The sequence below is a fragment of the Embleya sp. NPDC020630 genome (assembly GCF_044334985.1).
Taxonomy (GTDB): Bacteria; Actinomycetota; Actinomycetes; order Streptomycetales; family Streptomycetaceae; genus Embleya.
Map to the genome: position 1 here is coordinate 1007953 of NZ_JBIRUB010000002.1, position 115343 is coordinate 1123295.

At 72.6% G+C, this 115343-nt stretch carries 90 protein-coding genes, 1 other RNA gene and 3 pseudogenes (1 of these 94 running past the window's edge); 51 read left to right on the forward strand and 43 right to left on the reverse strand.

Annotation, left to right across the window (positions count from 1 at the left end; genetic code table 11):
• Positions 1-170: 170 nt before the first annotated feature.
• Positions 171-854 (reverse strand): PaaI family thioesterase, encoded by a 684-nt coding sequence (locus ACH4XV_RS10565; RefSeq protein ID WP_395788336.1) that lies wholly within the window; start codon positions 852-854, stop codon positions 171-173.
• A gap of 166 nt (positions 855-1020) precedes the next feature.
• On the opposite strand from ACH4XV_RS10565, the gene ACH4XV_RS10570 reads away from it, so the two are divergent.
• The 4 genes from ACH4XV_RS10570 to ACH4XV_RS10585 all read left to right on the forward strand — a co-directional run bounded on the left by ACH4XV_RS10570 (position 1021) and on the right by ACH4XV_RS10585 (position 6022).
• The gene (locus ACH4XV_RS10570; protein ID WP_395788338.1) at positions 1021-1881 is read left to right on the forward strand and encodes a MaoC/PaaZ C-terminal domain-containing protein; all 861 of its coding nucleotides are present in this window, start codon (positions 1021-1023) and stop codon (positions 1879-1881) included.
• 664 nt (positions 1882-2545) lie between these two features.
• The gene (locus ACH4XV_RS10575) at positions 2546-3622 is read left to right on the forward strand and encodes a Zn-dependent alcohol dehydrogenase (protein WP_379995859.1); all 1077 of its coding nucleotides are present in this window, start codon (positions 2546-2548) and stop codon (positions 3620-3622) included.
• 196 nt (positions 3623-3818) lie between these two features.
• Positions 3819-4748, forward strand: coding sequence for a 3-oxoacyl-ACP reductase (locus ACH4XV_RS10580; protein WP_078975047.1), 930 nt, complete (start codon positions 3819-3821; stop codon positions 4746-4748).
• Positions 4749-4867: 119 nt separating this feature from the next.
• Positions 4868-6022: a hypothetical protein gene (locus tag ACH4XV_RS10585; RefSeq protein ID WP_395788341.1), complete on the forward strand. Its 1155-nt coding sequence runs from the start codon at positions 4868-4870 to the stop codon at positions 6020-6022.
• Positions 6023-6029: 7 nt separating this feature from the next.
• Here ACH4XV_RS10585 and ACH4XV_RS10590 read toward each other — a convergent pair whose 3' ends face one another.
• From ACH4XV_RS10590 to ACH4XV_RS10630, 9 genes are all read right to left on the reverse strand, one after another.
• Positions 6030-7949 carry an ATP-binding cassette domain-containing protein gene (locus ACH4XV_RS10590; RefSeq protein ID WP_395788343.1) on the reverse strand — a complete coding sequence of 640 codons (1920 nt, stop codon included), beginning with the start codon at positions 7947-7949 and terminating at the stop codon, positions 6030-6032.
• A 1646-nt stretch (positions 7950-9595) separates the two neighbouring features.
• Positions 9596-11377, reverse strand: a complete 1782-nt coding sequence (locus ACH4XV_RS10595; protein WP_395788345.1) for an ABC transporter ATP-binding protein — start codon at positions 11375-11377, stop codon at positions 9596-9598.
• Positions 11378-11746: 369 nt separating this feature from the next.
• On the reverse strand, positions 11747-11884 hold the full coding sequence (locus tag ACH4XV_RS10600; RefSeq protein WP_379995868.1) for a VenA family class IV lanthipeptide: 138 nt from the start codon (positions 11882-11884) through the stop codon (positions 11747-11749).
• Positions 11885-11962: 78 nt separating this feature from the next.
• Positions 11963-13780, reverse strand: coding sequence for an alpha/beta fold hydrolase (locus tag ACH4XV_RS10605; RefSeq protein WP_395788682.1), 1818 nt, complete (start codon positions 13778-13780; stop codon positions 11963-11965).
• Positions 13781-13785: 5 nt separating this feature from the next.
• Positions 13786-17004: a lanthionine synthetase LanC family protein gene (locus ACH4XV_RS10610; RefSeq protein ID WP_395788347.1), complete on the reverse strand. Its 3219-nt coding sequence runs from the start codon at positions 17002-17004 to the stop codon at positions 13786-13788.
• Positions 17005-17464: 460 nt separating this feature from the next.
• On the reverse strand, positions 17465-18136 hold the full coding sequence (locus tag ACH4XV_RS10615; protein ID WP_395788349.1) for a response regulator: 672 nt from the start codon (positions 18134-18136) through the stop codon (positions 17465-17467).
• A complete protein-coding gene (locus tag ACH4XV_RS10620; protein WP_395788351.1) occupies positions 18133-19398 on the reverse strand; it encodes a sensor histidine kinase in 1266 nt (421 codons plus the stop codon). Before ACH4XV_RS10620 ends, ACH4XV_RS10615 begins: the two co-directional genes overlap by 4 nt.
• A gap of 86 nt (positions 19399-19484) precedes the next feature.
• Positions 19485-20249, reverse strand: a complete 765-nt coding sequence (locus ACH4XV_RS10625) for an SDR family NAD(P)-dependent oxidoreductase (RefSeq protein ID WP_395788353.1) — start codon at positions 20247-20249, stop codon at positions 19485-19487.
• 98 nt (positions 20250-20347) lie between these two features.
• Positions 20348-21649 carry a PASTA domain-containing protein gene (locus ACH4XV_RS10630; RefSeq protein ID WP_395788355.1) on the reverse strand — a complete coding sequence of 434 codons (1302 nt, stop codon included), beginning with the start codon at positions 21647-21649 and terminating at the stop codon, positions 20348-20350.
• A 167-nt stretch (positions 21650-21816) separates the two neighbouring features.
• Between ACH4XV_RS10630 and ACH4XV_RS10635 the strand changes: the two genes are divergently transcribed.
• The 3 genes from ACH4XV_RS10635 to ACH4XV_RS10645 all read left to right on the forward strand — a co-directional run bounded on the left by ACH4XV_RS10635 (position 21817) and on the right by ACH4XV_RS10645 (position 24687).
• A complete protein-coding gene (locus tag ACH4XV_RS10635) occupies positions 21817-22644 on the forward strand; it encodes a Nif3-like dinuclear metal center hexameric protein (RefSeq protein WP_380031692.1) in 828 nt (275 codons plus the stop codon).
• 136 nt (positions 22645-22780) lie between these two features.
• On the forward strand, positions 22781-23524 hold the full coding sequence (locus tag ACH4XV_RS10640; RefSeq protein ID WP_395788684.1) for a zinc ribbon domain-containing protein: 744 nt from the start codon (positions 22781-22783) through the stop codon (positions 23522-23524).
• Positions 23521-24687, forward strand: a complete 1167-nt coding sequence (locus tag ACH4XV_RS10645; protein ID WP_395788357.1) for a bifunctional RNase H/acid phosphatase — start codon at positions 23521-23523, stop codon at positions 24685-24687. Before ACH4XV_RS10640 ends, ACH4XV_RS10645 begins: the two co-directional genes overlap by 4 nt.
• Before the next feature lie 86 nt (positions 24688-24773).
• On the opposite strand, the gene ACH4XV_RS10650 is transcribed toward ACH4XV_RS10645, so the two are convergent.
• The 3 genes from ACH4XV_RS10650 to ACH4XV_RS10660 all read right to left on the reverse strand — a co-directional run bounded on the left by ACH4XV_RS10650 (position 24774) and on the right by ACH4XV_RS10660 (position 27377).
• Positions 24774-25322: a hypothetical protein gene (locus ACH4XV_RS10650; RefSeq protein ID WP_395788359.1), complete on the reverse strand. Its 549-nt coding sequence runs from the start codon at positions 25320-25322 to the stop codon at positions 24774-24776.
• Positions 25319-26023 carry a hypothetical protein gene (locus ACH4XV_RS10655; RefSeq protein ID WP_395788361.1) on the reverse strand — a complete coding sequence of 235 codons (705 nt, stop codon included), beginning with the start codon at positions 26021-26023 and terminating at the stop codon, positions 25319-25321. Before ACH4XV_RS10655 ends, ACH4XV_RS10650 begins: the two co-directional genes overlap by 4 nt.
• Positions 26024-26162: 139 nt before the next feature.
• A complete protein-coding gene (locus ACH4XV_RS10660) occupies positions 26163-27377 on the reverse strand; it encodes a hypothetical protein (RefSeq protein ID WP_395788363.1) in 1215 nt (404 codons plus the stop codon).
• 171 nt (positions 27378-27548) lie between these two features.
• Here ACH4XV_RS10660 and ACH4XV_RS10665 point away from each other — a divergent pair, with 171 nt between their 5' ends.
• A complete protein-coding gene (locus ACH4XV_RS10665) occupies positions 27549-28511 on the forward strand; it encodes an alpha/beta hydrolase (RefSeq protein WP_395788365.1) in 963 nt (320 codons plus the stop codon).
• Between the two features lie 239 nt (positions 28512-28750).
• Here the strand turns inward: ACH4XV_RS10665 and ACH4XV_RS10670 are convergent, their stop codons facing one another.
• The 5 genes and pseudogenes from ACH4XV_RS10670 to ACH4XV_RS10690 form a co-directional block, all read right to left on the reverse strand.
• The gene (locus tag ACH4XV_RS10670) at positions 28751-29128 is read right to left on the reverse strand and encodes an STAS domain-containing protein (protein WP_395788367.1); all 378 of its coding nucleotides are present in this window, start codon (positions 29126-29128) and stop codon (positions 28751-28753) included.
• 119 nt (positions 29129-29247) lie between these two features.
• Complete coding sequence (locus ACH4XV_RS10675; protein WP_395788369.1) at positions 29248-30615, reverse strand: L-serine ammonia-lyase; 1368 nt, start codon at positions 30613-30615, stop codon at positions 29248-29250.
• Positions 30616-30738: 123 nt separating this feature from the next.
• Complete coding sequence (locus tag ACH4XV_RS10680) at positions 30739-31608, reverse strand: regulatory protein RecX (RefSeq protein ID WP_395788686.1); 870 nt, start codon at positions 31606-31608, stop codon at positions 30739-30741.
• Positions 31609-31744: 136 nt separating this feature from the next.
• Positions 31745-32758, reverse strand: a pseudogene (gene recA, locus ACH4XV_RS10685) (recombinase RecA); the annotation flags it as partial.
• A 223-nt stretch (positions 32759-32981) separates the two neighbouring features.
• Positions 32982-33173, reverse strand: coding sequence for a hypothetical protein (locus ACH4XV_RS10690; RefSeq protein WP_078975031.1), 192 nt, complete (start codon positions 33171-33173; stop codon positions 32982-32984).
• Between the two features lie 221 nt (positions 33174-33394).
• Here ACH4XV_RS10690 and ACH4XV_RS10695 point away from each other — a divergent pair, with 221 nt between their 5' ends.
• Complete coding sequence (locus ACH4XV_RS10695; protein ID WP_395788371.1) at positions 33395-34003, forward strand: NADPH-dependent FMN reductase; 609 nt, start codon at positions 33395-33397, stop codon at positions 34001-34003.
• A gap of 145 nt (positions 34004-34148) precedes the next feature.
• Here the strand turns inward: ACH4XV_RS10695 and npdG are convergent, their stop codons facing one another.
• On the reverse strand, positions 34149-34841 hold the full coding sequence (gene npdG, locus ACH4XV_RS10700) for an NADPH-dependent F420 reductase (RefSeq protein WP_101897013.1): 693 nt from the start codon (positions 34839-34841) through the stop codon (positions 34149-34151).
• Between the two features lie 183 nt (positions 34842-35024).
• Here npdG and ACH4XV_RS10705 point away from each other — a divergent pair, with 183 nt between their 5' ends.
• Positions 35025-35465 carry a YegP family protein gene (locus ACH4XV_RS10705; RefSeq protein ID WP_395788373.1) on the forward strand — a complete coding sequence of 147 codons (441 nt, stop codon included), beginning with the start codon at positions 35025-35027 and terminating at the stop codon, positions 35463-35465.
• A 143-nt stretch (positions 35466-35608) separates the two neighbouring features.
• Positions 35609-36382, forward strand: a complete 774-nt coding sequence (locus ACH4XV_RS10710; protein ID WP_395788375.1) for an MgtC/SapB family protein — start codon at positions 35609-35611, stop codon at positions 36380-36382.
• Between the two features lie 27 nt (positions 36383-36409).
• Here the strand turns inward: ACH4XV_RS10710 and ACH4XV_RS10715 are convergent, their stop codons facing one another.
• Positions 36410-36628 carry a hypothetical protein gene (locus ACH4XV_RS10715; protein WP_395788377.1) on the reverse strand — a complete coding sequence of 73 codons (219 nt, stop codon included), beginning with the start codon at positions 36626-36628 and terminating at the stop codon, positions 36410-36412.
• 81 nt (positions 36629-36709) lie between these two features.
• Between ACH4XV_RS10715 and map the strand changes: the two genes are divergently transcribed.
• Together map and ACH4XV_RS10725 are read left to right on the forward strand one after the other, a co-directional pair.
• Positions 36710-37558 (forward strand): type I methionyl aminopeptidase, encoded by an 849-nt coding sequence (map, locus tag ACH4XV_RS10720; RefSeq protein WP_379995904.1) that lies wholly within the window; start codon positions 36710-36712, stop codon positions 37556-37558.
• Positions 37559-37669: 111 nt separating this feature from the next.
• Positions 37670-38629 carry a hypothetical protein gene (locus tag ACH4XV_RS10725; RefSeq protein WP_395788379.1) on the forward strand — a complete coding sequence of 320 codons (960 nt, stop codon included), beginning with the start codon at positions 37670-37672 and terminating at the stop codon, positions 38627-38629.
• A gap of 46 nt (positions 38630-38675) precedes the next feature.
• Here the strand turns inward: ACH4XV_RS10725 and ACH4XV_RS10730 are convergent, their stop codons facing one another.
• The 3 genes from ACH4XV_RS10730 to ACH4XV_RS10740 form a co-directional block, all read right to left on the reverse strand.
• A complete protein-coding gene (locus ACH4XV_RS10730; RefSeq protein WP_395788381.1) occupies positions 38676-39365 on the reverse strand; it encodes a bifunctional DNA primase/polymerase in 690 nt (229 codons plus the stop codon).
• Between the two features lie 318 nt (positions 39366-39683).
• Positions 39684-39971, reverse strand: a complete 288-nt coding sequence (locus tag ACH4XV_RS10735) for a chaplin (protein WP_395788383.1) — start codon at positions 39969-39971, stop codon at positions 39684-39686.
• Positions 39972-40096: 125 nt separating this feature from the next.
• Positions 40097-40807 (reverse strand): DUF732 domain-containing protein, encoded by a 711-nt coding sequence (locus ACH4XV_RS10740; protein ID WP_395788385.1) that lies wholly within the window; start codon positions 40805-40807, stop codon positions 40097-40099.
• Positions 40808-40970: 163 nt separating this feature from the next.
• Here ACH4XV_RS10740 and ACH4XV_RS10745 point away from each other — a divergent pair, with 163 nt between their 5' ends.
• A complete protein-coding gene (locus ACH4XV_RS10745) occupies positions 40971-41324 on the forward strand; it encodes a hypothetical protein (RefSeq protein ID WP_395788387.1) in 354 nt (117 codons plus the stop codon).
• Positions 41325-41349: 25 nt separating this feature from the next.
• Here ACH4XV_RS10745 and yaaA read toward each other — a convergent pair whose 3' ends face one another.
• Positions 41350-42147: a peroxide stress protein YaaA gene (yaaA, locus tag ACH4XV_RS10750; RefSeq protein WP_395788389.1), complete on the reverse strand. Its 798-nt coding sequence runs from the start codon at positions 42145-42147 to the stop codon at positions 41350-41352.
• A gap of 384 nt (positions 42148-42531) precedes the next feature.
• On the opposite strand from yaaA, the pseudogene ACH4XV_RS10755 reads away from it, so the two are divergent.
• Both ACH4XV_RS10755 and rnpB read left to right on the forward strand, forming a co-directional pair.
• Positions 42532-43740 (forward strand): annotated as a pseudogene (locus ACH4XV_RS10755) (RNB domain-containing ribonuclease); the annotation flags it as partial.
• Positions 43741-43772: 32 nt separating this feature from the next.
• An RNA gene (gene rnpB / locus ACH4XV_RS10760) (RNase P RNA component class A) lies at positions 43773-44182 on the forward strand.
• Between the two features lie 118 nt (positions 44183-44300).
• Here rnpB and ACH4XV_RS10765 read toward each other — a convergent pair.
• The 5 genes from ACH4XV_RS10765 to ACH4XV_RS10785 all read right to left on the reverse strand — a co-directional run bounded on the left by ACH4XV_RS10765 (position 44301) and on the right by ACH4XV_RS10785 (position 49679).
• Entirely contained in the window at positions 44301-46010 is a 1710-nt protein-coding gene (locus tag ACH4XV_RS10765; protein ID WP_395788391.1) for an FAD-dependent monooxygenase, read from the reverse strand.
• Positions 46011-46160: 150 nt separating this feature from the next.
• A complete protein-coding gene (locus tag ACH4XV_RS10770; protein WP_395788393.1) occupies positions 46161-47048 on the reverse strand; it encodes an amino acid ABC transporter permease in 888 nt (295 codons plus the stop codon).
• Positions 47045-47692, reverse strand: a complete 648-nt coding sequence (locus ACH4XV_RS10775; RefSeq protein ID WP_395788395.1) for an amino acid ABC transporter permease — start codon at positions 47690-47692, stop codon at positions 47045-47047. Before ACH4XV_RS10775 ends, ACH4XV_RS10770 begins: the two co-directional genes overlap by 4 nt.
• Positions 47693-47841: 149 nt before the next feature.
• Entirely contained in the window at positions 47842-48792 is a 951-nt protein-coding gene (locus tag ACH4XV_RS10780; RefSeq protein WP_379995929.1) for a glutamate ABC transporter substrate-binding protein, read from the reverse strand.
• 107 nt (positions 48793-48899) lie between these two features.
• Entirely contained in the window at positions 48900-49679 is a 780-nt protein-coding gene (locus ACH4XV_RS10785) for an amino acid ABC transporter ATP-binding protein (RefSeq protein ID WP_126641699.1), read from the reverse strand.
• A 225-nt stretch (positions 49680-49904) separates the two neighbouring features.
• Between ACH4XV_RS10785 and ACH4XV_RS10790 the strand changes: the two genes are divergently transcribed.
• Together ACH4XV_RS10790 and ACH4XV_RS10795 are read left to right on the forward strand one after the other, a co-directional pair.
• Entirely contained in the window at positions 49905-50582 is a 678-nt protein-coding gene (locus ACH4XV_RS10790; protein ID WP_395788688.1) for a response regulator transcription factor, read from the forward strand.
• Positions 50583-50618: 36 nt separating this feature from the next.
• Entirely contained in the window at positions 50619-52034 is a 1416-nt protein-coding gene (locus ACH4XV_RS10795) for an ATP-binding protein (protein ID WP_395788397.1), read from the forward strand.
• Between the two features lie 124 nt (positions 52035-52158).
• Here ACH4XV_RS10795 and ACH4XV_RS10800 read toward each other — a convergent pair whose 3' ends face one another.
• Both ACH4XV_RS10800 and ACH4XV_RS10805 read right to left on the reverse strand, forming a co-directional pair.
• Positions 52159-54078 (reverse strand): bifunctional serine/threonine-protein kinase/glutamate ABC transporter substrate-binding protein, encoded by a 1920-nt coding sequence (locus ACH4XV_RS10800; RefSeq protein ID WP_395788399.1) that lies wholly within the window; start codon positions 54076-54078, stop codon positions 52159-52161.
• A 210-nt stretch (positions 54079-54288) separates the two neighbouring features.
• On the reverse strand, positions 54289-55290 hold the full coding sequence (locus ACH4XV_RS10805; protein ID WP_395788401.1) for a TAXI family TRAP transporter solute-binding subunit: 1002 nt from the start codon (positions 55288-55290) through the stop codon (positions 54289-54291).
• Between the two features lie 68 nt (positions 55291-55358).
• On the opposite strand from ACH4XV_RS10805, the gene miaB reads away from it, so the two are divergent.
• On the forward strand, positions 55359-56840 hold the full coding sequence (gene miaB / locus ACH4XV_RS10810) for a tRNA (N6-isopentenyl adenosine(37)-C2)-methylthiotransferase MiaB (RefSeq protein ID WP_395788403.1): 1482 nt from the start codon (positions 55359-55361) through the stop codon (positions 56838-56840).
• A gap of 28 nt (positions 56841-56868) precedes the next feature.
• Here miaB and ACH4XV_RS10815 read toward each other — a convergent pair whose 3' ends face one another.
• Entirely contained in the window at positions 56869-57456 is a 588-nt protein-coding gene (locus ACH4XV_RS10815) for a histidine phosphatase family protein (RefSeq protein WP_395788405.1), read from the reverse strand.
• Between the two features lie 61 nt (positions 57457-57517).
• On the opposite strand from ACH4XV_RS10815, the gene ACH4XV_RS10820 reads away from it, so the two are divergent.
• A complete protein-coding gene (locus ACH4XV_RS10820; protein WP_395788407.1) occupies positions 57518-58237 on the forward strand; it encodes a hypothetical protein in 720 nt (239 codons plus the stop codon).
• Positions 58238-58414: 177 nt separating this feature from the next.
• On the opposite strand, the gene ACH4XV_RS10825 is transcribed toward ACH4XV_RS10820, so the two are convergent.
• Complete coding sequence (locus ACH4XV_RS10825) at positions 58415-58756, reverse strand: hypothetical protein (RefSeq protein ID WP_395788409.1); 342 nt, start codon at positions 58754-58756, stop codon at positions 58415-58417.
• Positions 58757-58937: 181 nt separating this feature from the next.
• Between ACH4XV_RS10825 and miaA the strand changes: the two genes are divergently transcribed.
• The 6 genes from miaA (at position 58938) to hflX (ending at position 66199) form a co-directional block, all read left to right on the forward strand.
• Positions 58938-59843: a tRNA (adenosine(37)-N6)-dimethylallyltransferase MiaA gene (miaA, locus tag ACH4XV_RS10830; protein ID WP_395788411.1), complete on the forward strand. Its 906-nt coding sequence runs from the start codon at positions 58938-58940 to the stop codon at positions 59841-59843.
• A 183-nt stretch (positions 59844-60026) separates the two neighbouring features.
• Positions 60027-61817 carry a gamma-glutamyltransferase gene (ggt, locus tag ACH4XV_RS10835; protein ID WP_395788690.1) on the forward strand — a complete coding sequence of 597 codons (1791 nt, stop codon included), beginning with the start codon at positions 60027-60029 and terminating at the stop codon, positions 61815-61817.
• Positions 61818-61906: 89 nt separating this feature from the next.
• The gene (gene dapF, locus ACH4XV_RS10840; RefSeq protein WP_395788413.1) at positions 61907-62761 is read left to right on the forward strand and encodes a diaminopimelate epimerase; all 855 of its coding nucleotides are present in this window, start codon (positions 61907-61909) and stop codon (positions 62759-62761) included.
• A 112-nt stretch (positions 62762-62873) separates the two neighbouring features.
• On the forward strand, positions 62874-63617 hold the full coding sequence (locus ACH4XV_RS10845; RefSeq protein WP_395788415.1) for a hypothetical protein: 744 nt from the start codon (positions 62874-62876) through the stop codon (positions 63615-63617).
• 225 nt (positions 63618-63842) lie between these two features.
• On the forward strand, positions 63843-64553 hold the full coding sequence (locus ACH4XV_RS10850; RefSeq protein ID WP_395788417.1) for a DUF4097 family beta strand repeat-containing protein: 711 nt from the start codon (positions 63843-63845) through the stop codon (positions 64551-64553).
• Positions 64554-64657: 104 nt separating this feature from the next.
• The gene (gene hflX, locus ACH4XV_RS10855) at positions 64658-66199 is read left to right on the forward strand and encodes a GTPase HflX (RefSeq protein ID WP_395788419.1); all 1542 of its coding nucleotides are present in this window, start codon (positions 64658-64660) and stop codon (positions 66197-66199) included.
• Positions 66200-66261: 62 nt separating this feature from the next.
• On the opposite strand, the gene ACH4XV_RS10860 is transcribed toward hflX, so the two are convergent.
• A complete protein-coding gene (locus ACH4XV_RS10860; protein WP_395788421.1) occupies positions 66262-67353 on the reverse strand; it encodes a hypothetical protein in 1092 nt (363 codons plus the stop codon).
• Between the two features lie 213 nt (positions 67354-67566).
• On the opposite strand from ACH4XV_RS10860, the pseudogene ACH4XV_RS10865 reads away from it, so the two are divergent.
• From ACH4XV_RS10865 to ACH4XV_RS10905, 9 genes and pseudogenes are all read left to right on the forward strand, one after another.
• Positions 67567-69039 (forward strand): annotated as a pseudogene (locus ACH4XV_RS10865) (diaminobutyrate--2-oxoglutarate transaminase); the annotation flags it as partial.
• 740 nt (positions 69040-69779) lie between these two features.
• Positions 69780-71300 (forward strand): pyridoxal phosphate-dependent decarboxylase family protein, encoded by a 1521-nt coding sequence (locus ACH4XV_RS10870; RefSeq protein WP_395788423.1) that lies wholly within the window; start codon positions 69780-69782, stop codon positions 71298-71300.
• A gap of 172 nt (positions 71301-71472) precedes the next feature.
• A complete protein-coding gene (locus ACH4XV_RS10875; protein WP_395788425.1) occupies positions 71473-73242 on the forward strand; it encodes an IucA/IucC family protein in 1770 nt (589 codons plus the stop codon).
• 28 nt (positions 73243-73270) lie between these two features.
• Positions 73271-73939: a GNAT family N-acetyltransferase gene (locus ACH4XV_RS10880; protein WP_395788427.1), complete on the forward strand. Its 669-nt coding sequence runs from the start codon at positions 73271-73273 to the stop codon at positions 73937-73939.
• Complete coding sequence (locus tag ACH4XV_RS10885) at positions 73936-75408, forward strand: lysine N(6)-hydroxylase/L-ornithine N(5)-oxygenase family protein (protein WP_395788429.1); 1473 nt, start codon at positions 73936-73938, stop codon at positions 75406-75408. Before ACH4XV_RS10880 ends, ACH4XV_RS10885 begins: the two co-directional genes overlap by 4 nt.
• Complete coding sequence (locus ACH4XV_RS10890; RefSeq protein WP_395788431.1) at positions 75332-77197, forward strand: IucA/IucC family protein; 1866 nt, start codon at positions 75332-75334, stop codon at positions 77195-77197. Before ACH4XV_RS10885 ends, ACH4XV_RS10890 begins: the two co-directional genes overlap by 77 nt.
• An 87-nt stretch (positions 77198-77284) precedes the next feature.
• Positions 77285-78142, forward strand: coding sequence for a carbon-nitrogen hydrolase family protein (locus tag ACH4XV_RS10895; protein ID WP_395788433.1), 858 nt, complete (start codon positions 77285-77287; stop codon positions 78140-78142).
• A gap of 104 nt (positions 78143-78246) precedes the next feature.
• Complete coding sequence (locus ACH4XV_RS10900) at positions 78247-79203, forward strand: SGNH/GDSL hydrolase family protein (protein WP_395788435.1); 957 nt, start codon at positions 78247-78249, stop codon at positions 79201-79203.
• An 83-nt stretch (positions 79204-79286) separates the two neighbouring features.
• Entirely contained in the window at positions 79287-81320 is a 2034-nt protein-coding gene (locus tag ACH4XV_RS10905) for an ATP-dependent DNA helicase (RefSeq protein WP_395788437.1), read from the forward strand.
• A 501-nt stretch (positions 81321-81821) separates the two neighbouring features.
• Here the strand turns inward: ACH4XV_RS10905 and lexA are convergent.
• Positions 81822-82613, reverse strand: a complete 792-nt coding sequence (lexA, locus tag ACH4XV_RS10910; protein ID WP_379995978.1) for a transcriptional repressor LexA — start codon at positions 82611-82613, stop codon at positions 81822-81824.
• 570 nt (positions 82614-83183) lie between these two features.
• On the opposite strand from lexA, the gene nrdR reads away from it, so the two are divergent.
• Together nrdR and ACH4XV_RS10920 are read left to right on the forward strand one after the other, a co-directional pair.
• Complete coding sequence (gene nrdR, locus ACH4XV_RS10915; RefSeq protein ID WP_395788439.1) at positions 83184-83687, forward strand: transcriptional regulator NrdR; 504 nt, start codon at positions 83184-83186, stop codon at positions 83685-83687.
• A 150-nt stretch (positions 83688-83837) separates the two neighbouring features.
• On the forward strand, positions 83838-86690 hold the full coding sequence (locus ACH4XV_RS10920; RefSeq protein WP_395788441.1) for a vitamin B12-dependent ribonucleotide reductase: 2853 nt from the start codon (positions 83838-83840) through the stop codon (positions 86688-86690).
• Positions 86691-86791: 101 nt separating this feature from the next.
• Here ACH4XV_RS10920 and def read toward each other — a convergent pair whose 3' ends face one another.
• The 3 genes from def to ACH4XV_RS10935 all read right to left on the reverse strand — a co-directional run bounded on the left by def (position 86792) and on the right by ACH4XV_RS10935 (position 89847).
• Positions 86792-87469 carry a peptide deformylase gene (gene def / locus ACH4XV_RS10925; protein ID WP_379995984.1) on the reverse strand — a complete coding sequence of 226 codons (678 nt, stop codon included), beginning with the start codon at positions 87467-87469 and terminating at the stop codon, positions 86792-86794.
• 56 nt (positions 87470-87525) lie between these two features.
• Complete coding sequence (locus ACH4XV_RS10930; protein WP_395788443.1) at positions 87526-89145, reverse strand: hypothetical protein; 1620 nt, start codon at positions 89143-89145, stop codon at positions 87526-87528.
• A gap of 156 nt (positions 89146-89301) precedes the next feature.
• Positions 89302-89847, reverse strand: a complete 546-nt coding sequence (locus ACH4XV_RS10935; protein ID WP_126641575.1) for a hypothetical protein — start codon at positions 89845-89847, stop codon at positions 89302-89304.
• A gap of 289 nt (positions 89848-90136) precedes the next feature.
• On the opposite strand from ACH4XV_RS10935, the gene ACH4XV_RS10940 reads away from it, so the two are divergent.
• On the forward strand, positions 90137-90730 hold the full coding sequence (locus ACH4XV_RS10940; protein ID WP_395788445.1) for a TIGR00730 family Rossman fold protein: 594 nt from the start codon (positions 90137-90139) through the stop codon (positions 90728-90730).
• 48 nt (positions 90731-90778) lie between these two features.
• Here ACH4XV_RS10940 and ACH4XV_RS10945 read toward each other — a convergent pair whose 3' ends face one another.
• A complete protein-coding gene (locus ACH4XV_RS10945) occupies positions 90779-92395 on the reverse strand; it encodes a hypothetical protein (protein WP_395788447.1) in 1617 nt (538 codons plus the stop codon).
• 173 nt (positions 92396-92568) lie between these two features.
• Positions 92569-93963 (reverse strand): MFS transporter, encoded by a 1395-nt coding sequence (locus ACH4XV_RS10950; RefSeq protein WP_395788449.1) that lies wholly within the window; start codon positions 93961-93963, stop codon positions 92569-92571.
• 120 nt (positions 93964-94083) lie between these two features.
• Between ACH4XV_RS10950 and ACH4XV_RS10955 the strand changes: the two genes are divergently transcribed.
• The 7 genes from ACH4XV_RS10955 to ACH4XV_RS10985 all read left to right on the forward strand — a co-directional run bounded on the left by ACH4XV_RS10955 (position 94084) and on the right by ACH4XV_RS10985 (position 102323).
• Positions 94084-94608, forward strand: a complete 525-nt coding sequence (locus ACH4XV_RS10955; protein ID WP_395788451.1) for a winged helix-turn-helix transcriptional regulator — start codon at positions 94084-94086, stop codon at positions 94606-94608.
• A gap of 164 nt (positions 94609-94772) precedes the next feature.
• On the forward strand, positions 94773-96263 hold the full coding sequence (locus ACH4XV_RS10960; RefSeq protein WP_395788453.1) for a hypothetical protein: 1491 nt from the start codon (positions 94773-94775) through the stop codon (positions 96261-96263).
• A 300-nt stretch (positions 96264-96563) separates the two neighbouring features.
• The gene (locus ACH4XV_RS10965) at positions 96564-97244 is read left to right on the forward strand and encodes a ribonuclease HII (protein WP_395788692.1); all 681 of its coding nucleotides are present in this window, start codon (positions 96564-96566) and stop codon (positions 97242-97244) included.
• Positions 97245-97335: 91 nt separating this feature from the next.
• Entirely contained in the window at positions 97336-98241 is a 906-nt protein-coding gene (locus ACH4XV_RS10970; RefSeq protein ID WP_395788455.1) for a DUF2510 domain-containing protein, read from the forward strand.
• A 164-nt stretch (positions 98242-98405) separates the two neighbouring features.
• The gene (locus tag ACH4XV_RS10975; RefSeq protein ID WP_395788457.1) at positions 98406-101021 is read left to right on the forward strand and encodes a TerD family protein; all 2616 of its coding nucleotides are present in this window, start codon (positions 98406-98408) and stop codon (positions 101019-101021) included.
• A 231-nt stretch (positions 101022-101252) separates the two neighbouring features.
• Positions 101253-101858 carry a hypothetical protein gene (locus tag ACH4XV_RS10980; protein WP_395788459.1) on the forward strand — a complete coding sequence of 202 codons (606 nt, stop codon included), beginning with the start codon at positions 101253-101255 and terminating at the stop codon, positions 101856-101858.
• A gap of 96 nt (positions 101859-101954) precedes the next feature.
• The gene (locus ACH4XV_RS10985; RefSeq protein WP_395788461.1) at positions 101955-102323 is read left to right on the forward strand and encodes a hypothetical protein; all 369 of its coding nucleotides are present in this window, start codon (positions 101955-101957) and stop codon (positions 102321-102323) included.
• A gap of 15 nt (positions 102324-102338) precedes the next feature.
• On the opposite strand, the gene ACH4XV_RS10990 is transcribed toward ACH4XV_RS10985, so the two are convergent.
• Positions 102339-103001 carry a hypothetical protein gene (locus tag ACH4XV_RS10990; RefSeq protein ID WP_395788463.1) on the reverse strand — a complete coding sequence of 221 codons (663 nt, stop codon included), beginning with the start codon at positions 102999-103001 and terminating at the stop codon, positions 102339-102341.
• 244 nt (positions 103002-103245) lie between these two features.
• On the reverse strand, positions 103246-105465 hold the full coding sequence (locus ACH4XV_RS10995; RefSeq protein ID WP_395788465.1) for a RecQ family ATP-dependent DNA helicase: 2220 nt from the start codon (positions 105463-105465) through the stop codon (positions 103246-103248).
• 1871 nt (positions 105466-107336) lie between these two features.
• Between ACH4XV_RS10995 and ACH4XV_RS11000 the strand changes: the two genes are divergently transcribed.
• The 3 genes from ACH4XV_RS11000 to ACH4XV_RS11010 all read left to right on the forward strand — a co-directional run bounded on the left by ACH4XV_RS11000 (position 107337) and on the right by ACH4XV_RS11010 (position 112092).
• The gene (locus ACH4XV_RS11000; protein ID WP_395788467.1) at positions 107337-108575 is read left to right on the forward strand and encodes a DUF4192 domain-containing protein; all 1239 of its coding nucleotides are present in this window, start codon (positions 107337-107339) and stop codon (positions 108573-108575) included.
• 135 nt (positions 108576-108710) lie between these two features.
• Positions 108711-110654 carry a glycogen debranching N-terminal domain-containing protein gene (locus ACH4XV_RS11005; RefSeq protein ID WP_395788469.1) on the forward strand — a complete coding sequence of 648 codons (1944 nt, stop codon included), beginning with the start codon at positions 108711-108713 and terminating at the stop codon, positions 110652-110654.
• Positions 110655-111384: 730 nt separating this feature from the next.
• A complete protein-coding gene (locus ACH4XV_RS11010; protein WP_078974980.1) occupies positions 111385-112092 on the forward strand; it encodes an NUDIX domain-containing protein in 708 nt (235 codons plus the stop codon).
• A 122-nt stretch (positions 112093-112214) separates the two neighbouring features.
• Here ACH4XV_RS11010 and ACH4XV_RS11015 read toward each other — a convergent pair whose 3' ends face one another.
• A complete protein-coding gene (locus tag ACH4XV_RS11015) occupies positions 112215-112667 on the reverse strand; it encodes a hypothetical protein (protein ID WP_395788471.1) in 453 nt (150 codons plus the stop codon).
• A gap of 194 nt (positions 112668-112861) precedes the next feature.
• Here ACH4XV_RS11015 and ACH4XV_RS11020 point away from each other — a divergent pair, with 194 nt between their 5' ends.
• From ACH4XV_RS11020 to ACH4XV_RS11030, 3 genes are all read left to right on the forward strand, one after another.
• Complete coding sequence (locus tag ACH4XV_RS11020) at positions 112862-114373, forward strand: ABC transporter ATP-binding protein (protein WP_395788473.1); 1512 nt, start codon at positions 112862-112864, stop codon at positions 114371-114373.
• Positions 114370-115134 (forward strand): hypothetical protein, encoded by a 765-nt coding sequence (locus tag ACH4XV_RS11025; protein WP_395788475.1) that lies wholly within the window; start codon positions 114370-114372, stop codon positions 115132-115134. The genes ACH4XV_RS11020 and ACH4XV_RS11025 overlap by 4 nt, the downstream gene beginning before the upstream one ends.
• Before the next feature lie 184 nt (positions 115135-115318).
• A protein-coding gene (locus ACH4XV_RS11030; RefSeq protein ID WP_379996022.1) for a FadR/GntR family transcriptional regulator crosses the window boundary here: on the forward strand, positions 115319-115343 show its beginning. 830 nt of this gene lie beyond the right edge of the window; the window shows 25 of its 855 coding nt (coding positions 1-25); the start codon lies at positions 115319-115321; the stop codon falls past the right edge of the window.

A 115343-nucleotide genomic window follows, 5' to 3' on the forward strand; every position in this document is an offset into this window, starting at 1 on the left:
GGGCCCGGGGGGCGGGGGGTTTCTGTTGGGTTGGCCCCGGGGGGGGGGGGGTACGGGGGCGCCCCCCCCCGACGCCGTCTCGCGTGATCGACCGGCCCGACGCAGGCCCGCCCCGCCCCCGCGCGCCGGACCCATCCCGACGGCCCGGCCCCGCCCCGCCCCGCCCCGCCTCAGGCCCGCGCCGCTCGGATGAACAACGCCTCCGCGTCCGCAACCAGTTCGCCCCCGGCGTACGAGCGCGCCGTGACCCACGCCTTGCGGCCCTCGACCCGGGTGACGCCCGCCTCGTAGTCGATCCGCGTGTACAGCGGCGTCGCCCGCCGCATCCGCACGGTCAGCGACACGGTCATCCCGAGCGCCCCCGCGCCGGACTGGGCGCAGCCCATCACCTCGTCGAACGCCGCCGCCACGATGCCGCCGTGCACCCGCCCGTACGGGCCCTCGAACGCGGCGCCGAACGTCGCGTGCGCGCGCACCAGCGGACCGTCGCCGGTAATCGACATCGGCGGGGCGATCGGGTTCGCGGCGCCGATGAACGGGCTGCGCTCGTGCAGGGCCAGGTCGCGCGAGGTCGGTTTGCGCTCGCCCACACGGGTCAATGCGGCGATGCGATCCGCCAAATCTGATACATCGTCAGCTACGCTTTCGAGCATGGCCTCGGCGTCGTGCGGGTCGACCGTCTTCACCGCCTCGATCAGGCGGCGGGTCGCCTCGGCCAGGCGGTGTCGGGCCGCGCGGCCCGCGCTGTCGGGGTCCGGACGCGGCGTCCAGGTCAGGCGCAACTCGCGCAGTACGTCGGCCGGTACGGGCGGCGGCTCGGCGGCGTCCGAGGCTTCGGGGGCGGCGGCGGTCATGACGGCTCCCGGGGTGACGTGATCCCGGCCGCAGCCGGGCGAATGGCCGATCATTGCATGTAAAAAGAACGAGTTCTAGTTTTGGGCGGGTGGCGCGGCCCGGGGGGTCGGCGCCATCGCAGCCCGAGTCACCGGTCATCATCACAGCCACACCAGAGGAGACGCCATGCCGATCGACGCCGCGAAGGCCACCGGAGCAGAGCCCCGCACGGGTGAGATCGCCTGGTCGAACAAGGACGTGATCCTCTACCACCTGGGCCTGGGCGCGGGCACGCCCGCCACCGGCGCGGACGAGTTGCGCTACACGTACGAGAAGAACCTGCACGTGCTGCCCACGTTCGCGACCGTGGCCGGCACCAAGGTCGGCGGCAGCCTCTCCTCGCTGCCCGGCATCGACATCAACCTGCGCGCGGTGCTGCACGGCGGCCAGGAGATCGTGGTGCACAACCCGCTGCCTGCCAAGGCCAAGGGCGTCAAGGCGACCAGCCGGGTGGCCGACGTGTTCGACAAGGGCAAGGCCGCGGTGATCGTGCTCGAATCGTCGGCCGAGCTCGAGGACGGCACCAAGCTGTACGACTCCCGCGCCGAGATCTTCGTCCGGGGCGAGGGCGGCTTCGGCGGCGAGCGCGGGCCGGCGACGAAGATCGATGTGCCGGAGCGCCCGGCCGACCACACGATCGATGTGGCCACCCGCGCCGACCAGGCGCTCCTGTACCGCCTGTCCGGCGACTGGAACCCGCTGCACGCCGACCCGGACTTCGCCAAGGCGGCCGGCTTCGACACCCCGATCCTGCACGGCCTGTGCTCGTACGGGCTGACCCTGAAGGCCGTCGTGGACAACGTCCTGGGCGGCGACGTCTCGCGGGTCAAGCGCTACCGCACCAAGTTCGCGGGCATCTTCTTCCCCGGCGAGACGATGCGGGTGCGGGTCTGGGAAGAGGACGGGAAGCTGCTGATCAACACCTGCGCCGTCGAGCGCGACGAGGCGATCGTGCTCTCCGACACGGTGGTGGAGTACAGCGCCTGACGGCGCGCCACGGGCCCGGCGCGGAAGGCCGCGCCGGGCACCGGGTCGGGACTGGATCGCCGCTGCTCACCCGGCCGGAGGCCGGCGCTCCTCGACCCCGGTCTCGACGAGCAGCAGAGGGCTGTCCGGGGGAAGCGGTTGGTCCGCCTCTCCGTAGGCGGTCATCACCGCGGCGAGCCGGAAAAATCGCGAAAAGCGGCCGGACCCGCAGCCGGCGGGTGCTCAGGCGTGTGCCGTCCATCACCGGGTTCAGGATCGCCGTGCGGACGTAGGACTCCGGATGCTCCACCGACCGGGCCTGTCGGGTGCCCAGTGCCCGCGCCGGCGCCTCCCGGACGAGGTCCTCCGCGAGCGGCGCGTCGCCGCACTGCGGGTACGCGTCGCCCTTGAGTACCGTCCCGCGCGCGGTCGACAGCCGGGCCAACGCCGTACCGTCGGCGTCGCCGTCCTCCGGCGTTCCTGCCTCCGGTCCCCTTTTGTTCCGCCGCCGGGCTGCCATGTGATGTGACGTACAGGGGTGAGGTCTCGTTGGGGGAGCTGCATGCCTTTCGTCCCGCAGCAGGGGCGGATACCTTGACCGTGTCATTGGTCTTGAGTCAAAACAGGAACACGTTATAGTTCTTGACCGGGCCAAGTATTGGTGCAGGAAAGACGAGGAGCCCCCATGCGCGCAGCGGTTCTGCACGAGACCGGCCAGGACAAGCTCGACGTTCGTGACGACGTCGAGGCGGTGGGCATGGGCCCGGGGCGCGTGCGGGTCAAGCTGCACGCGACCGGTGTGTGCCACTCGGACCTGTCCGCGATGACCGGGGTCCTGCCCCAGCCCGCGCCGTTCGTACCCGGCCACGAGGGCGCCGGCGAGGTGGTCGAGGTCGGCGACGGCGTGAGCAGCGTCGCGGTCGGCGACCGCGTCATCATCTGCTGGGCGCCGCCGTGTGGCGCCTGCAACTACTGCCGCGGCGGCCAGTCCAACCTGTGCCTGGCCGGGTTCATGAACGCGGGCAACCAGAACTTCACCTTCGGCGGCACCCCGTCGTACGGCTTCACCGGCACCGGCACATTCGCCGAGGAGGTCGTCGTCGCCGCGCCGTGCGCCGTCAAGGTCGCCGACGACGTGCCCTACGAGATCGCGGCGCTGATCGGCTGCGGCGTCACCACCGGCGTCGGCGCGGTGTTCAACAGCGCGCGGATCCAGCCGGGCGCGTCCTGTGCGGTGATCGGCGCCGGCGGCGTCGGCATCGCGGTGATCCAGGGCCTGCGCGCGGCCGGTGCCGCCGACATCGTGGCGATCGACCCGGCCGAGTCCAAGCACGTGTGGGCGAAGAAGTTCGGCGCCACGCACGCGATCACCCCGGACCAGGCCGCCGACGCCAAGCGCGACCTGACCGCCGGCCAGGGCTTCGACTACGTCTTCGAGGTGGTCGGCAAGTCGTTCACCGCCCGCAGCGCGTACGAGCTCACCCGGCGCGGCGGCGACGTGATCATCGTCGGCGCGGGCGCGATGGACGACAACGTCTCGTTCAACATGTTCGAGCTGTTCTTCGACCAGAAGCGCATCATCGGCAGCATCTACGGCGGCGGCGACATCGTCTCCGAGTACGAGCGGATCACCAAGTTGTGGCGCGCCGGTCGGCTCGACCTGGAGGCGATGATCACCCACCGCCTCACCCTCGCCGACATCAACGACGCGTTCGACCTGATGAAGAGCGGCGAGTCGATCCGCACCATCGTCACCCTCTGACGAAGCACACCGAGAGCGCCCGGCACCACCCCGCAGCACCCCGCAGCACCCGGCAGCACCCACAAGCTCACAACAAGCGGCGCCGTAATCCGCACCCCGCCCACCCGACACCCCGGGTGGGCGGGTGGGCAGACCAATGCCCGAGCCAACCCACACGCGACCGCGGCAAAGCCACCGACCCCACGGGAGAATCCGCATGACCACGTCGCTGGATGGCAAGGTCGCCGTAGTCACCGGCGCCGGTCGCGGCCTCGGCCGCGCCGAAGCCCTCGAACTCGCGAAGCAGGGCGCGGCCGTTGTGATCAACGACTTCGCCCCCGAAGGCAGCCCCAACCCCGCCGACGACGTCGTCGCCGAGATCGTCGCGGCCGGCGGCAAGGCGGCCGCGCACCGCGGCGACGTCTCCGACTTCGACGCGGCCGGCAAACTGATACAGCTCGCGATCGACACCTTCGGCTCGATCGACATCGTGGTCAACAACGCGGGCATCCTGCGCGACCGGATGATCTTCTCGATGACGGAGCAGGAGTGGGACTCGGTCCTGGCGGTGCACGCCAAGGGCCACTTCAACACCACCCACCACGCCTCGAAGTACTGGCGGGAGAAGTCCAAGGCGACCGGCGGCGCGGTGTACGCGCGGGTGATCAACACCGCGTCCGAGGCGTGGCTGGCCGGTTCGGCCGGGCAGCCGAACTACGCCGCCGCCAAGTCGGCGATCGTCGGCCTGACCATGTCCACCGCCAACGCGCTGGTCAAGTACGGCGTACGGGCCAACGTGATCTGCCCGCGGGCGCGTACGAGCATGACCACGCACGTGTTCGGGGAGAGCGCGGGCGCGCTGGCCGAGGGCGAGCTGGACCCGCTGGCGCCCGAGCACGTCGCGCCGCTGGTCGCGTACCTGGCCAGCCCGGCCGCCGAACAGGTCACCGGGCAGGCGTTCGTGGTGCACGGCGGCTTCGTCGCGGTGATCGAACGCCCCACCCTCCAGGCCAAGTTCGACTCCAAGCAGGCCACCTTCACGCCGGAGGAGCTGGACCAGGTGCTCTCCGCGCACTACGCCGACCGCAAGCTCGGTGCCGGCTACACCGCGGACGACCTGCTGTTCCTCAAGCGCGACCCGCGCTGACTCCGAAGCGCGGGGCCGGAGGTGGCGCCATCACCTCCGGCCCCGCCTTTCGCCCGCACCGTTGACACGTGTCGTGCCGCGAGGGTCGCCTCTCGGGCCGCACCGAGAAGGGGTTCCCCGTGCTGACCTCCGCCGACGACTTCCCGATCCACCAGACCCCCGAGCCGGTGGCCACACCCGCCACCTCGGACCGCAACGCCTACGACCGCTACTGGTTCAACGGCTACGACCGCGACGGCGGGTTCTACTTCGCCGCCTCGCACGGCCTGTACCCGAACCGGTTCGTCGCCGACGCGCACTTCACGATCGGGATCGACGGCGTCCAGCACAGCCTGCACGCGTCCCGGCGGGCGCCGCTGGACCGATTCGACCTCACCGTCGGCCCGTTCGGCATCGAGGTACGCACACCGCTGAAGGTGCTGCGCCTGTACGTCGAGCCGAACGAGCACGGCCTCGGCTGCGACCTGACGTTCACCGCGCGCGCCGCGGCGATCGAGGAGGAGCGCACCACCACCCGCAACGGCCACCACGTGATCATGGACTCGACCCGGCTGACCCAGCTCGGCGTCTGGTCGGGCACCATCACGCTGCCCGGTGGCCGAGTGCTCGAGATCGACCCGGCGACCACGCTCGGCACCCGCGACCGCTCGTGGGGCGTACGCCCGGTCGGCGAGCGCGAGGAGGGCGCGCCCAAGCCGTTCAACCCGATGTTGTGGTTGTGGACGCCGATCCACTGGGCCGACGAGGTCAGCCTGTGGGCCTCGTTCGAGCGCGCGGACGGGCGGATGTACCACGTGGACGGCAAGCGGGTGGCGGCCACGCCGCTGGGCGCGGCCCCGGACCCGGCCGCCGTACCGCTGCCCGAGGACGAGCCCGCGTTCGCCACGCTGACGCCGCATCGGCACGCGCTCACATGGGTGCCGGGCACGCGGCGGATCGAGGGCGGCGAGTTCCACATGACGGACGAGAACGGGGAGCCGTTCGCGTACCGGATCGAGCCGATCGGCGCGCGCGGGCTGCTCGCCGGGCTCGGCTATCTGCACCCGGAGTGGGGGCACGGGGTCTGGCAGGGGGAGCTGAAGGTCGGCTACGAGAGCTGGGAGTTGGACAAGGTGGACCCGCTCCGGTTCGACCGCCAGCACCAGCAGCAGGTGATCCGGGTGACCGAACTGACCGGCGCGGGCCGGGTCGGGGTCGGGGTGGTGGAGCAGTTGTTCTTCGGGCCGCATGTGCCGTACGGCTTCAAGGAGATCCTCGACGGGTACGCGGGCTGACCCTGGGTCAGGTCCGGGGCGGTGCGCCCTCCGTGATCCTGGTCGGCTTCGTCGGCTTCTCGAACCAGCCGCCGGCGTCGGTGGGGCGGTGCTCCCACGCGCCGACCAGGTCGCGGTACAGCGGTGCGCGGGCGAGTAGTTCGTGGTGGGTGCCCGGGATCGGCCGGTTGCCGTCCATGAGCAGGATGCGGTCCGCGCGGCGGGCCGAGTCGATCCGGTGCGCGATCACCACCAGCGCGCCCGCGCGCGTCGCGAACGCGGCCTCGGCCAGCGCCTCGGCGGGCGGGTCCAGGTGGCAGGTGGCCTCGTCGAGGATGACGAAGCGGGCGGGGGAGAGGTACGTCCGGGCCAGCGCGATCAGTTGGCGCTCGCCCGCGGACAACGTGCCCGGGTCGGCGAGGCGGGCCTCGTAGCCGCCGAGCCGGGCGACCAGTTCGGCGGCACCGACCAGGCGCACCGCGCGGTCGAGGTCGGACCGGGAGACGTCGGGGTCGAGGTAGCTCAGGTTCTCGTGGACGGAGCCGGCGAAGACGTACGCCTCCTGCGGGACCACCGCGATCGTGTTCCGCAGCGCGGCTTCTGGGTGCGCGGCGAGCGGGCGGCCGGCCAGCGACACGGTGCCCTGATCGGGCGTCAGCAGGCCGGCGAGCAGCGCCGCGAGGGTGGACTTGCCGATCCCGCTGGGGCCGACGACGGCCAGGTGCGAACCGGCGTCGAGGGTCATCGACAGGTCGCGGACCACCGGTTCGGCGAAGGGGCCGTAGGCGAAGGTGACGCGGTCGAGGACGAGGGGGCCGGGGGCGGTGGCGGGTGACGGGAGTCGGGTGGGGCCTGTCGTGTTCGGGGCCGTCGCGGCGGGAGTCGCCGGGGCCGGGGCCGCCGTTTGGGCCAACCGCCCGGCGACCACGAGGAGTTCCAGCAACCAGCCGCCCACGGTCGCGGTCGCGGCGCGTACGGCGGGCTCCAGGTGCTGGGCCAGATAGAGCGCGGCGCCCGCCACCTCGCCGGTGCTGAGCATGCCTTCGCGGACCAGCCACGGGGCCGCGATCAATACGGCCAGCAGCGGGAGTTGGCCGCCCAGGGCGACCGCGAGCAGGCGTAGGGACGAGGCGCGCGCGAGCAGCCCGGTCGCGCGGGCCTGGGCATCGGCGGCGGCGCCGATCTCGGCGGCCACCCGATCCTGGGCGCCGCAGGCCACCACGTCCCGGAGCCCGGCCACGGTGTGGGCGGTGCGGATCGCGATGCGCTCGTCGGCGAGTACGAGGTTGCGCCGTCGCCTGGCCAGCGGGGGCAGCAGGCGGACGAACAACCAGGTCGCGAGGGCGAGCGGGATCAGCACGAGCGGGAGCAACACGGGGGCGAGGAGGGCGAGTCCGAGCAGGGCGGCGACGATGGTCACGCCGAGCTGGCGCAGCGTGCGCAGGAGCGAGGCGGTCAGATTGCGGCAACTCTCCACCTGCTCGGTGAGCCGGGCCACCGCCGCGTCGGCGTCCCGGCCCGCGTCCGGCCGTCCCGACGTCGCGTCGAGGACCGCCGAGGTCACCACCCGACGGACCAGGGTGTCCCGGAACGGCTCCACCACGTCAGCCAGATGCGGGAACATCGCGTAGGTGGCGGCGGCCCGAATCAGCATCGCCAGCGCGAGTACGCCCAAGAGCACGAACCCCACGCCGAGCCGCCCGACCAGGAACCCACGATCGAGCGCGGCGGCCAGTAGCGCCCCCGACAACAACGCCGGCACTCCCTCGGCCACCGACCACCCCAGGACCCGCCCCAACGCCGCCCGCCGCTCCCGCAACGCGTCTGCCAACAACGCCCGCCCAGCGCGCAGTCCGCCGCCGTAGGGGCCGGCGCTGTGTCGCCTTCGGCGCTCGGGGGTGGTCGCGCCCGGGGGCGGCGTCGGCGCGGCATCTGCCCCGAGCGGCACGGCAGGGTCGGGCGTTGCCGCGTGGGGCGCTGCCGTGCCGCCGATTGCTTCGCTCGGATCATGTGATGCCGGATCGGGGCCCTGGGTCCGGCTCGACCGGTCGCCGCCGGGCTCGGCCCACGCGGGGTCGTCGGGCGTGGCTGTGCGCCCGGATTCGTGCGGGCGGTTCGGTCCGTCCGGGCGGTTCAGGCGGTTTGGTCGGTTCGGCGCGGGGAGGGCGAGCGGCTGCGCGTCTTCCTCGTCGCGAACGCCGTCCGACGGATCGAGAGCGCCGGCCGCCGCGGACCGGGGCGTTGCTAGGGGGGCGGCGTCCGGTGGCGGGAAGGAAGGAGCCGAGCCGTCGTCGAGCGGTGCGGTGGGTCGATCTTCGGGAAGCGCGTTGCGCGCAAGCGCGTTTCGGAGGCCGCGTGCCGATTGTCTACGCGGCTTGCGGCGTCGGCCGCCGCTGCGTCGGGCGGGTGTCGGGCGGTCGGCGTCCTCGGCCCGAGCCGGATCCGGGGCCGGGGCACGGCCCACGCGCCGATGACGACGGGGTTTGCGCGCGGGGGCATCGGGCGGAAGCGGTGCCGGGTCGGTCGGCGTGGGCTTTGCTTCGGAGGCTGAGCCGTCCTCGTGGCGCGGCTCCGGTACCGCTGCCGCCGGTCGGGCGTCGGCCTGCGGGCGGCCGAGCGGGACTTCCGGGGCGGTATGCGTGGAGTCCGTCGGCGTCGGGTCGAGTGTCGAGCCATCCGGGCCCAGGCGTCGGCCGGTGTGCAGGAGGCGGCGCCGAGCTTGCCTGTTCGGTGGGTTCTGTACGTCGGCCCGCGTGGCGGCGGGGCTCGATTCCGAGGGGACCGGTGCGTCGTCGGTGCCCGGCTTCGATACCGCCGCCTCGCGTCGTCGGCCGGTGCGCAGGATTCGCCGCCCGCCTCCGTTTGCCGGCGTTGGCGGTGCCTCGTCCGGCCCTGGCTCCTCGTCGGCGTCCCGACGCGGCGCCGCTGCGTGGTGTAGGCGGCCGGGGCGGGGCGCTCGTCGGCGGCCCGGACGATCGGGTGATTCGTCCGGGTCGACCCGGATCGGGGTCTGGGCGACCTCCGGCGTGGTGCCCGACCACACCACCAGGCGGCGGGCGGATCGGGTCTCCGTGGCCCGGGGCGGCTCGCGGTCGCCCTCGTCGGAAGCGGTGGCGCGCTTGGCCGGCTCGGCGGGAAGGCCGCCCAGGTCCCAGATCGGGACCACCACCCGTCGGCGGCGGTCCGTCGGCCCGTCGTGGTCGTCGTCCGTCATCCGGCTTCCCCCTTCGGCCCCGGCCCGTTCGCCGGATTCCGTCCTGTCGTCGGCGGCATTCGCCGTCGGCCGCGCGGCGCTCGCGCGTGGTTTGACCATTCGCGTCGCGTGCACGGACACCGCCGAACACCAGGCCCACTCACCACTCCGCCCCCCGACCGAGCCCTCGCTGCAAGACCCGATCGCGCCCCGAGGCCGGGACCCACCGGCGGTCGCCACGGGGGCATCGACCTCGGGCCCGGTCGTGATGTCCGCCCCGACCCGGTCGCCGGTCCGGGACTCGACCCCGACCTCGGGCCCGGCCCAGGACCCCGACGAGGCCCCCGTCCACGTCTCGGGCTCGGCTCCGGCTCGGGTGTCGGCCCCGACCCCATCCCCCGTCACGTCCGCTCCTCCCTCGTGAATACCGCGCGGTATGCCGGGTCGTTCCACAGTTCCGTGTGTGGGCCGAGGGCCTTGATGCGGCCGGATTCGAGCCAGGCCACGAAGTCGGCGTCGGCCGCGGCCGTGGCGCGGTGGGCGACGACGATTCGGGTGCGGTCGGCGAGGCCCGTGCGGAAGGCCTCGTGGATGTGGTGTTCGGTGACCGTGTCCAGGCCGCTGGTCGCGTCGTCCAGCACCAGGACCCGCGCGTCCTGGACCAACGCGCGTGCCAGACCGAGCCGTTGCACCTCGCCGCCGGACAGCGCCAGGCCGTCGATCCGGGTCGCGTAGCCGGCCGGCAGTCGGCGGACGAAGTCGTCCGCGTAGGCCATCCGGGCCGCCCCGGTCACCGCCTCCGGATCCGCCCCGGGCCGGCCGTACGCCAGCGCCTCCGCCAGATCGGCGCCCACCAGGACCGGGCACGGAAACGCGTACGCGACCCCCCGCCGCAACTCGCCGCGCGCCAAGCGTGTCACCGGCAGCCCGTCGAGCAGCACCTCGCCCTCGTCCGGCTCGCGCAGCCGCCCCGCCAGCGCCGCCAGCGTCGACTTGCCCGACCCGGACGCCCCCACCAGCGCCACACACGCCCCCGCCGGCACCGTCAGGTCGATCCCGTCGAGCACCACCCGCCCCCCGGCCGAGTCGGCTGCCCGCACCCGCACCCCCCGGAAGACCAGTTCGCCGCCCCCCGGCGGCAGAGTGCGTGCGGTGCCGTACCCGGCGGGTTCGACCGCCAGCAACTCGGCCGCCCGTACCCGCCCCGCACGGGCATGCGCCACCCCGACCAGCGCCTCCACCTGCTCCAGGAACCCCAGACCCAGCGCCGCGTATCCGGCCGCCGCGACCAACTGCCCCGGGGGAATCCGCCCCTCGGCGAGCAACCACCCCGCCGTCGCGAGCACCGTCAGCTCGACCATCGGCGCGAGCAGCAACACCTGTGCGACGGCGCTGCGTTGGGCCCGCCACAGGCCGTGCCCGGCGGCCGAGAGCTCCGGCAGCGGGGCCAGGATCCGGGCGATCTCCCGATCACGCGTGCCGCACGCGCGGATCGTCCGCGCCCCCGCGAGCGCGTCGGTCAACCGGCCGGCCAACCCGCCCTGTACCGCCTGGTATCGAGTGAACAGGTCGGTCGCGCGGGCCATGAACACCCGCACCACGAGCAGCCCCGGCAGCAGCCCGCCCAGGAAGCCGACCGCGAGCCACGGATCGATCAGGGCCAGCGCGACGATGCCGCCGAGCGAGGTGACCAGTGCGCCGAGCGTGCCGAGCAGCGACGGGACGAGCCCGGCCGCGTCGGGCGCGGCGCCGACCAGGCGCGAGGTGACGTCGCCGGCGGGAAAAGGATTCCGCGACCCGGTGCCCAGGTCGGTGACGTGCACGGCGAGCCGGCGGCGCAGGCGCGCGGTGAGTTCGGCGGCCAGCCCCGGACCGGCGATCTCCGCGAGCAGCCCGGCCAGCAGGCCGAGGACCAGGACGGCGATCAGCCGTACGGTCGGCCCCGAGGCCAAGTCGCCCCGCACCACCGCGTCCACCGACCCGGCCACCGCCGCCGGCAACAACAGCGCGGCGATCGATCCGGCCGGGACGGCGAGCGCGAGGGTCACCGTCGCCCCGGGCGCCACCCGCAGCGCGCCGCGCACCCCGGTGCCGGTGCGATCCGTCGGCGCCGACGCCGGTTTCGGCGTCGGTGTCAGCGCGCCCGCCGGGAGCGCCTGCGCGGCTATCGGGACGTCGACCACGGCGTGCCTCCTCGGATGCGCGGACCGTCGAGCGCAGCGAACCGGCGCGGCAGCCGCGCCCCCGCTCCCGCCCTCGCCGTCGCGGGGGAAAAACGCGCGCGAGCGGCGTGCCCCCTGGGCGTCGGTCGCCCGGATTGCGATGCTGAACTGGGCCCGGTGACCGGGAGCTCCTGATTCCGGCAGGAACTCCCGGTCCCGGGTTCGTACTTGTCGAACAACCTGCCGACCCGACCGAAGCGTCGACCGGTCTCACGAGCGCGACCGATCGTGCCCGCGAACCGCGTCCGGCCGTCGAGTTCGGCTGCGGGGACCGTCTACCGAATCCGGGTGCCGAGTCCGGTACCGGATCCGCGTCCCGGACCCGGTGCGCTAGTTGATCGTGAAGAGCAGGCAGGTGATCAGCAGACAGGTGAACTGACACCCGTTGCCGCCGTGCCCGCCCAACTCGACCGACTCGGTCTCGGGAAGCTGCTGCAACGCGGCGAGGTCGGTTTCGATGTGCTCCATGGTGAATCTCCTTCGGGACGTGCCGCCGCCGCGAGCGGTTGCCCGCGACGGGTGGTGCGGGGCGATTCCCTCCTGTCGTCACACCCGGCCGGTTTGCAGGAAACCGGTGAGGTGGGCGTGGAGTTCGGGCGCCCCATCCCCGGCCAGGGCCTCATGGCCGAGACCGGGAAGCTCCAGATAACGAAAGTCGGCGCCCTCGACCCGGCCGTGCGCGAGCAGCGTGTGGCGCAGCGCCCTGGACTGGCCGACGGGGATGGTGTCGTCCCGGTCACCGTGCACGAACAGCAGCGGTACGGCGATGCGTTCGCACACCGCGAGCACGTCGCGCGGACCCTGGTCGTCGACGTATTCGGTGTCCCCGCCGAGCCGGGTCATCAGCGCGCGGATCGGCAGCGACGCCTCGGCGATCAACCTCGGCCCGGACAGGAACGGCGCGACCGCGAGGCAGCGCGACCACGCACTCGGCGCGAACGACGCGGCGAGCAGCGCGAGGTAGGCCCCGTAGCTGACCCCGAACAGGGCGGCCGGCGCGCGGCCGAAGGCGGCCCGCTCGGCGGCCAGGGTGCGGCCGATCGCGGTGACGTCGGCCAGATCCGGGCCGCCCCACGCGCCGTGCAGCTCGCGGGCGAAGCGGGCGCCGTATCCGGTACTGCCGCGCTGGTTCGGCGCCACCACCGCGATGCCCGCCGCCGCGAGCCGTTGCAGCAGCGGGTCGAACTCGAACCGCCACGCCGCCGCCGGGCCGCCGTGCAGGGCGAGCAGGACGTGCTCGGCGCACCGCCAGTCGGGGCCGCCGTAGACGATCGACTCGACCGGACCGGTCCCGCCGACCAGCAGTTCCAGATGGGCCGGCCGCCACTGGGGCCGGTCCGCGTCGTCGAAGCCGACGAACGGGCCCGGTTCGCCGTCCTGGCGCCACGACCCCGGCCGGTACGGGTCGAGCCGGGCCAGGCAACTGGGCCGATCCGGCGCGGAGAACGGGATCCGCAACCCCTGTTCGGTCCACCGGCCGACCGCGCCCAGGCACCCGTCCGGCGTGGCCGCCTCGATCAGCTCGCCATCCTCCGGGGTCCATACGGCCAGCCGCGAGATCGCCCCCCGGTCGAGCTGGATCGCCACCCGGCGGCCGTCCGGCGCGATCGCGATCGGGCGCACCTGCGCATCGGGCAGGTGTACGACCTCGGGAAACCGCACCCGGCCCGGCGCCTGCGTGCGATCGGCGGGCAGCCGGATCCAGCCGAGCCGGTCCGACCCCGGCGCGTCGCTCGCGATCACCAGCAGGCCGCCGACCGGATCGGCGAGCAGGAGCCGGTCGTTGCTCTCGTCGGTCAGCTCCAGGAACGGGCGTACCGTCGCCGTCTCCAGGTCGAGCTCGACCGTCTTGACCCGGCCGTCGCGCACCCTGTCCAGGGCGAGTCGGCCGCCGTCCGGGTCGAGCCAGACCCCGCCGCTGTACAGCCCCGACAACTCGGCGACGGGGTCCAACCGCCCGTCCTCACGGACCAGCCACACCGTCGTCGACGGGGACGTGTCCGCCCCGAGGGCGAGGGCGAGGGCGTCCGTACCGGGGTAGGGGAGCAGCCGCAGGCCCGGCAGCCGGACCATGGCCAAGTGCCGTTCGCTGCCCGCGTCGTCGGCTTCGAGCAGGACCAACTCGTGCCGCCCGGGCTCGTGTCGGCAGGCCAGTACCCGACCGTCGGGGAGGGCGAGCAACTGCGTGTGCAGCCGCTCGGGCGCACCGGTGCCGACCGGGATCGCGCCACTGGCCCGTCCCGGCCGCAACGACCACGACTCCACCCGCCACGTGCCGTCGCCCGGCGTGGCCAGGCACGTGGCGTGCCCGCCGTCGACCGCGAACGACCAACTGATCCGGCGCAGCGGTCGAGTCGACACCATGGTGCTCACGCTTCCTCACCGTCCAACCACAACCGCGCTCCGCCATGGCGGAGCCGGAGCAGGAAGCCGAGGACACCGGCGGTGCCGGTGCCGTACGAGGCGGACACACCCGTGGCGCTTTCGTCGGCCGGCACCCGCAGGCCGTCGACGATCGCGGTCCGCACCCGCAGCTGATCGGCGAGTTCGGCGGCCCGCGCACGATGGATCGGCTCGCCCAGCGCCTCGGCGAGGTCGAGCAGGAACTCCCCGTTGCCCGCGAGGCCGTGGCACGCGGTGGTGCCCGAATGCCACCGGGCACGATGGGCCGCCGCGCCGGCCCGCTCGGCCAGGTCGCGGTGGAGCGGATCGTGGTCGGCCCGCCACAGCCGGATCAGGAATGTACCGACGCCGGCCGAGCCGCTGCACCAGTACGCCAACCGGACCCCCGCCGGATCGCCCGGACCCTGCGGCCACCACGCGCCGTCGCCGTCGACGCGCACGGTGCGGGTGAGGGTGTGCGCCGCCGCCCGGGCGCCGTCGAGGTAGCCCTCGCGGCCGGTGGCCAGCGCCGCTTCGAGGAGGAACGTGCCGACCCCGGCGACGCCGTGCGCGAATCCGAGGTGCGCGGCGCCGGCGAGGCGCGAGTCGAAGTCCTGCGGTACGGGCCACAGGGTCAGGTCGCCGGCCTGCCGGGCGGCGCCGAGCAGCGTGTCGGCACACGCGACGACGCGCTGTCGGAAACGTTCGTCGCCGGTGGCCCGCCACATCCGGACCTGGAGCAGACCGGCCCCGGCGGCGCCGTGGCACACGTCCGGGTTGGGCCAGGCGATCGGTACGCGTAAGGCGAGGTCGGCGGCGCCGGCGGCCAGTTCGGCGTCGCCGAGCAGCGCCGCCGCGTCGTGCAGGGCCCAGGCGGTGCCGGAACGCCCGAAGTGCAGCCCGGGTAGGACCACCGGCTCGGTCGCGGCCCGATCGCGCAGCCAGGCGGCGCCGTCCTCGACCGCGCGATGCAGGGTGTAGCGCAGCCGGGGTTCGAGCGTGGTGGTGTGCGCGGCCCGGGCCAACACGCCGAGCACGCCGGCCGCGCCGTACTGCACGCTGCACGGATCCATCGCCGCCGCGCCGGCCGTCATCGGCCACAGCCGATCCACCCGCCCCGGCGTCATCGTGGCCACGAGGTGCGCGAGCCCGTCCCGAAGCAGCACATCGTCCTCCGGCGGCTGCGGATGCGGCGGCACCTTGTCACCCTCGGTATCCGGATGCGGCCGAGGCCCATCCGGCACATCCCGCCGCCCGGCACATCCGGCCCGCCCGTCGGCGGCACCGCCGAGGCCCGACTCGCGGCGGGGGCCGTCGCCCGGCAGCCCTGCCGGTACGAGTCCCGACCGTTCGTCCACCGCGCCCACGGCGTGGTCCGATTCGCGGCGGGGGTCGTCGCTCGGCAGGTCTGCCGTCATGCGGTCCGACCGGCTGCCCACCCGGTCGCCCGACAGGCCCACCGACTGTGCGCGCGTCACGTTTCCCACGCCGGTAGGCGTCCCGTCGCTCGTCCCCGTGGCTGCCCTGTCGCTCGGCTCGCAGCGCGAACCGGTGGCCGACCCGCCGTTCGGCCCGGCGGCAGCCCCGTCGTCCGGCTCACCGCTCGGCCCGTCGCCCGAGCTCGAGCGCGCATCGTCGACCGTGTCCGCCGCGTCCCCGCCCGCCGTCCCCGCCGCGAAGGCCGATGCCCGCTCCGTCGACCAGCGTTGTGTCGGGTCCTCGTGCCACAGGCCGCGGATCGCCGGGGCCAGGCGCCGTGCGGTTTCGCCGTATCGGGCCGCCAACTCCAGCCATGCGCCGAGGCGTTCCACCGTGTCGCGGGTGGTGCCGACGTCCTCGGGCAGGGCCGGGTCGGCGCCGGTGGCGAGCAGGAAGAACAGGCCGCCGAGGCTGTACAGGTCGGCTGAGGGATCCGCGCGATGGCTGCCGTCGACGCCCGGCCGCTGCTCCGGCGCCCGATAGCCGGGCGTACCCGCGGCGCCGGCCGACACCCCGATCTCGGCGGCCAGTTCCAGATCCACCAGCCGCAGCGCGCCGTCCGGTCCGACCAGCACATTCGTCGGCGACAGGTCGCGAATCACCAGACCCTCGCCGTGCACGGTCCGGACCAGCCGGATCAGCCCCTCGACGAGAGGCCGCGCGAGTGCCCACGGTACGCCCGGATCCGCGGCGTTCCGGACCACCCAGGCACGCAACGGCTCGCCCGGTACCCGCTCCTGGGCCAGGAAGATCGTCTCGGCCTCTTCGAGCAGCGCGACGTGCCGAGGGGTTACGCCGGTGTGTTCGAGTCGCCGCATCAGCACCGCCTCGTGCCGCAGCGCCGCGCACGCGTCCCGCCCGGAGCGGTCCACCTCGATGTGCGCGCGGGCCTGCTTGACCACGACGTCGGTGTCGTCGATGGTGTCCTTGCCCAGGAACACGCCGCCCTTGGCGGAGTGCCGCAGCGCCGAGGTGACCGCGAATCGGCCGCCGATCAGCACCGCCGCCCGCCGAGGCGCCGGCTCGGACGCGGCGGCCGGCGCCGAACGGGCCCGTCGTACCAGCGGATCGGGCGCCCACGACGGCGGAGTGAACCACGCCTCCCGGGCGTCATCCACGGCCGACCCGTCGGGATCGGTCAGCACCGCGCGATAGCCGCCGTCGTTGCCGAGCACCGCCCGACGGCCGAACCCGCCGTAGCGGTAGTGCACCACGCTGCCGGGCCGGCACGGCCGGTCGGAGAGGATGCCCGGGCCGGTCAGCTCGCGGGTGACCTCGTCGAGCGCGTCCACCAGTTCCATGAACTGCTCGTCGTCGTCGGGATAGACGGTGATGAACTTGCCCGCCGAAGCCCGGTCCGCCTCACGCGAGTTGAGCATCCGCAGCCGCTCCAGGTCACCGGCGAACTTGAACGCCACCCGGCGCGGCAACAACACGTCGCACACCCGGCCGAGCACATGCGGGGCGTCCCCGGTCCGCGCGCTGACATGGATCTTCCAGCCCTGCGCGCGAGCCGCGTGGCCCGGCGGCCGTACGGTGCACCAGAAGTCGTCGGAGCGTACGTCCCACGCATCGGTGGAGCCTGAGGGCCGCCCGTCGTTTCCCTGTTCCCGGGCACCGACCGCATCGCGATCGAGCGCCGCACGGACGCGGTCGACCAGGTTCGTACCCGGCGCGCCGTGGCCGCCGGTGCGCTCCGCCCGGTGCCCACGAGTCGTCGTCGCCATCCCTGGACTTCCCCCTCGACAGTGCCCTCGCGCCCCGGCCGACGACGCGTCGCGCGCCCGTCGACCGATGCCCGGAAACGGTTGTCGAGCGACCGGGTGCCCCGGTCGCCGACGCGGCCACCCCGCCTCGGATCGCTCCCCCCGACGGGACGGCATGACCGTACGCAGCGCCTTCGGGCCACCTCAACGAGTTACGACTCCCTTCACCCAATTGAGTGAAGTGACCCGCATTGAGGACCAGTTGGTCAGTTCATCTGCATATTCCCGCCCAGCCACCATCCCCCCAGCTCACCCCACCCACCGCCCCACCCCCACACGCCAGAGGATGGCCTGGCCGGAGGAGATCGAGGCCGGCGACCAGTCCCGGCCCCCCGCCTGGTGAACACGATCAGGTGCGGGGCCGAATGACGACGGCCGCGGTGAGGTAGCCGTGTCCAGGTAGACGTAAGCCCGCATGTCCCTACTCGGCGATGCCGCGTTGTTGGGCCAGGATTGCGGCTTGGACTCGGCTGTTGAGGCCCAGTTTGGTGAGGATGCGGCTGACGTGGGTTTTCGCGGTGGCCTCGGCCATGTCCAGGTGGGCCGCGATGCGTTGGTTGGACATGCCTCGGCCCAGGCAGGCCAGGACGTCGCTTTCGCGCGGGGTGAGTGAGGCCAGGGCCTCGGCGGGGACCTCCGGGCCGTCCGTCGGCCGGGTCGGGGGCGGGCTCGCGAACGCGTGGATCAGCCGACGGGTGACCTCCGGCGCGACGAAGCCGTCGCCGCGCGCGACCAGGCGTACCGCCTCGACCAACCGGGCGGCGTCGGCCGTCTTGAGCAGGAAGCCGGCGGCGCCCGCGCGCAGTGCGCCGAACACGTACTCGTCCAGGTCGAACGTGGTCAGCACGAGCACGTCCAGGCCCGCCGCGGTCAACTCCCGGGTGGCGCTGATCCCATCGAGGCGCGGCATCCGTACGTCCATCAGCACCACGTCCGGCCGCAACGTCCGGGCCAGCGCCACCGCGTCCTCGCCGTCGGCGGCCTCGCCGACCACCTCGATGCCCGGCTCCGCGTCCAGGATCAGGACGAGCCCCGCCCGGACCGCCGCCTGATCCTCCGCGACCAGCACCCGCAGCGTCTCGGGGTCGTTCACCCGATCCCACCCTTCGGCCCCGTCGGGGCGTTCTTGATTCCGGCGTCGAGCACCACGTCGTCACCGCAGGGGAGTTCGGCCCGCAAATGCCACCGGCCGTCACGCGGGCCCGCCTCGAACAGGCCGCCGAGCAACGAGACCCGCTCCGACATGCCGACCAGACCCGCCCGCGCGCCGGGCAGTCCGGTGACGTGGTCGGGGTCGATCCCGTTCTCGCCGGTGATCACCACATCATCGGCGCGATAGGCGAAGACCAGGCGCAACCGCTGCGGCGTGGCGTGCTTGAGGGCGTTGGTCAGTGTCTCCTGGACCACCCGATAGGCCGCGAGGTCGACCGGGGTGGGCAACTCGCGCACCATGCCGACGATCTCGATGTCCACGTGCAGCCCGGCCCGGCGCACGTGTTCGACCAGTCGATCGGTCTCGGCCAGGCGAGGTACCGACACCGGCTCCTCGGGAGCGTTCTCCGAGCGCAGCAGACCGATCATCCGGCGCATCTCGGTGAGCCCCTGCACGCTGCTCTCCCGGATCACCTCCAGCGCCTCGCGCAGCCGCGCCTCGTCCAGGCTCTTCACGGACAACGCGGCGGTGGACTGGACCGCGACCGCGCTCAGGTGGTTGGCGATCACGTCGTGCAACTCGCGGGCCATCCGCGCGCGTTCGGCGATCACGGCGGCTTGGTGGTCGAGTTCGGCCAGCCGCGCCGTCTGGGCGGAGCGCAGCCGTTCCACCTCGGCCTTCTCCCGGTGCTCGCGCACCGAGAACCCGGTGAGCGCGGGGGAGATGGCGACCAGGCCGATGTAGAAGACGGCGAGGACGAAGGTCCGAAAGCTGCGGGTCGTCGCCCAGATGGTGATCGTACTCACCACCAGCACCGTCAGATTGCCGTACAACAGGCGCCAGGCCAGTCGCGAACTGCCGTACACGCTGACCGCGTACAGCACGTCCGACCACATGATCAGGCCGCCGATCGAGGGCCCGAGCACGGTGTCGACGCCCTCGCCGACGAGTCCGATGGCGAGGGCGAAGCGCGGCGACGAACTGCGGTGGCACTGGGCGACGGTGAGCAGCAGCAACGGCGCGAGCCGCAACCACGGACTCGGATCCCACACGCTCCAGACCACATACGAACGGGTGAAGAGCAGGACGAGCGCGCCCACGAACACCACGCCGCCGATCGCGCAGTCGCGACGGATCGGCGGCGCCAGGCCGGGCAGGTGTACGGGCAGGGGGCGCTGCCACGCGGAGGTCTGATCGCTCACGACCCCATCCCAACATCATGGGGACGAGCGTGCCGACCATTGCCGCCGATCGACGGGGGAAAGCTCCCGGTTCGCAGTGATTACCGCTATTTCGGCTGAAAGCGAATCCCGCCGTCGAGCCGGATCACCTCGGCGTTGAGGTAGCTGTTCGTGAGCAATTCGTACGCGAGCGAGGCGAACTCGTCGGGCACGCCCATGCGCTTGGGGAAGAGCACCTGCGCGCCGAGGGTGTCCTTGACCGCCTGCGGCGCGGCGGCGAACAGCGCGGTGTCCATGGTGCCCGGCGCGATGGTGTTGACCCGTACGCCGATCGCGGACAGGTCGCGCGCCACCGGCAGGGTCAGGCCGACCACGCCGGCCTTGGAGGCGCCGTACGCGGCCTGCCCGATCTGCCCGTCGAACGCGGCCACCGAGGCGGTGCACACGATCGCGCCCCGCTCGCCGTCGGCCTGCGGCTCGACCGAGGCCATCGCGGCGGCGGCCAGGCGGACGGCGTTGAACGTGCCGGTCAGGTTCAGCCGGACGATGAACTCGAACGCGGCCAGCGCATGCGGGGTGCCGTCCCGCGCCACGGTACGCGCGCCCATGCCGGTGCCCGCGCAGGACACCAGGGCGCGCAGCGGCGCGACGGCGACGGCCGCGTCCACCGCGGCCTGTACCTGCTCCTCCTGCGTGACGTCGGTGGCGACGAAGACACCGCCGATCTCGGCGGCGACCGCCTTGCCGCGTTCCTCGTTCCTGTCCGCGATCACCACGGAGGTGCCGCCGGCCGCGAGCCGGCGGGCGGTGGCCTCGCCGAGCCCGGAGGCCCCGCCGGTGACGATCGCGGACGCGCCGGTGAGATCCAGCATGAGCAAGCTCCCTTCGCCTGTTCTTGACTGAAGCAAGCTATTGCATGGCATGGGGAAGCGACCAGGCCCGCAGCGTCGACCGGCCCCGGCCCCCGCCGTCAGCGCGGCGCCGGAGACCCCGTGCTCGGCGCCGTCGCCACCTTCACGGTCACCGTCGAGCCGCGCCGAACCTTCGCTCCCTCGCCCGGAGCGCAGTCGAAGACCGTGTCCTCCGGCGAATCCGCGGTCGGCACACGCACGATGTGCGCCACCAGGTCGGCGCCGCGCAGCCGGGACTCGGCCTCGGACGACGACGCGCCGACCAGCGGCGGCACCGTCGTCGTCGCCGGCGCGGTCGCCGTGGGGGAGGAGATCGGCGCGGCGGTGGTCGGCGGCGGGGTCGTCCTGGCCCCCGACATCACCACCACGACCTCCGCCCGATCCCGGTCCACCTTCGTCCCGGCCGCCGGGTCGGTGGACACGATCGTGCCGCCGCTGCCCCGGACGGTGCCCCGGAAGCCCTTCTCGCGCAGCAGCGCGACGCCCTGCGCCTCGGTCATCCCGACCACGTTCGGCACGGTCAGCCGAGTGGGCGCGCTCGTACTGGGCACGGCCGAGTCGCTCGCGTCCGGCGTGCTCGTCACCGGTGCCTCGATGGTCGGCCCGGCGGCCGGCATCGGGCTCGTCGACTCCGGCACGGCCGTGGTCGGATTCGTCCTGGCCGCCGGCGAGGTGTCGTCCGAATCCGCCATCGCCATGCCGAGCACCACGGCCACCACGATCGCGGCCACGGTGGCGAACACGGCCGCGACGACCTTCGTCCGCCGATTCCCGTTCCGATGCTCGCGGTCGACCGAGGCACCCGCGGCCGCCCCCGCCGCGCCCCACGCCCCCGCGCCGGCGCCGGCGACCACCCGAACCGAGAACGGCGCGCACGCCGCCACCCGCATGTCCCGGGCGGAGACCACCCGCACCGGCACGTCGTTCTCCTCGACGACCCGGGAGTCCTCCTCGAACGCGCTGCCGCCACCGTCCGCGCCGACCTCGCCGAGGCCGAACATCCCGTTCGGCGCGAGCTGGTCCTCCACGTCCGGGGGCACCGTGTACACGATCGTCCAGGTCCGGACCTCGCCCGGATGCAGCTCGGGCGGCCCGGGTCGGTCGAGGCCGATCCGCCGGGCGGCGTCCCGGGGCAGTTCCGGGTCGTAGACGTCCGACACGCTGCCCGTGTTGCGCAGGGTCAGCGTCACCATGACCGTCTCGCCGGGAGCCGCGGTGATCCGACGGGGCTCGCACCACGCCTGTACCGCGCAGGCCGGGTCGCCCATGCGCTGACCGTGCAGGTCGGTGCCGCATTGTTCGCCCGGGCAGTACGCGTCCGTCTCCAGATAGGGCGTACCGCACAGCAGACAGTGCAGCATCGTCGTCGTCCCCCTCGTGTCGTACGACAGTGCGAGCCTGCATACCGCACAAACGCTGCGGATGGGGCCGACTTCACACAACCCGGAGGCATTCCGGTGTGCTCCGTCACCGTCCGTCCCGGGATGCCCGAATCGGGGCGGCGGGCGCGGAGAGGTAACCTCCCTTCGTGCCCAAGCTCTCCGACGTCGTCGCCACCCTCGAACGGATCTACCACCCCGACTGGGCCGAATCCTGGGACGCGGTCGGGTTGGTCTGCGGCGACCCGGACGCCGAGGTGCGCTCGGTGATGTTCGCCGTCGACCCGACCCTGGCGGTCGCCGAGGAAGCGCTCGCGCGCGGCGCCGACCTCCTGGTCACCCACCACCCGCTCTTCCTGCGCGGCGTGCACTCGGTGGCCGCGACCGGGTTCAAGGGGCGTGTCGTCCACCGGCTGATCACCGGTGGTTGCGCCCTGCACGTGGCGCACACCAATGCCGACTCGGCCGCCCCCGGGGTCTCCGACGCACTCGCCGCCGCCCTCGGGCTGACCGTCACCGCGCCACTCGACCCGGCCCCGGCCGACCCGAGCGAGTGCCGGGGCATCGGCCGGATCGGCGAGTTGGCCGCCCCGGAGACGCTGGCCGCGTTCGCCGCCCGGGCCGCCCGAGCCCTGCCCGCCACCGCGACGGGCCTGCGCGTGGCCGGCGACCCGGATCGCCTCGTGCGTACCGTCGCGGTGTGCGGCGGCGCGGGCGACAGCCTCTTCGCGGCGGTCCGACGCAGCCGCGCCGACGTCTACGTCACCGCCGACCTGCGCCACCACCCGGCGTCCGAGGCGCTGGAAGCCGGCGGCCCCGCGCTGCTCGATGCCCCACACTGGGCCACCGAGTGGCCGTGGTTGCGCTACGCGGCCGACGAACTCACCCGTGCGCTGACCGCCGGCGGTACTACGGTGGAAACCCACGTCTCGGAACTAGTCACCGACCCATGGACGTTCCACACACCGCATCCCTGAACGCCGCCGTACCCACAGCCACAGCGACACCGCCACACCACACCTGCCACACCGCGACCGGGCACCGCGACGCGGATGATCGGCCCGCCGGCCCGTCCGCGCCGTATCCACCCGACCCGTATTCAAGGAGCCCCCGCTGAACGCCGCGCCCGCCGACCAGCTTCGCCTGCTCGACCTCCAGGCCCTGGACTCGCGAATCGACCTGCTCGCCCACAAGAAGCGCACGCTGCCGGAGAACGAGGAGATCGACCGCCTCGGCTCGCAGCTCGCCCGGTTGCGCGACCTCGTGGTCGCCGCCGAGACCGAGGAGAGCGACGCGGCCCGCGACCAGGCCAAGGCCGAGCAGGACGTCGACCAGGTCCGCAAGCGCGCCGAGCGCGACCGGCAGCGGCTCGACTCGGGCCACGTCACCTCGCCCAAGGACCTGGAGAACCTGCAGCGCGAGGTGACCTCGCTCGCCAAGCGCCAGGACGACCTCGAGGAGGTCGTCCTGGAGGTCATGGAGCGCCGCGAGGAGATCCAGGGCCGCCTGGGACAGCTGGTCGGCGAGCGGGACGCGGCGCAGACCGCCCGGGACGCCGCCGAGGCGCGCCGCGCCGCCGCCGAGGCGGAGATCGACACCGAGGCGGACGCCGCCGCCAAGCAGCGCACGGTGGTCGCGAGCGCGATCCCGGCCGATCTGATCAAGCTGTACGAGCGCATCCGCGAGCAGTCGCACGGCGTGGCGGTGGCCCCGCTGTTCCAGCGCCGCTGTGAGGGCTGCCGGCTGGAGCTGGGGATCACCGACCTGGGCGCGATCCGGGCCGCGGCGCCGGACGCGATCGTGCGCTGCGAGAACTGTCGGCGCATCCTCGTCCGCACCGCCGAGTCCGGCCTGTGAGGCTCGTCGTCGAGGCCGACGGCGGCTCCCGGGGCAACCCGGGCCCGGCGGCCTACGGCGCGCTGGTGCGCGACGCGGCCACCGGCGAGGTACTGCACGAGATCGCCGAGGCGATCGGGGTGGCCACGAACAACGTGGCCGAGTACCGGGGCCTGATCGCGGGGCTGACCGCCGCGCACACGATCGACCCGACGGCGACCGTGGAGGTGCGGGCCGACTCCAAGCTCGTGGTCGAGCAGATGTCGGGCCGCTGGAAGATCAAGCACGCCGACATGCGCGACCTGGCGACCAAGGCCCGCGGAATCTATCCGCCCGGGCAGGTCACCTACACGTGGATCCCGCGCGAGCGGAACAAGCACGCCGACCGCCTCGCCAACGAGGCGATGGACGCGGCGGCCAAGGGCCGGGCCTGGACCCCGCAGAACTCCACCGCGTTCGCGACGGCCGGGTCGGACGAGGCCGCGCCGGCCGCCGAACCCGCGCCGAGCGAGTCGACTGCGGCGCCCAGGGTGCGCCCGACCGCTCCCGGCTGGGGCCCGGACCTGGGCCGCCCGACCACCCTGGTGCTGCTGCGCCACGGCGAGACCGCGCTCACCCCGCAAAAGCGCTTCTCCGGCACAGGCGCCGACCCGGACCTGTCCGAGCGCGGCCGGTGGCAGGCCGCCCGCGCGGCCGAGGCGTTGGCCGAGCGCGGCACCATCGAGGCGATCGTGTCCTCGCCGCTTGGTCGTTGCCGGCAGACCGCCGAGGCGGTGGCGCAGCGGCTCGGGCTGAAGGTGCGCGAGGAGCCGGGCTTTCGGGAGACCGACTTCGGCGCGTGGGAGGGGCTGACCTTCGCCGAGGCGCGCGAGCGCACCCCGGACGCCCTGGACGCGTGGCTGACCTCGGCCGACGCGGCCCCGCCCGGCGGCGAGAGCTTCACCGAGGTGGCCCGCCGGGTCGAGGTGGCCCGGGACAAGACGATCGCCCGGTACGCCGGCCGCACCGTGCTCGTGGTCACCCACGTGACGCCGATCAAGACGCTGGTCCGGATCGCCCTCGGCGCACCGGCGGAGTCGATGTTCCGGATGGAGCTGTCGGCGGCGGCGATCAGCGCGGTCCAGTGGTGGTCCGACGGCAACGCGTCGCTGCGCGTCTTCAACGAGACCGCACACCTGCGCTGACGCGGGCGGCCGCGCCGGCCGTCCGACCCCGGATCGAACAAAAGTTTGACCCAGGTGCCGAGGGTGTGGCATAGTGGCGAGTGCCTTCAGCGTGCCCGCCAGTGGAATCCGGGCGGACCACGCGGAGGACCAAACTTCCGAAAGCCCCGAGCCGATCCCGGCCGGGGCTTTCGTCGTATGCGAGCCCCCGCCTCCGGTCTCGGCGGCGCGACGCGTCGGCCCTGCGGGCATGCGGCACACTCGCGCCCAGCGGCAGCGGCGAGGCGCCGACGAGCCGGAGCGAAGTAGTCGAAGTGGTTCTCGCCGAACAGCCGCTCGAAGCCGGTGTGGTCGGTCCGCACGGTGTGCGTGGGCAGCGCGAGGGACCGATGGAACGGGCCGCCGTACATCAGCGCCAACGGCCGCATCGAATCGGGGGAGTTCGTGCGCAGCAGCGCGCCGACCTCGGTGAGCCGGAAGCCGTTCGGGTCCGCCACGACCACACCCGGCATGGCGAGGTGGCGCAACAGCCGTGCCAGGCTCGGCGGATCGGCGTCGACCGCTCGCGCCGGTGCCGTGAGCCCGACGGCGGCGCCGGTCTCCATGGCGTCGGCCAGGCCCAGCCGCGCACACGTCGCGAGGGCCCGGGTCGTCACGCCCCGGTCGACAGCCGCAGCGGTGTCTCGGTGAGCTGCCTGGTCCGGAAGTCCGCCAAGTGGGCGGCCAGCACCTGTCGGTGGTCGCCGCCCGCGTACAGCTCCAGGCGGCCGTACCCGGCCTTCGAGTCGGCGGGAGCGGTGAAGTAGAAGACCGTGCCGTCCTCGTGCGGGTTGTACCCGCCGCCGTCGGCGAGCGCCCCGTGCCGGGCGAACGTCGCACACAGGCCGCGCAGCACCAGCGGATCGGGCCGCTCGACCTCGAACGCCAGATGCGTCTCGTGTTCCCGCGCCCGCTCGTGCGCGGCGATGTCCGCCAGCCCGGACCCCGGCGGCACGGGGAGCACGAACACCTCGACCGCCCGGCGCTCGCCGTCCGGACCCCATACGACGGGGCGCAGGATGCCCACGTCGAGATCGGCGACGTCGCGCCGGTGTCGTAACGCGAGCCGTTCGCGGACCACCACGCTGGGCCGCCGCGGGGCATCCGCGTCCAAACCGTGCGCGGCCAGCTCCGCCCGCAACTCCGCCACGCCGGGTGGGCACACGAGCAGCCCGGCGTGCGCGAAGCGGCAACGATCCACGAGCGCCCGCAACTCCGGCCCGTCCAGACCCGGCAACAGCAGCGCGAGCAGCGTCGCGGTGTCCTGGTGTCGGGCGATGTCGATCGCCGCGCTCAGGCGGGCCGTGTCGCCTAACATCCGCGCATTGTGGTCTTCTGTCACGGGAATGGATGCTAATCGTCGGTAAATGCCCAACTATTCGGCCATCACCCGAATGCCGGTCACAACAGTCGCGGCAGGCGAATCCACGGCGGGCCGCAGGCCGGCCGGGCTCCGGTCAGATCCCGTAGTGCCACGTGGTCAGCATGTACGCGCCGTACCACATCCCGAACAGGCATGCCCCGCTCAGCACCAGGACGGCCGTGCGGGTCCGGGCCCTGGCCAGCACCGTCGCCAGCGGGACGAAGAACAGCAGCGTGGGGATCATCAGCCGCAACTTCGAGTGGTAGTAGTTGCTCTGACACAGCGTCATCACCAGGATCGACAGCCCGTACACCGCCAGTGGCGGCCAGATGCGCCGGTTCAGCGCGACCAGCGAGCCGACGACCGCCGCGATGATCAGCACCGCCGTGCTGACCGCTATCCACTGGTCGCCGTTGCGCAGCGTATCGGTGAGGAAGTGCCGGACCGCGTCCCCGTTGTCCCACTTCGTACCCCACCCGGCGTCCTGGATGGTGAACCAGGCGTCGATCTCGCCCAACCGCTCGCCCACCCACAACAGGTAGAGCGGCATCCCCATACACGCGATCGCACACGCGGCGATCGGCGCGGACATCAGCCGCCGATGCCGCCACATCTCCATCAGCGCCGCCACCCCGAGCGCGGCGATCGCCGCGATGCCCGCCGGCCTGGTCACGCTCGTCAGACACGCGAGCAGGCCCGCGGTCAGCCAGGCCCGGCGATGCGCGGCCAACAGCGTGCCCACCGCGAGCGCCAGGAAGAGCGTCTCGCTGTAGGCCATCGAGAACACCACGGACATCGGCTGCGCGCCGCCCACCAGGACGACCATCACCAACGCCGCGCGCCGGTCGTACAGGCGCGTCATGAACACGTACAGCACGCACATCGCGGCGGCCGTGGCCAGGTGCCCGGCGATCAGGCCGGCCGTCTCGTAGTCGGTCCCGGTCAGGTAGTGCACGATCCGGACCAGGCCCGGATACAGCGGGAAGAACGCGAGCGTGTTCCCCGTGAGGTCGCCCTCGGGCGTGTACGTGAAGCTGTCCGGGTAGCCGTGCGCGGCGACGTCCACGTACCAGTGCGCGTCCCACTGCAACAGCCGATCCCGCAGGCTCGGTCCGCCCGGCGGGATCATCCACGAGAGCACGAGCAGTTGCGCCAGCGCGGTGGCGGCGTAGACGGCCAGCGGTCGCCACAGGAGGCGAAGGCCGCGCTCCACGAACGACAGGGCTCCCGACACGCGCTCGTCGGATGCGCCCCGGCCCGGTCCGGACGGGGGCGCGCCCGGTATCCGGGGTTCGTCGATGACGGTCAACACGTACTCCTCGTTGGGTTCGTCTATTGAACGCTGGGGGCAACTGGGACGGTTGACGCCCTTCGTGCCGTTTCTGTGTGGCCTATGTCACGCGCTCGACTTCTGACGCTCTGTCAACTCCGGGCGTGAAGTTCTACTGTGCTGCTTCGTAGTTCCGTTCGGAGGAGTCGCATGCCCGTCGCACCGCAGATCCAGCCGATCCTCGACGCTGTCGCCGCCGCGCCGCCCCTTCCGGCCGACCTGCCCCTGGCGGAGCGTCGTGCCGCGTCGAACAAAGGTCTCGAGACGACCATCCTCGCGTCCGTCGAGCCCGCGCCGAAAGATGTGACGACGCGGGAAGTGAGCATCACCGTCAAGGAGCCCGAGCCGGGGAAGATCACCGCCCGCGTGTACACGCCGGCCGGACCCGCGCCGAAGGGCGGTCGTCCAGGTTACGTGTACCTCCACGGCGGCGCGTGGTGGCTGGGCTCGGTCGACGCGTCCGACAGCCACTGCGCGCACATCGCCGCGGAGAGCGGCGCGGTGGTGGTCTCGGTCGAGTATCGCCTTGCCCCCGAGTTCAAGTTCCCCTGGCCCCTGGAGGACGCGTACGCCGCGTGGATCTGGGTCCAGGAGCGCGCGTTCCAGTTGGGCGTCAACGCGGACAAGGTCGCCATCGGCGGCACGAGCGCGGGGGCCAACCTGGCCGCCGCCTGCGCCCTGATGTTGCGCGACCGCCGCCAGCCGACCCCGGTGGCCCAGGTGCTGGACTGCCCGATCCTGGACCTGACCCTGGCGCAGCCGTCGGTGACGGAGAACGGCGAGGGCTACCTGCTCACCCGCGCCGGCCTGGAGTTCGCGATCGCGCAGTACCTGTCCAGCCCGCGCAGCGAGGCCACCGACCCGCTGGCCTCACCGCTGCACGCCGAGGACCTGGCGGGGCTGCCCGCCGCGCTGGTGCTCACCGCCGAGTACGACCCGCTGCGGGACGAGGGCGAGGCGTACGCGAAGCGCCTGGCGGAGGCCGGCGTCGCGGTCGAGAGCAAGCGCTGGGACGGTTTTGTGCACGCGGCCGGCGAGCTGACCGCGCTGCTTCCCGAGGCGCGCGAGTATCGCTCGACCATGGCGGGGTTCCTCAAGCGCACCCTGGGCTGATCCGGGCACGGGGCCGCCTCACCCGCCCCCGCCCCGGACATGCGGCGGCCGTCCCGTCGGGCTCGCGCTCGACGGGACGGCCACAGGTCCACGGCCTTCGGGCGACAGCAGAAACATCCGGCGCGCGGACATTCCAAGTGTGGCGTGCATGATCGAATCCGGCCACCCCTCGACCGGACTTTGATCATGCTTGGTACCGATTCCGCTCACAGCGCAGCGTGTATCGGACAGTGGCGCGGCTACTCGTGCCCGACGGGAGCTTCCTCGGCGTCCAGCGCCTCGCTCACCGTGTCGTGCACGGCGACCATCAGCGTGAAGCCGGTCAGTCGCAACACCCGCTCGACCGCGCGTGTCGGCGCGATCAGCTGCAGCGAACCGCCCCCCTCCCGCACACGTCGCTCCGCGCGGACCAGGATGCGCAGTCCGAAGGAGTCGATGAAGGCGACCGAGGACAGGTCCAGGAGCAGACGCGTCGGCTGGGTCGACACCTGTCGACCCAGCGCGTCGTCCAGGATCGGACCGCTGTCCATGTCGATCTCGCCGTGCACGGTCACCAATGTATGACCGGCTCCGACCGCCGACACCTGCACCAGGAGGGGACCACTCTCGTCATTCACGGGCGCATGCCTACCCCTCGTCCCCGGAACGACACCTCACCCCGTCGATGTGATCGTGCACCCGAGAGCGGGCACTCGACGAGACCCGGCACCCGACGAGACTGGACACTCGACGAGACTCAGCACTCGATGATGTTCACCGCGAGGCCGCCCCGGGCGGTCTCCTTGTACTTGGTCTTCATGTCGGCGCCGGTCTCCTTCATGGTCTTGATGACCTTGTCCAGCGACACGTGGTGCCGGCCGTCGCCGCGCAGCGCCATGCGGGCAGCGGTGACCGCCTTGACCCCGGCCATGCCGTTGCGCTCGATGCACGGGATCTGGACCAGGCCGCCGACCGGGTCGCAGGTCAGCCCGAGGTTGTGCTCCATCCCGATCTCGGCGGCGTTCTCCACCTGCTCGGGGGTGCCGCCCAGCACCTCGGCCAGACCGCCGGCGGCCATCGCGCAGGCCGAACCGACCTCGCCCTGGCAACCGACCTCCGCGCCGGAGATCGAGGCGTTCTCCTTGAACAACATGCCGATCGCCCCCGCGGCGAGCAGGAAGCGCACCACACCGTCGTCGTCGGCGCCGGGGACGGTTTCCACGTAGTGGTGCAGCACGGCCGGAATGATCCCGGCGGCGCCGTTGGTGGGCGCGGTGACGACCCGCCCGCCCGCCGCGTTCTCCTCGTTGACCGCCATCGCCCACAGGGTGACCCACTCCATCGCGTGCGTGGGCCGGTCGCCCTCGGCGCGCAGCGTCCGGGCGGTACGGGCGGCGCGACGGCGCACCTTGAGGCCGCCCGGCAGGATTCCCTCGGTGGCCAGGCCGCGCTCGACGCACCCGCGCATCACCTGCCAGATCTCGAGCAGTTCGGCCCGGATCTCCGCCTCGGTGCGCCAGGCCTTCTCGTTCTCCAGCATCAGCGCGGATACCGACAACCCGGTCTCCCGGGTCAGCCGCAACAACTCGTCGCCGGTGCGGAAGGGGTGACGCAGCACGGTGTCGTCGGGCTTGACCCGGTCCGCGCCCACCGCGTCCTCGTCCACCACGAAGCCGCCGCCGACGGAGTAGTAGGTCTTGCTCAGCAGATCGGCGCCGTCGGCGTCGCGGGCCCACGCGGTCATCCCGTTGGCGTGGTACGGCAGCGTCTTGCGCCGGTGCAGCACCAGGTCGCGGTCGCTGTCGAAGGCGATCTCGTGCACGCCGTGCAGCCGCAACATCCCCGACTCGCGGATCCGGGTCAGCTCCGGCTCGACCTCCTCCGGATCGACCGTGCGCGGCGAGTACCCCTCCAGGCCGAGCAGCACCGCGCGCGGGGTGCCGTGTCCGTGCCCGGTCGCGCCCAGGGAGCCGTACAGCTCGACCCGGACCGAGGCGACCCGGTCGAGGACACCCTCGCTCTTCAGCCGCTGCGCGAACATCCGCGCGGCGCGCATCGGACCCACCGTGTGGGAGCTCGACGGGCCGATCCCGATCGAGAACATGTCGAACACACTGATCGCCAAGGCGGATGGCCCTTCAAGCGGACGGCTGGAGCGCAACGGTGCCGACGGACACGCTCGTGACGCCCCGACGGCTGGGACAACGCTCCCAGGCTAGGTCACCGTGCGACGTGGCGGGGGGCCGGATCAGGCCGGCCCGTCCCAGGCGCGCCACGGGGTCTCGGCCGGGTCGTCGTTCTCGTCGGCCTCGGCCTCGTGATCGAGCGCCTCGCGGACGACGCGGATGGCCAGCCCTTCGCCGTATCCCTTGCGTGCGAGCATGCCCGCCAACCTGCGGATTCGCTTGTCCCGGTCCAGACCGCGCGTGCCCGGCAACCGGCGGGCGACCAGGGCCCGGGCGGTCTCCAACTCCTGCTCGGGTTCCAGTTGCGCGACCGCCTCGTCGACCACGACCGCGTCCACCCCGCGCCGGCGAAGTTCCTGGGCCAGGGCCCGTCGGGCCAGCCCCTTGCCCGTGTGCCTGGTGCTCACCCACGCGTCGGCGAAGGCCGTGTCGTCGATCAGACCGACGTCGGTGAAGCGGCCCAGTACGTATTCCGCGACCTCGTCGGGTACCTCCCGGCGGCGCAGCGCGTCGGCCAGTTGGGCCCGGGTGCGTGCCCGCCCGGTGAGCAGCCGCAGACAGATCGCCCGCGCCGTCGCCTCCGGATCGGCGAGCGGTTCCGGAGCCGCGTCGACGTCCTCGTCGGCCGGCCGCTCCGAGTCCTCGGTGTCACGACGGGCCCGGCCCCGAGTCCCGGCCCGCCTGTCGCGTTTGGCCCGACCACTCCCGGTCCCACGACCGCGAGCGCGTCGGTCCGTGCCCGTGACGTCGGCCCCCGAGCCGTCGTCGATCGGATGCTGTTCGCCCGCCTCGTGCTCCCCTGGGTCACGGCGCGCCGCGCGCGTCCGGCGGGTGCCGGCTCCCGGAGCACCGCGTCGCCCGCCGCCACCACCGCGTGTGCCGCCGGCCCCGGTGCCGGTGCCCGAGGGGGCGGCGGCCTCGATGGCGGCCATCGCGGCTCGCAGTTCGGCGGGGTCGACGGGCGGCCGGGCGGCTGGGGAGACGGATCCGTCGGCGGACCCGTCTCCCCACGTGTTCGACCACTCGCCGGCAGGGCGAACCACGGACTCAGCCCTCCTCGGGTTCCGCCTCCGCCGGTGCGTCGACCCGCGGGCCGACGCCCAGCTTCTCCTTGATCTTTTTCTCGATCTCGTCGGAGAGGTCGGGGTTGTCGCGGAGGAACTTGCGCGCGTTCTCCTTGCCCTGACCGAGCTGGTCGCCCTCGTACGTGTACCAGGCGCCGGACTTGCGCACGAAGCCGTGCTCCACGCCCATGTCGATCAGGCCGCCCTCGCGGCTGATCCCGATGCCGTAGAGGATGTCGAACTCGGCCTGCTTGAACGGCGACGCGAGCTTGTTCTTGACGACCTTGACCCGGGTGCGGTTGCCGACCGCCTCGGTGCCGTCCTTGAGGGTCTCGATCCGCCGGATGTCGAGGCGGACGGAGGCGTAGAACTTCAGCGCCCGGCCACCGGTCGTGGTCTCCGGCGAACCGAACATCACGCCGATCTTCTCGCGCAGCTGGTTGATGAACAGCGCGGTGGTGTTCGTCTGGTTGAGCGCACCGGTGATCTTGCGCAGCGCCTGGCTCATCAGTCGGGCCTGGAGACCCACATGCGAGTCGCCCATCTCGCCCTCGATCTCGGCGCGCGGCACGAGCGCCGCCACCGAGTCGATCACGATGATGTCGACCGCGCCGGAGCGGGTCAGCATGTCGACGATCTCCAGCGCCTGCTCACCGGTGTCCGGCTGGGAGACCAGGAGGGCGTCGGTGTCGACGCCGAGCTTCTTGGCGTATTCCGGGTCGAGCGCGTGCTCCGCGTCGACGATGGCCGCGATGCCGCCGGCCCGCTGGACGCTCGCGATCGCGTGCAGCGCGAGGCTCGTCTTGCCGGAGCCTTCCGGGCCGTAGACCTCGATGACCCGGCCGCGCGGGAGCCCGCCGATGCCCAGCGCCACGTCGAGCGAGATCGAGCCGGTGGGAATGACCTCGATCGGTGCGCGCACCTCGTCGCCGAGGCGCATCACCGAGCCCTTCCCGAACTGCCGTTCAATTTGGGCGAGGGCGTTTTCGAGCGCCTTCTCGCGATCCTGTCCAGCCATGGATGCCGCCTTGCCGGTCTGTGGTGTTCGCTTCACACCTTGAACGCTAACCCGTCGCACCGACACCGAGGCACGACCGGCGCACGCCTGTGGACAACGTCGGATCGAAGCGTAGCCCGAACCTTTGTTCGAATTCGATGCCGACACGCCATCCGGCACCGGCGTCCACCCTTACGGGGGACGGCAGGCGGGCGGTGGGGGAGCGGGGATCGGGCGGCGGGGATCAGGCCCGCGCGGCGAGGTCGCGCGCACGGCGCACCCGCTGCCGGCGCAGGTAGTAGAACGCGATGTTGCCGTCGAGCGCGGCGAGGAGCACGAACGGCAGGCCGAGCCAGCTCCCGTTGACGAAGGCCACCACGGCGGCGGCGAGCGCCAGCACGCACACGATCACGGCGAGGACGACGATGCGGGGCATGGCGGGGGCTCCAGACGGGTGCGGACGGACCTCGGTCGCGGCGCTTTCCGGCGCGACGCGGGTCCATTGTCGCCCCCGACGACCGCCCGATCGGCACCCACCCGGTACCCGCTCGGCAATCGGAAGTTGAATCCACAACAAGCCCGCGCTACATTGTTAAACGTTCAACAACCTGCTGCCGCGCCCCACCCGGCACCCTCTCTCCATCCATGGAGGAACCCATGTCCCGCATCCTTGCCATCTCCGGTTCGCTGCGCGCCGAGTCCTTCAACACGGCACTGCTGAACGCCCTCCAGCCGTTCGCGCCCGAGGGCATGCAGATCGAGGTGTTCAAGGGTCTCGACGAACTGCCGCACTTCAACCAGGACCTGGAGCCGAACCCGCCCGCCACGGTGGTGCGCCTGCGCGAGGCGATCGCCGAGGCCGACGGCTTGATCATCACCACCCCCGAGTACAACCGCAGCCTCCCGGGTGTGCTCAAGAACGCGCTGGACTGGGCCTCGCGTCCGTACGCCCAGGGCGTGCTGACCGGCAAGTCGATCGTCGCGATCTCCGCCTCGCCCGGCCCCCAGGGCGGCATCCGCGCGCTGATCCAGCTCAAGGCGCTGCTGCGGGACTTGGGCAACTTCGTCGTCTCCGGCCCGGAGATCGCGGTGCCCGAGGTGCACACCCGGCTCGGCGTCGAGGCCGACGTACAGCATGTGCTGACCGACCCGGTCACCGCCGGCATGGTCGCCCACGTGCTCGGCGGCCTGCGGGACGCCATCGACAACGGCGCCGGCGAGCTGGTCACCCGCCCGCTCCAGACCTGGAGCGCCGCCCAGGTCTGATCCCCGGGCGATCCGGGGCGATCTCCAGGCGCCTCGGCTTCGGCCCCGAAAAGCACGAACGGCGTGCGGCCCCCACATCCTCGGATGCGCGGGGCCGCACGCCGTCGTGCGCCGGACGGGCACCGGCGGGCGTGGCCGGGCCGGCTCACACGTCGGTGACACGCAGTCCGGCGTGTGCCTTGTAGCGGCGGTTGGTCGAGATCAGGTTGGCGGTCAGCCCCTCGACCTGCCTCGCGTTGCGCAGCCGGCCGGCGTACACCCCGCGCATGCCGGGGATCCGCGACGCGAGTGCCTGCACCGCGTCGGTGGCCTCGCGCTTGTCGCCGAGCACCATGATGTCGGTGTCGAGCGACTCCACGTTCGGGTCGAGCAGCAGCACCGCGGACACGTGGTGGAAGGCGGCGGTGACGGTCGAGTCGGGGAGCACGGCGGCGGCCTGCTGGGCGGCGCTGCCCTCCTCGACGTCGAGCACGAACGCGCCCTGCTTGTCGAAGCCCATCGGGTTCACGCAGTCGACCACGATCTTGCCCGCCAGCTCGCCCGTGAGGGAGAGCAGCAGATCGCGGTGGCCCTCCCAGGGCACGGCGATGATCACGATGTCGCTCTCGGCCGCACAGGTGGCGTTGTCGGCGCCGCGCACGCCGGCGCCGAGTTCGGCCGCGGCGGACGCGGCACGGTCGGCGCTGCGCGAGCCGATGATCACTTTTTGGCCGGCGACGGCCAGACGGTACGCGAGGCCGCGGCCCTGCTCACCGGTGCCGCCGAGGACGCCGACCACCAGATCGTCGATGTTCGGCAGGTCGCGCGGGTCACGCTTGGGGGACGAGGGGGTTGTCATGGGCGCGATCCTGCCGGCCGAAACCGAAGAGAACACGGGGTCCGCGCCCGGATGCAGTCGACGTCACAGTGGTTTTCGGCTGCGGAGGCCGATTCACCCGTAAATAGCCCTTATATATGACAACCAGGACGAACCATGTTTCCGTGGAGGAGAAAACTTTCTCTTCTCTCCCAAGGAGATGTCGTGCCGGCCAAATTCATCGTCACCAAGGGACGCTCCGGCAAGTTCGGATTCGTGCTGACCGCCGCCAACGGTTCGACGGTCATCAAGTCCGCGTCCTATGAAACGAAGCGCGAGGCGCTGACCGCACTTCGCTACATCCAGCGCAACGGCGACACCGAAACGGTCGACGACCGTACGGTCGACGCCCCGGCGGCGCCCGCGGCCATGCGAAAGCGCCCGGTGTCCAAACCGACCGCCTCGCGTCCTCGAAAGGCGGTATCCGGTACCCGAAAGGCGGTATCGAGTCCCCGAAAGGCCGCGTCCCAGCGAAAGGCCGTATCCAAGACGGCCGGCTCGCGTCCCCGAAAGGCCGTATCCAAGACGGCCACGTCGCGTCCGCGTAAGGCCGTGACCCGGACGACCGCCTCGCGCACGCGCACCACGGCTCGCTCGCGCGCCTGATTTCCCGTCGCCCACCCCTCCCTCGATCGCGGTATCCGAACCTCGGCCGTGACCCATTGCTCCGTATGGAGTCATAGCGTGCGAGCAGAGGAAGAAGATCGAGCAGCCCCGGGACCCCGGTCCCGGGCGGAGGAGGTGGGCGCGTGCATTCCGGAACGACCCTGGCGGCGTGGTCGGAGGGGGTCGGCGCGAGTCAGGGGTGGACCCAGTTCTCCGAGTTGATGCTCTCCTTCGTGCTCTCCAGCGTCATCGGCGTCGAGCGCGAGGTGCGGCAGAAGAGCGCGGGACTGCGCACCCACGCGCTGGTCGGGGTCGGCACCACGCTGTTCATGGAGATCTCCAAGTACGGCTTCGCCGACGTGTTGCCCGCGGGCCACGTCGGCTGGGACCCCTCCCGGATCGCCGCGCAGGTCGTCTCCGGCATCGGCTTCATCGGCGGCGGCCTGATCTTCGTCCGCCGCGACACCGTGCGCGGCCTCACCACGGCCGCGGTGGTCTGGCTCACCTGTGCGATCGGCATGGCCTGCGGCGCGGGCCTGCCGTACCTGGCGATCGGGGTCACCACGCTGCACTTCGTGGTCGTCTACGGCTATCCGCCGATCATCCGCCGGATCGGCGGCCCCCGGGACCGGGCGGCCGAGATCCGGGTCTCCTACCTGCCCGGACACGGCGTGTTGTCCGCGGTCCTGGTGGCCTGTACCGGCGCCGGATTCACCGTGGTGGACGTCTCCGTGCACAACCGCGAGCGCGAGCCCGTCGAGGATGCCGGCGAGGTCGCGGCGACCGAACCGAGGGCCGCGGCGGTGGTGTTGCTCCTGGAGGGGCCGGGCGAACCCGGCGAGCTGGTGTCGGGCCTGTCCGAACTGCCCGGGGTGCTCACCGTCGGCGGCGGACGGGTACCCGAACCCGCCGAGTGACCCGTCCGCCGCGCGCCGTACGCCCGGTCAGCGGCGCCCGGGGTCGTTCCAGTGCGGATCGTTCTCCCACGCCTGATTGCGGGTCTTGGCGGTCTCCAACGCGTTCGCCGCCTCGGCGCGGCTCGCGTACGGGCCGAGCCGGTCGCGGGCCGGACAGTCGGGTCCCTCCTCGACCTTGCCGTGTTTGATGCAGTAGTACCACTCGCCGGCGCGACCCTCGGGCCTGCGCCACAGTCTGAACCTCACGGCCGTCCTCCACCCACTCGATGCCGTCGCCGACCGGATCACCCGCCGGCTCGGTCGCGGCGCCGGCTACACTCGCTGGTTATGGCGATTCTCGTACCCGGTAAGCCGACCCCCATCCGCTCCGTACCCGCCGACATCCCGCGGCCGGAGTATGTCGGCAAGCCGGCCCCCACCCCGTACACCGGGCCCGAGGTGCAGGACGCCGAGACCATCGAGCGCATGCGGATCGCCGGGCGGATCGCGGCGGGCGCCATGGAGGCCGCCGCCGCGCACATCGCGCCCGGGGTGAGCACCGACGCACTGGACAAGGTCGCCCACGAGTACGTGCTCGACCACCACGCCTACCCGTCCTGCCTGGGCTACCGGGGCTTCCCGAAGACCATCTGCACCTCGATCAACGAAGTGATCTGCCACGGCATCCCCGACACCACCCGGCTCGAGGACGGCGACATCGTCAACATCGACGTCACCGTGTTCATCGGCGGCGTGCACGGCGACACCGACGCGACCTACCTCGTGGGCGACGTGGACGAGGAGTCGCGGCTGCTCGTCGAGCGCACCCGCGAGGCGCTGAACCGGGGCATCAAGGCGGTCAAGCCGGGTCGGCAGATCAACGTGATCGGCCGGGTCATCGAGTCCTACGCGAAGCGCTTCGGCTACGGCGTGGTGCGCGACTTCACCGGCCACGGCATCAACAGCTCGTTCCACTCCGGCCTGATCATCCCGCACTACGACGACGAGCGGGCGACCACCGTGATGGAGCCCGGGATGACCTTCACCATCGAACCGATGTTGACCCTGGGCACCCACGACTACGACATGTGGGACGACGGCTGGACCGTGGTCACCAAGGACCGCAAGCGCACCGCCCAGTTCGAGCACACGCTGGTCGTCACCGACACCGGGGCCGAGATCCTCACCCTGGCGTAGGGCGTGTCCTGCCGCACCCGCCGGGCGGGCGCGGTGTGTCGCGGGGTGCGGGCAGTATGGTTTCGCGAGATCTCCTCCTGCCCGCTCCCCCGGAAGAGTTGCCGACTACCGATGCGCATATCCCGCATGCCGGCCGCGGTCGCCGCCCTGCTCGCGATCGCGCTCGCCGCGACCGGCTGTGTCACCGTCAGCGGCGCGAGCACGCCCGTCGCGGCGCTGGACAAGCACGAGGCCGCCAAGGTGCTGCACGAGTACGAGGTGCAGAACAACCAGGCGTACGCGAACCGCGATCTCCCGCTCAACGCACGGGCCGAGACGGGCTCGCTCGGCGTGCTCGACCAGGCCGGTCTGCGCATCCTCGCCTTCACCGACCCGAACGGCAATCTGGGCCGGGCCCCGATCCTGCACGAGCGGCCGGAGTTCCTGATCCCGAAGGTGATCGGCTGGCCCAAGTGGTTCGCCGTGCAGAACACCCCGAACTTCAACAACGCCAAGCCGCAGTTCCTGGTCTTCCTCCGGGCGGGCCCGGACGCGGTGTGGCAGGCGGCGTGGGGGCCGACGCTGCAGAGCGAACTGCCCAAGCTGAAGCGGGATTCGTCCGGCTACCTGGAGCAGGTCTCTCCCACCGCCACCGGACTTGCCGCCTCGCCCGGCGAACTGGCCCCCGTCCTCAGCGAGTTCCTCAAGGACGGCAAGACCCGCGCCGAGTTGTTCGGGCCCGACCCGTACACCGCGCAGTTGCGCAAGCAGCGGGACGAGCCGATCGGCGACGGCTACGTCCGGCAGGCCGTGGACAGCCCGGCGGCGCAGTTCCCGCCGTTGGCGGTGCGCACCGCGGACGGCGGCGCGCTGGTGTTGTTCGCGCTCCAGCACAGCATCAAGCTCACCGTGCAGCCCCCGCGCCGACTCGGCGACGTGGACCCGTCGACGCTCGCGTTCCTGACCGGCAAGCCGAGCCGGTCGGTCACCGAGCACCGGCTCTCGGAGTATGTCGCGGTGGTCCCGAAGGCCGGTGGCAAGGTGCAGCTGGTCGGCTGGGTGTACGGCCTGGTCGGCGCCGAGGGCGAGTGAGCGGTCGGCGGGACGGTCGCCGACCGGACGGCCGTGGCGTCGGCCGCTAGGCCCAGTGTCCGTCGGCCGCCGCGGCGCCCACGGTGTCGCACGCGTCGGTGAGGACGTCGAGCACCCGCAGCGGGTCGGGCAGCGCGAGTTCGGGGCCGCGGATCCAGCGCACCGGCTGCCCCGAGGGGTGTTGCGAGGACGGCACCAGGACGTAGCTGCCCCGGCAGTGCCAGCGCAGCCCCGGGTGGGCGTCGAGCGTCTCGGGGTGGCAGTCCAACTCGCAGGGCCACCACTCGTCCTCGTCGGCGGGGGTGCCTCGGGTCGCGGTGAAGAACAGCGTGCGGTCGGGGCCGCAGGAGGCCACCGGGCCGATCTCGATGCCCTGCTCGGCGAACACCGCGAGGGCGATCTCGCCGGCCCGCGCGGGCACGTCGAGCACGTCGTGGCCCGTGCCGGTCGCGGTCACGAAGTTGGCGTCGGGATACAGCTCCAGCCAGCGCGCCACCTGTACGGGGTCGGTGGACGCCTGGGTCTGCCAGGCGAAGGAGACCGGGTGCATGCCCGGCGACGGACAGCCGACCCGGTCGCAGGAGCAGCCGAAGCCCACCGGGTGCGCCGCCGGACAGACGGGCCAACCGCGCTCCACCACGTCCATGAGCAGTCCGGCCCGCCGGTCGCGAACGGTGTCCGGATCCTCACGCGGTCGACGGCGCAGCCATCCGGCCATTCTGCCCATTCGCTCCATGGAACCCCTTCTTCCGCGTGCGTTTCGTGCGCGCCCCACACGGCGCCTCTGCGTATACAACGCGGAAGACCCGTCCGGGCAATCCCCATCATCGCGGGTCGCCCGCGCCCATCTGCCGACCGGGTTCGGAGATGACCGGACCAGTGCGAAATGGCGCGGAATGGCACGGGTAAGACGTCGCGAGCCTGCGAGAAATGTACATCGCGGATCGCTTGTGTTCGGCGCCGCGCTCACAACGACGACCGCCCCGTTCCCGGAGAACCGAGAACGGGGCGGTTGCGCCGGCCACCGACCAAGGAGGCGGGCCGGGGCGGCGAGTCAGCCGGCGTTGACGCAGGTGTTGCCGAACGTCGGGTTGAGCACGCCGATCAGGATGTCGACGGTGTTGCCGCAGATGTTGACCGGCACGTGAATGGGGGCCTCGATGTTGTTGCCCGAGACGACACCGGGCGAGTTGACCGCCGCGCCGTCCGCGTCGGCGCTCGCGTTGGCGATTCCGGCGCCCATGGCCGCGATGCCACCGGCCATGGCCGCGACGGCGGCGATCTTCTTCATGTTCGTCACTGCGTTCGTTCCTCCACGTAGCGTGCCGACCAGGTTCGGCATGCTGGTCAACGACGTGATCGTGAAGGGGAAACGCCCGGCCCGCGAGATTCACTCGTTCACCTCGCGGGCCGGGATCATCCGGGTCCGAGCCGGTTTTCAGGCCGGCGTTCGGGCGGTGGGGCGGGTCAGGAAACCTTGCCCGACTGGTCCGGGCAGAACGCCGCGATGGCGCCGCCGACGAGCATGCCCTTTTCCGACACGCCGCTGACCGCGGTCACCTTCATCGCGGTGTCGAGCAGGGTCTTGCCCGACTTGAGGTCGGAGCAGGCCTGCTTGCCCTGCGAGATCAGGTCGGCGTCCGGCGTCGACTTCGTGCCCGGGATCAGGCGGTGCATCGTGGTGAGGAAGTTGTCCTCGCCCAGCCCGCGCGTGCCGGGACCGGGGCCGGTGGTCGCGTCGTCGTCGGAGGTGGGATCGGGCGCGACGGTGCGCTTGGTCGCCTTGCCCGTCGGGGTCGGCGAATTCGGCTTCGGGGTGCCTGTAGTGGTCGCCGACGACGTGGAGGATGCCGTCGACTTCTTGTCGTCGTCGTCGCCGGACAGCCCCACGGCGACGAGCACGCCGACGATCGCGAGCACGGCGACCACCGAGACACCGATCCACAGACCCTTGCGGCTCTGATTCGGCGGGGGCGGGTAGCCGCCGCCCTGCGGGTAGGCGCCGGGGTATTGCGGTTGTCCGTACGGGCCCGGTTGCCCCTGCGGGTACTGGGGCTGCTGGTACTGACCGGGGTACTGGCCCTGGCCCTGGCCCTGACCCGGATAGGGCGGTTGCCCGTACTGGGGCTGGCCGTACGGCTGGTTCGGGTCCTGGCCGGGCGGCGGCGGGTAACTCACTCATCCCCCATGGATGTCGGGTCGTCCACTCCGTCTGACGTGACGCGCGGATCGTCCGAAAGTAGGACGAAATGCTTTGTTTTCCGTCTGCGGAGGAAGCGTCAGGATCATGAAGCTCCCCGGTTTTGTCAAGGTGGGATCGACGGCGATCACGATCGCCCTCTTGCCACTTGCCGTGGGGTGCACCGGAAACGATGCCAGGAGGGTCGTCGAGCAGGGCACCCGGGAGGCCGGGGATCGGATCGGCGGGGCTGCCGACGCGGTGACCCGCTCGGCCGCGGAGCGTTTCGCCGTCGAGCAGTTGAAGCGAGCCGGCGTCGACGTCGCGGGCGAACTCGACTGCCGTGACACCCGGGGCTCGACGTCCCGGCCGCCGATCGTGGTGACCTGTACGGGTCACACCCCATCCGGGCGGCCGGTAGTGGTGACGGCCCGGCTGACCCGGGACGGGCCGGAATTCCACGGGGAGTTCGTCGGCACGGTGGCCGGGCGGGAGGTGTTTCGGCGGCAGGGGTGAGGGGTCGGACGGCGGGGGTGAGGGGTCAGATCGCGGCGACCACGACGTCCAGGGCCCAGGGGGTGCCCGCCTGCTTCGGTTCGGCGGTCTCCACGGTCCAGCCCAGTTCCCGCAGCGCGTCGGCGAGTTCGGCCGGGTTGCGCGGTTCGGCGCCGGAGACCAGCAGGTCGCGGGTGATCCGGCCCTTGGTCGCCTTGTTGAAGTGGCTGACCACCGAGCGCTTGGCCACCCCGTCCACGATCCGCTCGTGCAGTACCCGCACGGTCGCGGTGCGTTCGGCCACCGCGCCGACCGGCTTCCAGGCCGCGGCGTACGCCGCCGACCGCAGGTCCAGGACGAGGTCGTCGCCCGCGAGCCTGGGCAACACCGGCGCCGTCACCGCGCGCCACTGGCCGGCGAGCGCGCCGATGCCGGGCAGCCGTACCCCCATCGAGCAGCGGTAGGGCGGCACCCGGTCGGTCGGGCGCAGCGCGCCCCACAGCCCGGAGAAGACCAGGATCGAACCGGCCGCGCGCGCCGCCGCCGCGCCGGTGAGCGAGGACAGGTCCAGCGCGTCGTAGAGCACTCCGGTGTACAGCCCGGCCACCGGCAGTGTCGCCGCCTCGCGCAGATCGAGGTTGCGCAGCACCTCGCCGCGCAGCTTCGGGCCGAGGCCGAGCACCTCCAGCGCCTTGCGCTCGTCGCCCTCGCACAGGGTGATCAGCGAGTCGAGCACCTGCCGCCGCACGGAGTTCAGTTCCGGCATCGAAAGACCGGCGAGATCGAGCGCGGGGCCCGCCCCCGCGGCGGCCTTGCCCTCGGAGGGCGGCAACAACACGAGCACGGGCGCAACTCCAAGCGACGCGGACGGCAGGGCGGCCGACCGGGTTTGCGGACGGCGGGGCGACGATCAAGTTTATGGGGACGACCCGGACGGAAGGCGCCGCCGGCGCTCCGGGCGCGCGGGCGAAAAGCCGGGAAAGTCCTTCTCGGCGCAGCGGATCTTTCCTAAGCTCGACTCGTGCCTCGTCGCCATCTCCACATCAGGTCCGCCGACGGTGATCTCCTACGGGCGGGTTTCGCCCGCCTGCGCAGCGATCTGGCGTTGCCGGGGGCGTTCGCCCCGGAGGTGCTGGCGGAGGCCGACGCGGCGGTGCGGCGCGGGCCCACGCTGACTCGGCGGGATCTGACCGGGCTGCCGTTCCTGACCATCGATCCGGCCGAGTCGATGGACCTGGACCAGGCGATGCACCTGGCCCGTCGGGACGGCGGCTATCGGGTGCACTACGCGATCGCCGACGTCGCGGCGTGGGTCGTCCCGGGCGGCGCGCTGGATGCGGAGACCATGCGCCGGGTGGAGACGCTGTACCTGCCAGACGAGCGCATCCCGCTGCATCCGCCGGCCCTGTCCGAGGCCGCGGCGAGCCTGCTCCCGGGTCGGGACCGGCCGGCCGTGGTGTGGGTGCTCGACCTGGACGGGTCCGGCGACCTGGTCGGCACCGACGTCTTTCGCGCACTGGTGCGCAGCCGGGCCCGCTACGACTATCCGGAGGTGCAGCGGGCGATCGAGAGCGGGTCGGCGGCGGAGCCGCTGGCGCTGCTCGCCGAGATCGGCCGGTTGCGCGAGGGGCTGGAGATCGAACGCGGCGGGGTGAGCCTGCCGATCCCGGAGCAGGAGATCGTCGAGCACGGCGACTCGTGGCGGCTGGAGTACCGCGCGCCGCTCCCCGCCGAGGGCTGGAACGCGCAGATCTCGCTGCTCACCGGGATCGCCGCGGCCGACCTGATGACCCGGGCGGGCATCGGCGTCCTGCGCACCCTGCCGCAACCGGCGCCCGAGGCGCTCGACCGGGTCCGCCGGGTCGGGCGCGCGCTCGACGTGGCGTGGCCCGAGGGCGCCACCTACGGCGCGGTGATCCGCTCGCTCGATCCCGACAACCCCCGGCACGCCGCATTCCTGGAGGAGGCCACCGGGCTGCTGCGCGGGGCCGGCTACACCGCGTTCGACGCCGGTGCGCCCGAGCAGGCCGGGCACGCGGCGGTCGCCGACGAGTACGCGCACGTGACCGCGCCGCTGCGGCGCCTGGTCGACCGGTACGCGGGCGAGATCTGCGTCTCGCTGGTCGCGGGCGTCGAGGTGCCCGAGTGGGTGGGCGCGCGGCTGCACGAGTTGCCCAAGGCGATGGAGACCGGCGATCGCCGGGCCCACGAGGTCGAGCGCGAGGCGGTCTCCCTGGTCGAGGCGGTGGTGCTGGCGGACCACGTCGGCGACGTGTTCGACGCGGTGGTGGTGGATCTCAACGAGCGCGGCGACGGCGGCACGGTACAACTCGCCGAGCCGGCCGTCCGGGCCCGCTTCGACGGTGCGGGCCTGGGCCTGGGCGAGCGGGTACGGGTGCGGCTCACCGAGGCCGACGGCACCCGGCGAAGGGTTCGCTTCGCCCCGGCTAGGATGGACGACACGGCGGATGAGTCGGCCGGGCGGCCGCGTCGGGATTCCTCCTCGGAGGGTTCCGCCGAGGAACGTCCGGGCTCCACAGGGCAGGGTGGTCGGTAACACCGACCCGGGGCGACCCGCGGGACAGTGCCACAGAAAACAGACCGCCGGCGTCCTCGGACGACCGGTAAGGGTGAAACGGTGGTGTAAGAGACCACCAGCGCCCGAGGTGACTCGGGCGGCTAGGTAAACCCCACCCGGAGCAAGGTCAAGAGGAGCACCGTGAAACGTGCTCTGCGCGAACGTTCGAGGGCGGCCCGCCCGAGTTCGCGGGTAGACCGCTGGAGGCTGTTGGCAACGGCAGTCGTAGATGGATGGCCGCCTCCCCGGGCGCCGCAAGGCTCCCGGGAGACAGAACCCGGCGTAGAGGCCGACTCATCCGCCGCCCACCCGAACAAGGGCCCCCTGGCCTGCGAACATGCAGGCCATGGGGCCTTTTTGACGCCGCCTCGCAGAGTCGGGGCTCCCGGTTTGGTCATGCGGGCCGGTTCGGGGTGGCTTCAGCGGCCGGCTCCGCGGGCTCGGTCTATGGATTCCTCGAGGATGTCCAGGTTTTCGGGGGGCAGGTGGGCGGCTATGTAGCCGTCGGGGCGGATGAGCAGGATCGTGTGGGCGGTGGCGCCCGGATAGTCCGGGGTGACCACCAGCTCGGCGGGCGCGGCGAGTTTGTCCAGCCGTCCGCGCAGCCTCGGCATCAGGCCCGCCTCGCGCCAGCCGTCGCCGTGCCACACCTCTATGCCGGGGGCGATCAGCAGCACGACCAGGCCGCGGTCCAGGCACTCGCTCAGCCACCCCTCGGCGCCGTCCGCGCGAAACACCTCGACGTCGCGGATCCACTCGCCCACACCCGGCCCGGGGGTGAGCAGCGGCGAGCCGGTGTAGTCCGGGCCGGACGTGCTCGCCGCCGGCCCGCGCGGGTCGAGCCGGCGCAGCGTGGTGCCCTTGCCGCGCGCGCCCATCAGGGTCAGCCGGCGGCCCACCTTCTGCGCCGGGCTCGCGGGCGCGAGGAAGTGCAGCGCGTCCTCGCCGAGCGCGAGCCGACGGCGGGCGGCGCCCCGGCGTTCGCCGTGGTACGTCTCCAGGAGCCGGATGGGCGCGTAGCCCCGCAGCGTGAAGGCCAGCTTCCAGGCCAGGTTGCGCACGTCCTGTAGGCCGAGTTCGACCGCGTCGGCGGCGGATGGGTGGACCAGGTGCGCGGCGTCGCCCGCGAGCAGCACCCGGCCGACCCGAAATCGTCGGGCGAGCCGCTGATGCACCTCGTACTCGCCGCTCCACAGCAGGTCGTGCGCGGGATCCTCGGACGCGTCGGGCTCGGGCGAGAGCGCGTCGAGGGTGCGCAGCACCGAGCGCACCCGCGCGGCGATGCGCTTGGGGTCGGCCGGATCGCCCGTCACCGGGATCACCCGGGTCTCCTCGGCGGCCTTGGCCACCCCGTGCGCCATCGGCAACTGCCAGGTCAGCCGCCACACGTCGTCCGGCAGCGGCTGGGCCAGGACGGTGCCGCCGCGGTGGAACGGCGGGTCGACGAACAACCACGGCGTGGCCGGTCCGCCGAGGTCCGGGCTCGCGGGCTCGTCGGCGAGCGAGGGGTCCGGCGGCACCAACGCCGTCGCGGTGATCCGGCGCGGCAGCCGTACCTTCACGTCGGCGCACAACAGCCGGTCCACCCGCGGCCGGCCCGGAAAGCGCACGTCGACCGCGCGGCGCACCACCGAGCGGGCCCCGTCGCAGCCGACCAGCCACTGGGCCCGAAACCTGACCGGGCCGCCCGGACCCCGGGCGAGCACGGTGACCGAGGTCTCGTCCTGCTCGACGCCCTCGATCCGGTGGCGCCACGCGGTGGTCACCAGGGGACTGGCGTGCGCGGCGTCCAACAGGGCGCGCTCCAGCCGCTGTTGGGACAGTCCGTAGCGCACGGGCGCCTCGGGCTCGGCCACCGGCTGCGGCACGTCGCGAGCGCGACGGCGGATGCGCTGGACCCCCCACGGTTCGGCGGCGCCGTCCAGCCGAGTGCCGGTCAGGTCGTAGACGAAGGCCAGCGTCGAGGCCTCCAGAGCGCAGGCCCGCGAACCCGCGCGCGGCGTGCCGTTGCCCATGTCGAGCACCACCGAGCGCACCCCGCGCCCGGCCAGCGCCAGTGCGGCGGCCAAACCGGCGGGCCCGGCGCCCGCGATGATCACCGAGTCCGCGCGCGGAGCGTTGCCCGCCATCGTGGCCCCCCCAAGTGTTGCAAGACGTGTCGTACTCGTCGCCCATCATCCGGCACCGGGGCCCTAGGACGACAAAGCGACGCCCCGCGGGTGGCGTTCACCGCGGGGCGTCGGTCGGTGGTGCGGGAGTGGGACGGCGGGTTCGACGGGTCAGACGATGGCCATCTTGTCGAGGGACTGCTCGGCCTGCGTCGGCGGAACGACGGTCGGCGGCTTGCCCTTGCGGGAGGTGCGCAGCCTGCGCTCCAGCCAGGTCGCGAACGCCGACAGGATCATGCACATCGCCACGTAGATGGTGCCGACGATGATGGTGACCGGGATGAACGGCATGTTGTAGTCCTGGTAGCCGCCGATCAGCTTGGCCGCCGCGAGCAGTTCCGGGTAGGTGATCAGGAAGCCGAGCGAGGTGTCCTTGAGGGTCACCACGATCTGGCTGATGATCGTCGGAAGCATGGTGCGGATGCCCTGGGGGACCAGGATCATCGTCATCACCTGGGTCTTGCGCATGCCCAGCGCGTAGGCCGCCTCGCTCTGCCCCTTGGGCACGGCCAGGATGCCGGCGCGGATGTTCTCCGCCTGCACGGTGCCGTTGTAGATGGTCAGACCGACCACCAGCGGCCACATCGGATCCCACTTCCACCAGCCCTGGCTGCCCGGGACGAGGTAGAGCATGAAGATCAGCACCAGCAGCGGCATGGCGCGGAAGAAGGTCACGAACGTGGTCGAGGCCCAGCGCACGATCTTGTGATCGGAGAGCCGGCCGGCGGCCAGGAAGGCGCCGAGCACGATGGAGAACACCGCGGCCAGCGCGAACGCCTTCAGCGTGGCCTTGAGGCCGTCGAAGATGAACTGCTGGACACCGTTGTACTGGAACGGGTCCCACTTGGCCGACTCGAACTGGCCGGTGTCGTTGAACCGCACGATCACGAAGACCAGGAACGCGGCCAGACCCAGACTGCCGACGACGCCGATGATCAGGTTGCGGCGACGTGCCCTGGGGCCGGGGACGTCGAACAGCACGCTCGCTTCGCGGCTCATCGGACCACCGCCAGCTTCTTTTCGAGCGCGGCCAGCGCGGCGCTCATGGACAGGGTGATGATCAGGTAGCCGACCGCGATCCACAGCAGGACCCACAGCGACTTGTAGCCGTTCTCGACCATCTGCGCGCTGGTGCCCATGAGTTCGGTGACGTTGAAGGCGCTGGCGATGGCCGAGTTGCGGACCATCGCGATCAGCAGGCTGCCGATCGGCGGGACCGCCGCCCGACCGGCCTGCGGCAGCACGATCTGGCTCAGCGTCTGGGTGAAGGACATCCCGAGGCTGCGGGCCGCCTCGGCCTGGCCGATCGGCACGGTGTTGATGCCCGAGCGGATCGCCTCGCAGATGAACGCGGCGGTGTAGGTGCTCAGCGCGATGACCGCGAACTCGAAGTAGGAGAAGTTGAAGCGCAGCTTCGGGAAACCGAGCGCGACGGCGAAGAAGATCAGCGTCAGGGGGGTGTTGCGGAAAAGATTGACGTAGGTGGTGCCGAACCAGCGCAGCGGCGGTACCGGCGAGACCCGACACGCGGCTATCAGCGTGCCGAGCAGAAGCGACACGATCCCACAGACGACGGTCAGCTTGAGCGTCCCGACGAAGCCGTGCCGCAAGAGGTCCCAGTTGTCCTGGATCACTTCGAGCATCGTGATCGAGCCCTCCTCTCCGAGGTCGTGGGTTCAGGGGTTGGCGTGACGGCCCGTGCCCACGATCCGGTGCGGCGGGGACGGGAGGGGGCACGCGCCGGCCGGTCGAGGGGGAGCCGGGACCGGCCGGCGCGCGGGACTGCGGACGATCAGTAGCGGACGAGCGCCGGGATGGCCGGGGCCGCCGAGCCGGACAGGCCCAAGGTGGCGTCGTACGCCTTCTTCCAGTCGCCGTTCTTCTCGTGCGCCTCGATGGCGTCGCTGACCGCGTTGCGGAAGACCGAGTCGTCCTTGTTCAGGCCGACGCCGTAGTTCTCGGTGGTGAACGGCTCGCCGACCACCTTGAGCGCCTTCGGGTCCTTGGCCGCGTAGCCCTTGAGGATCGCGTCGTCGGTGGAGACCGCGTCGACCTGGTTGGAGAGCAGGCTCTCGACACACAGCGAGTAGGTGTCGAAGACGCGGGTGGTGGTGTCGGGGAAGTTGGTCTGGAGGTTCTGCAGCGGGGTCGAGCCCTTCGCCGAGCAGACCGTCTTGCCCTTGATGGTGTCCTTGCCGGTGATCGCTGTCTCGTTCTTGCGGACCAGGAGGGACTGGCCGGCGATGTAGTACGGACCCGCGAAGGACACCTGCTGCTTACGCTTGTCGGTGATGCTGTAGGTGCCGACGTAGTAGTCGATGTCGCCGTTGACCAGGGCGTTCTCGCGGTTGGTCGAGGCGATCGCCTTGAACTCGATCTTGTCCGGGCCGAAACCGAGGTCGGCCGCGATCATCTTGGCGATCTCGATGTCGAAACCGGAGACCTTGCCGGTGGCCGGGTCCTTGGAGCCGAGGAAGGGCTGGTCCTCCTTGGCGCCGACGACCAGCTTGCCGCGCGACTTGGCCGCGTCGAACGTCTTCGAGCCGGTGAGCGCCACACCCGTCTTGGGCGTGTAGGTGGGCAGCTCGGGCGCGGCGCCGCCGGGCGCGCCGGGGGCACCTTGCGAACCGCCGGTCGAACCGGCCGGGGTCTTGGCCTCGGGCGAACCGTCCTTGCCACACGCGGTGCCGAACAGGGCGAGCACGGCGATGCCGGCGACGGCCACGGATGAGCGCATCTTCATGATCAACGTCCTTCGGAAAAGGGGAACAGGCCTGGCGGTGGCCGAACCACGGGCTGCGGAGCGGGAGTCGCGGCGGCGTCGGGCGGGCTGGGGGCGCCCGACGGCGCTCAGTGGTGCAGGATCTTGGAGAGGAAGTCCCGGGCCCGGTCGCTGCGCGGGTTGCTGAAGAACTCCTCCGGCGTGTTCTCCTCGACGATGCGGCCGTCGGCCATGAAGATCACCCGGTTCGCGGCGGAGCGCGCGAAACCCATCTCGTGGGTCACCACGACCATCGTCATGCCCTCGCGGGCCAGGTCGCGCATGACCTCGAGGACCTCGTTGATCATCTCCGGGTCGAGCGCCGAGGTGGGCTCGTCGAAGAGCATCACCTTGGGCTCCATGGCCAGCGCGCGGGCGATCGCGACGCGCTGCTGCTGACCGCCGGAGAGCTGGGCGGGGTACTTGTCGGCCTGGCTGCCCACACCGACCCGGTCGAGCAGCTCGTGCGCGCGGCGGGTGACCACATCGGCCTTCTCGCGGCGAACCTTGAGCGGGCCCAGCGTGACGTTCTGCAGCACGGTCTTGTGCGCGAACAGATTGAACGACTGGAACACCATGCCCACGTCGGAGCGCAGCCGGGCCAGCTCGCGGCCCTCCTGCGGCAGCAGGGCGCCGTCGATGGTGATCCGGCCGCCGTCGATCGCCTCGAGGCGGTTGATCGTGCGGCACAGGGTCGACTTGCCCGATCCCGACGGACCGATGACGACGACGACCTCGCCCTTGTGGATGGTCAGGTCGATGTCCTGCAGCACGTGCAGGGCGCCGAAGTGCTTGTTGACGTTCTCCAAGACGACAAGGGGTGCGCCGGGGTGGACGGCGTCCTTGCCGACTTCGCTCTTGGTGAGCACCGGCGGCTTCGGTGTGGTGTCAGAGGCATCCGTCGTCACGATGGCGGGCTCCGTCCAGAGTCGTCCCGTATCTTTTTGCGCGACCGGGTGGCAGGTGGGTTCGAGGGCTCCCGGCGAGGCCGGGTGGTGCGTGACACTAAGGCAGGCAGCACCCCTCCAGTCAGTGCACTTGAGCTTGTCTTGAGGTCAAGAGTCGGTAACGGATCGTCAGATGTGAGGAACCACGTGCGCCTCCTGCTCGTTGAGGACGACCTGCGTGTCGCCGCGCCGCTACGCGCGGTGCTGGGCCGACACGGATTCACCGTGCGGCACGCGACCACCGGCGAGGAGGCCCTCGCCGCGCTCGACGACGTGCCCGACGTGGTGCTCCTGGACCTTTCGCTGCCCGACCACGACGGTTTCGAGGTGTGCAGCCGGATCCGCAGGCTGTGCGACGTCCCGGTGATCATGGTGACCGCGCGGGCGGACATCCGATCCCGAATACACGGGCTGAACCTGGGCGCCGACGACTACGTCACCAAGCCCTACGACATCGGCGAACTGCTGGCCCGAATACACGCGGTGAGCAGGCGTACGCGCAGCGACGCACCCGCCGCGGAGACCCCGTCGCCCGCCAAGGGGCCCGGCGGCATCGAGTTGGACCCGGCCACCCGGCGGGTCACCGTCGGCGGCGTCGACGTGGTGCTCACCCGCAAGGAGTTCGACCTGCTCGCCCTCCTCGCCCAGCGCCCGGGTGTGGTCTTTCGCCGCGAACAGATCATCAGCGAGGTCTGGCACACCAGCTGGGCGGGCAACAATCGCACTCTGGAGGTGCACGTCGCGTCGCTGCGCTCCAAGCTCGGGAACCCGGCGATCGTCGAGACGGTGCGGGGCGTGGGCTACCGTGTCGTCCCCGAGGCCTGATCCCACCGGCTTCCCGAAGGATCGTCACCGGTTCCCGTGCGCACCCGCCTGCTCGCATTGCTCCTCGCCCTGATGACCGCGGTGCTGATCGCCCTCGGCATCCCGTTGGCCATCTCCCGTGCCGCCGCGCATCAGCAGGAGCTGATCCGCGATCGCGTGGACGACCTGACCCGCTTCGTTTCGGACACCCAGCTGACCGTGGTCTCGGACACGCTGCGCGCGCAGACCGACGGCGGCGTGCCGCCCGGACCGGACGCCGTCGACCTCGACATGCTCCGCTCCGAGTTGGAGCGCTACGAGGCCGTCTACGGCATCCGGGTCGGCGCCTTCGACCGGCGCGGTGTGCCGATCGCCGTGTCCCATCAGGGATTTCGGGTCGATCCGCGCTCGCCCGCGTTCACCGAGGCGCTGGCCGGACGGCGCAGCGACGACCCCGGACAGGTGTGGCCCTGGCAGCGCGATCGCATCGTGGTGGCGGTGCCGGTGATCCACCGGGGCGACGTGGTCGCGGTGGTGCTCACCGACTCGCCGACCGGTCGGATGCGTTCGAAGATCCAGCAGGTGTGGCTGATTCTGTTCGCCGGCGAAGTGGTCGCGGTACTGGCCGCGTTGCTGCTCGCGACCCGGCTGACCGGCTGGGTGCTGCGCCCGGTGCGGGTGCTCGACTCGGTGACCCACGAGATCGCCACCGGCCGGCTCGGGGCGCGTGTGGCAGGCGCCCAGGGGCCGCCGGAACTGCGGCGCCTGGCACGCTCGTTCAACGAGATGGCGGACCACGTGGAGACCGTGGTGGATCAACAGCGGGCGTTCGCCGCCGATGCCTCGCACCAGTTGCGCAATCCGCTGTCGGCGCTGCTCCTGCGGATCGAGGAACTGGGCCTGTCGTTGCCGCCGGGACACGGCGAGACCCTGGAGGGGGTGCGGGACGAGGGCCGTCGGCTCACCCGCGTGTTGGACGAACTCCTCGAACTGGCACTGGCCGAGAACGCGCGCCCGTCCGCGCGGGCCGTCGACGTGGCGGCGCTGGTGCACGAGCGGGTGGACGCGTGGCAGACCCTGGCCCGCTCGCGCTCCCGGCGGTTCGAACAGGAGGGCCCGCTCGCGCTCACGGGCAACGTGGACCCGGTCACGCTCGGCAGCGCGCTGGACGCGATCCTGGACAACGCGCTCAAGTTCGCCCCGGAAGACAGCACGATCACCGTCGCGTGCGCGGCGGTGGGCGGCGAGGTGGAGATCCGGGTCAGCGACCGCGGCCCCGGGCTCACCTTCGAGGAGATGCGCCGGGTGGGCGACCGCTTCTGGCGCAGCCCCCGGCACCAGAACGTGGACGGGTCCGGTCTGGGCCTGTCCATCGCCCGCACGCTGCTCGCCGCGAGCGGCGGCACCATCGACTTCGCCGCGCGCGAGGGCGGCGGCCTCACCGTTACGCTGACGGTGCCCAGGGCCGACTGAACCGGCGCCGCGCGAGAGGGGATCCCCCCGGCGCCGAAGCCGGGTCCGATGCGCCGCGCGCCGGGTTCACCCGCGCGGGCCCGGCCGCCGGGAAGGCGGACGCGGGCCCGTCCCCGTCGGCGGCCTACTCGTTCACCCGGCACTGCGGCGCGCGCGGCTGGGGCAGGCCCAGCGGGCGCAACCGCGCGTCGTAGGCGCGCTGCCAGTCGCCGTTGGCGATGTGCCGGTTCAGCGCGCCGCACACGGCTTCGGCGAGCGCGACGTCGCCCTTGCTCAAGCCCACTCCGTACGGCTCGTCGGAGAACGGCCGGCCCAGGATCCGCAGCGCCCCCGGGTGTTGCGCGACGAAGCCGGACAGGATCGCGTCGTCGGTGCTCACCCCGCGCACCCTGCCGGCCAGCAACTCGTCCACACACTCCGAGTACTTGCCGCGCTCCTCGACCCGCATGGTCGGGAAGTCGCCGCGGATGCGCAGCGCCGAGGTCGACTCGCGCACCACGCACACCGAGCTGTGCGCGAGGTCCTCGGGGCCGTTGACCCCGGGATCGTCGGTGCGGACCAGGAAGTCCTGCCCGGCGATGTAGTACGGCCCGGCGAAGGAGACCTTCTGCGCGCGGACCGCGTTGATCGTGTAGCTCGCCACGACCAGGTCGACCTGGCCGCTGGTGATCCGGTACTCGCGGTTCTGCGTCTCCACGTCCATGAACGTGACGCGGTCCTTGAACCCCAGGTCCTCGGCGATCATCAGGGCCACGTCGTCGTCGAAGCCCTGATACGCCTGATCGCCGGTGCGCACGCTCCACCCCGGCTGGTCCGGCTTGACCCCGATGATCACCCGGCCCCGGGCCACCATCTCCCGGTAGGTCGGCGAGTTCTTGCGCAGGTTCGCCAGCGGGTCGGCCTGATGCGTGCCGCCCTCGGCCCGGTTGTTCTCCACCGCCAGCCACGACACCCCGACGGCGACCAGCAGGAAGGCCAGCGCGGCGGGCAGCGCGATCCGGGTACGCCGCCACCAACGGGACCGGCGCGCCGGGCGCGCGGACGGCTCGTCGGCCGGCGGCTCGCCCGCGAAGGTCGCGTCGACGTCCTCGTCCCGATCGGCGCGCTCGTCGCGGCGGGGCAGCGGATCACCGCCCCACGTCACCGGTACCGAGTCCTGCACCACCCGGGTCAGCAGCGCGTCGGTCTCCTTGGCGTCCAGGCGCCGGATCGGGTCCTTGCGCAACAGGCCCATGATCACCGGCTCCAGCGGACCGGCGTGCCGGGGTGGCGCGGGCGCCGCGTTGACCACCGCGTCCACCACCTCCACCGGCGAGGCCCGGCGGAACGGAGCCATGCCCTCGACCATTTCGTACAGCGTCGCGCCCAACGACCACAGGTCGGAGGCGGGATCGAGCACGTCCGGTCGGTCGGCGAGCGTGTGGTCCCCGTTCGCGTCGTCGGTGAGCACGCTCGGGCGGGACCGGGCGAACTGTTCCGCGCGCTCGGGCGCCAGATAGCCCGGCGTGCCGAGCAGTTCGCCGAACTGGGTCACCTGCGGCGCGTCGACGAAGGTGGCGATGCCGAAGTCGGTGAGCACCACCCGGCCGTCCATGCCGAGCAGGACGTTGGCCGGCTTCACGTCACGGTGCAGCACACCCTTGGCGTGCGCGGCGCGCAACGCCCGCAGTACGTCCAGGCCGATCCGCGCCGCCTCGGCGTGGTCGAGTCGGCCCTCCGCGCGGATCACGTCGGCCAACGACCGCGAAATCACCAATTCCATGACGATCCACGGCAAACCGTCTTCCTCGAAGACGTCGTGCACCGTCACCACGTTCTCGTGGCGAATACGGGCCGCCGCGATCGCCTCGCGCTTGCTGCGCTCCAGCCACGAACGCTGGGATCCCGCGTCCAGCGACTTGGGCAGCAGCAGTTCCTTGATCGCGACCTCGCGACCGAGGGCGGTGTCGACGGCCAGCCAGACCTCGCCCATACCGCCTCGGCCGAGACTGCGGCTCAGCCGGTAACGATTGTTCAGTATTCGGCCGATCTCCCCCTCGGACACCGCGGTCGCACCCTCCTCCCGAGCAAGCGGGCCTCCCTGAACATGCTGTGCAGCCTTCCCCCCGGTCGGCTCACGGCGTCGGTTCGGGGACCGCGCACGGTCTGGCCCACAGGCTCAGAGCGTAGATGTCGGTCCCGAACACGATGACACGACCCAGCATGTGCCATCGAAGCCGTTCGCGCGACGCCCTGGGCATCACGATCTGTCCCATCAGGGTTTGACCGATCGGTACCATCGCAGCGCGCCCGTGTGCAGCGGCAGCGGATCGGTGAAGATCGCCGTCCTCGGGTCGACCAACTGGGCGGCGTGCACCTCGCGTCCGATCGCCTCGCGGTTCTCCATCACCGTCTCGGTGACCCGCCTGATCAGCTCCGGATCCTGCGACGCCCGGGTGACCAGCAGATTCGGCACCGCGATGGTCGGCGTCTCGGTCCCGCCGGGATAGGCGTCGGCCGGCACCACCGCCTCGCGGTACACCGGCCCGTAACGGTCGCGCAGCTTGCCCGCGAGGTCGCCGAGTTGCACCAGCCGCACCTGCCAGTGCTCGGCCAGATCGGAGACCGCGCCGGTGGGCAGCCCGCCGGACCAGAAGAACGCGTCCACGGTGCCGTCCCTGAGCCGCTCGGTGGCCTCGCCGATGCCGACCCGCACCGGGGTGATGGCCTGCTCCATGTCGCTCATGCCCACCTCGCTCAGCAGCCGGCGGGTGATCAGCTCCACCCCCGAGCCGGGCAGCCCGACCACCACCCGACGCCCGCGCAGGTCGGTGATCTTCTGCACCGGCGAGCCGACCGGCACCACGAGTTGCACGTAGTCGTCGTACAGCCGTGCCACCGCGCGCAACTGGTCCCGGTCGCCCGGCCCCAGATCGGCCACCGCGTCGGCGGTGGAGATGCCGAAGGTGTCCACGCCCGCGACCACCCGACGCAGGTTCTCCACCGACCCCCCGCTGGAATCCACGCTCACCCGCACGCCCAGGTCCGCCGACAGCCGGGGCCGCAGCAGTTCGCCGTAGCGGTGGTACACCCCCATCGGCACCCCGGTGGCCAGCGAGACCGGCCCGCTCGGCGCCGGGCGGTCGTCCTTGCCGAGCACCAGGTAGCCCCCGACCAGGCAGAACAGCAGCAGCGTCGCCACCCCGGCCTGCACCAGGCGGGGGCGTCGCGCGTAGGCGTCGCGCAGGGAAACGGGGAGGAACGACAAGGAGGGCACGGCGGCGATATTGCCATGGAGGTCGGCCACACACGCCAGGAAGCAAACCCCGTACCCTGTCGGGTGTTATGACTGCGCGAAGCTATGAGGTCCGCACCTACGGGTGCCAGATGAACGTCCACGACTCCGAGCGGCTGTCCGGCCTCCTCGAGGAGGCGGGCTACGTCCGCGCGCCCAAGGGGGAGCCGGCCGACGTGGTCGTCTTCAACACGTGCGCCGTCCGGGAGAACGCGGACAACAAGCTGTACGGGAATCTGGGCCATCTCGCGCCCGCGAAGGCCGAACGCCCCGGCATGCAGATCGCGGTCGGCGGCTGCCTCGCGCAGAAGGACCGGGACACCATCGTGCGCAAGGCGCCGTGGGTCGACGTGGTCTTCGGCACGCACAACGTGGGCTCGCTGCCGGTGCTCCTGGAGCGGGCCCGGGTCGAGCAGGAGGCCCAGGTCGAGATCCTGGAATCGCTCGACGTGTTCCCCTCCACGCTGCCCACCCGCCGCGAGTCGGCCTACGCGGCCTGGGTGGCGATCTCGGTGGGCTGCAACAACACCTGCACGTTCTGCATCGTGCCCGCGCTGCGCGGCAAGGAGAAGGACCGCCGCCCCGGCGACGTGCTCGCCGAGATCGAGACGCTGGTCGGCGAGGGCGTGATCGAGGTCACCCTGCTCGGCCAGAACGTCAACGCGTACGGCTCCGACATGGGCGACCGCGAGGCGTTCTCCAAGCTGCTCCGCTCGTGCGGGCGGATCGACGGTCTTGAGCGGGTGCGCTTCACCTCGCCGCACCCGCGCGACTTCACCGACGACGTGATCGCCGCGATGGCCGAGACGCCGAACGTCATGCACCAGCTGCACATGCCGCTGCAGTCCGGGTCCGACACGATGTTGCGGGCGATGCGCCGCTCCTACCGACAGGACCGCTACCTGGGGATCATCGAGCGGGTGCGCGCGGCGATGCCCGACGCGGCCATCTCCACCGACATCATCGTGGGCTTCCCCGGCGAGACCGACGAGGACTTCGAGCAGACCCTGCACACGGTGCGCGAGGCCCGCTTCGCCGCCGCGTTCACCTTCCAGTACTCCAAGCGCCCCGGCACCCCCGCCGCCACGATGGACGGCCAGGTGCCCAAGGAAGTGGTCACCGAGCGCTACCAGCGGCTGCTCGCGCTCCAGGAGGAGATCTCCTGGGCGGAGAACCGCACCCAGGTCGGTCGCACCCTGGAGGTGCTGGTCGCCGAGGGTGAGGGCCGCAAGGACCACGACACCGCGCGGCTGTCCGGGCGCGCCCCGGACAATCGGCTCGTGCACTTCGAGCACCCGGCCGACGGTGTGCGGCCCGGCGACATGGTCTCGGTCGAGATCACCTACGCCGCGCCGCACCACCTGCTGGCCGAGCGCCCCCCGCTCGCCATCCGGCGCACCCGCGCGGGCGACGCGTGGGAGCGCCGCACCGCGACCCCCGCGCCGAGCCCGGGCGTACTGCTCGGGATGCCGAGCATCGGCGCCCCGGTCACGGTGGGCGCGCCGACGGCGACGGCGGGTTGTTGCGACTGACCGGTCGGGCCCCGGTCGGGCCGCTCGGTCAGGACACGTTCCAGCCGAGCATCGCCGGCTGTTCGCGCTCGTAGCCGAGGGTGGACAGCCGGGCGGTCTCCAGGCGGAACAGCCGGCCGTCCTCGGGCGGCAGACCCAGCCAGCGGGCGGTGAGCACCCGGAGCAGGTGGCCGTGCGCGACGAGCACCGCGTCCTCGCCGCGCGCCAGCACCGGGCGCACCTTCTCCAGCACCCGGTCCACCCGCCGGCCCACGTCGGCGATCGACTCGCCGGGGTGCGCCGCGTCGCCCGGGATCACCCCGTCGCGCCACAACACCCAGCCGGGCACCCGCTCGCGGATCTGATCCGTGGTGATGCCCTCGTAGCCGCCGTAGTCCCACTCGACCAGGTCGGGTTCCGGGGTCCCGCCGGTGATCCCGGCCAGTTCGGCGGTCTGCCGGGCCCGGCCCAGCGGGCTCACCAGGGTCAACCCGAACTCGCGCCCGGCGAGCAGGTCGGCCACCGCCTTCGCCTGCGTCTCGCCCTCGGGGGTGAGCGGGATGTCGGTCAGCCCCGTGTGCCGCCCGGACCTGCTCCACTCGGTCTCACCGTGTCGCACCAGCATCAGTTCGCGCATGTGATCCATCCCATCATGCGACCCGGGAGGCGTCGCGGCGGCCGCTTAGTACTCTCCCTGAATGCTCGTAGCCGCCGCGGTAGTCCCGTGCCCCCCGATGATCGTGCCCGAGCTGGCCCGCGGGGCCGTAGCGGAGTTGGACGCCCTGCGCGCGGCGTGCGATCAGGCGCTGGCCGCGCTGGCCGCGAGCGCGCCGGACCGGTTGGTGGTGGTGGGGGCGGGCCCCGTCGAGGCGACCCTCGGCGACGGCGGGGTCGGCTCCTTCGCGCGGTACGGAGTCGACCTGGAGGTCACCCTCGGCGGCGGCGCGGAGCACGAACTGCCGCCTGCGCTGGCCGTCGGCGCGTGGCTGCTCGGCCGTTCCCCGTGGGCCGCCGACCGGGTCGCCGCGGGCACCGCGCCGAGCCCGGTGTCCGGCGCGGTGATCGCCGCCGACGCCGATCCGGCGCGCTGTGCGACGCGGGGTGCGGAGCTGGTCGCGGGAGCGGATCGGGTGGCGCTCCTGGTGGTGGGCGACGGGTCCGCGTGCCGGACCGAGAAGGCCCCCGGCTACCTCGACGCGCGCGCCGAGCCGTACGACGTCGCGCTCGCCGCGGCACTGGACACGGCCGACCCGGCGGCGCTGGCGGCGCTCGACCCGGCGCTCGCGGAGGAGCTGTGGGTGGGGGGACGACCCGCGCTGCAGGTGTTGGCCGGGGCGGCGGGCCCGGGCCGGAGCGGGCGGCTGCTGTATGACGAAGCGCCTTATGGCGTGGGGTATTTCGTGGCGCTGTGGTCCTGACGCCTGACGCCTGACGCCTGACGCCTGACGCCTGACGCCTGACGCCTGACGGGCGGGAGGGGGCGGGCCGGCCGCCGGCCGGGCCGGCGGCGCCTCCGCCGTGCCCCGGTGCACGTGCCCCCGGGAACGCGACGGGCGGCGGTCACCGGATCCGGTGACCGCCGCCCGATGTCCGACTCACGCGCCCGACGCCGCCGCGGGCTGCTTGTCGGCCACCTCGGGCGCGCCGTCGCCGGTCTCGGCCGGCGCGTCCTCGGCATCGGCGTCGTGGGCGGCACCCGTGCCCGGCTCCTCCGGGGTCTTTGTCGCCTCCGCCGCGACGGCCTCGTCCCCGGCGGTCCGGGGCGCCGGGGTGGCGACCGGTTCGCCGGTCTCGGTCGCCGCGTGCCCCTCGGCCGGCGTCCCGGGCCGGTCCTCGACCAGCGTGGCGGTATCCGTGCCCGCCGTGTTGCCCGAGCAGCACGAACCGCCCGTCTCCGTCGTGTCGGGGCGCCGCTTGAACCAGTCGAAAACACTCACACTTGCTCCTTGGCCGTATGTCTGTGTCCGAACTCAACGAGAGCGAACGTGGCCGGTCACGACCTCGTGCGCGGCCGTACCGCAACGAGCGACGGCGCGCGCACGTCGGTGCGTGCCGGGACGGGCGCCGTCGTCCACCGCCGTGCGCGGCGACCCGTCGGCGATCCGGCAGACTTGGGGGGTGAGTCCCCGTGTCATTGCCGTCGTCGGTCCCACTGCGGCCGGAAAGTCCGATCTGGGGGTCGCCTTGGCCCGTGCGCTGGACGGGGAGGTGATCAATACCGACTCCATGCAGCTCTACCGGGGCATGGACATCGGTACCGCCAAGCTGACCGTCGCCGAGCGCGGCGGCGTCCCGCACCACCTGCTCGACGTGTGGGAGGTGACCAGCTCCGCCAGCGTGGCCGAATACCAACGCGACGCGCGGGCCGTGGTCGACGACCTGCTCGCACGCGGGCGGACCCCGATCCTGGTCGGCGGTTCGGGGCTGTACGTCCGCGCCGTCCTCGACGACCTGGAGTTTCCCGGCACCGACCCGGAGATCCGGGCCCGCCTGGAGGCGGAGGCCGAGCGGGTGGGCCCCGGGCCGCTGCACGCGCGCCTGGCGGTTGCCGATCCGCCCGCCGCCGCGGTGATCCTGCCGAGCAACGCCCGGCGGATCGTGCGCGCCCTGGAGGTCATCGAGCTGACCGGGCGGCCGTTCACCGCCACCCTGCCCACCCACCGCTCGCTTTACGACAGCGTGCAGATCGGGGTGGACGTCCCCCGGCCGGTGCTGGACGGGCGGATCACCACACGGGTGGACCGCATGTGGGCGGCGGGCCTGGTCGAGGAGGTGCGCGAGCTGGAGCGGGTCGGGCTGCGCGAGGGGCGCACCGCCTCCCGCGCGCTGGGCTACGCCCAGGTGCTGCGCATGCTCGCGGGCGAGTGCGGCGACGAGGAGGCCCGCGAGGACACGGTCCGCACCACGCGCCGGTTCGCCCGCCGCCAGGACACCTGGTTCCGCCGCGACCCGAGAATCGAATGGCTGGACCACACCCGCGCCGACCTGCTCGAAGCGGCCCTGGAAAAGGTGGGCGCTCGGTAGCGCGGACGCCGGGCGACTTGATGCGCGTCCGCTCCGGGCCGGGTGCGCGCGACCGGGTGAACCTGGTCCCGGGTGGGGACTTGGGGGTGTTGCGGGTGGGGCCGGCGTGGCACGGTGGGGGTTCGTGACACACCGGAACCTGTTCGGGGGAGGCTGGTCGTGATTCGCTCGGTTCGTCGCGCCATGGCGTCGGTCGCGGCGCTGGGGCTCGCTATGACCATCCCGGGAGTGGCGTCCGCGTCACCCGGCGGGCCGGCGGAGGCGCCGGCCAAACAACCCGTGGCCACCGGATGGGGCGGCGCGGTGTCCAGCGTCGATCCCGACGCCACCCGGATCGGCTTGGACGTGCTGCGCCGGGGCGGCAACGCGGTGGACGCCGCGGTGGCCACGGCCGCCGCGCTGGGCGTGACCGAGCCGTACTCGTCGGGGATCGGCGGTGGCGGCTACTTCGTCTACTACGACGCGCGCAGTCGCAGCGTGCGCACCCTGGACGGGCGGGAGACGGCGCCCGCCAGGATGCAGAAGGACGCGTTCCTCGACCCCGCCACCGGGTTGCCCATCCCGTTCGACCAGGGGGTCAACTCCGGGCTTTCGGTGGGGGTTCCCGGCACGCCGCAGACGTGGAACACCGCGCTGCGCACGTGGGGTACGACCAGTCTGCGCTCCGCCCTCGAACCGGCCCGGCAGTTGGCCGAGCGCGGGTTCGTGGTGGATCAGACGTTCCACGACCAGACGGCGGCGAACGCGTCCCGGTTCGACGACATCACGCCGACCGCGCAGCTGTTCCTGCCGAACGGGCAACCGCCGGTGGTGGGCAGCGTGTTCCGCAATCCGGACCTGGCCCGCACGTACGAGCAACTCGGTCGCAACGGCGTCGACTGGTTCTATCGCGGCGGCCTCGGCCGCGAGGTGGTGCGCACCGCGCAACAACCGCCGGTGGCACCGGGAGCCGACCGGGTCTTCCGGCCCGGACTGATCGAGAACGGCGACCTGGCGAACTACCGGATCCGGGAGCAGCGGCCGACCCACCTCGACTACCGGGGCCTGGACGTCTACGGCATGGCCCCGTCCTCGTCGGGCGGCTCCACCGTGGGCGAGGCGCTGAACATCCTGGAGACCACCGACCCGCGTACGCAGGACGAGGTCGCCACGACGCACCACTATCTGGAGGCGTCGCGCCTGGCCTTCGCGGACCGCAACCGCTACGTGGGCGACCCCGCGTTCGTGGACGTACCGCTCAAGGGCCTGCTCGCCGACGGTTTCGCCAAGGAACGCGCGTGCCTGATCGACCCGGACCACGCCGCCGTGAGCCCGGTGCCGCCGGGTGACCCGAAGCCGCCGTACGACCGGCAGTGCCGGGCGAGCGGCACGCCGGAGGCGACCGAGCCGATCGAGGGCTTGTCCACGACGCACCTGGTCACCGCCGACCGCTGGGGCAACGTGGTCTCCTACACGCTGACCATCGAGCAGACCGGCGGCAGTGCGATCACCGTGCCCGGACGCGGGTTCCTGCTCAACAACGAATTGACCGACTTCAACTTCGCGCCGCTGACCCCGGGCGTGTTCGACCCGAACCTGCCCGCGCCGGGCAAACGGCCGCGCAGCAGCATGTCGCCGACGATCGTGCTGCGCGACGGCCGGCCGTTCATCGCGGTGGGCTCGCCCGGCGGGGCGACCATCATCACCACGGTGCTCCAGGTGCTGACCGAGCGGCTCGATCGTGGCCTCTCGCTGCCGCAGGCGGTCGCGGCGCCGCGACTGTCTCAGCGCAACGGCGCGGCCACCGAGGTCGAACCGGGGGTGCCGGCGTGGTTGCGCACGGGGCTCGAACAGCGCGGGCACGTGCTCAAGGCCAACCCGGAGATCGGCGCCGCGGCGGCGCTGGAATTCCTGCCCGGCGGGCGCGTCCAGGCGGTGGCCGAACCCACCCGCCGGGGCGGCGGCGCGGCCGGCGTGGTGCACCCGGACCGATAACGGGCCAATGCCACGCGCGAGCGGCCTCGGCGGAACTCCGCCGAGGCCGCTCGCGCGTGGTCCGTCCCGCCCCGTCCTAGGATTGCGGGGTGAGCACTTTGCACTTCTTCAAGGGGCACGGCACCGAGAACGACTTCGTCATCGTGCCGGACGCCGACGGCGAACTGGACCTGTCCGCCGCGCAGGTCGCCGCGCTGTGCGACCGGCGGGCGGGCATCGGCGCCGACGGGGTGCTCCGGGTGGTGCGCTCGGCCAAGGATCCGGCCGCCGAGCACCTGGCCGGCGAGGCCGAGTGGTTCATGGACTACCGCAACGGCGACGGCTCGATCGCGGAGATGTGCGGCAACGGCGTGCGGGTGTTCGCACGGTTCCTGGTCGAGCGGGGCCTGGCCGAGGCGGGCGAGTTGCGGGTGGCCACGCGCGGTGGGGTCAAGGCGGTCACGGTGTCCGCCGAGGGCCCGGTCACCGTGGACATGGGCCCGGCCCGGCTGCCCGGTTCCGAGGGCATCGGGGTCGACGTCGAGGGGCGGGTGCGACCGGCCACCAACGTGGACATGGGCAACCCGCACGCGGTGGTCTTCGTCGAGGACCTCGCCCAGGCGGGCACCTTGTACACCGCGCCGACCGTGACCCCCGCGGGGGCCTATCCGCATGGGGTCAACGTCGAGTTCGTGGTGCGCCGGGCGCCGGGTCACGTGGCCATGCGGGTGCACGAGCGCGGCTCGGGGGAGACCCGGTCCTGCGGCACGGGAGCGTGTGCGGTGATGGTCGCCGCGGCGCGCGCCGACGGCGCGGAGCCCTCGGTGGCCGGCGAGCCGGTCACCTACACGGTGGACGTGCCCGGCGGGCGCCTGGTGATCACCGAGCGGGTGGACGGGCACATCGAGATGACCGGCCCGGCCGTGATCGTCGCCGAGGGACGGGTCGACCTCGCCCGCCTGTGACCCCGGTGCGGGCGTCGCGGAACCGGTGTCCGAACACCTGTGCTCGTTCGATCCGTCGTGATAGGTCTTGCCTGACATGGTCAAGCAAAGTCGTCCCCGGGGAGACACGAGCATGAGCAGCATGGACACCGCCCGCGAGACCACCCGCGCGGTCAAGAAGACGGTGCAGGCGGCCGGGGCCTTCTTCTTCGCGCCGCACACCGTCGCACGCGGCGCCGAACTGGGGCTGGACGGCGTGACGCTCTACGTCGCCGGCCGCGGCGGCGTGCTCGGCGACGTCGACGACGCCGCGGTGGTCGCCGCGTTCCATCACTTCACCGCCGACGCACTGCTTCCGCTGTGGCAGGGCGGCAGGAAGGCCGCGCCGCCCGAGCGGGTCGGCGCGCTGTACGCCCAATGTGCCCGCGACTGGGGGCGCGAGCACCTCGCCGACCTGCCGGAGGCGGCCCGGCTGGCGGAGATCACCACCACGATCGTGCGGGCGAACGACCTGGGCGCGCTGGCCCCGCTGTACTCGGCCTGGCGCGGTGTACCTCTTCCGGATGACGCGCCCGCCCGGCTCGCGCAGAACCTCCAGACGCTGCGCGAGCATCGCGGCGGGCTGCACATCCTGGCCCTGGCCGCGCATCGCCTGACCGCGGTGGAGGCGCAGGTGGCCGAGGCGAGCCCCTACCTCGAGTTCTACGGCCACACCAAGCCGTTTCCGCAGGTCACCGACGAGCTGACGGCACGCCGACAGGCCGCGGAGGACACCACGGACGAGCTGGTGGCGGCGGCGTATGCCGTGCTCGACGATGCCGAATCGGCCGAATTCGCGGCGCTGGCACCAGCGTTGGGCGCGCGGCTGGCGCACTGACCGGCGGCCCCGGTACCGGTACCGGGGTCCGGGAGAACCCCGAGGCGGGCCCTGCCCGGAGGTGGAGTGCCTCGGGGTCGCCTCCTGCCAGGGAAGGAGCCGGTCAACCCGACGCCGGACCGACGCGCGGAACAGGGGTGCTTCCTAGCCTGGAGGGCAAGAGGACAGCGGGGGAGTGGTCGTGCGTTCGGGCGGCGTACCCCGCCCCGACCCAAGGAGACCCTTATGGCTGCCCGCAACCGTCGTCTGGCCCTGCTCGTTCCGCTCGTCGCGCTTCCGCTGGTGCTGACCGCGTGCGAGTTCAACGTGGACACCGACCACGACGCGGAGAAGAAGACCACTTCCTACGACGTCACGCAGAGCGTGAAGTCGCTCAAGGTGGACAGCGCGGCGGGCAACGTCAAGGTGACCGAGGGCGACGTCAACGTGGTCAAGGTGACCGAGAAACAGCATTACGACAAGACCGCGCCGACGACCACGCACAACGTGGACGGCAGCGGCCAGTTGGTCCTGGACTACGACTGCGCGAGCAAGAAGGCCTGCTTCGTGGCGTACGAGGTGACCATCCCGCGCGGCGGCGCCGCGCTCGACATCCGCACCGACGCCGGCAACGTGACGCTGCGCGATGTGACCGGCACGCTCAACCTGCACACCAGCGCGGGCAAGATCGACGGCGAGGGGATCACCTCGGCGAAGGTGACCGCGCAGACGAGCGCGGGCTCGATCGACATGACCTTCACCAAGGCGCCCACCGACGTCAGCGCCAAGACCGACGCGGGTCGGGCGACAGTGCGGGTGCCCGGCGGGCAGCAGTACGCGGCGGATGTGTCCACCACGATCGGCGACAGCGACGTCAAGGTCTCGCGCAACGACCAGTCGCCGCACAAGATCAAGGTGCGCACCGAAGTCGGGCAGGCCCGGCTGCTGACCTCGTGAGAACGCGGCGGGCCGCGCCCCGGTTCGCTTCGGGCGAACCGGCCGAAAACCCGGATGCCCGAGTGCGGACCCTCGTGGGACCATCGTGACGGCCGCTTCGGGGAATGGAGCGGCCCGCCGACTACGTTGAACAGGACGATATGACTTCTCGCTCACACCGCGCCGGACACGACGACAAGGACTCGACTCCCCATTTCGACGAGGCCGACGGCCTCGACGACGGAGCGGCCTTCGACGGATTCGGACCGGGCGATGACGTCGGGGGTCGTCCGGTCGACTACGACGGCGACCAATTCGACCGTGACGAGCGCAGCGCGCTGCGCCGGGTGGTCGGTCTCTCCACCGAGCTGACCGACGTCACCGAGGTCGAATACCGACAGCTTCGCCTGGAACGGGTGGTCCTCGTCGGGGTCTGGACCGACGGAACCGCCGCCGACGCCGAATACTCGCTCAAGGAACTCGCCGCGCTCGCGGAGACCGCGGGTTCGGAGGTGCTGGACGGCCTGATCCAGCGCCGCGACAAGCCGGACCCGGCGACCTACATCGGCTCCGGCAAGGCCCGCGAACTGCGCGACGTGGTGATCGCCACCGGCGCGGACACCGTGGTCTGCGACGGTGAACTGACGCCCGGTCAGCTCATCCAGCTGGAAGACGTCGTCAAGGTCAAGGTCGTGGACCGCACGGCGCTGATCCTGGACATCTTCGCGCAGCACGCCAAGTCCCGAGAGGGCAAGGCGCAGGTCTCGCTGGCACAGATGCAATACATGTTGCCGCGCCTGCGCGGCTGGGGTGCCTCGCTGTCGCGCCAGATGGGTGGCGGCGGCGGTGGCGGCATGGCCACGCGTGGTCCCGGTGAGACGAAGATCGAGACCGATCGTCGGCGCATCCGGGAGAAGATGGCCAAGATGCGCCGCGAGATCGCGGACATGAAGAAGGCCCGCGACACCAAGCGCCAGGAGCGCCGCCGCAACGCGGTTCCCTCGGTGGCCATCGCGGGTTACACCAACGCCGGCAAGTCCTCGATCCTGAACCGGTTGACCGGCGCGGGCGTGCTGGTGGAGAACGCGCTGTTCGCCACGCTGGATCCGACGGTGCGCCGGGCGGAGACGCCCAGCGGACGCGGCTACACGCTGGCGGACACGGTCGGTTTCGTGCGGCACCTGCCGCACCAGCTGGTCGAGGCGTTCCGGTCCACCCTGGAGGAGGTCGCCGACGCCGACCTGATCCTGCACGTGGTGGACGGCTCCGATCCCACGCCGGAGGCCCAACTGGCGGCCGTGCGCGAGGTGTTCACCGAGGTCGACGCACACCGGGTGCGGGAGATCGTGGTGGTGAACAAGGCCGACGCGGCCGATCCCGAGGTGTTGGCGCGGCTGCTCCGTCGGGAGAAGCACGCGATCGTGGTGTCCGCCCGCACCGGGCAGGGCATGGACGAACTGCTCGCGCTGATCGACGAGGAACTGCCGCGTCCCGACGTCGAGGTCGAGGTGGTCGTGCCGTACGAGCGCGGCGACCTGGTGGCGAAGGTGCACGCGAGCGGCGAACTGCTCGGCACCGAGCACCGCGAGTCGGGCACCTGGCTGCATGCCCGGGTGGGCCGGCAACTCGCGGCCGAGCTGGAGCGGTTCGTGGTGGTCACGCGCTGATCGTCGGATGGTGAGGGCCCGGGTCGCGGACGCGACCCGGGCCCTCGTCGTGTCCGGCCCGGTCAGCGCTTGCGCTTGAGGTTGTCCAGCATGCGGCGGGCGTCCTGGTCCAGGTAGGGGCCGGCGATCCAGGTGTGGCCGGCGCCGCTGAGCGCGCTGTTCCCGATCAGGCACAGCGTGCCGTCGGGGGCGGTGGCGTACCAGCCGCCGCCGCTGGCGCCGGCGGTCATGGTGCAGCCGATCCGCAGCAGGGGCGGGGTGTTCGGGTCGACGGTCATCCGGCGCGGGGCCTGGGCGCAGCCGAACATGGTCAGGCCGTCGAAGGGGGCGTCCTGCGGATAGCCGTAGGTGCCGGCCTCGGCCAGCTCGCGCGGGGCGTCGAACCACACGGGCAGGGCGCGGCCGACCACCTCTTCCAGGCTGGGTCCGTTGCGGTCGGGGTTTTTCACCTCGACCACCGCGTAGTCGTACGAGGTGGCGGAGGAGGTGGCGTTGGTGCCGCCGGCGCGCCACTGGTCGGAGGTGGCGACGGAGGTCGCCCACCACTGGCCGAAGGGGGCGACCGGGCCGGGGTTGCCGAGGTTGGCGAGGGTGGCCTGGCCGCTGCTGTTGAACGCGGGTACGAATTGCAGGCTGGTGAACCAGGTGCCGCCGTGTCCGGCGTGGACGCAGTGGCCGGCGGTCCACACCAGGTTGCTGCGGCCGGGCCGCTTGGGGTCGGCGATCACGGTGCCCGAGCAGACGGAGGGGCCGTCGGGGGCCTCGAAGAACAGTTTGCCGACGGCGACCGTACCGGCCTCGCCGGTGTAGGGGCGGGGGACCGCGCGGGCCTGTACCGGGGGCGGTTTGGCCTCGGCGAGCACGTCGGGCAGCGGTTCGGGGTCGGCCGGCGCCCCGGTGCGTCCGGGTTCGGGCGAGGGCAGGGGTAGGGCCGGGCCCTCCTCGTTGCCGCGCGGCTCGCGCGGTTTGGCCCGACTCATCCGCTCCGGGGTCCAGTGCGCGGGATCCCCCGGATCGGCGAGTGCCGCCGGTCCCCGGCCGTGGCCGTCGTCGGTGCCGACGCCGTCCAGTGTCAGTGCCATGACGGTGCCCGTCACCAGCAGCGACACCGCCACCGTCAGCGTGACGAACAGCGTGCGAACGCCGCGCGTCAAGCGCCTACCTCCCCGTGTGCGCCCCCGGTGTGTGCCGGTCGACAGTATCGGAGGGGCCGCCGCCCGTGATCGGGCGGCCGTTCGGTCGTTGTCAGCAAGGGAGTCGTCGATTCGACCAACGTCACTCTTTGTGGTGATGGCGTTGCGATCCGCTGTCGTGCAAAGGTAAGCCTTACCTAAGTTTCCGATCGCCCTCGTGGAGGTGCCGCAGTCATGACCGCTGCCCTGACCAGGCCGGACGACCGCTCCGGTGCCCCAGACCCGACCCCGCTGGGACCGCCCGCCGACGCCGTGAGCCCCGATGGCGGTGGGCGGGTCGGTGCGGCGATCGGCCGGCAGCGCTCGGGGACCACGAGTGCCGACGCGCCGGGTATTTTGCGGCGACAGGCCGCCCGCGAGTCCTCGGCGCGCACCTACGCGCGCTCGTTGCCGATCGTGCCGGTGCGGGCCCGCGGCATGACCGTCGAGGGTGCGGACGGGCGGCGCTACCTCGACTGCCTCTCCGGCGCCGGCACGCTGGCCCTGGGGCACAACCACCCCGTGGTGCTCGCCGCGATCCGGGGCGTGCTCGACACCGGCGCGCCGCTGCACGTGCTCGACCTGGCCACCCCGGTCAAGGACCGGTTCGTCGAGGAGTTGTTCGCCACGCTGCCGCCGGAGTTGGCGCGCGACGGGCGCATCCAGTTCTGCGGGCCGGCCGGCACCGACGCGGTGGAGGCGGCGCTCAAGCTGGTGCGGACCGCGACCGGGCGGCGCGGGGTGGTCGCGTTCACCGGGGCCTACCACGGGATGACCGCGGGGGCGCTGGCCGTGAGCGGCGACACCGCGATCCGGGACGCGACCGGGGCGGGCACGGGAGACACGGTGCGGCTGCCGTTCCCGCAGGACTACCGCTGCCCGTTCGGCGTCGGCGGGGCCGAGGGCGCGCGGATCGCCGCGCACTACGCGGGCACGCTGCTCGCCGACCCGGGCGGCGGCGTGCCGACGCCCGCCGGGATGATCGTGGAACCGGTCCAGGGCGAGGGCGGGGTGCTGCCGGCGCCCGACGAGTGGTTGCGCGAGCTGCGCCGGCTCACCGCCGAGCGGGGGATCCCGCTGATCGCCGACGAGGTACAGACCGGCCTGGGGCGCACCGGCGCGATGTGGGGCGTGGACCACGCCGGCGTGGTGCCCGACGTGATGGTGGTCTCCAAAGCGATCGGCGGCAGCCTGCCGCTGGCCGTGGTGGTCTACCGGGCCGAGCTCGACCGCTGGTGGCCCGGCGCGCACGCGGGCACCTTCCGCGGCAACCAGCTGGCGATGGCGGCCGGCACCGCCACCATCGCCTTCGTGCGCGAGCACCGCCTGCACGAGCACGCGGCCCGTGTCGGGGCACGACTCGCGGGCGCGCTGCGGGGCCTGATGCCCGGCCGGCCCGCGATCGGCGAGGTGCGCGGGCGGGGCCTGATGCTCGGCGTGGAGATCGTCGAGCCCGACGCGGCGCCGGATGCGATCGGGGCCCGGCCCGCGGCGCCCGGCCTGGCGCTCGCGGTGCGGCGCGAGGCGCTGGCTCGGGGGCTGATCGTGGAGCTGGGCGGGCGGCACGACAGCGTGGTGCGGTTGCTGCCGCCGCTGACGATGACCGAGGTCCAGGCCGACGCGGTCCTGGAGCGCCTGGCCGAGGCCATCGAGGCGGCCGGGGCGGGATACCCCGGCCCGCCCGCAGGTCCGGGCGGCGCCGGAACCGGACCGGCCCGGTTCGCGCGCGCGAGTGCCGGGGCGGCGGGTTCCGAGCCGGGGACAGCCGGGGTCGCGAGTGCCGGAGCCTCGATGCCTCCATCCGTAAACGGGACGACCGGGACCGAAAACGCCGGCCCGACCGCCGACTCCCCGGGTGGTGGGTCCGAGGGTGCCGAGGTTGGGGGTGCCGGATTCCCGGGCGGCGGGGCCGCGAGTGCCGGAGCCTCGATGCCCGCGTCCGCGAACGGGGTGACCGGGAGCGGAAACGGCGGCCCGATCGCCGAGTCCCCGGGTGGTGGGTCCGAGGGTGCCGGGGTTGGGGGCGCCGGATTCCCGGGTGGCGGGTGCGGGGTCGCCGAGTCCGAGACCAGCGGGTTTGGGGGAGTCGGGTTTGAGGGCGTCGGGATTGGGAGTGCCGGATTCCCGGGTGGCGGGTCCGAGGACGCCGGAGCTGGGAGTGGCGGATTCTCGGGTGGCGGGTGCGGGGGTGCCGAGTGTGGGGCGAGCGGGTCTGGGGGTGTCGGGTTCGAGGATCCCGGAGGTGGGGGTGCCGGGTTTTCGGGGGTCGGGTGGGGGGTTGCCGAGTCCGAGATGAGTGGGTTCGCGGGTGCCGGGGGTGGGAGCGGCGGGTTTTCGGGGGGCGGGTTCGTGGCTGTTGGATCGGAGTCGGTGTGAGTGGCGGGTGGGGAGTGGGGCACCCCGTTGGAGTGTCGCTCTCGGGGGGTGTGGGCGGGGCCGATGCGTTGCGGGCGCTGGTGGACGTTGCGCTCGGCGCGATGGATGCCGGGGTCGGTGCGCGGGGTGGGCCGTTGCCGTCGGGTGGGCCGGTCGGGGTCGCGGTCGAGGTGGCCCGGGTGCTCGGCTCCGGCGCGGCGGGGCCGGTGCCGGCCGCGCGCGGTGCTGCGTCGGCGGGCCCCGGGCCCGGGACGCTGCCGGACATCGGGGTGGGCGACTTCGCCGCGTTGCGCGAGTTGTCCGCGCTGCTCGCGTGGGGGTCCGCCGACCCGGCCGACCCGCGCTGCGCCGGCCATCTGCACTGCCCGCCGCTGGCCGTCGCGGTGGCCGCCGACCTGATCGCCTCCGCTCTGAACCCCTCGCTCGACTCGTGGGACCAGGCGCCGGCGGCGGTGGCCCTGGAGGCCGAGGTGGTGGCCGCGCTCGCCGGCCTGGTCGGCTTCCCGCCCGGCGGCGCCGGCGGCACGATCACCAGCGGCGGCACCGAGTCCAACCTGATGGGACTGCTCCTGGCCCGCGACGCGCTCGGCCCCGGCGTCGGCCGGCGGCGGATCCTGTGCTCACAGGCCGCGCACTTCTCCATCCGCCGCTGCGCCGGCCACCTGGGCCTGGGCGAGGACGCGGTGGTCACCGTGCCCACCGACGCCGATCACCGGATGGACCCGCACGCGCTGGCGGCCGCGGTCGGACGGGTGCGGGCGGGCAACGACCGGATCGCGGCGATCGTGGCCACGGCCGGAACCACCGACCTGGGCGCGATCGACCCGCTGCCGGCGATCGCCGCGGTCGCGCGCGCGGCGGGCGCGTGGTTGCACGTGGACGCGGCCTACGGCGGCGGCGCGTTGTTCTCGGACCGGCTCACGCCGCTGCTCACCGGCCTCGAAGGGGCCCACTCGGTGGGCCTGGACCTGCACAAACTCGGTTGGCAGCCGATCGCGGCCGGGGTGTTCCTGGTCCGCGACGCGGCCTTACTCCGGCCGCTCGCCCAGCGCGCCGCCTACCTCAACCCCGACGACGACCAAGGCGCCGGCTACGTCAGCCTGTTGGGCAACTCGCCGCGCACCACGCGCCGCGCCGACGTGTTCAAGATCGCGGTCACCCTGCGTGCGCTCGGCCGGGCCGGACTGGGCGAGTTGGTGGACCGCTGCCACGACCTGGCCCGACACGCGGCCGAGGCGATCCGGGTCGACCCGCACCTGGAACTGGCCGCCGAGCCCGTGCTCACCACCGTGCTCTTCCGCTACCTCCCCCGAGGGCACGACCCCGACAACGCGGCCGACCGGACCGAGGCGGACCGGGTCAACGCGGCGCTGCGCCGCCGACTGCTGCACGAGGGGCGCGCGGTGGTCGGCCGTACCGAACTGGGCGACGGGCCCGGCGCGGTCCGCCTCAAACTCACCCTGCTCAACCCCGACACCACCGGCGCCGACCTCGGTGCGCTGCTCGCCGCGGTGGTCGAGGCGGGGCGCGCGGAAAGCGCGACCTCGGGCTGACGCTCCATCAACAATCTTCGTTACCGCGCGCCTCGCATATTCGCGACCATCCTCGCCAAACAATCGACACGGGTCGAAATCTCCATATCCCGAGTGCCGCCTCCGGCACGATGCACGATTCACGATTCACGGGCATCGACCCCCGGGTCGACCGACACCAGACGGAGCAGCGATGACCATCGCGGGTCCCGACCCGTCCGCCGTGCGGACGGACCCCGAAACGGACCACCTCGACGCGCCGAACCCCCGGCACGCCGCCGACGCGGCGACGGTCGAATGCCTGCTCCGCTGCTGGGTGCGCGAACACGCGCTGCCGAGACCGGAGTCGGGCACGCTCACCGTCGAACTGCCCGGGGTCGGCCGGACCCTGACGGTCGTGGTGCGCTACTGGTCGCCGGCGGGCTGGCACCGCTTCGGCGCCGCGCACCTGGACGGCGAGGGGCCGCTGAACGCGGTCACGCTGGCCCTGGTGCTCGGTGACGAGGCGAGTGCGAGCGGGACCGGCGCGGCGGGCGGGGCCTGCGGTGATACCGCGATTCGGGTGGCCGACTCGGTCACCCACACCGAGCGCTACATCGCCCACCGGCGCGCGCATCCCGAAGACCCGCCCGGGACCGCCCCGTTCCTGGCCGCCGAGCAGTCCCTGGTGCTCGGCCACCCGATGCACCCCACACCCAAGAGCCGGGACCGGCTCGACCCCGACGAGGACGCCTCGTGGTCGCCGGAGTTGCGCGGATCCTTCCCGCTGCACTGGTTCGCCGCCGACGCCGACCTGGTCGGCCAGGACAGCGCGCTGGAGCGGGAGGCCGCCGACGTGCTGGCCGACCTCGCCGGGGAGTTGCGCGCCCCCGAGGGCACCGTGCTCGTGCCCGCCCACCCGTGGCAGGCCCGCGACCTGCCGCGGCGCCCGCACCTGCGCGCCCTGCTCGACGCCGGCCGGTTGCGCGACCTGGGCCCCGCCGGCGCCCCCTGGCACCCCACCTCCTCCGTGCGCACGGTGTACCGGCCCGACGCCGAGGTGATGCTCAAGCTCTCCCTCGGCCTGCGGATCACCAACTCCCGCCGGGAGAACCTGCCCAAGGAACTGCTGCGCGGCATCGAGGTGCACCGCATCCTGCGCTCCGGCCTGGAACACGAACTGCGGGCCGTGCACCCCACGTTCGACATCGTCCGGGACCCGGCCTGGATCTCGGTGGCGCCGCCGGAGCCGTTCCCGCGCCCGGACCGGCCCGCGGCCGGCCTGGAACTGGTGCTGCGGGCCAACCCGTTCGGCGCCGGCGACCGGGTCTCGTGCCTGGCCGCGCTGGTCGCCGAACGCCCCGGGATCGGCCCCTCGCGCCTGGCCGGACACGTACACACCCTCGCCGAGCGCACCGGGCGCGCGCCGGCGTCGGTGGCCGAGGAATGGTTCGAGCGCTACCTGGCGGTGGTGGCCGAGCCGGTGTTGTGGCTGGACCGGCACGCCGGCATCGCGCTGGAGGCACACCAGCAGAACACCCTGGTCCTGCTCGACGCCGACGGGCTGCCCTCGGGCGGGCGCTACCGGGACAACCAGGGCTACTACTTCCGCGCCTCGCGCGCCGGCGACCTGGCCCGCCGGCTGCCCGCGGCCGGGATGGCCAGCGACACGATCGTGCCGGACGAGATCGCCGACGAACGCCTGGCCTACTACCTGGGGGTCAACAACCTGCTCGGCCTGATCGGCGCGTTCGGCGCCCAGGGGCTGGTCGAGGAGGGGGTCCTGCTGGCCCGGCTCCGCGCCCTGCTGACCCGCTACGCCGAGGACAGCGGCGCCGCGCGCTCGCTGCTCACCGATCCGCGTCCGCTCTGCAAGGCCAACCTGCTGACCCGCCTGCACGGCCTCGACGAACTCGTCGGGCCGGTCGCCACCCAGTCGATCTACGTGCACATCCGCAATCCGCTCGCCGACGTCCCCGCGTGAGCCCGGCCCCAGGAGGTTCCGTCCCCGTATGAGCCCGTCATTCCTCTCGTCCCCCGAGATCCCGCTCGCCGAGGCCGAGACGCTGCGCCTGACCACCCGCCGGCCGCGCACGGGGCCGACCGGCCCGCTCACCGAGGCGGCCCGCTGGGGTGCGCTGACCCTGCCGGTCGGCCGGTTCTCGCTGCACGAGGTGAACCCCAAGCGTGATCTGCCGCTTTTGCACACGTGGATGAACGACCCGGTGACCGCCCGCTGGTGGGAGCTGGCCGGCGACGAGGAGGTGGTGCGCCGACACCTGGCCGGCCGGGCCGTGCGCGGCCACAGCAGCGCCTACCTGGGCTGCCTCGACGACGAGCCGGTCAGCTACTGGGAGTTGTACCGCGCCGACCTGGACGATCTGGCCCGGCACTACCCCGCGCGCCCGCACGACGTGGGCATCCACCTGCTGATCGGGCCCGCCGGCGCGCGCGGGCGCGGGGTCGGCTCGCTGCTGCTGCGCGCGGTCACCGAACTGGTGCTGCGCGCCGCGCCCGACACGATGCGCGTGGTGGCCGAGCCGGACGTGCGCAACGAGGCGTCGGTGCGCGCCTTCGAGCGGGCAGGCTTTGGGCGCCTGGGCGATGTGCGCCTGCCGGACAAGACCGCCGCGATGATGGTGCGCCCGCGCACCGCGCGGGAATCGGGTGCCCGGCCGTGACCGATCTCCTGCCCGCGCCGCGCCGGGCGGCCGACCCCGGCGCGGTGGTGCACGACCTGGTGGGCATCGGCATCGGGCCGTTCAACCTGGCGCTGGCCGCGCTGGCCGACCGGGTCGAGCCGCTGCGCACGCTGTTCCTGGACCGCGCGCCCACGTTCAGCTGGCATCCGGGGCTGCTCCTGGACGGCACCACCCTCCAGGTGCCCTTCCTGGCCGACCTGGTCACCCTGGTCGACCCGACCAACCCGTGGTCGTTCCTGGCCTATCTGCGCGCGCACGACCGGCTGTTCCCGTTCTACTTCGCCGAACGCCTGCACGTGCCCCGGCGCGAATACGACCACTACTGCCGCTGGGTCGCCGAGGCGTTGCCCGCCTGCCGCTTCGGCAGCGAGGTGGTCTCCGTCGCCTGGGAGGGCGACCTGTACCGGATCGACTTTCGCGACGTGGCCGGCGGCGAGCACCACCGGGTGCACGCGCGACACGTGGTGCTGGGCATCGGCACCGAACCGGTGGTGCCCGAGCCGTTCGCGCACCTGCTCGGGGACAGCGTGCTGCACGCGGCCGACTACCTCGACCACCGCGCCGATCTCACCGACGCCGAGGACGTCACGGTGCTCGGCTCGGGCCAGTCCGGCGCGGAGGTGTTCCTGGACCTGCTGCGCCGGCGCACCGGCCCCAGCCGGCGGCTGACCTGGCTGACCCGGTCGCCCGCGTTCGCCCCGATGGAATACTCCAAACTCGGCCTGGAGCACTTCACGCCCGACTACACGCGCTATTTCCACGGCCTGCCCGAGCCGGTGCGCGACCGACTGCTGCCCGAGCAGTGGCAGTTGTACAAGGCGATCAGCGCGGACACCATCGCCGCGATCCACGACGAGTTGTACGAGCGCGGCATCGCCGGCGGCCGGGTGCGCGCCACGCTGATGCCCGATGTGACGGTCACCGCCGCGCGGATCACCGGCGACGGGGTGGAACTGGGCTGCCGGCACGGCGAGCAGGACCGCGCGTTCACCGTCCGCACCGATCGGGTCGTGCTGGCCACCGGCTACGCCCAGCGGCACCCCGCGATGCTCGACCCGCTGTGGGACCTGATCACCCGCGACACCGCCGGGCGCCCGCTGATCGACCTGGACCACCGGGTCACCCTGCCCGCGCACATCACCGGCGGCCTGTACACGCAAAACGCCGAGTTGCACACGCACGGCGTGGGCACACCCGATCTGGGCCTGGGCGCGCACCGGGCCGCGACCATCCTCAACTCCGTGTGCGGCAGCGCGGTCTACCGACTGCCGATCCGCACCGCGTTCACCACGTTCGGCCTGGCCGCGGGCGACACCGAGCCCGCCCGCCGACCGCACCGACGGAGCGCGACCGACCCCGCAGAGGTATGCCATGTCGCAGTCGAACCCGGAAGCGGAGCCCATCGAGGCCGAACTGCCGCACCAGGGCGCCCGACACGCAGCGCCTGAGCCCGCCTCCCGGGTGCCCGCCGCGCGCCACGGCGCGCCCTCCACGGATACGGAGCTGTGGCGGCGGGTCAACCGGGACATGATCGCCAAGGCGATCGCCGAGTTCGCCTATGAGGACCTGCTCGCCCCCGTCGCCGACGGCGATGCCTACACCGTCGAGGTGTCCGGCGACGTGCACTACCGCTTCCGTGCCCGGCGCGGCGCCTACGACGCGTGGCACGTGGACCCGGCGTCGGTGGTGCGCGAGTGGGAGGGCGGCGCCGATCCGGCCGAGGACATGCTCCAGTTCCTGCTCGACGCGCACACCGTGATCGGCCTCGCCGGCGACACCGCAGGGCACCTGGTGCGCGAGTTGACCGCGACGCTGGCCGCCGACGCGGCGATCGCGGCGAGCGCGCCGGCCGCGGCCGCGCTGGCCGACCTGGGCTACGCCGAACTGGAGGGCCACCAGACCGGTCATCCGTGGATCGTGCCGAACAAGGGCCGCGTCGGCTTCTCGGCGAGCGACGCGCGCGCCTACGCGCCCGAGGCGCGGCGCCCGATGCGGCTGCCGTGGATCGCGGTGCACCGGGACTTGGCACAGTGGCGGGCGGTGCCGGGCCTGGCCGAACAGCGGCTCTACGACGAGGAACTGGACCCGGCGACCAGTGAGCGCTTCCACCGTGCACTGGCCGCGCGGGTGTCGGCGCCGGAGGAGTTCCGGTGGCTTCCGGTGCACCCGTGGCAGTGGGACGAGGCGATCGCGACGCTGTTCTCGCCGGAGTTGGCCGCCGGGCGGATCGTGCCGCTGGGCGAGGCCGAGGACCGGCACCTGGCCCAGCAGTCGGTCCGTACCTTCCTCAACGTGGACCGCCCCACCCGCCGCACCGTCAAACTGCCGCTGTCGGTGCTCAACACGCTGGTGTGGCGCGGCCTGCCCAGCGAGCGCACCCTCGCCGCGCCCGCGGTCACCGCGTGGGTGCACGGCCTGCGCGACGCGGACCCGTTCCTGCGCGACGAATGCCGGGTGATCATGCTCGGCGAGACCGCGTCGATCACCGTGCGCCATCCGGTCCTCGAGGAACTGCCCGGCGTGCCCTACCAGTACCGCGAACTGCTCGGCGCGATCTGGCGCGAACCGCTGGCCCCGCACCTCGACCCCGGCGAGCGCGCCCGCACCCTCGCCTCGCTGCTGCACGTGGACCCGGCCGGGCGGCCGTTCGTCGTCGAACTGATCGAACGCTCCGGCCTGGCCCCCCGGGTGTGGCTGCGCCGGCTCTTCCACGCGCTGCTGCCGCCGCTGCTGCACTGCCTGTACCGCTACGGCCTGGTGTTCTCGCCGCACGGGGAGAACACGATCGTGGTCTTCGACGAGCACGACGTCCCGGTCCGGTTGGCGATCAAGGACTTCGTCGACGACGTCAACATCAGCGACCGGCCGCTGCCGGAGTTGGCCGCGCTGCCCGCCGACGTGGACGCGGTCCTGCTCCGGGAGAAGCCCGACTACCTGTGCCAGTTCATCCACGCCGCGCTCCTGGTCGGCCACCACCGCTACCTCGCCGATCTCGCGGTCGCCCACCTGGGCATCCCCCAGGAGGGATTTTGGGCGCTGGTGCGCGAGGAGGTGCTGGAACACCAGGCGGCGTTTCCCGAACTGGGGGACCGCTTCGAGCTGTTCGACCTGCTCACGCCCCGGATCGACCGGCTGTGCCTGAACCGCAATCGGCTGCTCCTGGACGGCTACCGGGACCGCCCCACCCGCCCGCACGTGGGCGCGCACGGGACCGTGCCGAACGCGCTGTGCATGTGAGGCACACCCCGATCCGACCCGGGCTCACGAACAACCTGTCCGGTTTGCCGATGGTGTGATCCCCATCACGATGCCAGAATGCGGCGGGTGACCGACGTCGCCGAAAACGCGAGGCAACCCCTGAGGGTCGCCGCCGCACAGGCCCAGGCGCAGCCGGGCGACATCCCCGCGAATGTCGCCACGGCCGCGCAACTCGTGCGCTTCGGTTCCTCGGCCGGCGCCGATGTCGTGGTGTTGCCGGAGCTGTTCCTGTCGGGCTACGACCTCGACCTGTTCCGACCCGACGTGAAACCGTGCGACATCGTGCCCGGCGACACCCGGCTCGGCGAGTTGCAGGCCGCCTGCTACGCCACCCGCACGGTCGCCGTGGTCGGCGCCGCGGTGCGCCGGGCGGGCGGGCGCACCATCTCGCTGCTGGTGATCGGCCGCGACGGGGACGCGCACGTGGCCTACGACCGCCAACACCTGTGGCGCGAGGAACGCGAACTGTTCCGCCCCGGCGACCACGGCTGCACGATCGAGATCGCCGGCTGGCGGCTGGGCCTGGGCAGCGCCTACGACGTGAGCTTTCCCGAACACGCGCGCGCGGCCGTGCACGACGGTTGCGACGCGTACCTGTGCCCGGGGGTGTACACGCGCGGCGACGGCGAACACCGGCGCGACCTCTACTTCGCCGCCCGCGCCCTGGAGAACACCTGCTACACGGTGGTGGCCAACCACATCGGCGACACCGGCCTGGGCCCCGCCTGCGGACGCAGCGGGGTGTACGGGCCGGACGGGCGCGTGGTGATCGAGGCCGACGAGGAGCGGGTGGACGTGGTCGCGGCCACCTTCCAGGACATCGAGATCGACGCCGCCCGCGAGTGCCTGACCATGCTGGAGGACCTGCCCTCGCGGGCGCGCGCGGCGGCGGGCGCGCGCCGCGAGACGATCAAGCTCGACTGAGCCGGCACCGAGGCCGGCATTCGGGCGCGGAAAACCGTAGTCTCGCCGGAACGCCGATACCTACCGACGGGTAATGGGCGGGCAACGACGAGAGGGGAGCGCTCGTGCGCACAACTCGCAGGGCGATCGCGGGCCTGGCCGCACTGACGGCGCTCGGCGCGCTGTCCGCCTGCTCGGACGACTCCGGCGATGCCAAGGCATCCGCCGCCGCGAAGAGCGGCGCCCCCGCGGGTACGCAGGCCGCCCCCGCACCGGCCGGCGCACTGCCCGCCGCCGCCAGTGGCGCCACCTACGTCGCGCTCGGCGACTCGTACGCGGCCGGCGTGAAGATACCGGTGATCGTGCCCACCGCGCCGCCCGGCTGCAGCCGCTCGGAGAGCAACTACGCGCACCTGGTGGCCAAGCAGAAGAACATCGCCGGCTTCGTCGACGTCACCTGCGGGGGAGCCAGGACCCCGGACCTGACGGTCGGCCAGCAGACCCAGGGCACCCCGCCGCCGCAGTTCGACGCGCTGCGCCCGGACACCGCGCTGGTCACCCTGGGCGTCGGGGGCAACGACATCGGCTTCTCCGAGATCGTCACGATGTGCGTGCTGCAAAGCCGCAGCACCACCTCGACCCAGCCGTGCACCGACAAGTACGCCCCGGGCGGCAACGACGAGTTGACCAAGCGGATCGCCGACACCGGGCCCAAGCTGGCCGCCGCCATCACCGGCATCAAGGAACGCTCGCCCAAGGCCCGGATCCTGGTCGTCGGCTACCCCACGATCCTGCCGGAGAGCGGCCCCGGCTGCCCCACCCAGGTGCCCGTCGCCGACGGCGACCTGCCGTACCTGCGCAAGGTGGTGCCCGCGCTCAACGACATGATCGCCAAGGAGGCGGCCAAGCAGGGCGCGGAATACGTCGACACCTACACCGGCTCGGCCGGCCACGACGTGTGCAAGCCGGTCGGCACCAAGTGGGTCGAGGGCGTCAAGCCGGAGTCGCCCGCCGGCCCCGTGCACCCCAACGCGCTCGGCCAGGAGGCCATGGCCAAGGCGGTGCTGGCCAAGCTCGGCTGAGCCGGTAGACCTTCGGGGAGGAGTCGGACGAAGCGGGCCGCGCGGTCGGGGATGTCGGTCGGAGCATCTAGGCTTGTCGCCCGATGAGCGACTCCGACCGTCCTGCGCTGACCGAACTCCTGCACGCCGCCGTCGCCGCCGTCGGCGGATCGGAGCGACCCGGACAAGTATCGATGGCCGAGGCCGTCGCCGGCGCGGTCGCCCGCGCCGAACACCTGCTGGTCCAGGCCGGCACCGGCACCGGCAAATCGTTGGCCTACCTGGTGCCCGCGCTTGCCGCGCACCGCAAGGTCGTGGTGGCCACCGCGACCCTCGCGCTCCAGCGCCAACTCGTCGAGCGCGACCTGCCGCGCACCGTCGAGGCGCTGCGCCCGCAACTGCGTCGCTCGCCGACCTTCGCCACGCTCAAGGGGCGCGGCAACTACCTGTGCCTGCACCGGCTGCACGACGGGCCGCCCGACGAGGGCGAGGTGCTGTTCGACCCGGCGCCCACGAGCAAACTCGGGCAGGACGTGGTCCGGGTGCGCGAGTGGGCCGACGAGACCGACACCGGCGACCGCGACGACCTGAGCCCGGGGGTCAACGACCGGGCCTGGGCCCAGGTGTCGGTGTCCTCGCGCGAGTGCCTGGGCGCCTCGCGCTGCCCGTACGGCGACGACTGCTTCGCCGAGGCCGCGCGCGAGCGGGCCAAGCAGGCCGACATCGTGGTGACCAACCACGCGCTGCTCGCCATCGACGCGTTGGAGGACGCGCCGGTGTTGCCCGAGCACGAGCTGCTGATCGTCGACGAGGCGCACGAGTTCGCGAGCCGGGCCACGGGCGTGGCCACCGCCGAGCTGAGCCTGAGCGCGGTCGACCGGGCCGCGCGGCGCGCCGGCAAGCTGGCCAACGAGGGCGCGGTGGACAACCTGAACGCCGCCTCGGAGGCGTTCCGCAAGACGCTGGACGGGCGCGAGCCCGGCCGGTTGCGCGAGGTGGATCCGGACCTGGGCTGGACGGTGACCGCACTGCGCGACGCGAGCCGGGGCGTGATCACCTCGCTCGGCGAGGTCCGGGACAAGTCGCTGAGCAACGAGGACGCGGCCCGCCGCCAGGCGCTGGCCGGCGTCGAGCACATCCACGACACCTGCGAGCGCATCCTGCGGGAGTCGCCGCACGACGTGATCTGGATGGAGCGCAACGAGCGCACCGGCGCGTCGCTGCGGGTGGCCCCGATCGCGGTGGCCGGGCTGCTGCGCGAGGCGCTGTTCGGCGACCGCACCGTGGTGCTCACCTCGGCCACGCTCATGCTCGGCGGCAACTTCCGCGGCGTGGCGAGCAGCCTGGGGCTGAGCCCCGAGGGCATGTTGACCGACGCGCCCGATCCGGTGCCCACGGAGGTCGCGGTGCGGCCGGGCGACGACGAGGAGGCGGCGGGGGAGGACGATGCGGACGGCGACGCCGACCTGGCGCCGTGGCGCTGCATGGACGTGGGTTCGCCGTTCGACTATCCCAAGCAGGGCATCCTCTACGTCGCGCGGCACCTGTCGCCGCCGGGCCGCGACGGGATGAACGCCGGGACGCTGGACGAGTTGGCCGAGCTGATCGAGGCCGCGGGCGGCCGGGCGCTGGGCCTGTTCTCCTCGCGGCGCGGCGCCGAGGCGGCCACGGAGGCGCTGCGCGAGCGACTCGACGTGCCGATCCTGTGCCAGGGCGACGACTCGCTGGCCGAGCTGTTGCGGCGGTTCGCGGCCGAGCCGCGCACGTGCCTGTTCGGCACGCTGTCGCTGTGGCAGGGGGTGGATGTACCCGGGCCGTCCTGCCAACTGGTGATCATGGACCGGATCCCGTTCCCGCGTCCCGACGACCCGCTGATGAGCGCACGGGCGCAGTCGGTCCAGGAAAGCGGCGGCAACGGCTTCATGGCGGTCTCGGCCACCCACGCGGCGCTGTTGATGGCCCAGGGGGCCGGCCGGCTGATCCGGTCGATGAACGACCGGGGGGTGGTGGCGGTGCTGGACCCGCGGCTGGCCACCGCGCGGTATGGCGGCTTCTTCAGGGCTTCGATGCCCCCCCTGTGGTACACGGAGGACCGCAATCAGGTCCGCCGGTCATTGGCCGCGATCGACAAGGACTGATCGTCGGGGATTCGGCGCCGGCCCGCGAGGCGTTGGGCCGCGAAGCGGGCGGGCGGCGTCGCGGGCGAGTGAAGCCCGGGGCGGAGTCTTGTTCGCGGCGTTGCTTCTTTGTGGGCGCTTCGCGCCGGCTCGCGAGGGGCCGCTTTTCTGCTCCCCCGCTTCGCTCCTCCGCAGAAAAGCGGCCCCTCGCTCGGGCCGGGTGTCCCTCCGCTTCGCTCCGGGCCACCCGGCCCGAGTTCTGCGGCTCCGCCGCTCTCCGCGCTGCGCGCGTCGATCCCGCGGGCGGCCCGAGTCGTGGGCGCCGACGCGCCTGGGGTGGGGGCGTGGGCCGGTTCGGTGGGGCGGGCCGTGTCGTTTCGATTGGCGAGGGGGTGCTGCGTCGTGTGGGTGAGCACGGGGCATCGCGGCGGCGGGGGCGCCTCGGACGCGGGACGGGCGGTCGTTCGGCGTGAAGTTGCCGGACGACCGCCCGTGGGCGGTATATGGGGGTCCCCGGTCATCTCAGACTCGGCGCATGACGGCGACCACACGGCCCAGGATGGTGGCCTCGTCGCCCGGGATGGGCTCGTAGGCCGGGTTGTGCGGCATCAGCCAGCGGTGGCCGTCCCGGTGCCGCAGACGCTTGACGGTGGCCTCGCCGTCGAGCATCGCCGCGACGATGTCGCCGTTCTCGGCGACCGGCTGGCGGCGGACCGCGACGTAGTCGCCGTCCATGATCGCGGCCTCGATCATCGAGTCACCGCTGACCTTGAGCAGGAATACGTCACCGTCGCCCACCAACTGGCGCGGCAGCGGGAAGACGTCCTCGACGGACTGCTCGGCCAGGATCGGACCGCCGGCCGCGATCCGGCCGACCACCGGGACGTAGGACGCGGCCTGCGAGCCGCGCTCGGCGTGCGGCCCGGCCGGCGCGAGCGGACGCCCGCCGTCGGGCGAACGCACCTCGTAGGCGCGCGGCCGATGCGGATCACGGCGCAAATAGCCCTTGCGTTCGAGCGCCATCAGCTGGTGCGCGACGGAGGACGTGCTGGACAGTCCGACCGCCTCGCCGATCTCGCGCATGCTCGGCGGATATCCGCGCGACTCGACGGAGGTCCGGATCACTTCGAGGACGCGCGTCTGGCGCGGCGTCAGCCCCCCCGCCGGACGCCGCGTCGCACCGCCTTGGACCTGCGCGTTCTCGGTGCCCGGGGCGGGCGCCGGCGGCGGCACGGTGGCGCTGTGCGGGTGTTTCGCGGGGAGGGTTTCGGTGCGGATTCCGGGGTGGATGGCTCCGGTGGCTTCTCCGGTCACGGCTGGCCCTTTCGACGGATTGCTCGCACGTGGAGAACGGTAGTCGGGTTCGAAAGGTTGCGCCAAACACACGTTCGAGTGAATTTAGGCCAATCCGGTGGCGATCATTCGGTTCCCGCTGTAGTAATCGTACATACATTCGAATTCCGTTCGGGAATTGCCCGCGGAAACGATGCCCGAAATGTCGCATGCGCCGCTCGTGTGCCGCGACACGCGGCCGGTCGGGTTAATTTCGCCGACTTCTCGGGCGGTGACCTGCGGGGATGACGAGAGGTCACCACGGGCTCTCCGAGTGTCTGCGAGTCGGCTTGCAGCGCCCCGGGTCGCGGTCTACCGTAGCCACTACATCTTGTGGTCGAGGGCGTTGCAGAAGCCCACAAGTTGTGGTTGCCGTATATACTATGTTCCCGGAGCATTCCCGGACCGCACCGGACGGGCCCCCAGGCGTGGGCCCTCGGGGCGAGGGCGCGGCAACCCGCGGCACCACCAGGGCACGTTTCGCCGCTCCGCGCGCGACGCGCACGAGCACCACGCAGGACCTGTGTCTGAACGAGGGGGAGAGGGAACGGCATGCACTGCCCCTTCTGTCGGCGAGCGGACAGCCGCGTCGTGGACAGCCGGACCACCGACGACGGGGCCGCCATCCGGCGCCGTCGCTCGTGCCCCGACTGCGGACGGCGCTTCACCACGATCGAGACCGCCTCGCTCACGGTGATCAAGCGCAGCGGCGTCACCGAGCCGTTCAGCCGGGACAAGGTCATCGCCGGTGTGCGCAAGGCGTGCCAGGGCCGCCCGGTCACCGGTGACGCGCTGGCCCTGCTCGGCCAGCGGGTCGAGGAGGCGGTGCGGGCCACCGGGTGCGCCGAGTTGACCACCCACGACGTGGGCCTGACCATACTGGGCCCGCTCCGTGAGCTCGACGAGGTCGCCTACCTGCGGTTCGCGTCCGTGTACCGGGCCTTCGAGTCCCTGGAGGACTTCGAGGCCGAGGTCGCGCTGCTGCGCGCCGGTCGCGCGGAGTCGAGCGGGCCCGAGGTGTCCGCGAACGCGGCGGACGCTCCCGCCGCGGACTGAGCGCGGGTCATCCACGCGCGGGTCATTCACATTTTCATTCGGTAGTACACGTCGGTAGCACAGGAACGACGGACCACCCGACCGGTCATCCGGGTCCTCCCATCGGGATGCCCCGGCCTGCCCACGGCGTTGTTCAAAAGAGGAGACGGCATGACAGAGACGACGAGCGGCTCAGCACGCGGTGCCGGTCGGTCACGACCCGGCAAGGGCCTGCGGATCGAGCGCGTCTACACGACCCCCGGCGTCCACCCGTACGACGAGGTGGTCTGGGAGCGTCGTGACGTCGTCATGACCAACTGGCGCGACGGCTCGATCAACTTCGAACAGCGCGGCGTCGAGTTCCCCGACTCCTGGTCGGTGAACGCGGTCAACATCGTCACGAGCAAGTACTTCCGCGGTGCGGTGGGCACGCCGCAGCGCGAGTGGAGCCTGAAGCAGCTGATCGACCGGGTCGTGAAGACCTACCGCAAGTCGGGCGAGGAGAACGGCTACTTCGCCGGCCCCGCCGACGCGGAGATCTTCGAGCACGAGTTGGCGTACGCCCTCCTGCACCAGATCTTCAGCTTCAACTCGCCGGTCTGGTTCAACGTCGGCACCGCGCAGAAGCAGCAGGTCAGCGCGTGCTTCATCCTGTCCGTCGACGACTCGATGGACTCGATCCTGGACTGGTACAAGGAAGAGGGCCTGATCTTCAAGGGCGGCTCGGGCGCCGGCCTGAACCTGTCCCGGATCCGCTCCAGCAAGGAACTGCTCACCTCGGGCGGCAACGCCTCGGGTCCGGTCTCCTTCATGCGCGGCGCCGACGCCTCCGCCGGAACGATCAAGTCGGGCGGCGCCACCCGCCGCGCGGCCAAGATGGTCGTGCTCGACGTCGACCACCCCGACATCGAGGACTTCATCGACACCAAGGTCAAGGAGGAGGAGAAGATCCGCGCGCTGCGCGACGCGGGCTTCGACATGGACCTCGGTGGCGCCGACATCGCGTCGGTGCAGTACCAGAACGCGAACAACTCGGTCCGGGTCTCGGACGAGTTCATGAACGCGGTCGAGCAGGGCGGGGAGTTCGGGCTGCGCGCCCGGCTCACCGGCGACGTGCTGGAGACGGTCGACGCCAAGTCGCTGTTCCGGCGCATGGCCGAGGCCGCGTGGGCCTGCGCCGACCCCGGCATCCAGTACGACGACGAGATCAACAAGTGGCACACGTGCCCCGAGTCGGGTCGGATCACCGCGTCCAACCCGTGCTCGGAGTACATGCACCTGGACAACTCGTCCTGCAACCTCGCCTCGCTGAACCTGATGAAGTTCCTGCGCGAGGACGACACCTTCGACGCGGTCAACTTCGCCAAGGTCGTCGAGCTGGTCATCACCGCGATGGACATCTCGATCTGCTTCGCCGACTTCCCGACCGAGAAGATCGGCGAGACCACCCGCGCGTTCCGCCAGCTGGGCATCGGCTACGCCAACCTCGGCGCGCTGCTGATGGCCACCGGCCACGCGTACGACAGCGACGGCGGCCGGGCGCTGGCCGGCGCTATCACCTCGCTGATGACCGGCACCGCGTACAAGCGCTCCGCCGAGCTGGCCGCCATCGTCGGCGCGTACGAGGGCTACGCCCGCAACGCCGAGCCGCACAAGCGGGTGATGCGCCAGCACGCCGACGCCAACGACGCCGGCAAGCGTATGGACGACCTGGACACCCCCGTGTGGGACCTGGCCACCAAGGCGTGGAAGGACGTCGTGAGGCTCGGCGACAAGCACGGCTTCCGCAACGCGCAGGCCTCGGTGCTGGCCCCCACCGGCACGATCGGCCTGATGATGGACTGCGACACCACCGGTGTCGAGCCCGACCTCGCGCTGGTGAAGTTCAAGAAGCTGGTCGGCGGCGGCTCGATGCAGATCGTCAACGGCACGGTCGCCCGGGCGCTGACCCGGCTCGGCTACCAGCCGGAGCAGGTCGAGGCGATCGTCGAGCACATCGCCGAGCACGGCCACGTGGTGGACGCTCCCGGCCTGAAGACCGAGCACTACGAGGTCTTCGACTGCGCGATGGGCGAGCGCACCATCTCGCCGATGGGCCACGTGCGGATGATGGCGGCGATCCAGCCGTGGATCTCCGGCGCGATCTCCAAGACGGTCAACATGTCCGAGGACGCCACCGTCGAGGAGATCGAGGAGATCTACTTCCAGGGCTGGAAGCTGGGCATCAAGGCGCTGGCGATCTACCGCGACAACTGCAAGGTCGGCCAGCCGCTCTCGGCCGGCAAGGGCGAGAACAAGGGCAAGGCCGACGACGGCAAGTCGACCGCGACCACCGTGGTGGAGAAGGTCGTCGAGTACCGCCCGGTCCGCAAGCGCCTGCCCAAGGGTCGGCCCGGCATCACCACCTCCTTCTCGGTGGGCGGCGCCGAGGGCTACATGACCGCCAACTCCTACCCGGACGACGGCCTCGGCGAGGTCTTCCTGAAGATGTCCAAGCAGGGCTCGACCCTCGCGGGCATGATGGACGCCTTCTCGATCGCGGTCTCGGTGGGCCTGCAGTACGGCGTGCCGCTGGAGACCTACGTCTCCAAGTTCACCAACATGCGGTTCGAGCCGGCCGGTCTGACCGACGACCCGGACGTGCGGATGGCCCAGTCGATCGTCGACTACATCTTCCGCCGCTTGGCGCTCGATCACCTGCCGTTCGAGACCCGCTCGGCGCTCGGCATCCACTCGGCCGCGGAGCGCACCCGGCACCTGGAGACCGGCTCCTACGAGCCGGACGAGCCGGCCGCCGCGGAGGACATGCGCACCCTCGCGCAGTCCGCGCCGACCGATGCCGCGCCCAAGGCCCCGGACCTGAAGCCGGTGCCGGCCGCGGTGCACTCCTCCACCGAGCTGCTGGAGGCCCGCCAAGGCCGCAGCGCGGACGCCCCGCTGTGCTTCTCCTGCGGGATCAAGATGCGCCCGGCGGGCAGCTGCTACGTCTGCGAGGGCTGCGGCTCGACCAGCGGGTGCAGCTGACCGCGAGAGCGGTGCGTGCCTCGGGATGAGGTGAACGCCTGAAAGGGGCGGGGAACCGGTACCGGTTCCCCGCCCCTTTCGGTGTTGCGCGCCTTCGGGCGTCAGCCCGCGAGTTGCTTGGCCTTCGCCTCGCGCTTGGCGAACACCTCGTCGCGCATCGACTCCATCTCCTTGAGCACGTTCTTGCGCTCGCGCTTGGAGAGCCGGTCGATGTACAGGTAGCCGTTGAGGTGGTCGGTCTCGTGCTGGAGGCAGCGGGCGAAGTAGCCCTCGCCCTCGATCACCAGCGGGTTGCCGTCCTTGTCCACCCCCCGCGCGATGGCGCGGTCGGGGCGGGCCAGGTCCTCGTGCGGGCCCGGGACGGACAGGCAGCCCTCGCCCGCCTCCTCCAGGTGCCGCTCGGTCGCGGGCAGTTCGTCCAGGACCGGGTTGAGGATGTGGCCGACGTGCCGGTGGCCGTCCTCGTCCACGCAGTCGTAGACGAACAGCCGGATGCCGACGTCGACCTGGTTCGCGGCCAGGCCCACGCCGTCGGCGACGTACATGGTCAGGAACATGTCGTCGATCAGCGTGTTCAGCTCGTCGGTGCCGAACTCGGTGATCTCGGCGCAGGGCCGGTGCAGGACTTCCTCGCCGACCACGGTGACGCGCAGGACCTTGCCGCGCGCGGCCTCGGGCGCCATGGCGGGGTACGAGTCCACCGGGCGGCCCATCACAAAGATCCGGCCCTTTTCGTGATCGTGGTGATCGTGGCTGGAGTGGTCGTGGTGCTCGGCCATCGGTCTGCTTTACCTTTCCACCAGGGCATGAACCCGAATTACCCTACCCGCCCCGGTCAGGGCAGGACGGCCGACGCCTTGGCCGTGATGGTGACCTCGCCGGGTTCGGTGACGGTCACCTCGGTCCAGCCGTCCTTGGTTTCGCCGATGCTCGTATTGGGCTTGTTCGCGACGAACCAGCTGGTCCGGTGGATTCGTATGGTGAAGGTGCCGGCCTGCTGGGCGAGCAGGGTGAAGCCGCTCGGGGTGATGTCGACCAGCTGCCCGGGGCCGTCCAGGAGCGGAACCGGGTCGGCCACCTCCCAGATCACCCAGTGCGGGTCGGACCACACCGGCACCAGCCAGTCGGCGCCGGCGCGCAGGATCTCCGCCTCGCGCTTGGCCGACGGGTCCAGCGGGACGTCGGGCAGGGCGATGAAGCGCACCCCGGTCTCGCGCACCCACGCGTGGTACTGCGCCTCGTCCAGGCCGGGGCCGTACAGCACCGAGTTGTGCGCGCGGTCGAGCTGGCGCTCCCAGCCGCGGGCGAGCGGCATGTGCTCCGCGACGTAGACGGTCTCCCAGTGGCCGCGGGTGAACGGGATCTCGATCCGGCCCACCGGCAGATTGGCCCGCTCCAGGAAGTCGAGCATCCCGGTGTAGTAGGCGGAGTTCTTGCCGGTGCTGTCCTGGTTGTTGAAGGCGACGGCCTTGCCGGCGGAGGAGAACTGCCAGGCGAGCAGCGGTACGGCGAGCAGGACCACCAGGCGACGGCGACCCAGCGAGAGCAGCACCACGGCCATCAGCGGGCCGGCGCACAACTCGCCGAGCCGGGCCACGTTGCCGCCCACGGCGCTGGGGATCAGGTACAGCACGGTGGAGGAGAGCGCGTACAACCACAGGAAGCGGCGCGCGCTGACCTCGGTGCGCGGCACCAGGGCCAGGCCCACGCCCGCGAAGCCCAGGATCGCGGCGAACCGCCACAGCGGGAAGGCGAAGTCGCCGCCGCCGGGGAAGACCAGCGACATCACCAGGCCGAGCACGGCCGGGGACAGGCTGAACCGGGTCGCCCACACCCGCTCGGAGGGCACCCACGCCAGCGCGATCATCAACAGGAACGCCGCGGCCAGCGGGCTGGCCAGGCCGCAGAAGCAGGCCGCCACCGCCGCCCACGCCCGATGCCCGGTCCGGGCCGCCAGGATCGCCATCAGGCCGGTGGCCACGCCGAGCACGAACGGGGTGCGGCCGATCAGGTATTCGATGCTGACGATGACCGCGAACCAGCAGCTGCCGACCCGGCGGGCCAGGTCACCGCGCCCCAGGCGCAACCGGGAGAACGCCCACGCGGCGGCGACGCAGGAGATCGCGGTGAGCAGGCGCGTGCCGATGCCGCCGGCCAGGACCGGGGTGATCACGCTGTAGCCGGGCAGCAGGTGCCCGCCGTACCACTGGTTGTTCCACAACACCGCGCCGTGGTCGCGCACCAGCCAGGCACGGAAGATCTGGGCCGGCCAGTCGGCGCCGTTGATGCCGAGCACGGTCAGCAGGCCGACCAGGGCCAGAGTGATCACGTACGGGTGCTCGGTGATCCCGATCAGCACCGTGCGCGCGTGTCGGCGCCACGTACGGCGGGCGGTGCCGCCCGCGCCCGATGTGGGCTCCCCCAGGGGTATGCGGCCGTCCAGAGCATGTGTCATGACGGCCCCAGTTTTTCACGCCGGGGCCGATGGGGTGCAGGTGGGCATTGAGGTAGGACGCCGGATTGTCCGATGTATGACGGGCCATGGCGCAATGTCCATCGAGGAATCACCGGTGTGTCGCGAAAAAATCCTTCGTTCGGATGAATCGGTGGTTCAGACCACGGGGCCATTCGGGGGGGCGGCGGGGTCATCCTCAGGGGGTGGTTCGGGCGGGTTGGGCAGCCCCGCGCGGGCGCGCAGGTCGCGCGGGTCGCGGGGACCCTCGATGCGGCGGATCACGGACAGCGCGGCGGTGTGGAACGCCTCCAGGAACGCCTGCGCGGTGGACGCCGGCCATTCGGCGCGCTGGACCGCGTGCATGTTGTGGTCGGTGTCGCACCAGCACGCCACCTCGACGGTGGCGGTGACGCTGACGAACGGCCCGTCCAGCTGCCAGACGTCCAGACCCAGTTCCAGCCAGTCCCCGTCGGCCTCGTACAGGAGCAGCGCGGTGCCCAGGATGTGCGGCGACGGCTCGGGCTCGGGTTCCGGGCTCAGCGGGTCGGGCTCGTTCCAGAACCAGCGCGCGGGGTCGTCGAGGGAGCGGCGCAGATCGAGCGCTCTCGCGGCGGCGACCAGGCGTTCACGGCCATGGTCGTCCAGATCGGGAAACAGCCGCTCGAACGGGATGTCCGAGGCAGGGCGCTCGGTGGCGGGCACGCGGGCATTCTGCCGTGGCGAGGGGTCTTCCCGTCAACGTCGGGTTCGGTGACAGCCACCGACGATGGCCGAATTTGCCCTTCTATGCCGGGACTGTGCCGCCGCCATGGCGGGTGAGAGGCGATTCATCGACTCGATGCGCCACCGATTCGGCACCGACTCGATGAGGCTCGACCACGCCGCCCCGGACGGGACCGCCGTCCGCGGGCGTGACCGGATTGGGCAGAATTTGATCGGCGTATTTTTCTGCGCACACCACCACGGTGGTCTTCGACGAGGGGAGCCCGTCATGCGGGTAGCGGTGTTCGCGGGGTCGGCGTCGGGCGTCTCGCCCCGGTTCCGGGAGGCGGCGACCGAACTCGGCCGCGGGCTCGCGGAGGCGGGTGTCGGGATCGTCTACGGCGGCGGACACGTGGGTCTGATGGGCGCGGTCGCCGACGCCTGCCTGGCGGCGGGCGGCGAGGTGATCGGCGTGATGCCGCGCTCGCTGGTGGATCGCGAGATCGCCCACCGCGGCCTGACCGATCTTCAGGTCACCGAGACCATGCACGAGCGCAAGGCGGCGATGGCGGCCCAGGCGGACGCCTTCGTCGCGCTGCCCGGCGGTGCGGGCACGCTGGAGGAGTTGTTCGAGGTCTGGACCTGGCAGCACCTGGCCATCCACACCAAGCCGGTCGCGGTCCTGGAGGTGGACGGCTTCTGGGGTCCGCTGCTCGACGCGCTGGACACGATGACCGCCAACGGCTTCCTCAAGCCGGATCTGCGCTCGACGCTGCTGGTCGCGCGGAGTGCCGCGAGCCTGTTGGCCGAGGTCAAGGCGTGGCAGCCCCGGGCGCCCAAGTGGGCCGGCGGTCTGGACCCGGACGCGCCGCCGGCGCCGTGAGCGGGCCGGGGGCGGGTCGCGGACCCGCCCCCGCTCACCCGGCGCGGATCAGGGTTTGTTGCCCTTGAAGAGTTTGGCGTCGCGCGCGGACACCGTGACCGGTCCGGGGCGGTCGACGGTGATCTCGCTCCACTCGTCTTTGGTCGCCCTGATTACGATCTCGGGCCGGTCGGCGGTCACCCAGAAGGTCGGGTGGATCTTCACCACGAACGTGCCCGCGGAGTGTGCGTTGAAGGAGAACCGGCTGGGCGTCAGCTCGGTCAGCTCGCCCGGCCCCTCGACGATCGGGCTCGGGTTCTCGACCTCCCAGATCTGCCAGCGCCCGTCCTTTTCCGTGTAGACCGGCTTGAGCCACGGGATGCCCTTGCGGATCAGGTCGGCCTCGGGGACCGCCGACGGATCGATCGGGATGTCGGGCAGGGCCACGAAGCGCACGCCCGTGTCGTCGATCCAGTCGCGGTACTCCTCGACGGTCAGGTCCTTCTGGTAGAGCACCGCGTTGTAGTTGCGGTCCAGCTGGCGCTCCCAGCCGCGTGCCAGCGGCATCTTCTCGGCGACGAAGACCGACTCCCAGTGCCCACGCGTGAACGGGATCTCCACCCGGCCCAGTGGGTGGGTGTTGTTCTTTTGGAGGTAGTCGAGCATGCCCGCGTAGTACTGCGGCTTCTCGCCCGGCGAGTCCTTGATGTCGTGCGTGATGGCCAGCGCGGCGGACTGGAACTGCCAGACCAGCAGCGGCAGGGTCAGCAGCACCACCAGCCGGCGCCGGCCGGCCGAGAGCAGGACCACCGCCATCAGCGGCCCGGACGTCAGCTCGCCCAGCCGGGCCAGGTTGCCGCCGAGCGAGGTCGGCACGAAGAAGAAGATCACCGCGGTGGCGGCGTACAACCACAGGAAGCGCCGGGCGCTCTTCAGCTCCTTGGGCAGTATCGCCAGGCCGACCGCGGCGAAGGCCAGGATCGGCAGGAACCGCCACCACGGGAACGGGAACATGCCCTCGTTCGGGAACGCGAGCGCGGCGACCAGGCCGAGCGCGGCCGGGGCGAAGCACAGCCGGGTCGGCCAGACCCGCTCCCGGGGTACCCACGCGAGCGCGACCAGCATCAGGAACGCGCCGGACAGCGGGCTGGACAGGCCGCACAGCAGCGCGGCGAAGCCGGCCCACAGCGGGTGCCGGCGGCGGGCGGCCAGTATCGCGAGCATGCCCGCCGCGACGCCGAGCGCGAACGGGGTGCGGCCGATCAGGTAGTCGACGCTGCACATCACCGCGAACCAGCAGCTGCCCACCTGGCGGGCGAAGTCGTTGGCGCCGACCCGGAGCTTGTCCCAGGCCCACGCCGAGGTGACGCAGGACAGCGCGGTGAGGGTGGCGGTGCCGATCTTGGAGGCGATCACCGGCGCGAGGATGCTGTAGCCCGGGAGCAGGTGGCCGCCGTACCACTGGTTGTTCCACAGGTAGGTGCCGTGGTCGCGGATCAGCCAGGTGCGGAAGTATTGCGCCGGCCAGTCGGGGCCGTTCACCCCGGTGACGATGATCAGGCCGATCAGACCCGCGGTTATCAGGTACGGACGCTCGATGATCGCGTTGGCGAGTGCCCGGAAACGACGGCGACCCGCCGGCGCTGCGGGTCGATCCGTCGTCGGTGTCTGCACATCGCTCGTCACATGACCCGAGTTTTCCAGACGCGCGGCTCCGCGTCGCCGGCGGGTGTCCGATATGAGCAGTTTTGTGGGTTTATTCGCTTTGATGCCGAGGGTATTCCCGCAGGTTGCGCCGAGGTGCCGCCTGCCGCCGCGCGGCCGGTGCGGGGCCGCCCGATCCAGGTCCGCTGCTCGGTCTACGCCCGCTGCTCGGCGCGCCGGAGGCCGAGTACGACGAGGGCGCCGAGCAGGGACGCGCCGGCCGCCATCAGGATGGCCAGGTCCATGCCGCCCGCGTCGACGAGGGCGACCACGAGCGCGGCGCCGATCGAGGCGCCGGTGTAGCGGGCGGTGCTGTTGGCGCCGGAGCCCATGCTCGCGCGGTCGGCGGGCACGCTCTCCACCCCGAGGCGGGCCAGCGCGGTGTTGACGAGGCCGACCCCGAAGCCGCCGACCAGCAGGCCGGGTACGGCCCGGAGCCAGGAGTCGGCGGGGCCGATCCCGTACAGGCCCAGGAAGCCGACGGCGGAGACGAGCAGGCCCGCGGCGAAGCGGTGGGCGGCGTCGGGCAGCACGTGTACCCGGCCGACGACGAAGGAGGTGATCGCGGCCATGGCCGACCACAGACCGAGCAGGAGCGCGGAGTCCAGGGCGCTCAGGCCGAGGGTGCCCTGGAACACGGTGGCCAGGTAGGCGGCGATGGCGATCACCGCGATGCCGGCGATCAGCGCGCCGAACGTGGCGGCCAGGAACGCGGGCCGGGCGAACATGCGCAGGTCCAGCATCGGTGCCCGGCCGCGCAGCGCGGTCGCGGCATAGCCGGCCAGCAGGAGTACGGCGGCCACGAGCAGTGCGTCGACCACCGGGCGCGACCACCCCTGGCGGCCCTCGATCAACGCGGCGGTGAGCGCGATCAGGCCCGGGCCCAGGGTGAGCGTGCCCCACACGTCCGGCCGGCGCGGGTGCTCGGCGCGCGACTCGGGCATGCTGCGGGCGACGGCGGCCAGGCCGAGTGCGGCCAGGGCGGTGAACCAGTAGGGCGCGGACCGGTGCAGTTGCATCAAGGCGGCGCCGGTCGGCGGTCCGAGCACCATGCCCACGCCGATCGAGGAGCCGTAGGCGGCCATCGCCCGCCCGCGTGCGGGGCCCCGGTGGTTGTGCGCGAGCAGGCCGAGCCCGGCGGACATGATCGCTGCGCCGGCGACGCCCTGGAGGGCGCGGCCGACCACGTACAGCGGCAGTGACGGGGCCAGTGCGGTGAGCGCGGAGGACAGCGCCAGGCCGAGCGCGCCCGCGGTGAACACCCGGCGTCGGCCGAGGTCGTCGGCGAGGCTGCCGGTGATCAGCAGGGCGGCGGACAGGCCCAGGCCGATGGCGCTGAGGATCCAGGCCGGGCCGCTCGGACCGGCGTGCAGGTCGCGGACGGTGTCCGGAACGATCGCCATCGGCATCGTGTAGGTGGCCAGGAGCAGCAGCGTGCCCAGCGCCACCACCGGCACGGTGCGGTCGGCGCCGGTTCTGTCGAGGGTGGACTCGGGCATGGCAGGCGCTGCGGGTGTCGTGCGCGTGGCGGTGGATGTGGCGACGGACATGGTTGTGCTCCCCGGATTGCGACTCCTGGCGCGTAGGTTCGATGAATGAACCGACGGTGCCCGAGCAACGTAGCATCCATTGGTTCGATGAATGAACCGACCCGGGGTTAAAGTGCTCGCATGGCTTTGGGCAAGGACTACGGACAGCAGGACTGCGCGCTCGCCCGCACGCTGGAACTCGTCGGCGAGCGCTGGACGCTGTTGATCGTCCGGGACGCCTTCTACGGCGTGCGGCGCTACAGCGACTTCCTCGGGCACCTCGACATCCCGCGCGCGGTGCTCTCCGGTCGGTTGCAGACGCTGGTCGACGCGGGCGTGCTGGATCGGCGCCGCTATCAGGAGTCTCCGCCGCGCGACGAGTACGTGCTCACCGAGCGTGGCATCGACCTGTGGCCGATCATCCGGGCGATGGCCCGCTGGGGCGAGCAGCACGTGCAGAACGGGGTGCCCTGCCGGATCTTCCGGCACGAGAGCTGCGGCGGGGTGGTCGACCCGCACGGGCTCTGCGCGGCGTGCGGGGCGACGGTCGCGCCGCACGAGACCGAGGTGGCGCCGGGGCCGGGGGCGAACCTGCTGCGCCGGGACGATCCGGTCACCCGGGCGATGCGGCAGCCGCATCGGCTGCTGGAGCCGCTGCTGCCCTGAGGGGGTTGTCGGCCGGGCGGCGGGCGCACGGCGAGCCCTCTGTGGGCCTTCGGCGTGCGCCCGGCCGCCGGTCGATGCGCACGGATGCCCGCGGATCCGGCGCGGGTCGTGGGCCAGGCTCTAGGGTCGTCCTCGAACGGGTGAATATTCCTCGAGGGGGACCGATGGGCGCACGGACGGGCCTACGCGCACTCGCCGGGGTACTGCTCCTCGGCGTGCTCTACGTCGTTCTCGCGCTGCCGCTCCTGGTCGTGGCCTTCGCCACGGGCGCGATCGTCGACCACGGGCGGTTCTTCACCTCGGGCGCGGCGGTGTTGTGGGGCCTGGGCGTGGTCGCGGTGGTCGCACTGCTGCTCGAACTCGCCGGCCCGCGCCGGCTGCCGTCCGGACTCGCCGTCGACGCGTTGGCGCAGCCGGTGTTGTGGGAGCTGGTCGAGGACGTGGCCGCCGACCTGAGGGTGCCGGTCCCGGACGGGATCGTGCTGACCGGCGGCGCGGGGTGCGAACTGCGGGTGGTGCGTCGGCCCGGGACGCTGCTGCACCGACACCTGGTTCTCGGCGGCACGCTGCCCTACGTGATGACCGGCCGCCGGCTGCGGGTGGTGATCGCGCACGCGCTGGGCCACTCCCGCCGCCGCCGACCCCCGCTGGCGGACCGCATCGCCTGCCACGGCGTGGACGCGGTGGTCGGGCTGGCCGACGCGTTCGCCGGACGGGGCGCGTCGGCCCGGATCGCGGCCGGCTACGCGGCGCTGTACCGGCGGGTGTGCGCGCCCGTGGTGGGCTTCGAGGAACGGGCCGCCGATCGCGCCGCCGCGCGCGCGTACGGCACCGAGGCGGTCGTGGACGCGCTGACCGAGCTGGCTCTCGTGCGGGCGGACTGGCGGCGGTTCCGGGACGAACTCCTGGTGCCGGGGATGGCGGCGGGGTGCGTACCGCGCGACCCGATCGCCGGCTTCCGGGCTTTTCGGGCGGAGCGGGACGAGGCCGGGAGCGAGCCGGAGCCGGCCCTGGTGGACCGGATCGAACGGCTGCGCGCGCGACCGACGGACGGGCGGGGCGCACCCGCCGGTACGGACCTGGTGGGTGGCGCGTCGGCCGAACCGAGGTTGTTGGCGCATGTGCACCCGTACCTGTTGGCCACCGACGACGACGGGCACCTCGGGCGGCGCGGGTTCGCGCCGCTGGAGGGTCTGGTGAAGTTGTCCGACGAGGCGTTCCTGGGGCACCTGCTCGGCTTCGGGTCGGCCCGTCGGGCGGCGGCGCTCGGGATGTCCGCGCGGCGGGCGGGCGTGGAGTATCCGGTCACCCTCGGCGGGGTGCTCGGCCTGCTCGTGGAGGGGCGGGGCGACGAACTGATCGCCCGGCACGGCGAGGGCACCGCCGAGGCGCTGGCGGCCCTGCTGGAGTGCGCGTGGGTCGAGTCGGGGCGGGGCCGGATGCGGCCGAATTGGGCCGGCACGGGCACCGTCACCGATCACGACGGCGTCGACCTGGACCTGACCGGGGCGGCCGAGGCCGCGTTGGCGGACGCGGCCGGGGCGCGGGCGCTGCGCGACCGGTTGCGGGCGGCGGGCGTGTCGACCTACTTCGAGCCCAAGCCGCCGCTTTCGATCGCCGACGGCGAGCGCGAGACGGTGGTCGGCCGCCGCTGACGGGTGACCTACGGTGGAGGCGTGAAGCAGCCCAGCGCCGAACCGACGAACACCCCGGCGGACACCGCGGCAACGGCCCCGGAGCCGAGCACCGACACCACGCCGCGCACCCGGGCGCGCAGCGCCCCGAGGGCAACGACGGGCACAAAAGCCGCTGCCGGGACGGTCGCCGGCAAGAAGGTTGCTGCCAAGAAGGTCGTCGCCAAAAAGGTGGCCGGCAAGAAGGTCGCGGGCAAGACGATCACCGCCAAGAAGGCCGCCGGCAAGAAGGTCGTCGGGCCGCGTAAGGGCGGCGGGCGGATCGCGGCGCCGACCTACGACGTCGAGCGGGAGCTGATCGCTCGCGGCGCACGTGTGGTGGCGGGCGTGGATGAGGTCGGGCGTGGGGCATGGGCCGGGCCGGTGTTGGTCGCTGCGGCGATCACCGACCTGTCCGTACCGCCCGCCGGGCTCACCGACTCGAAGTTGCTCACCGCGCGGCGTCGCGAGGAGGTGGCCGCCGCGGTCGATCCGTGGGTGCGGGCCTACGCGTTCGGTGCGGCCGAGCCGGAGGAGATCGACACGCTCGGCATGACCGCCGCGCTGCGGCTGGCCGCGGTGCGCGCGTTGTCGGCGCTGCCGATCCGCCCCGACACGATCGTGCTGGACGGCAAGCACGACTTCCTCGGCGCGCCGTGGGCCGTGCGCTGCGTGATCAAGGGCGATCAGTCGTGCGTCAGCGTCGCGGCGGCCTCGGTGCTCGCGAAGGTGCATCGCGACGCGATGATGGCGGGGCTCGGCGAGAAGTACCCCGAGTACGGCTTCGCGGGCAACGCCGGCTATCCGGCGCCGGTGCACCGCGCCGCGTTGGCCGAATTCGGCCCCACCCCCCACCACCGGATGTCGTGGGCGTACTGGGACGACCTGCCCGCGTGGCGGCATCTGAGGCGACCCCGCCCGGAGCCGGCCGTCGACGGTCAACTCGGCCTCGACCTGGGCTGATCGCGCCCGCTCGCGGTGTCCGCGTTTCCGAACGGTCACGTTTGTCGGGTGGTGCTCGTGTCGCGCCGGGGCCGGTTGTACCGTCACGCGGGTGACTGCCTCGATTCCTCCCGGCTGGTACGAAGACCCGTCGGCTCCCGGCTCCGAGCGATGGTGGGACGGAGCGCAGTGGACCGCCTCGACCCGGGCTCGCGCGCAGGGCGAGATTCCGCCGCCGCCGAGCAGTGCCCCGCCCGGTCCGCCGCACGCCGGCTACCCCCAGGGGGGATACCCCGGCGGCTATCAGCCGATCGGGCCGCCCCCCGGCGCCGCCCGACCCGGTCGCGGCAAGGCGATCGGACTGGGCGTGCTGGCGCTGGTCGTGGTGGGCGGACTGATCGCCGCGCTGATCGTGCTCCTGGGCGGGGACGACGACGGCGGCACGACGGTGGCCACGGACGGCACGATCACCGACCCCACCACCGGGTTGACCGTGCCCAGGTTCAAGGACTGGATCGTCCCCGACCCCGATTCCCCGGCGGACCAGGCGGTGGAGGGTCCCTGCCCGAGCAGGTCGGCGTCGCGCAGCGGCGGATCCGACGTCGAGACGCGGTTCCAGGCGGAGCGCAAGTGCTACGTGGCGGGAGTGACGCTGACCGCCCGCAAGGCCGACTCCATGGCCGAGCTGGTCGCCGCTCTGAAGAAGGACGTGAGCGGCGGCGACAAGGGCAAGGTCAAGTTGGAGAGCCTGGAACTGGACAAGGCGATCACGGTGGACGGCCACCCGGGCTACGTCCTGCGCGGCCGGGTCTCGGGCAAGCCCGAGGACCTGGGTACGAACGCGGACTCCGCCTGGGCGCAGGCGGTGGTGATCGACGAGAAGAACGAGCGCGGCAGATACCCGTGTGTGCTGCTCAAGTTGGCGATCACCGCCGGAGCCCCGGACAAGGCGACGCTCGACACCGTCCTGAAGGGCATCCGGGTCGGCAAGCCGCAGCCCTCGGCGAGCACGTCCTGATCGTGTGTCATATCTGATGACTCGTCACCAGCGGTACGGTTACGACCGATCGGTCGCGCCGTACCCCGCACCGGTCGCGAGCGCGTACGGTGGACGCGCGCCGCAGGTCGGGCTTGCCGGGGTGCGACCGAAGGAGGCCGCACCGGGCACATCATCATTGGGGGGTGACTGTGCGCATCGGTGATCGCCTCGCATGCCCCGGCTACTCGGTGGTGGCCGTGGAGACGACGGGTTTGTCCCCACATCGACATCGCATCATCGAGATCGCGGTCGCGCAATGCGATCTCGACGGACGCGTGACCGAGTTCTTCACGACCCTGCTCGATCCCCAGGGTCCCGCCGGCGACTTCCAGGCCCACGGGCTGTTCGACGACGACGTGGTCAACGCCCCGACCTTCGCCGAGGTCGCGCCGTGGCTGGCCAACCTGTTCCGGCAGCGGGTCGTGGTCGCGCACAACGCGCGCTTCGACATCGGCTTCGTCGAGCGCGAGTTCCAGCGCCGGGGCCGGCCGACCGTGCCGCCGCTGACCACCGTATGCACGATGCGCGAGGCGCCGCACCACCTGCCGGAGGCGCCCAGGTTCACCCTGCTCGCCTGCTGCGAGGCGGCCGGGGTGCCGGTGGACGGCGGACACGGCGCGGCGGCCAAGGCGATGGGTACGGCGCGCCTGTTGGAGCACTACCTGAGTCGCGGCGCGGGCGAGGCCCGGCACTGGCAGCAGGCCCGGACCGTGGCCGCCTCGCTCAACTGGCCGCGGCGCAGCGCCGATCCGCCGCGCGTGTTCACCCGCGACGACGCGCACACGGCCCGGCGCGCCCGCGAGGAGGCCGAGCAGGTGCGCCGGCGGGACGCGGTGTCGTACCTGGAGAAGGCTCGCGCGTACGGGCCGCCGACCGGCGTGGGGGAGGGACCCGACAGCTACCTGGCGGTGCTCGACGCGGCCCTGGAGGACCGGGTGATCACCCCGCAGGAGGCGATCGACCTCGCCGAACTCGCGGTCTCCCTGGGCATCTCCGAGGAGCAGCGCAAGGACCTGGACCGGTTGTACGTGACCGCGCTGGCCGCCTCGATGGTCGCCGCCGGGCCGATCGACCGGGAGGAACGGGCCGATCTGACCCGGGTGGCGGCGCAGTTGGGCATTCCGCGCACCGCGCTCGACGAGATCGTCGGGATGGCCCGCTCGACCGTCGAGGAGGGTCGTGGCGGGCCGCGCATCCTGGCCCGGGGGCGACCGCTGGAGTCGGGTCTGCACGTGCTGTTCCACGGCTATCTGGCGGTCACCCGGGGCGAGTTGGAGCGTCGCATGGCCCGGGCGGACCTGTCCGTGGCGTCGGGCATCCACGACCGGGTGGACGTGCTCGTGGTCGCCGATCCGGACGAGTCCGCGGACCGCACCTACTGGGCCCGGCAGCGCGGGATCCGGGTGCTGATCGAGCCGGTGTTCCTGGCCCTGCTCGCCGACCTGGAGCGCGGGCGCAGCAGCGCGGCCGACGCGGCGTCCCAGGTGGCCGCCGCGTCGTTGGCGCTGGCCGTGCCGGGGATGCCACGCACCACCAGCGGCTTCCTGCTGCCCCGGCCGAGCGCGTCGGCGGCGGCCGGTGCCGGGACGTTCACGCCGGGGCCGTACCGGCCCTACGACACCCCGGTGGACGGTTCGGACGTGCTGCCCGCGGTGGCGGAGCCGACCGAGGCGTTCGAGGCGACGGAGGCGTTCGGGCCGGACGCGCCGACGGAGGCGTTCGACGTCACCGAGGCACAGTCCGCGTCGGGCACGCCGATGTCCGGGGCGGGGTCCGCCACCACGCCGGCGCCGGTGCCGGGTGCCGGGGCGACGCTGCCGAGCATTCCGCCGCCGCCGACCGCGGCCGATCTGCCGGTCGCGGCCGGGTCGTCGGCCGCCGAGGTGTTGGAGGCGACCGTCCCGGACGTGTTGCCGCCGCCGCCCGAGGTGCCGTCGGTGCCGGACGCGGGGCCGCGTACGCCGCCGCCCGTGCCGGGGCCGCAGACGCCGCCGCAGGTGCCGCCGGGCGCGGGGGGGCGCACGCCGCCGCGGCCGACGGTGCCGGTGCCGCCGCCCGTGCCGGGGCCGTCCGGGCCGGTCCGGTCGGTGCCGCCGAAGCCGGAACACCCGGCGTCGGGCGAGGTGTCGGCGGAGTCGGCGGAGTCGGCGGCCGAGGGTCCGGCGCCGACCGTGCCGCCGCGGCCGGCGATCGCGCCGCCGCGCGGGCTGACGCGGGGGCAGGCGGTCACGATCGAGGATCTGGGCCCGTTCGCGGGCACGGTGCGGATCGAGGCCGCGTGGTGGGCGCCGGCGCAGGTGGACGGCGACACCGTGGCCCTCGTCCTCGACGACGATCGGCGGGTGGCCGACGACGGCGACCTGGTGTTCTTCAATCAGCCGGTACACGCCAGCGGCGCGGTGCGGTTGGCCGGCAAACTCCAGACCGGGACCACCAACGACGTGGAACCGGGCTCGGATTCGGTCGAGATCGACGTCACCACGCTGCCCCCCGGCCGCAGTCGGGTCGTCGTCGCGCTCGCGTTGGACGCGACGAGTGGCACCACCTTCGCCCAGGTGCCGGTGACCGTCGGTATCGTCGACCCCGTGACCTGCCGTCGACTCGCCGAATTCCGGTTGAGCGGAGGCGACGAGACCGTCATGATCCTGGCCGAGGTCTATCGGCGCGGCGACTCCTGGCGCCTGCGGGCGGTCGGTCAGGGCTACGCGGAGGGGCTGGCAGCTTTGGTGATCGAGCACGGGGTGGTGGTGGACGATTGATCCGGCCGAGCTGACGGGGCATCGTAGTATGCGCCGTCGTACGCCCGGGCCACACCCCAGGAGCACCCTGGGTGGGCACGCCCCGCGCGGCTTTGATAGGACTGCCACCATGCCGCGCGTGTTCTCCGGGGAACGGGACTCCACCGATCCCTCCCCGCGTCTCCTCACCGCCGGGCATCCCGGTACCGCCACGAACGAACCGAGCCTTCCCCAGACATGACTGTGAATCCGGTGACTGCCGAAAACACCGCGGACACGACGTCCGCAGCAAAGACCCCGTCCGTGCCGCGTCCCTCCGGCGCGGTGCCCAAGCCCGGACCGCGCCCGAAGCCGAGCCCGCCCAAGCCCGCCGTGCCGCGGCAGGCGAGCGCGGGGGCCAAGCCCGGTCCGGCCAAGCCCGGTCCCCCGAAGCCGGGTGCGACCAAGCCCGGCCCCGACCTGTCCGCCTCGCCGACGCCGCGCGTGGCGCTGATTCCCGCCGGCGCCGACGACGTCTTCGACGTCGCCGACGACGCGGTCGACGCGCTCCTGGAGGCCGGCACGGAGCCCGGCGCGATCCTGGTGCTGACCACGGGTGGACCGCACCCGTGGCAGCAGCACGAGGAGACGTTCGGCGCCGCGCAGTACTGGCGCCAGTACGACGAGGGCAAGGACGTGTTCTACGCGTCGCTGCCGGCCTCGCGTCCGCTGCGGCGGGCCGCGGTCGTCGTCGTGGTCAACGGTTTCGCCGAGGGCGCCGACGCGGGTCGGATCCTGACCTCGGCGCTCACGGCCGGGGCGTCGGTCACGGTCTGCGGCGACGTGGAGCAGGTGCGCGCGCTCACCGGCGTCGCGTAACACGTCGTAGCACGTAGGGGGCCCGGCCGTATCCGGTCCGACCGAACTCGGGCCCCCTGCCCCGCGGATCGCCAAGGTCGGCTACGGTTCGTTGCCATGTCGGAATCGCCGTCGATCGCGCAGCTCCTTGACCGGTTCCTCAGCGACCAGGAGGACCGGCTGAAAATCCAGCAGTACCGGGCCTGTAGCACCGTCATCGACATGTTGTCGGGCTATCTCAACCGGTACGCCTACACGACCCTGATCGGGGAAGAACGCCAGGAATGGGACCGTGCCTTCTCGGCCGGTGACGACCGGGCGTTCTGCAACGTGTTCGGGGTACGCAAGTTGATCTCCGGGATCAAGCCGTTTCACGCGCAACATCTGCGCGTGCGGCTGCAGAGTCCGGAGCTCGTTCAGGACCACGCGTTGACGGTCACGACCGATCTGGTCGACTGGCTTGCCGAACGTGGTCTCACCGCCTGATCACACACGTGTCCATCAGGACGCGGAGGGTCGTACCAGGGGAGTGGGCCCCGTCTCCGGCAGGTAGCGCACCTGCGGCAGTTCCGTCGCGGGGCGGGCCGGGGCGATGCCCGCTGCCCTGATCGGCGTTTTGGCGCCGGGGCCGCCGTCGCGGCCCGGGGGCAGCGCGGGGGTACGTCCGCGACGCCCGTCGGCGACCAGTTGCCAGCCGTCCTCCGCGACGATCGCGAAGGCGCCGCAGCGCAGACCGTGCAGGACACACGCGTCGTGCAGCCCCCACATCCAGCGGCCGTCGTCCGCCACCCAGCCGCGCCCGCCCTCACGATGCACCGCCAACACCGTGGTGTGCGTGGGGGTGCCCCGGCGCAGGTCGTCGGGGACGATCAGGCGCAGGTTGGCCAGGATCAGGTTGCGGCAGCGCCAGCCGTCGGTGCGGCCCTCGCCGAAGCCGAAGGACGCGCTGGCGACCGGCCGTTCGGACCGATCCAGAACCGCGACCACCGCCGTGCGGGCCACCGGCCGATGCAGATCGTCGAGCCGTTTGAGCAGTGCTCGCGGATCGCGCAGCAGGGGAATCCGGCGCGCGCGCCAGGACTCCGGGTCCAACCAGCGGGAGGGACTGGCCGGGGGCGTACCGGTGTGGGCCGGCGCCGGGGACGCGGTTGCGGCGATGTGCACGGTCCTCCTTCCGTCCATGGCGGACAGCGGCGCACGCTCCGACTACGGGCGGCTCGCGGCGGAGCGGCGCCGACAGGGCCCGCACGGGAAAGTGAAGAGAACGCCTTGTCGATTCTTGCGTGACGCCGACGAACTCGGCAACACGTACCGGTGATCATTCGCTACGTCCGTGTGACGGCGCGGCGACCGGCCGGGGCGGGGTGGACGACCGGCCGGCGTGGGGCGGGCGGCCGTCCCGGGCGGGTCACCCCTCCGTCATGAGCACCAGGGGCAACACCTGGACGGCGCCGGCGCGACGCAGCAGGCGGGCCGCCACGGCGAGCGTCCACCCCGTGTCGGTGCGGTCGTCGACCAGCAGGACCGGGGCGCCGAGGGCGGCCACGCGCTCGGCGACGTCGGGCGGCAGCACGAACGCGTCGGCGACCGTGCGCAGCCGCTGGGCGCTGTTGCTGCGCGGGGCGGGGCCGCCGGCGCCCGGCGCGTATTCCACCCGGCCCAGCCAGGGCAGCCGGCCGACCTCGGCCAACCGCTCGCCCAGGCTGTCGATCAACGTGCCGCGCGTGTGCGAGGCGATGGTGACCACGCCGCCGGGTCGCCGCTGCCAGCCCCACCCGGCCAGGACCTCGACGACGGCGGCGAAGACGGCGTCGGGGACGGGTCCGTCGGGCGCGCCGGGGGCCAGGATCGGCCGCAGCCGGTTGCCCCAGCCGATGTCGGAGGAGCGGCCCAGGGCCCGACCCGCGGCGGCCTGCTCGCCGTCGGGGATGCGGCCCTTGAACGCGACCCCGGTGACCGCCATGCCGGTGGGCCACATCCGGCGTGCCTCCACCTCCACGCCCGGCCGGCCCAGCGCGGCACGGGCCGCGTCGCGCGAGGCGGGATCCACCCGCGTGTCGTGGCGCGGCCCTGCGCACGTGTCGCAGCGCCCGCACGGGGCCGCGCCCGGGTCGTCCAGGCAGCGGCGCAGGAACTCCATCCGGCAGGTGCCGTCGGCCTGGTAGTCGCGCATGGACTGCTGTTCGTGCTCGCGCGCTGCGGCCACGCGCGCGTAGCGCTCGGCGTCGTAGGCCCAGGGCCGACCGGTGGTGATCCAGCCGCCGCGCACCCGCTTGACCGCGCCGTCGACGTCGAGCACCTTGAGCATCAGCTCCAGGCGGTTGCGGCGCAGCTCGACGAGGGGTTCGAGGGCCTGGGTGGACAGCGGGCGCCCGGCTTCCTCCAGCGCGGCCAGGGTGCGCTCGACCTGCTCGCGGGCGGGGAAACCGAGCGAGCCGAAGTAGCGCCAGATCGCCTCGTCCTCGCGGCCGGGCAGCAGCAGCACGTCTGCCCGCTCCACCGCGCGCCCGGCCCGGCCGATCTGCTGGTAGTAGGCGATCGGCGACTGCGGGGCGCCCAGGTGTACGACGAAGCCCAGGTCGCCCTTGTCGAAGCCCATGCCCAGGGCCGAGGTGGCCACCAGCGCCTTGACCCGGTTGGCCAGCAGGTCGGCCTCGGCGACCCGCCGCTCGGCGTCCTCGGTGCGGCCCGAGTAGGAGGCGACCGCGTGGCCGCGCGAGCGCAGGAACGCGGTGACCTCCTCGGCGGCCGCGACGGTCAGCGTGTAGACGATCCCCGAGCCCGGCAGCTCGGGAAGGTGCGTGTCGAGCCAGGCCAGCCGCTCGACCGGATCGGGCAGCCGCAACACGCCCAGCGACAGGCTCTCCCGATCGAGCGCGCCGCGCAGGACCAACGCGTCGCCGGTCGGGTCCAGTTGCTCGGCCACGTCGGTGCTCACCCGGGCATTGGCGGTGGCGGTGGTGGCCAGGACCGGAACGCCCGCCGGCAATTCCTCCAGGAGGGTGCGCAGGCGACGGTAGTCGGGCCGGAAGTCGTGCCCCCAGTCGGAGACGCAGTGCGCCTCGTCCACCACGAGCAGCCCGGTGGTGGCGGCCAACTTCGGCAACACGGTGTCCCGAAAGTCGGGATTGTTGAGCCGCTCCGGGCTGACCAGAAGCACATCCACGGTGCCGTTGGCGACCTCCGCCTGTACCGCGTCCCAATCGTCGACGTTGGCCGAGTTGATGGTGCGGGCCCGGATCCCGGCGCGAGCGGCGGCATCGACCTGATTGCGCATCAACGCCAACAACGGCGAAACGATCACGGTGGGCCCCGCCCCACGAGCACGCAGCAGCGCGGTGGCCACGAAGTACACGGCCGACTTGCCCCACCCGGTGCGCTGCACCACCAGAACCCGCCGATGCCGCGCGACCAGGGCCTCCACGGCCCGCCACTGATCCTCCCGCAGCCGAGCCGCACCCCCCACGAGCTCCCGCAACACGGCATCGGCACGATCCCGCAACCCGTCGCCCGAGGCTGAGCCGGGGTCGGGCCGGGAGGGATCGGTGGCGCTTGGTTCGGTGGCGCCCGGCCCGGTATCGCTGCGGCCGGTATCGCTCGGGCCGGTGCCGGCGTCGTCCTGTTTCATGCCCCCTTTGTAACCCCCCACCCCGACGGAGAGGAGAGCCGGTGCACGCTTTTGTGCAGAAACGTGTCGCCTACCCACCCACGACCCCCCGCCCACCACTACCGGCCCGACCCCCTTCGGTACCCGACTCGGCCGCACGTCCGCCTCGCCGTGCGACGCCGGCGGCCCGGCCGGGTTTGCTGCGCGACGTTGGCGCGCCGGTTGCTTGGGGGTGGGGGACGGGCGCGCGTCGCGCTTTGGGTTGCGGGTGCCTGGTGCGGGGCGGGTCTGAGTCGGTGGTGGGTCGCCGCCGGCGTGCGGTGCTCCGAGACTCCGGGCGTCCGGTGAGGCGGGTGTGTCGGTCGGCTTGAAAGCGACCAGCAGCGGCGGGCGGGGTGGGTGCTCGGGTTGGGTTCGCCGGGCGTGCGTTCTTGAGTGGGCCGGGTGCTTCCGGCGCGCGTCGCGCTTGTGGTCGCGGGTGGCTGGTGCCGGGTTGTCAGAGTCGGTGGTCGGTCGCCGCCGGCGTGCGGTGCTCCGAGACTCCGGGCGTCCGGTGAGGCGGACGTGTTGCCAGGCGGAAAAACGGCCGGCGGCGAGGGAACGGGTGGGTGCGCGGGTCGAGTTTGCCGAGAGGCATTCCGGGGTGGGTGGTGCGTTTTGGTGGTGTTGGGGAGGTCGGAACCGGATCTCGGTGGGTGCTTGTGGGCTTCGAGTCTCTGTGACCTGCGGTTTTGCGGTGTCGAGTTGGAGAGTGGGGTGTCGAGTGCCGGTTTCGTGTTCTTCGGCCTCTTCGGCGCGAGTGTGGAGACCGAATGTGCCTGGTTGGGGTTGGCTGCGGGCGCTGCGACCTCGCGGAGGCCGTTGAAGAGACCGAAAGTGCCCAGTGGGGGCCGAAACCGGATCCCGAGGCGCCTCAAACGCTCCCCTCTCCACGCTGACCTGCGGTTTTCTCTCACGCCGAGGTCACGGCACCCCACGCCGTCCGGTTTCGGAACCTTCGTCACCCACACGCCGACCGCACGCCGAAAACACCCGGCCCACTCGGGAAGGCTCCTCGGCGGACTCGACCCGAGCGCCCTCCTGCCCGCCGCTGCCGGCTGGTTTTCCGCCGAGCAACGAGCCCGTCTCGTCGGGAACCCTCCGTCTCGGAGCCCCGCACGCCGGCGGCGACTCACCACCGACTCTGACAACCCGGCACCAGCCACCCGCGACCACAAGCGCGACGCGCGCCGGAAGCACCCGGCCCACTCAAGAACGCACGCCCGGCGAACCCAACCGACCACCCACCCCGCCCGCCGCTGCCGGTCGCTTTTTCGCCGACCGACACACCCGCCTCGCCGGACGCCCGGAGTCTTGGAGCCCCGCACGCCGGCGGCGACCCACCACCGACTCTGATCCGCCCGACCGGGCTTTAGCGACCAAAACGCAACGCCCGCCGAAAGTGCCCGGCCTACTCGGGTAGGTTCCTCGACGCACTTGACCCGAGCGCCCTCCTGCCCGCCGCTGCCGGCTGGTTTTCCGCCGAGCAACGAGCCCGTCTCGTCGGGAACCCTCCGTCTCGGAGCCCCGCACGCCGGCGGCGGCCCATCATCGACTCTGGCCGGCCCCGGATCGGCCGCCCGCAACCACAAGCGCAACGGTCGCCGGAGGCACGCGACCCACTCGGGAAGGCTCCCCGGCGGACTCGACCCGAGTCCGCCCGCTCGCCTCGTGGCTGAGGCCGGTCGGTGACTCCGGTTGGGTTCGCTACGGCTGCCGAAGGCTTGCGTGGGCCTCGGGCGTGGGGGCGCTGTGGTTCGGCGGTGTCGAATCGGCGGTCCACAAGGGGCCAGTTGTGCACAGCCCGGTTGGGCAAGTCCGGTCGGGGGTGGGGGCGAGCGCACGCTCGATGCATGAACGACACCGATGGGTTCGACCGTACGCCCTATGTGGCCATGTCCCCGCAGTCCGTCCTGCGGGTTCGTTCGCCCGCCGATCTGGTGGAGGCCGTGCCGTATTTGATCGGTGTGCGGCCCACCGACAGTGTGGTGCTGCTCGGGATCCTGCCGGGGGATCGGAGCCGGGTCGGGCCGGTTCTGCGGCACGACCTTCCGGCGCCGGCCGACTTCGCGAACGCCGCCCGGCACTTCGCGCGCCTACTGGTGCGGACCGGGGCGCGCGGGGTGGCGGTGGCGATATACGCGGATGGGGAGCGCAGCCCGGTGAGCGGGGCGGAGGAGGCTGCCGGGACGTCGCGTGCGACCGACACCGCCGGTGGATCCGACGGGGCGGGTGCGTTTGCCGATACCGCCGGTGGATTGGGTGCTTCGGACACGTCGGGAGGACGCGCGGAGGCGTTGCCTGGTTCGTCCTCCACCCCCCTCGGCGGGCTGCCCGTAGCTGTTGGTCGGTTGCGGCCGCTGTATGTGGCCATTGTGCGGGAGTGTGCGGCTCTGGGGATCGAGGTTCGGGAAGCGGTGTGTGTTGCCGCCGGGCGGTGGTGGTCCTATGGGTGCTCCGATGCGCGGTGTTGTCCGATGGAAGGCACGCCGCTGCGTACCGAACGTAATTCGACCGTGGCCGCCACCGCGGTTTGGGCCGGGTTGCCGGAGCCGGCCTCGTTGGCCGAGTTGGTGCGGCTGTTTCGGCCGCCGGAGTATGCGATGCGTGAGCGGATGCTGCGTGCGTATACCGACGTGCGGGGTGATCCCGCGGGCTTCGAGCCGGGGCGCACGTTGACGGCGTTGGCGAGTCACCGTGTTCGGTTTCGGGCCGGTGATACCGAGATCGAGCCGGAGGAGGCGGCGCGGCTGGTGCTGGGGCTCGGCGACGCGCGGGTGCGGGACGAGGTGATGGCCTGGCACGGGGAGACGCCGGGGGAGGCCGACGACCGCACGCTGCTCGCCCTGTGGACCGTGCTTGCCCGTCGGGCGTTCGCGCCCGCGTCCGCGCCGCCGCTCACCCTCGCCGCGTGGTCGGCTTGGACGGCGCACGACGGGGTGCTGGCCCGGGTCGCGGTGACCGGGGCGTTGCGCGCCGATCCCGGCTACACCATGGCGCGGCTGCTGCACTCGGCGATCAACAGTCCACTGAGCGCCGCCGAGGTGCGGCGGCGGATCTTCCGCGATGCCGTGACCAACCGGGCGCCATGAGCGTTGGGGGGCCGGGGGCCGGTTGTCGAACGCGGGGGTGCGCTGCGGCTCGACGCGTCGCCGCCGTCCGGATGGACCGGTGCGGACACGGCCCCGCGTGGGACCTGGGAGAAGCGGGAGGCGAGAGCGGTGACGGTGAGCACGATTCCACATCCGGTCGCGCACGACGCGCTCGTCTGCGTGGACGCGCCGGGCATGGTGATCAGTGGTCGTGACGGGCAACTGCGCGGTCAGGGCGTGGAGGGCATGTACCACGACGGGCGACGCACGCTCTCGCGCAACGTGCTGACGCTCGGCGGCATCGAGCCGGAGCCGGTGTCCGGGCACGTGGTCGCTGCGGGGGCCGTGCGATACCTGGCGATGCGCCGATTCTCCGCAGACACCACGCCCGACCCCGCCCTGGTGGTCGAGCGCACCCGGTTCGCGGACGGCCGGGAGCGGATCGTGGTGCGCAACACCGGTCGCCGGCCGCTGAGCTTCCCGGTCGAGATGGTGCTGGGCGCCGACCTGATCCCGCTCGACGCGCTGCGCGCCGGATACCGGCCGGCCGAACTGCCCGCCCGGGTCGCTGCGGCGGGCCTGGGCTGGAGCGCGCCGGACGGGATGTCCGTGCGCGCGGTGACCGAGCCCGCGCCGGACACCGCGCTGGCCGCCACCGCGACGCTGCGCTGGGAGGTGGCGCTGGAGCCGGCCCGCTCGTGGGCGGTCGAACTGCGCATGCTCGCCGAGCCGGTTCCCGGCCGGTCCGGCCCGCGCGCGGTCTCGGGCCGACCGCCATGGACCGAGCCGCGGGTGCGCTGCGACGACGTGCGGGTGGCGGCCTGGGTCGACCAGGGCCTGCGCGATCTGCGGGCGTTGCTCGTGGTCCCCGACCCGAACCTGCCGACCGCGGCGCTGCCCGCCGTCGGCGCGCCCTGGCAACTCGCCCCCACCGGGCGCGACTCGTTGTGGACGGCCCGGACGTTGCTGCCGCTGGGCACCCGCTTCGCGAGCGGCGTGCTGCGGTTGCTCGCGTCACGCCAGGGGGTGCGGTCGCGATCGGGGGTCGGCGAGGAGGTCGGGCGCATCCCGCACACCCTGGGGCGGGGCGGTGAGCAGGTGCGCTACGACTGCGCGGGCTCGACCGCGTTGTTCGTCACGCTGCTCGGCGAGGCGTGGCGGTGGGGGCTGCCGGCCACCGAGACCGCCGCGCTGCTGCCCGCTCTCGGCCGCGCGCTCGGACATCTGACCCGGACGCTGGGCGAGCGGCCCGGCGACTTCGTCCGACTGGGGCCCGAGGGGCCGGCGCCGTGCGAACTCCAGGCCCAGACGTACGAGGCCGCACGGCACGGTGCGGCGCTCCTCGACGCTTACGACCTGCCGGGCGGAGCGGCGTTGCGCGAGCGCGCCGAGCAGTTGGCCGTGGCGTTTCGCCGGGCGTTCCGGGCCGAGGACGCGGCGGGGGAGTACTACGCGGCGGCGCTCGACCCCGGCGGTCGGCCGATCCCGGTGGCCTCGTCGGCGATGGCACACCTGCCCGGCAGCGGCATCCTGGACGCCGGCGGCAGCGAGGCGGTGGCCCGTCGGCTCACCGCGCCCGACCTGGACTGCGGCTGGGGCCTGCGCGGCGCCTCGGTCCGTACGCCCGGCTATCACCCGCTCGCCGCGCGCGGCGGGGTGGTGCGCACCCACGACACGTGCGTGGCGGTGGCCGGGCTGGCCGAGGCCGGTCATCCCGACGCCGCGCAGCGGTTGTTCGCCGGACTGCTCGACGCCGCGCCGTGGTTCCAGTACCGGCTGCCGGAGATGCACGTGGGCGAACAACGCGTCGAGGGCCACGCACCGGTGGCCCACCCGCTGGCCTGCCGCCCGCACGCTCGCGCCGCCGGCGCGATCCTGCCGGTCCTGGTCGCCTTCGCCGGCATCCGCCCCGACGCCCCCACCGGCCGCGTCACCGTGCGCCCGGGCGGCCCCTTGGACATCGGCGAACTCGAACTCCGCGACCTGCGCATCGCCGGCGACCCCTTCACGGTCCGGGTCAACCGCACCGGCCAACCCATCATCGAAGCGGCCCCCGAATCCCTCCAACTCTCCACATAGCCAAACCCCACCCGCCGGCAGCCGGCACGACCCGGGCGGCGGCGGGATGTGGCGGTGGCGGGCCCGGCAGAGGGCGGCGCGATGTCGGGCGTGGGGTGGTGTGGTGTGGCGTGGCGGGTCTCCTGGTGCGTGGCGGGGTGTCCGACGCCGTGCCGGGCAGCCCCGGGCCGGCCGCTGCCGCGACCCTCCGGCCGCCGCACGCGGCGTCACGCCACGGTCTCACCTTGCCGCCGTGCCGCGGCCGCACGTGCCGCGATCGTGTTCCGCCCCGCCGGATCCCGCACGCCATCCCCGATCTCGGGACCTCACCGGGCCGCCGTCCCGCCCCTGCCCCGTCGGCCCTTACGGACCGTGAGCCGTGGACTGCCTCATCGAGCCGGCCCCATGCCCGCGCTCCCGTCGTCCGGTGCCGACGGGCGCCGTCTCCGCGCTGTGTTCCCTCACGGCGGGCATCCGCGCGCGTGCCGCCGGCCCTTCGGTGACCACCCGCACCGACCCTGTCGGTCCGGGCCGGTCCGTGCTGTGGTCCGTGCAGGTCCCGATCGGCGCCGCCACCCCGTTTCGTCTGATATGCCACCCTGCCCGTCGGTGGGGCGATTCGGCGGCGGAACGTTGCTCCGCTTCGGGGGGAGTTCGGATGTTGTTCGAGGGGCCGGCGGGAAGGGTGAGGTTGGGGGTGGTTTTATCGTCAGCCAGACAGCTAGTGGCTTTCGGGCACTAGGATCGCTCCATGCCGCGCTCCGAGACCTCGCTCTTCCCGCCCTTCGGAGTCACCGTGGATCTTGTCGTCCTCACGGTGCGCGAGCACGCTCTGAGTGCCCTGACCATTCGTCGGGGCGAGCCGCCGTTCCAGGGGGCCTGGGCATTGCCCGGGGGATTCGTGCGCGAGGGGGAGGGGCTGGAGGCCGCCGCGGCGCGGGAGTTGGCCGAGGAGACCGGGCTGGATCGGCTGCCCGTGCACCTCGAACAACTCGCCACCTTCGGCGACCCCGGTCGGGACCCCCGGATGCGCGTGGTCAGCGTCGCCTATCTGGTCCTGGCCCCCGACCTGCCCGCGCCGCGCCCCGGCGGAGACGCGGCGGGTGCGCGCTGGTCCTCGGTCGGGGAACTGCTGGGCGACGGCGGTCGGCTCGCGTTCGACCACGCGCGGATCCTGGAGGACGGTGTCGAGCGGGCCCGGTCCAAGATCGAATACTCCTCGCTGGCCGCCGCGTTCTGCCCCGAGGAGTTCACCGTGGGCGAGCTGCGCCGGGTGTACGAGTCGGTGTGGGGCGTGGCGCTGGACCCGCGCAACTTCCACCGCAAGGTCACCGGCACCCCCGACTTCCTCGTGCCCACCGGCGGCACCACCACGCGCCAGGGCGGCCGCCCCGCCCAACTGTTCCGTCGCGGCTCCGCGGAGAAGCTCAACCCGCCGATGTTGCGCCCCGAAGCCTGATCGCCAACCCTTGTCCGATCGCCAACCCCCGCTCGATTACCAACCCCCGCCCCACGGCCAAGCCTGATGGCGCGGCGCGGCGGACCTCCGGCACGCCGACCCGGCCGCACTTCCCGTCGGCGTCAGCCCTGTCCGCCCAGGTCCACCGCCATCGCGTCATACGCGAGCTGGGCGTCACGGCTGCGGTGACGGACCAGTTGGGCGAGCAGATCCAGCACCCTCGGCCGCAGCGCCGCCCAGCCGGCCGCGTCCTGCGGGTCGTATGCCAGGCCCGAGAGCAGGTCGTCGAGGAGCAGGCCGAGGCGGGTGTGTTCACCCCGCAACCGCCACACCGTGGGTTCGAACCTGGGATCCGCGCGGCGCACCTCCTCGTAGAGCCCGTCGGGCCCCTCGGTGGCCACGACGTGTTCGTACAGATCGGCCCGCAACTCCCGCAGCCCCGCACACAGCACGGCCGTCCGGCGCGGACCCGCGCGGTCGCCGACCAGACCGTCACGAACGATCAACAACGCGTCGTCGAGGTCGCTCCGCCTGCGGCGGACGGCGTCCAGGACGCCCGGATCGGGAAGAGACATACCGACCTCCAGAGACGTGCTCGGCGGTAGTTCGATGGTCCTCCCGCACCCCGCGACGTGTCCAGGTTCGGGGGACTTTTCCCAAGCTCGCCGATACAGGGCTAAATGCCGGGAAAATTATGGTTTCGCCGGTATGTTGCCAAAGATCCAAAGATCTCCCACGCATGGGATGACCAGGAGCGATGGCGATGGCGATGATCCAGACACGTGCGCTGACCAAGAGATACGGCGGCATCGTGGCCGTCGACGACCTTTCCTTCGACGTGCTGCCGGGCAAGGTGACCGCCCTGCTCGGGCCCAACGGCGCGGGCAAGACGACCACGCTGCGGCTGATGCTCGACCTCGAACGCGGTGGCGGCGAGACGCGGTACGACGGCCGTCGATATCGCCGACTGCGTCGCCCCGCCACCGTGGTCGGCGCCTGCGTCGGCCCGGGCGCGGCCCACCCCGGCCGGCGCGTGCGGGCGCACCTGCGGATGCTCGCCGCGGCCGGGCGCACCCCGGCACGTCGGGTCGACGAGGTGCTGGACCTGGTCGGCCTGACCCCCGTGGCCGGTGCCCGGGCCCGGGTGCTCTCGGCCGGCGCGCTCGGCCGACTCGCGCTCGCCTCGGCGCTCCTCGGCGATCCGGACACGCTGATCCTGGACGAACCGGCCGCCGGCCTGGACCCGCAGGGGGTGCGGTGGCTGCGCGACTTCCTGCGTGCCTATGCCGCCCAGGGCCGTACCGTCCTGGTCGCGGGGCACATCCTGGCCGAGACCGCGCGCTGCGCCGACCGGGTGCTGGTGATCAGCCGCGGGCGGCTGGTCGCGGACGAGTCGGCCGCCGACTTCCTGCGCCGAGGGGTGCGCACGGGGGTGGCGGTACGGACCCCGCAGGTGGCCCGGCTGTCCGCGCTGTTGCGGGCCGAGGGGGTACACACCACGCGCCCCGGGGGCACCACACTCACCGCGATCGGTGCGGATCGGGCCCGGGTCGGCGAGATCGCCTTCCGCGGCGGCGTGCTGCTGCACGAGTTGACCGAACGCGAGCCGGGCGTGGGCGACGCGTTCGCCGACGCGATCACCCGCCGCCGCGAGCGCACGGCCGTCACGGCCGAACTCACCCGCGACGAGCACCGGACCGAGCACCACGCCGGGCACCGGACCGAGCACCGGGCCGAGCCCCCCAGCGCCCACCCGCCCGAGCCCCCCGCCGACGCGGTGCCCACCGCAACGGGACGCCGCGCCGACCCGACACGCGCGGACCGCGCGACACACCACCCCGCCGACCCGGTACAGACCGACGATTCGGCCTGGACCGACGACCTGGCCTGGACGGACGACCCGGTCCGCGCCGACCACCACCCGGAGGCACCCGCACCCGCGCCCGCGCCCGTCCCCACCCCCGCATCACCCACCGACCACCGCGTCGGTCCCATCCCGACGACGGATCACCTCACCGAAGCCCTCGCCGAGTCCACGCTCGCCCAATCCGGCCCCCGCTTCGACACCCCCACCCGCGTCGACCTCCCGCGAACCGCCCTCACCCCCGACCCCCTACGCGCCGAACCGGCCCCGGAGGCCGCGCCCGAGGTACATCTACTTGACGCGCCCGGGCCGGCCCTCGACGACCCGCCCGCCGCGCGTCCGCCGCGGCGTCGATTCGCCCGCGCCTGGCGCTCCGCCGACCGTGCCCGACAGACCGACGAGGTGAGGAGCGCATGAGCGCGATCCGGTACGAACTCGCGCGAGCCCGGAGCCTGCGCGCCACCTGGTGGGGCGCGTTGGCGCTGATCGCACTCGCCGCCGGGAGCACATGGGTGGCGGTCCGCCAGGCCGGGGCCGCGCCGATCGGCTCCGGCGAGGTGGCCAACCTGCTCACCGCGGGCCCCGGCCACACACCCGTTCTGGTCCCGGCGATCATGCTCGCGATCGCGTTGGCATGTGCGCACGAGCAGCGTCGCGACGCGCTGCCCACGCTCTTCCTCGCCCTGCCGCGACGCGACCGGGTGTTCCTGGCCAAGGTCGTCGGCACCGCGCTGGCCGCCGCGCTGGTCGCGGTCGTGGCGGTGGGCGCCGATCTGGCCACGGCCCGCGCGGTGTTCGGTCCGACCTTCCCGGACCTCGCGGCGATCGACCCTCCGGCGCCGCGGATCCTGGTCGGCTTCGTCGGCTACGTGGTGCTCGCCGCCGTACTCGGCCTGGGCGTCGGGGTGTTGTCCCGTGGCGCGCCGCTGGTCGCGGTCGTCGTCGCGGCGCTGCCCGCGGGCGCCGAACGGCTGATCGCGGCGGCCATTCGGGCCGGCGTTCCGCCGGCGCAGCGGGACCTGGTGCGTTACCTTCCGTTTCGCGCCGCCGACCGGATGCTCGTGGTCGGCGAGGGTGGCGGCGCGTGGTCGCCGCTGGTCGACGGCGCGGCTCTGGCCGGACTCACGGGTGTGGTCGCCGTACTGGCGATGGTGACGTTCCGTCGTCGGCGGGCCTGAGGGCGGGGCCGCTTCGGAGGGCGGGGCCGCTTCGTGGGGTTGTGCGGGCTTCACACTTTCGGACGATCGACCCGCAAGGTAGATCACCCTTTCGTGTGTTTTTCAGCCGGGAGCGGGTTTGCGGCTCAAGCCCGACCCGTTCGAGGCCGAGATGGAGAGCGTGAGTATCGCTGCCCATCAGACAATGACCCACGCCCCGGCGAGCGGCT

What these genes read in the sequence shown, in the direction of transcription:
- ACH4XV_RS10565 (WP_395788336.1), bottom strand. Translation starts at nt 854, where the DNA reads ATGACCGCCGCCGCCCCCGAAGCCTCGGACGCCGCCGAGCCGCCGCCC.
- ACH4XV_RS10570 (WP_395788338.1), top strand. Translation starts at nt 1,021, where the DNA reads ATGCCGATCGACGCCGCGAAGGCCACCGGAGCAGAGCCCCGCACGGGT.
- ACH4XV_RS10575 (WP_379995859.1), top strand. Translation starts at nt 2,546, where the DNA reads ATGCGCGCAGCGGTTCTGCACGAGACCGGCCAGGACAAGCTCGACGTT.
- ACH4XV_RS10580 (WP_078975047.1), top strand. Translation starts at nt 3,819, where the DNA reads ATGACCACGTCGCTGGATGGCAAGGTCGCCGTAGTCACCGGCGCCGGT.
- ACH4XV_RS10600 (WP_379995868.1), bottom strand. Translation starts at nt 11,884, where the DNA reads ATGGAGCACATCGAAACCGACCTCGCCGCGTTGCAGCAGCTTCCCGAG.
- ACH4XV_RS10605 (WP_395788682.1), bottom strand. Translation starts at nt 13,780, where the DNA reads ATGGTGTCGACTCGACCGCTGCGCCGGATCAGTTGGTCGTTCGCGGTC.
- ACH4XV_RS10610 (WP_395788347.1), bottom strand. Translation starts at nt 17,004, where the DNA reads ATGGCGACGACGACTCGTGGGCACCGGGCGGAGCGCACCGGCGGCCAC.
- ACH4XV_RS10625 (WP_395788353.1), bottom strand. Translation starts at nt 20,249, where the DNA reads ATGCTGGATCTCACCGGCGCGTCCGCGATCGTCACCGGCGGGGCCTCC.
- ACH4XV_RS10630 (WP_395788355.1), bottom strand. Translation starts at nt 21,649, where the DNA reads ATGCTGCACTGTCTGCTGTGCGGTACGCCCTATCTGGAGACGGACGCG.
- ACH4XV_RS10655 (WP_395788361.1), bottom strand. Translation starts at nt 26,023, where the DNA reads ATGTTAGGCGACACGGCCCGCCTGAGCGCGGCGATCGACATCGCCCGA.
- ACH4XV_RS10665 (WP_395788365.1), top strand. Translation starts at nt 27,549, where the DNA reads ATGCCCGTCGCACCGCAGATCCAGCCGATCCTCGACGCTGTCGCCGCC.
- ACH4XV_RS10680 (WP_395788686.1), bottom strand. Translation starts at nt 31,608, where the DNA reads ATGGCCGCCATCGAGGCCGCCGCCCCCTCGGGCACCGGCACCGGGGCC.
- ACH4XV_RS10690 (WP_078975031.1), bottom strand. Translation starts at nt 33,173, where the DNA reads ATGCCCCGCATCGTCGTCCTCGCCGTGATCGTGTGCGTGCTGGCGCTC.
- ACH4XV_RS10695 (WP_395788371.1), top strand. Translation starts at nt 33,395, where the DNA reads ATGTCCCGCATCCTTGCCATCTCCGGTTCGCTGCGCGCCGAGTCCTTC.
- npdG (WP_101897013.1), bottom strand. Translation starts at nt 34,841, where the DNA reads ATGACAACCCCCTCGTCCCCCAAGCGTGACCCGCGCGACCTGCCGAAC.
- map (WP_379995904.1), top strand. Translation starts at nt 36,710, where the DNA reads ATGGCGATTCTCGTACCCGGTAAGCCGACCCCCATCCGCTCCGTACCC.
- ACH4XV_RS10725 (WP_395788379.1), top strand. Translation starts at nt 37,670, where the DNA reads ATGCGCATATCCCGCATGCCGGCCGCGGTCGCCGCCCTGCTCGCGATC.
- ACH4XV_RS10730 (WP_395788381.1), bottom strand. Translation starts at nt 39,365, where the DNA reads ATGGAGCGAATGGGCAGAATGGCCGGATGGCTGCGCCGTCGACCGCGT.
- ACH4XV_RS10735 (WP_395788383.1), bottom strand. Translation starts at nt 39,971, where the DNA reads ATGCCGAACCTGGTCGGCACGCTACGTGGAGGAACGAACGCAGTGACG.
- ACH4XV_RS10765 (WP_395788391.1), bottom strand. Translation starts at nt 46,010, where the DNA reads ATGGCGGGCAACGCTCCGCGCGCGGACTCGGTGATCATCGCGGGCGCC.
- ACH4XV_RS10770 (WP_395788393.1), bottom strand. Translation starts at nt 47,048, where the DNA reads ATGAGCCGCGAAGCGAGCGTGCTGTTCGACGTCCCCGGCCCCAGGGCA.
- ACH4XV_RS10775 (WP_395788395.1), bottom strand. Translation starts at nt 47,692, where the DNA reads ATGCTCGAAGTGATCCAGGACAACTGGGACCTCTTGCGGCACGGCTTC.
- ACH4XV_RS10780 (WP_379995929.1), bottom strand. Translation starts at nt 48,792, where the DNA reads ATGAAGATGCGCTCATCCGTGGCCGTCGCCGGCATCGCCGTGCTCGCC.
- miaB (WP_395788403.1), top strand. Translation starts at nt 55,359, where the DNA reads ATGACTGCGCGAAGCTATGAGGTCCGCACCTACGGGTGCCAGATGAAC.
- ACH4XV_RS10815 (WP_395788405.1), bottom strand. Translation starts at nt 57,456, where the DNA reads ATGCGCGAACTGATGCTGGTGCGACACGGTGAGACCGAGTGGAGCAGG.
- ACH4XV_RS10820 (WP_395788407.1), top strand. Translation starts at nt 57,518, where the DNA reads ATGCTCGTAGCCGCCGCGGTAGTCCCGTGCCCCCCGATGATCGTGCCC.
- ggt (WP_395788690.1), top strand. Translation starts at nt 60,027, where the DNA reads ATGGCGTCGGTCGCGGCGCTGGGGCTCGCTATGACCATCCCGGGAGTG.
- ACH4XV_RS10845 (WP_395788415.1), top strand. Translation starts at nt 62,874, where the DNA reads ATGAGCAGCATGGACACCGCCCGCGAGACCACCCGCGCGGTCAAGAAG.
- ACH4XV_RS10850 (WP_395788417.1), top strand. Translation starts at nt 63,843, where the DNA reads ATGGCTGCCCGCAACCGTCGTCTGGCCCTGCTCGTTCCGCTCGTCGCG.
- hflX (WP_395788419.1), top strand. Translation starts at nt 64,658, where the DNA reads ATGGAGCGGCCCGCCGACTACGTTGAACAGGACGATATGACTTCTCGC.
- ACH4XV_RS10875 (WP_395788425.1), top strand. Translation starts at nt 71,473, where the DNA reads ATGACCATCGCGGGTCCCGACCCGTCCGCCGTGCGGACGGACCCCGAA.
- ACH4XV_RS10880 (WP_395788427.1), top strand. Translation starts at nt 73,271, where the DNA reads ATGAGCCCGTCATTCCTCTCGTCCCCCGAGATCCCGCTCGCCGAGGCC.
- ACH4XV_RS10890 (WP_395788431.1), top strand. Translation starts at nt 75,332, where the DNA reads ATGTCGCAGTCGAACCCGGAAGCGGAGCCCATCGAGGCCGAACTGCCG.
- ACH4XV_RS10905 (WP_395788437.1), top strand. Translation starts at nt 79,287, where the DNA reads ATGAGCGACTCCGACCGTCCTGCGCTGACCGAACTCCTGCACGCCGCC.
- nrdR (WP_395788439.1), top strand. Translation starts at nt 83,184, where the DNA reads ATGCACTGCCCCTTCTGTCGGCGAGCGGACAGCCGCGTCGTGGACAGC.
- ACH4XV_RS10920 (WP_395788441.1), top strand. Translation starts at nt 83,838, where the DNA reads ATGACAGAGACGACGAGCGGCTCAGCACGCGGTGCCGGTCGGTCACGA.
- def (WP_379995984.1), bottom strand. Translation starts at nt 87,469, where the DNA reads ATGGCCGAGCACCACGACCACTCCAGCCACGATCACCACGATCACGAA.
- ACH4XV_RS10930 (WP_395788443.1), bottom strand. Translation starts at nt 89,145, where the DNA reads ATGACACATGCTCTGGACGGCCGCATACCCCTGGGGGAGCCCACATCG.
- ACH4XV_RS10940 (WP_395788445.1), top strand. Translation starts at nt 90,137, where the DNA reads ATGCGGGTAGCGGTGTTCGCGGGGTCGGCGTCGGGCGTCTCGCCCCGG.
- ACH4XV_RS10950 (WP_395788449.1), bottom strand. Translation starts at nt 93,963, where the DNA reads ATGTCCGTCGCCACATCCACCGCCACGCGCACGACACCCGCAGCGCCT.
- ACH4XV_RS10955 (WP_395788451.1), top strand. Translation starts at nt 94,084, where the DNA reads ATGGCTTTGGGCAAGGACTACGGACAGCAGGACTGCGCGCTCGCCCGC.
- ACH4XV_RS10960 (WP_395788453.1), top strand. Translation starts at nt 94,773, where the DNA reads ATGGGCGCACGGACGGGCCTACGCGCACTCGCCGGGGTACTGCTCCTC.
- ACH4XV_RS10985 (WP_395788461.1), top strand. Translation starts at nt 101,955, where the DNA reads ATGTCGGAATCGCCGTCGATCGCGCAGCTCCTTGACCGGTTCCTCAGC.
- ACH4XV_RS10995 (WP_395788465.1), bottom strand. Translation starts at nt 105,465, where the DNA reads ATGAAACAGGACGACGCCGGCACCGGCCCGAGCGATACCGGCCGCAGC.
- ACH4XV_RS11000 (WP_395788467.1), top strand. Translation starts at nt 107,337, where the DNA reads ATGAACGACACCGATGGGTTCGACCGTACGCCCTATGTGGCCATGTCC.
- ACH4XV_RS11010 (WP_078974980.1), top strand. Translation starts at nt 111,385, where the DNA reads ATGCCGCGCTCCGAGACCTCGCTCTTCCCGCCCTTCGGAGTCACCGTG.
- ACH4XV_RS11015 (WP_395788471.1), bottom strand. Translation starts at nt 112,667, where the DNA reads ATGTCTCTTCCCGATCCGGGCGTCCTGGACGCCGTCCGCCGCAGGCGG.
- ACH4XV_RS11020 (WP_395788473.1), top strand. Translation starts at nt 112,862, where the DNA reads ATGATCCAGACACGTGCGCTGACCAAGAGATACGGCGGCATCGTGGCC.
- ACH4XV_RS11025 (WP_395788475.1), top strand. Translation starts at nt 114,370, where the DNA reads ATGAGCGCGATCCGGTACGAACTCGCGCGAGCCCGGAGCCTGCGCGCC.